General features: G+C 70.2%; 110 protein-coding genes and 1 riboswitch (2 of these 111 running past the window's edge). Of the genes, 60 read left to right on the top strand and 50 right to left on the bottom strand.

Annotated features, from left to right (window positions below; genetic code table 11):
- From RBS60_RS04585 to RBS60_RS04540, 10 genes are all read left to right on the top strand, one after another.
- A protein-coding gene (locus tag RBS60_RS04585; protein WP_307956344.1) for a CaiB/BaiF CoA-transferase family protein crosses the window boundary here: on the top strand, positions 1-819 show its 3' portion. The gene continues 432 nt to the left of window position 1, outside the view; 819 of the gene's 1251 nt are visible here — the last part of the coding sequence; its start codon lies off the left edge, out of view; it ends in the stop codon at positions 817-819.
- Positions 816-1601 (top strand): enoyl-CoA hydratase-related protein, encoded by a 786-nt coding sequence (locus RBS60_RS04580; RefSeq protein WP_307956343.1) that lies wholly within the window; start codon positions 816-818, stop codon positions 1599-1601. Before RBS60_RS04585 ends, RBS60_RS04580 begins: the two co-directional genes overlap by 4 nt.
- Before the next feature lie 148 nt (positions 1602-1749).
- Positions 1750-2712, top strand: a complete 963-nt coding sequence (locus RBS60_RS04575; protein WP_307956342.1) for a shikimate dehydrogenase — start codon at positions 1750-1752, stop codon at positions 2710-2712.
- On the top strand, positions 2712-4562 hold the full coding sequence (locus RBS60_RS04570) for a TIM barrel protein (RefSeq protein ID WP_307956341.1): 1851 nt from the start codon (positions 2712-2714) through the stop codon (positions 4560-4562). Before RBS60_RS04575 ends, RBS60_RS04570 begins: the two co-directional genes overlap by 1 nt.
- Positions 4563-4973: 411 nt before the next feature.
- Positions 4974-5086: riboswitch (SAM riboswitch) on the top strand.
- A gap of 37 nt (positions 5087-5123) precedes the next feature.
- A complete protein-coding gene (locus tag RBS60_RS04565; protein ID WP_307956340.1) occupies positions 5124-5609 on the top strand; it encodes a flavin reductase family protein in 486 nt (161 codons plus the stop codon).
- A 94-nt stretch (positions 5610-5703) separates the two neighbouring features.
- Positions 5704-6717 (top strand): ABC transporter substrate-binding protein, encoded by a 1014-nt coding sequence (locus tag RBS60_RS04560; protein WP_307956339.1) that lies wholly within the window; start codon positions 5704-5706, stop codon positions 6715-6717.
- 3 nt (positions 6718-6720) lie between these two features.
- Positions 6721-7593 carry an ABC transporter ATP-binding protein gene (locus RBS60_RS04555; protein ID WP_307956338.1) on the top strand — a complete coding sequence of 291 codons (873 nt, stop codon included), beginning with the start codon at positions 6721-6723 and terminating at the stop codon, positions 7591-7593.
- On the top strand, positions 7593-8483 hold the full coding sequence (locus tag RBS60_RS04550; RefSeq protein ID WP_307956337.1) for an ABC transporter permease: 891 nt from the start codon (positions 7593-7595) through the stop codon (positions 8481-8483). Before RBS60_RS04555 ends, RBS60_RS04550 begins: the two co-directional genes overlap by 1 nt.
- Positions 8484-8515: 32 nt before the next feature.
- Entirely contained in the window at positions 8516-9451 is a 936-nt protein-coding gene (locus RBS60_RS04545; RefSeq protein ID WP_307956336.1) for a TauD/TfdA family dioxygenase, read from the top strand.
- Between the two features lie 2 nt (positions 9452-9453).
- A complete protein-coding gene (locus tag RBS60_RS04540) occupies positions 9454-10797 on the top strand; it encodes an LLM class flavin-dependent oxidoreductase (RefSeq protein WP_307956335.1) in 1344 nt (447 codons plus the stop codon).
- Positions 10798-10882: 85 nt separating this feature from the next.
- Here the strand turns inward: RBS60_RS04540 and RBS60_RS04535 are convergent, their stop codons facing one another.
- Positions 10883-12343 (bottom strand): ornithine decarboxylase, encoded by a 1461-nt coding sequence (locus RBS60_RS04535; protein ID WP_307956334.1) that lies wholly within the window; start codon positions 12341-12343, stop codon positions 10883-10885.
- A 174-nt stretch (positions 12344-12517) separates the two neighbouring features.
- Here RBS60_RS04535 and RBS60_RS04530 point away from each other — a divergent pair, with 174 nt between their 5' ends.
- Complete coding sequence (locus RBS60_RS04530; protein WP_307956333.1) at positions 12518-12799, top strand: hypothetical protein; 282 nt, start codon at positions 12518-12520, stop codon at positions 12797-12799.
- A 723-nt stretch (positions 12800-13522) separates the two neighbouring features.
- Positions 13523-14221, top strand: coding sequence for a hypothetical protein (locus tag RBS60_RS04525; RefSeq protein ID WP_307956332.1), 699 nt, complete (start codon positions 13523-13525; stop codon positions 14219-14221).
- A gap of 105 nt (positions 14222-14326) precedes the next feature.
- Here RBS60_RS04525 and RBS60_RS04520 read toward each other — a convergent pair whose 3' ends face one another.
- The 6 genes from RBS60_RS04520 to RBS60_RS04495 all read right to left on the bottom strand — a co-directional run bounded on the left by RBS60_RS04520 (position 14327) and on the right by RBS60_RS04495 (position 19121).
- Positions 14327-14806 (bottom strand): nuclear transport factor 2 family protein, encoded by a 480-nt coding sequence (locus tag RBS60_RS04520; protein ID WP_307956331.1) that lies wholly within the window; start codon positions 14804-14806, stop codon positions 14327-14329.
- 67 nt (positions 14807-14873) lie between these two features.
- Positions 14874-16640, bottom strand: a complete 1767-nt coding sequence (gene arsA / locus RBS60_RS04515; RefSeq protein WP_307956330.1) for an arsenical pump-driving ATPase — start codon at positions 16638-16640, stop codon at positions 14874-14876.
- A 178-nt stretch (positions 16641-16818) separates the two neighbouring features.
- Positions 16819-17169, bottom strand: a complete 351-nt coding sequence (locus RBS60_RS04510; protein WP_307956398.1) for a metalloregulator ArsR/SmtB family transcription factor — start codon at positions 17167-17169, stop codon at positions 16819-16821.
- Between the two features lie 147 nt (positions 17170-17316).
- On the bottom strand, positions 17317-17988 hold the full coding sequence (locus RBS60_RS04505) for a three-helix bundle dimerization domain-containing protein (RefSeq protein ID WP_307956329.1): 672 nt from the start codon (positions 17986-17988) through the stop codon (positions 17317-17319).
- A 15-nt stretch (positions 17989-18003) separates the two neighbouring features.
- Entirely contained in the window at positions 18004-18426 is a 423-nt protein-coding gene (locus RBS60_RS04500) for an arsenate reductase ArsC (protein ID WP_307956328.1), read from the bottom strand.
- Positions 18423-19121, bottom strand: coding sequence for an aquaporin (locus tag RBS60_RS04495; RefSeq protein WP_307956327.1), 699 nt, complete (start codon positions 19119-19121; stop codon positions 18423-18425). Before RBS60_RS04495 ends, RBS60_RS04500 begins: the two co-directional genes overlap by 4 nt.
- 218 nt (positions 19122-19339) lie before the next feature.
- On the opposite strand from RBS60_RS04495, the gene RBS60_RS04490 reads away from it, so the two are divergent.
- From RBS60_RS04490 to RBS60_RS04475, 4 genes are all read left to right on the top strand, one after another.
- Complete coding sequence (locus RBS60_RS04490; RefSeq protein WP_307956326.1) at positions 19340-20011, top strand: ArsR family transcriptional regulator; 672 nt, start codon at positions 19340-19342, stop codon at positions 20009-20011.
- A 239-nt stretch (positions 20012-20250) separates the two neighbouring features.
- Positions 20251-22317, top strand: coding sequence for an MDR family MFS transporter (locus RBS60_RS04485; protein ID WP_307956325.1), 2067 nt, complete (start codon positions 20251-20253; stop codon positions 22315-22317).
- 20 nt (positions 22318-22337) lie between these two features.
- Positions 22338-22922 carry a TetR family transcriptional regulator gene (locus tag RBS60_RS04480; RefSeq protein ID WP_307956324.1) on the top strand — a complete coding sequence of 195 codons (585 nt, stop codon included), beginning with the start codon at positions 22338-22340 and terminating at the stop codon, positions 22920-22922.
- Positions 22923-23044: 122 nt separating this feature from the next.
- Positions 23045-24076 (top strand): aldo/keto reductase, encoded by a 1032-nt coding sequence (locus tag RBS60_RS04475; protein WP_307956323.1) that lies wholly within the window; start codon positions 23045-23047, stop codon positions 24074-24076.
- Positions 24077-24124: 48 nt separating this feature from the next.
- On the opposite strand, the gene RBS60_RS04470 is transcribed toward RBS60_RS04475, so the two are convergent.
- The 6 genes from RBS60_RS04470 to RBS60_RS04445 are packed head-to-tail and all read right to left on the bottom strand — an operon-like array spanning position 24125 to position 29460.
- Positions 24125-24376, bottom strand: a complete 252-nt coding sequence (locus RBS60_RS04470) for a GntR family transcriptional regulator (RefSeq protein WP_307956322.1) — start codon at positions 24374-24376, stop codon at positions 24125-24127.
- Complete coding sequence (locus RBS60_RS04465; RefSeq protein ID WP_307956321.1) at positions 24373-25293, bottom strand: sugar phosphate isomerase/epimerase; 921 nt, start codon at positions 25291-25293, stop codon at positions 24373-24375. The genes RBS60_RS04470 and RBS60_RS04465 overlap by 4 nt, the downstream gene beginning before the upstream one ends.
- A gap of 33 nt (positions 25294-25326) precedes the next feature.
- A complete protein-coding gene (locus RBS60_RS04460; RefSeq protein WP_307956320.1) occupies positions 25327-26571 on the bottom strand; it encodes a Gfo/Idh/MocA family oxidoreductase in 1245 nt (414 codons plus the stop codon).
- A 29-nt stretch (positions 26572-26600) separates the two neighbouring features.
- A complete protein-coding gene (locus tag RBS60_RS04455) occupies positions 26601-27383 on the bottom strand; it encodes an ATP-binding cassette domain-containing protein (protein WP_307956319.1) in 783 nt (260 codons plus the stop codon).
- A complete protein-coding gene (locus tag RBS60_RS04450; RefSeq protein WP_307956318.1) occupies positions 27380-28474 on the bottom strand; it encodes an ABC transporter permease in 1095 nt (364 codons plus the stop codon). Before RBS60_RS04450 ends, RBS60_RS04455 begins: the two co-directional genes overlap by 4 nt.
- Positions 28471-29460: a sugar ABC transporter substrate-binding protein gene (locus RBS60_RS04445; RefSeq protein ID WP_307956317.1), complete on the bottom strand. Its 990-nt coding sequence runs from the start codon at positions 29458-29460 to the stop codon at positions 28471-28473. The genes RBS60_RS04450 and RBS60_RS04445 overlap by 4 nt, the downstream gene beginning before the upstream one ends.
- Positions 29461-29608: 148 nt before the next feature.
- Between RBS60_RS04445 and RBS60_RS04440 the strand changes: the two genes are divergently transcribed.
- From RBS60_RS04440 to RBS60_RS04430, 3 genes are all read left to right on the top strand, one after another.
- The gene (locus RBS60_RS04440) at positions 29609-30625 is read left to right on the top strand and encodes a LacI family DNA-binding transcriptional regulator (protein WP_307956316.1); all 1017 of its coding nucleotides are present in this window, start codon (positions 29609-29611) and stop codon (positions 30623-30625) included.
- 238 nt (positions 30626-30863) lie between these two features.
- Complete coding sequence (locus RBS60_RS04435; RefSeq protein ID WP_307956315.1) at positions 30864-31583, top strand: response regulator transcription factor; 720 nt, start codon at positions 30864-30866, stop codon at positions 31581-31583.
- Entirely contained in the window at positions 31576-32847 is a 1272-nt protein-coding gene (locus RBS60_RS04430; protein WP_307956314.1) for a HAMP domain-containing sensor histidine kinase, read from the top strand. Before RBS60_RS04435 ends, RBS60_RS04430 begins: the two co-directional genes overlap by 8 nt.
- A gap of 52 nt (positions 32848-32899) precedes the next feature.
- Here the strand turns inward: RBS60_RS04430 and RBS60_RS04425 are convergent, their stop codons facing one another.
- Positions 32900-33559, bottom strand: a complete 660-nt coding sequence (locus RBS60_RS04425; RefSeq protein WP_307956313.1) for a hypothetical protein — start codon at positions 33557-33559, stop codon at positions 32900-32902.
- Between the two features lie 209 nt (positions 33560-33768).
- On the opposite strand from RBS60_RS04425, the gene RBS60_RS04420 reads away from it, so the two are divergent.
- Both RBS60_RS04420 and RBS60_RS04415 read left to right on the top strand, forming a co-directional pair.
- Complete coding sequence (locus RBS60_RS04420) at positions 33769-34494, top strand: Pr6Pr family membrane protein (protein ID WP_307956312.1); 726 nt, start codon at positions 33769-33771, stop codon at positions 34492-34494.
- A gap of 10 nt (positions 34495-34504) precedes the next feature.
- Positions 34505-35326, top strand: a complete 822-nt coding sequence (locus tag RBS60_RS04415; RefSeq protein ID WP_307956311.1) for an IclR family transcriptional regulator — start codon at positions 34505-34507, stop codon at positions 35324-35326.
- A 20-nt stretch (positions 35327-35346) separates the two neighbouring features.
- Here RBS60_RS04415 and RBS60_RS04410 read toward each other — a convergent pair whose 3' ends face one another.
- From RBS60_RS04410 to RBS60_RS04390, 5 genes are all read right to left on the bottom strand, one after another.
- A complete protein-coding gene (locus RBS60_RS04410) occupies positions 35347-35628 on the bottom strand; it encodes a DUF427 domain-containing protein (RefSeq protein WP_307956310.1) in 282 nt (93 codons plus the stop codon).
- Positions 35629-35719: 91 nt separating this feature from the next.
- Positions 35720-37414, bottom strand: coding sequence for an FAD-dependent oxidoreductase (locus RBS60_RS04405; protein ID WP_307956309.1), 1695 nt, complete (start codon positions 37412-37414; stop codon positions 35720-35722).
- Positions 37411-38487 (bottom strand): alcohol dehydrogenase catalytic domain-containing protein, encoded by a 1077-nt coding sequence (locus RBS60_RS04400; RefSeq protein ID WP_307956308.1) that lies wholly within the window; start codon positions 38485-38487, stop codon positions 37411-37413. Before RBS60_RS04400 ends, RBS60_RS04405 begins: the two co-directional genes overlap by 4 nt.
- 2 nt (positions 38488-38489) lie before the next feature.
- Positions 38490-38810, bottom strand: coding sequence for a YciI family protein (locus RBS60_RS04395; RefSeq protein WP_307956307.1), 321 nt, complete (start codon positions 38808-38810; stop codon positions 38490-38492).
- Between the two features lie 91 nt (positions 38811-38901).
- Positions 38902-39990 (bottom strand): NADH:flavin oxidoreductase/NADH oxidase, encoded by a 1089-nt coding sequence (locus RBS60_RS04390; protein WP_307956306.1) that lies wholly within the window; start codon positions 39988-39990, stop codon positions 38902-38904.
- Between the two features lie 165 nt (positions 39991-40155).
- Between RBS60_RS04390 and RBS60_RS04385 the strand changes: the two genes are divergently transcribed.
- Complete coding sequence (locus tag RBS60_RS04385) at positions 40156-40830, top strand: hypothetical protein (RefSeq protein ID WP_307956305.1); 675 nt, start codon at positions 40156-40158, stop codon at positions 40828-40830.
- A 3-nt stretch (positions 40831-40833) separates the two neighbouring features.
- On the opposite strand, the gene RBS60_RS04380 is transcribed toward RBS60_RS04385, so the two are convergent.
- From RBS60_RS04380 to RBS60_RS04365, 4 genes are all read right to left on the bottom strand, one after another.
- Positions 40834-41055 (bottom strand): hypothetical protein, encoded by a 222-nt coding sequence (locus tag RBS60_RS04380; RefSeq protein WP_307956304.1) that lies wholly within the window; start codon positions 41053-41055, stop codon positions 40834-40836.
- 108 nt (positions 41056-41163) lie between these two features.
- Complete coding sequence (locus RBS60_RS04375; RefSeq protein ID WP_307956303.1) at positions 41164-42495, bottom strand: hypothetical protein; 1332 nt, start codon at positions 42493-42495, stop codon at positions 41164-41166.
- A 58-nt stretch (positions 42496-42553) separates the two neighbouring features.
- Positions 42554-42907 carry a hypothetical protein gene (locus RBS60_RS04370; protein ID WP_307956302.1) on the bottom strand — a complete coding sequence of 118 codons (354 nt, stop codon included), beginning with the start codon at positions 42905-42907 and terminating at the stop codon, positions 42554-42556.
- Between the two features lie 364 nt (positions 42908-43271).
- Positions 43272-44450, bottom strand: a complete 1179-nt coding sequence (locus tag RBS60_RS04365) for an MFS transporter (protein ID WP_307956301.1) — start codon at positions 44448-44450, stop codon at positions 43272-43274.
- 86 nt (positions 44451-44536) lie between these two features.
- Here RBS60_RS04365 and RBS60_RS04360 point away from each other — a divergent pair, with 86 nt between their 5' ends.
- A complete protein-coding gene (locus RBS60_RS04360; RefSeq protein WP_307956300.1) occupies positions 44537-45430 on the top strand; it encodes a LysR family transcriptional regulator in 894 nt (297 codons plus the stop codon).
- Positions 45431-45510: 80 nt separating this feature from the next.
- On the opposite strand, the gene RBS60_RS04355 is transcribed toward RBS60_RS04360, so the two are convergent.
- Genes RBS60_RS04355 through RBS60_RS04345 form a run of 3 tightly spaced genes read right to left on the bottom strand, consistent with a single transcriptional unit; the run spans position 45511 to position 49257 of the window.
- On the bottom strand, positions 45511-46860 hold the full coding sequence (locus RBS60_RS04355; protein ID WP_307956299.1) for an MFS transporter: 1350 nt from the start codon (positions 46858-46860) through the stop codon (positions 45511-45513).
- Between the two features lie 44 nt (positions 46861-46904).
- Entirely contained in the window at positions 46905-47924 is a 1020-nt protein-coding gene (pdxA, locus tag RBS60_RS04350; protein ID WP_307956298.1) for a 4-hydroxythreonine-4-phosphate dehydrogenase PdxA, read from the bottom strand.
- A 37-nt stretch (positions 47925-47961) separates the two neighbouring features.
- Positions 47962-49257 (bottom strand): four-carbon acid sugar kinase family protein, encoded by a 1296-nt coding sequence (locus RBS60_RS04345; protein ID WP_307956297.1) that lies wholly within the window; start codon positions 49255-49257, stop codon positions 47962-47964.
- Positions 49258-49488: 231 nt separating this feature from the next.
- Between RBS60_RS04345 and RBS60_RS04340 the strand changes: the two genes are divergently transcribed.
- The 11 genes from RBS60_RS04340 to RBS60_RS04290 all read left to right on the top strand — a co-directional run bounded on the left by RBS60_RS04340 (position 49489) and on the right by RBS60_RS04290 (position 62646).
- On the top strand, positions 49489-50472 hold the full coding sequence (locus RBS60_RS04340; protein WP_307956296.1) for an aldo/keto reductase: 984 nt from the start codon (positions 49489-49491) through the stop codon (positions 50470-50472).
- A gap of 37 nt (positions 50473-50509) precedes the next feature.
- Complete coding sequence (locus RBS60_RS04335) at positions 50510-51289, top strand: aldolase/citrate lyase family protein (protein ID WP_307956295.1); 780 nt, start codon at positions 50510-50512, stop codon at positions 51287-51289.
- A gap of 7 nt (positions 51290-51296) precedes the next feature.
- Entirely contained in the window at positions 51297-52553 is a 1257-nt protein-coding gene (locus RBS60_RS04330; RefSeq protein WP_307956294.1) for an exo-alpha-sialidase, read from the top strand.
- A complete protein-coding gene (locus RBS60_RS04325) occupies positions 52546-53226 on the top strand; it encodes an SDR family oxidoreductase (protein ID WP_307956293.1) in 681 nt (226 codons plus the stop codon). Before RBS60_RS04330 ends, RBS60_RS04325 begins: the two co-directional genes overlap by 8 nt.
- A gap of 98 nt (positions 53227-53324) precedes the next feature.
- A complete protein-coding gene (locus RBS60_RS04320; protein WP_307956292.1) occupies positions 53325-54137 on the top strand; it encodes a DeoR/GlpR family DNA-binding transcription regulator in 813 nt (270 codons plus the stop codon).
- A gap of 132 nt (positions 54138-54269) precedes the next feature.
- Positions 54270-55634 carry an MFS transporter gene (locus tag RBS60_RS04315; protein ID WP_307956291.1) on the top strand — a complete coding sequence of 455 codons (1365 nt, stop codon included), beginning with the start codon at positions 54270-54272 and terminating at the stop codon, positions 55632-55634.
- Complete coding sequence (locus RBS60_RS04310; protein WP_307956290.1) at positions 55634-56548, top strand: shikimate dehydrogenase; 915 nt, start codon at positions 55634-55636, stop codon at positions 56546-56548. The genes RBS60_RS04315 and RBS60_RS04310 overlap by 1 nt, the downstream gene beginning before the upstream one ends.
- Positions 56549-56559: 11 nt before the next feature.
- Positions 56560-57651, top strand: a complete 1092-nt coding sequence (locus tag RBS60_RS04305; protein WP_307956289.1) for a Gfo/Idh/MocA family oxidoreductase — start codon at positions 56560-56562, stop codon at positions 57649-57651.
- Positions 57648-59846 carry an FAD-dependent oxidoreductase gene (locus RBS60_RS04300; protein ID WP_307956288.1) on the top strand — a complete coding sequence of 733 codons (2199 nt, stop codon included), beginning with the start codon at positions 57648-57650 and terminating at the stop codon, positions 59844-59846. The genes RBS60_RS04305 and RBS60_RS04300 overlap by 4 nt, the downstream gene beginning before the upstream one ends.
- Positions 59843-60763 (top strand): TIM barrel protein, encoded by a 921-nt coding sequence (locus tag RBS60_RS04295; protein WP_307956287.1) that lies wholly within the window; start codon positions 59843-59845, stop codon positions 60761-60763. The genes RBS60_RS04300 and RBS60_RS04295 overlap by 4 nt, the downstream gene beginning before the upstream one ends.
- Positions 60760-62646 carry an FAD-dependent oxidoreductase gene (locus tag RBS60_RS04290; RefSeq protein ID WP_307956286.1) on the top strand — a complete coding sequence of 629 codons (1887 nt, stop codon included), beginning with the start codon at positions 60760-60762 and terminating at the stop codon, positions 62644-62646. The genes RBS60_RS04295 and RBS60_RS04290 overlap by 4 nt, the downstream gene beginning before the upstream one ends.
- Before the next feature lie 135 nt (positions 62647-62781).
- Here RBS60_RS04290 and RBS60_RS04285 read toward each other — a convergent pair whose 3' ends face one another.
- Positions 62782-63621, bottom strand: coding sequence for an oxidoreductase (locus RBS60_RS04285; protein ID WP_307956285.1), 840 nt, complete (start codon positions 63619-63621; stop codon positions 62782-62784).
- Positions 63622-63776: 155 nt separating this feature from the next.
- On the opposite strand from RBS60_RS04285, the gene RBS60_RS04280 reads away from it, so the two are divergent.
- Entirely contained in the window at positions 63777-65369 is a 1593-nt protein-coding gene (locus RBS60_RS04280; protein WP_307956284.1) for a Na+/H+ antiporter, read from the top strand.
- Between the two features lie 31 nt (positions 65370-65400).
- Here RBS60_RS04280 and RBS60_RS04275 read toward each other — a convergent pair whose 3' ends face one another.
- Entirely contained in the window at positions 65401-66282 is an 882-nt protein-coding gene (locus RBS60_RS04275; protein WP_307956283.1) for an aldo/keto reductase, read from the bottom strand.
- A complete protein-coding gene (locus tag RBS60_RS04270) occupies positions 66275-67699 on the bottom strand; it encodes an MFS transporter (protein ID WP_307956282.1) in 1425 nt (474 codons plus the stop codon). The genes RBS60_RS04275 and RBS60_RS04270 overlap by 8 nt, the downstream gene beginning before the upstream one ends.
- 135 nt (positions 67700-67834) lie before the next feature.
- Between RBS60_RS04270 and RBS60_RS04265 the strand changes: the two genes are divergently transcribed.
- The 3 genes from RBS60_RS04265 (at position 67835) to RBS60_RS04255 (ending at position 71206) form a co-directional block, all read left to right on the top strand.
- Positions 67835-68854 (top strand): MTAP family purine nucleoside phosphorylase, encoded by a 1020-nt coding sequence (locus RBS60_RS04265; protein ID WP_307956281.1) that lies wholly within the window; start codon positions 67835-67837, stop codon positions 68852-68854.
- A gap of 8 nt (positions 68855-68862) precedes the next feature.
- Positions 68863-70029 carry an NAD-dependent epimerase/dehydratase family protein gene (locus tag RBS60_RS04260; RefSeq protein ID WP_307956280.1) on the top strand — a complete coding sequence of 389 codons (1167 nt, stop codon included), beginning with the start codon at positions 68863-68865 and terminating at the stop codon, positions 70027-70029.
- A gap of 265 nt (positions 70030-70294) precedes the next feature.
- A complete protein-coding gene (locus RBS60_RS04255) occupies positions 70295-71206 on the top strand; it encodes a hypothetical protein (RefSeq protein ID WP_307956279.1) in 912 nt (303 codons plus the stop codon).
- Between the two features lie 46 nt (positions 71207-71252).
- On the opposite strand, the gene RBS60_RS04250 is transcribed toward RBS60_RS04255, so the two are convergent.
- Entirely contained in the window at positions 71253-72464 is a 1212-nt protein-coding gene (locus tag RBS60_RS04250; protein WP_307956278.1) for a HAMP domain-containing sensor histidine kinase, read from the bottom strand.
- Positions 72464-73189 (bottom strand): response regulator transcription factor, encoded by a 726-nt coding sequence (locus RBS60_RS04245; protein ID WP_307956277.1) that lies wholly within the window; start codon positions 73187-73189, stop codon positions 72464-72466. The genes RBS60_RS04250 and RBS60_RS04245 overlap by 1 nt, the downstream gene beginning before the upstream one ends.
- A 123-nt stretch (positions 73190-73312) precedes the next feature.
- On the opposite strand from RBS60_RS04245, the gene RBS60_RS04240 reads away from it, so the two are divergent.
- Together RBS60_RS04240 and RBS60_RS04235 are read left to right on the top strand one after the other, a co-directional pair.
- Positions 73313-74734, top strand: a complete 1422-nt coding sequence (locus tag RBS60_RS04240) for a glycosyltransferase (RefSeq protein ID WP_307956276.1) — start codon at positions 73313-73315, stop codon at positions 74732-74734.
- Positions 74731-75570 (top strand): class I SAM-dependent methyltransferase, encoded by an 840-nt coding sequence (locus tag RBS60_RS04235; protein WP_307956275.1) that lies wholly within the window; start codon positions 74731-74733, stop codon positions 75568-75570. Before RBS60_RS04240 ends, RBS60_RS04235 begins: the two co-directional genes overlap by 4 nt.
- A gap of 46 nt (positions 75571-75616) precedes the next feature.
- On the opposite strand, the gene RBS60_RS04230 is transcribed toward RBS60_RS04235, so the two are convergent.
- Both RBS60_RS04230 and RBS60_RS04225 read right to left on the bottom strand, forming a co-directional pair.
- A complete protein-coding gene (locus tag RBS60_RS04230; protein ID WP_307956274.1) occupies positions 75617-75865 on the bottom strand; it encodes a hypothetical protein in 249 nt (82 codons plus the stop codon).
- Entirely contained in the window at positions 75862-77064 is a 1203-nt protein-coding gene (locus tag RBS60_RS04225) for a molybdopterin-dependent oxidoreductase (protein ID WP_307956273.1), read from the bottom strand. The genes RBS60_RS04230 and RBS60_RS04225 overlap by 4 nt, the downstream gene beginning before the upstream one ends.
- A 112-nt stretch (positions 77065-77176) precedes the next feature.
- Between RBS60_RS04225 and RBS60_RS04220 the strand changes: the two genes are divergently transcribed.
- Genes RBS60_RS04220 through RBS60_RS04205 form a run of 4 tightly spaced genes read left to right on the top strand, consistent with a single transcriptional unit; the run spans position 77177 to position 81425 of the window.
- Positions 77177-78676 carry a glycosyltransferase 87 family protein gene (locus RBS60_RS04220; RefSeq protein WP_307956272.1) on the top strand — a complete coding sequence of 500 codons (1500 nt, stop codon included), beginning with the start codon at positions 77177-77179 and terminating at the stop codon, positions 78674-78676.
- A 35-nt stretch (positions 78677-78711) separates the two neighbouring features.
- On the top strand, positions 78712-79683 hold the full coding sequence (locus tag RBS60_RS04215) for an aldo/keto reductase (protein WP_307956271.1): 972 nt from the start codon (positions 78712-78714) through the stop codon (positions 79681-79683).
- A gap of 55 nt (positions 79684-79738) precedes the next feature.
- Entirely contained in the window at positions 79739-80536 is a 798-nt protein-coding gene (locus tag RBS60_RS04210; RefSeq protein ID WP_307956270.1) for a Pr6Pr family membrane protein, read from the top strand.
- Entirely contained in the window at positions 80520-81425 is a 906-nt protein-coding gene (locus tag RBS60_RS04205) for a helix-turn-helix transcriptional regulator (RefSeq protein WP_307956269.1), read from the top strand. Before RBS60_RS04210 ends, RBS60_RS04205 begins: the two co-directional genes overlap by 17 nt.
- Before the next feature lie 3 nt (positions 81426-81428).
- Here RBS60_RS04205 and RBS60_RS04200 read toward each other — a convergent pair whose 3' ends face one another.
- The 5 genes from RBS60_RS04200 to RBS60_RS04180 form a co-directional block, all read right to left on the bottom strand.
- A complete protein-coding gene (locus RBS60_RS04200) occupies positions 81429-81689 on the bottom strand; it encodes a lipopolysaccharide assembly protein LapA domain-containing protein (protein WP_307956268.1) in 261 nt (86 codons plus the stop codon).
- Between the two features lie 226 nt (positions 81690-81915).
- Positions 81916-82440 carry a PRC-barrel domain-containing protein gene (locus tag RBS60_RS04195; RefSeq protein WP_307956267.1) on the bottom strand — a complete coding sequence of 175 codons (525 nt, stop codon included), beginning with the start codon at positions 82438-82440 and terminating at the stop codon, positions 81916-81918.
- Positions 82441-82509: 69 nt separating this feature from the next.
- On the bottom strand, positions 82510-83265 hold the full coding sequence (locus tag RBS60_RS04190) for a mechanosensitive ion channel family protein (protein WP_307956266.1): 756 nt from the start codon (positions 83263-83265) through the stop codon (positions 82510-82512).
- Positions 83266-83549: 284 nt separating this feature from the next.
- Positions 83550-85448, bottom strand: coding sequence for an FAD-binding monooxygenase (locus RBS60_RS04185; RefSeq protein ID WP_307956265.1), 1899 nt, complete (start codon positions 85446-85448; stop codon positions 83550-83552).
- A gap of 386 nt (positions 85449-85834) precedes the next feature.
- Positions 85835-86263, bottom strand: coding sequence for a cupin domain-containing protein (locus RBS60_RS04180; RefSeq protein ID WP_307956264.1), 429 nt, complete (start codon positions 86261-86263; stop codon positions 85835-85837).
- Between the two features lie 258 nt (positions 86264-86521).
- On the opposite strand from RBS60_RS04180, the gene RBS60_RS04175 reads away from it, so the two are divergent.
- Entirely contained in the window at positions 86522-87424 is a 903-nt protein-coding gene (locus RBS60_RS04175; protein ID WP_307956263.1) for a helix-turn-helix transcriptional regulator, read from the top strand.
- Positions 87425-87450: 26 nt separating this feature from the next.
- Positions 87451-88275 (top strand): SDR family NAD(P)-dependent oxidoreductase, encoded by an 825-nt coding sequence (locus RBS60_RS04170; protein ID WP_307956262.1) that lies wholly within the window; start codon positions 87451-87453, stop codon positions 88273-88275.
- Between the two features lie 129 nt (positions 88276-88404).
- Here RBS60_RS04170 and RBS60_RS04165 read toward each other — a convergent pair whose 3' ends face one another.
- Entirely contained in the window at positions 88405-89406 is a 1002-nt protein-coding gene (locus tag RBS60_RS04165) for an aldo/keto reductase family protein (protein WP_307956261.1), read from the bottom strand.
- A gap of 176 nt (positions 89407-89582) precedes the next feature.
- On the opposite strand from RBS60_RS04165, the gene RBS60_RS04160 reads away from it, so the two are divergent.
- The gene (locus RBS60_RS04160; protein ID WP_307956260.1) at positions 89583-90683 is read left to right on the top strand and encodes a hypothetical protein; all 1101 of its coding nucleotides are present in this window, start codon (positions 89583-89585) and stop codon (positions 90681-90683) included.
- 50 nt (positions 90684-90733) lie between these two features.
- On the opposite strand, the gene merA is transcribed toward RBS60_RS04160, so the two are convergent.
- Entirely contained in the window at positions 90734-92200 is a 1467-nt protein-coding gene (merA, locus tag RBS60_RS04155) for a mercury(II) reductase (protein ID WP_307956259.1), read from the bottom strand.
- 79 nt (positions 92201-92279) lie between these two features.
- On the opposite strand from merA, the gene RBS60_RS04150 reads away from it, so the two are divergent.
- Positions 92280-92669 carry a heavy metal-responsive transcriptional regulator gene (locus RBS60_RS04150; protein WP_307956258.1) on the top strand — a complete coding sequence of 130 codons (390 nt, stop codon included), beginning with the start codon at positions 92280-92282 and terminating at the stop codon, positions 92667-92669.
- Positions 92670-92709: 40 nt separating this feature from the next.
- On the opposite strand, the gene RBS60_RS04145 is transcribed toward RBS60_RS04150, so the two are convergent.
- Positions 92710-93048 carry a YnfA family protein gene (locus RBS60_RS04145; protein WP_307956257.1) on the bottom strand — a complete coding sequence of 113 codons (339 nt, stop codon included), beginning with the start codon at positions 93046-93048 and terminating at the stop codon, positions 92710-92712.
- Between the two features lie 289 nt (positions 93049-93337).
- On the opposite strand from RBS60_RS04145, the gene RBS60_RS04140 reads away from it, so the two are divergent.
- Positions 93338-94294, top strand: coding sequence for a patatin-like phospholipase family protein (locus RBS60_RS04140; protein ID WP_307956256.1), 957 nt, complete (start codon positions 93338-93340; stop codon positions 94292-94294).
- An 85-nt stretch (positions 94295-94379) separates the two neighbouring features.
- Here the strand turns inward: RBS60_RS04140 and RBS60_RS04135 are convergent, their stop codons facing one another.
- From RBS60_RS04135 to RBS60_RS04120, 4 genes are all read right to left on the bottom strand, one after another.
- Complete coding sequence (locus tag RBS60_RS04135) at positions 94380-94961, bottom strand: hypothetical protein (protein ID WP_307956255.1); 582 nt, start codon at positions 94959-94961, stop codon at positions 94380-94382.
- Positions 94962-95023: 62 nt separating this feature from the next.
- On the bottom strand, positions 95024-95914 hold the full coding sequence (locus tag RBS60_RS04130; protein WP_307956254.1) for an alpha/beta hydrolase: 891 nt from the start codon (positions 95912-95914) through the stop codon (positions 95024-95026).
- A gap of 37 nt (positions 95915-95951) precedes the next feature.
- Positions 95952-96383: an SRPBCC family protein gene (locus RBS60_RS04125; protein ID WP_307956253.1), complete on the bottom strand. Its 432-nt coding sequence runs from the start codon at positions 96381-96383 to the stop codon at positions 95952-95954.
- Positions 96384-96401: 18 nt separating this feature from the next.
- On the bottom strand, positions 96402-96884 hold the full coding sequence (locus RBS60_RS04120; protein WP_307956252.1) for an SRPBCC family protein: 483 nt from the start codon (positions 96882-96884) through the stop codon (positions 96402-96404).
- Between the two features lie 301 nt (positions 96885-97185).
- Between RBS60_RS04120 and RBS60_RS04115 the strand changes: the two genes are divergently transcribed.
- From RBS60_RS04115 to RBS60_RS04095, 5 genes are all read left to right on the top strand, one after another.
- Complete coding sequence (locus tag RBS60_RS04115) at positions 97186-98052, top strand: alpha/beta fold hydrolase (RefSeq protein ID WP_307956251.1); 867 nt, start codon at positions 97186-97188, stop codon at positions 98050-98052.
- Entirely contained in the window at positions 98049-99281 is a 1233-nt protein-coding gene (locus RBS60_RS04110) for a thiolase family protein (RefSeq protein ID WP_307956250.1), read from the top strand. The genes RBS60_RS04115 and RBS60_RS04110 overlap by 4 nt, the downstream gene beginning before the upstream one ends.
- Positions 99282-99302: 21 nt before the next feature.
- The gene (locus tag RBS60_RS04105; RefSeq protein WP_307956249.1) at positions 99303-99971 is read left to right on the top strand and encodes a 3-oxoacid CoA-transferase subunit A; all 669 of its coding nucleotides are present in this window, start codon (positions 99303-99305) and stop codon (positions 99969-99971) included.
- A 4-nt stretch (positions 99972-99975) separates the two neighbouring features.
- Positions 99976-100674: a 3-oxoacid CoA-transferase subunit B gene (locus RBS60_RS04100; protein ID WP_307956248.1), complete on the top strand. Its 699-nt coding sequence runs from the start codon at positions 99976-99978 to the stop codon at positions 100672-100674.
- Between the two features lie 167 nt (positions 100675-100841).
- A complete protein-coding gene (locus tag RBS60_RS04095) occupies positions 100842-101618 on the top strand; it encodes an IclR family transcriptional regulator C-terminal domain-containing protein (protein WP_307956397.1) in 777 nt (258 codons plus the stop codon).
- 45 nt (positions 101619-101663) lie between these two features.
- Here RBS60_RS04095 and RBS60_RS04090 read toward each other — a convergent pair whose 3' ends face one another.
- From RBS60_RS04090 to RBS60_RS04080, 3 genes are all read right to left on the bottom strand, one after another.
- On the bottom strand, positions 101664-102368 hold the full coding sequence (locus tag RBS60_RS04090; protein WP_307956247.1) for an ABC transporter ATP-binding protein: 705 nt from the start codon (positions 102366-102368) through the stop codon (positions 101664-101666).
- On the bottom strand, positions 102365-103507 hold the full coding sequence (locus RBS60_RS04085; protein ID WP_307956246.1) for an ABC transporter permease: 1143 nt from the start codon (positions 103505-103507) through the stop codon (positions 102365-102367). Before RBS60_RS04085 ends, RBS60_RS04090 begins: the two co-directional genes overlap by 4 nt.
- Before the next feature lie 137 nt (positions 103508-103644).
- Positions 103645-104220: a TetR/AcrR family transcriptional regulator gene (locus tag RBS60_RS04080; protein ID WP_307956245.1), complete on the bottom strand. Its 576-nt coding sequence runs from the start codon at positions 104218-104220 to the stop codon at positions 103645-103647.
- 96 nt (positions 104221-104316) lie between these two features.
- On the opposite strand from RBS60_RS04080, the gene RBS60_RS04075 reads away from it, so the two are divergent.
- From RBS60_RS04075 to RBS60_RS04055, 5 genes are all read left to right on the top strand, one after another.
- Complete coding sequence (locus RBS60_RS04075; protein WP_307956244.1) at positions 104317-105774, top strand: benzaldehyde dehydrogenase; 1458 nt, start codon at positions 104317-104319, stop codon at positions 105772-105774.
- An 89-nt stretch (positions 105775-105863) separates the two neighbouring features.
- The gene (locus RBS60_RS04070) at positions 105864-106040 is read left to right on the top strand and encodes a hypothetical protein (RefSeq protein WP_307956243.1); all 177 of its coding nucleotides are present in this window, start codon (positions 105864-105866) and stop codon (positions 106038-106040) included.
- Complete coding sequence (locus RBS60_RS04065; RefSeq protein WP_307956242.1) at positions 106037-106735, top strand: cytochrome b N-terminal domain-containing protein; 699 nt, start codon at positions 106037-106039, stop codon at positions 106733-106735. Before RBS60_RS04070 ends, RBS60_RS04065 begins: the two co-directional genes overlap by 4 nt.
- Positions 106732-107691 carry a hypothetical protein gene (locus RBS60_RS04060; protein ID WP_307956241.1) on the top strand — a complete coding sequence of 320 codons (960 nt, stop codon included), beginning with the start codon at positions 106732-106734 and terminating at the stop codon, positions 107689-107691. The genes RBS60_RS04065 and RBS60_RS04060 overlap by 4 nt, the downstream gene beginning before the upstream one ends.
- A gap of 87 nt (positions 107692-107778) precedes the next feature.
- Positions 107779-108915 carry a DUF2637 domain-containing protein gene (locus RBS60_RS04055; RefSeq protein ID WP_307956240.1) on the top strand — a complete coding sequence of 379 codons (1137 nt, stop codon included), beginning with the start codon at positions 107779-107781 and terminating at the stop codon, positions 108913-108915.
- A 164-nt stretch (positions 108916-109079) separates the two neighbouring features.
- Here the strand turns inward: RBS60_RS04055 and ilvD are convergent, their stop codons facing one another.
- A complete protein-coding gene (gene ilvD / locus RBS60_RS04050; protein ID WP_307956239.1) occupies positions 109080-110963 on the bottom strand; it encodes a dihydroxy-acid dehydratase in 1884 nt (627 codons plus the stop codon).
- Between the two features lie 76 nt (positions 110964-111039).
- Here ilvD and RBS60_RS04045 point away from each other — a divergent pair, with 76 nt between their 5' ends.
- Positions 111040-111927, top strand: coding sequence for a helix-turn-helix transcriptional regulator (locus tag RBS60_RS04045; RefSeq protein WP_307956238.1), 888 nt, complete (start codon positions 111040-111042; stop codon positions 111925-111927).
- On the opposite strand, the gene RBS60_RS04040 is transcribed toward RBS60_RS04045, so the two are convergent.
- Positions 111899-111973 carry the 3' end of a response regulator transcription factor gene (locus tag RBS60_RS04040; protein WP_307956237.1) on the bottom strand. Its footprint extends 630 nt past the window's final position, so the window shows 75 of its 705 coding nt (coding positions 631-705); its start codon lies off the right edge, out of view; it ends in the stop codon at positions 111899-111901. The two genes, RBS60_RS04045 and RBS60_RS04040, sit on opposite strands and share 29 nt — an antisense overlap.

Here is a 111973-nt window from a genome sequence, read left to right as displayed (position 1 = left end):
AGCGGGTACGGCCAGACCGGCCCGGAGGCGGGGCGCGCGGGCTACGATGCGATCGCCCAGGCGCGCAGTGGGATCATGAGCGTCACCGGGGAGCCGGGCGGGCCGCCCGTGCGCGTCGGTATCAGCGGATCGGACCTCATTGCAGGCACCTGGGCCGTGATCGGGATCCTCGCCGCCCTCCATGAGCGGGACCGCACGGGCCAGGGGCAGTGGGTGGACATCAGCCTCCTCGACGGCTCGGTCTCGTGGCTCACGTACGTGGCCAGCGGGTACTTCGCCAGCGGCGAGATCCCGAGGCGCTACGGCTCGGCGCACCCGACCATCGCGCCGTACCAGGCCTTCCCGACGGCGGACGGCTTCGTCATGATCGCCGTGGGCAACGACAGGCTGTGGCGGGCGTTTGCCGTTGCCCTCGGCAGACCGGATCTCGCGGCGGACGCGCGCTTCGCCACGAACCCGCTGCGGGTGGCCCACCGCGACGATCTCGTCCACCTCATCGAGGAGATCCTCAGCACCGCCACGACGCGGGCCTGGGTGGCCCGGCTCGAGGAGGCCGGCATTCCCGTGGGTCCCATCCAGACGGTCGACGAGGCGCTCTCGGACCCGCAGATCCTGGCGCGCGGCATGGTCGCAGAGGTCGAGCACCCGAGCGCCGGCCGGCTCAGGACCGTCGCCTGCCCCATCCGGCTCACGCGGACGCCCGCGTCGGTGCGGATGCCGCCGCCGCTGGTCGGCCAGCACAGCGACGAGGTTCTCACCGCATTGGGCTACAGCCGCTCGGATATTGAGCGGATGCATGCGGCCGGGGCCATCGGATGACGGATTCAGCCGTGGGGACGGCGGGATCGGTGACGATCGACGACGACGGCTCGCTCGCCGTCGTGACGTTCGGCACCGGGGAGCGCCTCAACGCCCTGCGGTCGCAGGAATGGGACGCGCTCGGACGGGCCGCGGGGGAGCTCGCCGACCGCGGCGACCTCCGCGCCGTCGTGTTCCGGGGGCGGGGCGGCGTGTTCTGCTCGGGCTCGGACCTGACTGAATGGGACGGTGCCGGTGTCGCCGCGTTCGACCGCAGCTTCTGGCAGCTCGAGCAGACGCTGCGGGCCATCGAGGATCTCCCGATGCCGACGCTGGCCGTGGTCGAGGGCGTGGCTGCGGGCGGCGGATGCCAGCTCGCCCTCGCGTGCGATCTGCAGCTCACCGCAGCCTCAGCACAGGTCGGCATGCCGGTCTCCAGACTCGGGATCCTCGTGCCGGCCTCCTTCGCGACGCGGATGTCGCTGCGCATCGGGCCCTCACGGACCAAGGACCTGCTCTACGGAGGGCGCCTGCTGCCCGCGGAGGAGGCGGAGCGCATCGGGCTCATGACCACGGTGGTCGAGGACGAACGGCTCGAGGAGGAACTCCAAGCGCTGCTCGCGGGCTGGGGTCGGTTCCCTCCCGCGTCGCTTCGGGCTGCGAAGTCCGCCGTCAATCGGGGCCTCGAGCCGCTCGTGGCGCCCGTGAGGGGCGAGCCGCCCGCGCCTGCCGCCGATCCGCTCGAGTTTCCGGGCCGCCTCGCGGCGTTCCTGCGGCGCCGGCGAGCCAGACCCAGCGCCTAGAGAGACGAGACAGGTGGGCGGGACGCCCCTCGGGAGTCCTGGAAGATGCGCTGATTGACTTTGTTGCTGCAACACGTCATCCTGTTTCTGCAACAAGTGTTCGCTGGGTCACACCCGGCGAGAGCAGCGCAGTGCGAGGAGACCCCCCATGAGCCAGACCACCGAGTCGTACTTGATCGGCCTGATCGGCGACGGTGTCATGCCGTCCCTCACGCCGCCCATGCACGAGCGGGAGGGCGCCGCGCACGGCCTCCTCTACCTGTACCGGCCCATCGACATCGCCGTCCTCGGCCTCGCACCCGAGAGCGTCGGCGACCTCGTTCGCGCCGCGCGGCACCTCGGCTACAACGGCCTGAACATCACGCACCCATGCAAGCAGCTCGTGATCGAGCACCTCGACGAGGTCGACGACGACGCCGCCCGCCTCGGCGCCGTCAACACCGTGGTCATCCGGCCCGACGGCCGAACCGTGGGCCACAACACCGACTGGTCCGGCTTCCTCTCCGCCTTCCGCTCCGGCCTGCCGGATGCGGCGCTCGGCCGCGTCGTCCAGCTCGGCGCCGGCGGCGCCGGGTCCGCGGTCGCTTACGCGCTGCTCACCGCCGGCGTCCAGCATCTGGTGATTGTCGACGTCGACCGCTCCCGCGCCGAGGCCCGTGTCGCCGAGCTCGCGGGGCTCTTCCCCGAGGCGTCCGTCGAGGCGGGCACGACGGCGGAGCTCGCCTCGCTGCTTCCGGCGGCCGACGGCGTCGTGCACTGCACCCCGGTGGGGATGGCAGCGCACCCGGGCACTCCATTCGACACGTCCCTGCTCGAGCCGCGCCACTGGGTCGCGGACATCGTGTACCGGCCGATCGAGACGCAGCTCGTGCGGGAGGCCCGCGCGGCTGGCTGCCGCGTGCTCGACGGCGGCCGCATGGCCGTGGGCCAGGCCGTCGACGCGTTCCGCATCTTTACGGGCCTCGAGCCGGACGCTGAGCGGATGCGGGCGCACTTCCTCGAGCTCGTCGAGGCGGAGGACGAGGCCGAGAGCAAGGCCGCGAACGAGGCCAAGAACGAGGCCGTGCGCGAGGCCGCGCGCGAGTCCGTGCGCGTGGCGGGCGCGGCCTGATGCGCACCGGAATCGCGACCGTCTGCCTCTCCGGGACGCTCGAGGAGAAGCTGCGGGCCGCCGCGAAGGCGGGCTTCGGCGGCGTCGAGATCTTCGAGACCGATCTCGTCACCTCGTCCCTGAGCCCCGAGGACGTACGGCGACTCGCCGCGGACCTCGGTCTCGGCCTCGACCTCTACCAGCCGTTCCGCGATTTCGACTCCGTGCCCGACGAGCTGTACCGGGCCAACCTCCGCCGCGCCGAGGCGAAGTTCCGCCTCATGGGCCGCCTCGGCATCGACACGATCCTCGTGTGCTCCAACGTGGGTACGGCAAGCATCGACGACGACGCCCTCCGCACCGAGCAGCTCCACGGCCTCGCCGAGCTGGCCGCCGGCCACGGCGTCAAAGTCGCGTACGAGGCGCTCGCGTGGGGCACGTACGTCAACGACTACGAGCACGCGTGGCGGCTCGTCGCCGACGCGGACCACCCGAACCTCGGCACGTGCCTCGACACGTTCCACATCCTCTCGCGCGGCTGGGACACCGAGCCCATCGAGAAGATCCCCGGCGAGAAGATCTTCTTCGTCCAGGTCGCCGACGCACCCAAGCTCTCCCTCGACGTCCTCTCCTGGAGCCGCCACTACCGCGTGTTCCCGGGGGAGGGGCAGTTCGACCTCCCCAAGTTCCTCGGCCATGTGGCGCGCACGGGCTACGACGGGCCGGTGTCCCTCGAGGTCTTCAACGACACGTTCCGGCAGGCCGACGTGGAGCGCACCGCCGTGGACGCGATGCGGTCCCTCATCTGGCTTGAGGAGCGGACCGCGCAGCTCGCGGGTGCAGCCGGGGAGGAGCGCTTCGCGATGCCCTTGCGCACGCTGCCGCGGGTGGCTCCGCCCACGGGGCTCAACTTCGCCGAGGTCAAGGCCGAGGATCCCGCCGCGCTCGAGCGGCTCCTGGCCCAGCTCGGCTTCTCCCCGCGCGGCGAGCACCGCACCAAGCCTGTGGCGCTGTGGACGCTCGGGGACGCGCGGATCGTGCTCAACCGCCAGGGTGCCGCGGGGGTGGCGCCCGGGATCTCGGCGCTTGGCTTTGACGTCGAGAACTCCGTCGCGGCCGCGGCGAGGGCCGTGCAGCTTAGGGCCATCCCCGTGCCGCGGCCCTCTCAGGCCGACGAGGAGATCCTCCAGGCCGTCAAGGCGCCCGACGGCACCGAGGTCTTCCTCTGCCAGGACACGGCGTGGGTGGAGGAGTTCGGCCCAGGCGAGGCGTCGCCCCCGGATGGGGCTTCCGTTCCCTCGCCTGCGGCCCGAATCGACCACATCAACCTGGGCCAGCCGTGGCAGCACTTCGACGAGGCCGTGCTGTTCTACTCATCCGTGCTCGCGCTCACGCCGGAGGCGTCGCAGGACGTCTCGAGCCCCGCCGGGCTCGTCCGCTCGCAGGTCATGCAGACTCGGGATCGGAGCGTCCGGCTGGCGCTGAACCTTGCGCCGTGGGTCCAGTCGGACTCGGTGCGCGGGACCCTGCAGGACACATTCCTCGAGCACATCGCGGTGGAGGTGCCGGACTTGACCGTCTACGCCGCGGCGTGCCGGGGGAGGGGGCTGCCGTTCCTTGCGATCCCCGAGAACTACTACGAGGACCTCGAGGCGCGGTTCGCGCTGGACCCCCGCCTCCTCGCCCGGCTCCGCGAGCTGGATCTGCTCTACGACCGTGACGACAAGGGCGAGTTCCTCCACTTCTACACGGCGGCTGTGGGGAGCGTGTTCTTCGAGGTGGTGCAGCGGATCGACGGCTACGACGGCTTCGGTGCTCCGAACGCGCCCGTTCGGCACGCTGCGCAGTTCGCCGCGCAGCAGGCTCGCTGAGCGGAGCGCGCGAGACTGGGCAGGCTAAACGAGCCGTTGGGCCATCTCGAGGGCGCGCGCTTCTGCTGTCCGAGGCCCGGAATGGCGAGGCTTGCCGACAGCCACGACGTTGCGGAGTTCCTTCCACGGGATCATTGAATCATCGCTAGCAATGCGGCATTCGCAAATCCGCTTCCGCACAATGATCGGTTCCTCTGGCCATCGGGAAATGGGCATCTGCTGCGCGATTCCAGTGACCTCGTGAGCTGAATACGGAATGAATCGACGCTGCAGGTGTCCCGTCATTGAGGGTCATCTGGTCTGGCGTCAATGTGACCTTCTGGGACGTGGCGTTGCCCCTCGCGACGCCGTGGGTCGTTGTTACGCAGGGGCATAGACGGGAACAGACGGCTCTCGTAGATTCGGCCTCAGGATCAAGAGTCCCGGCGCAAAGCTCTGGCTGGTCGGGCGGCAACCCTCTCCCGTAGTGGGGTGCCCCAGATGAGGATCCGGCCGCGGTGTTCCATCCGCGGCAAGTACGGCGTCCCGAATCGGGCGTCCGGGGGATTGCTGAGGACCACCATGACCGTCACCACTGTGCAGCACGCCGTCAGCGGGGCAGAGCTCCGCCGGACCATGGGGCACTGGGCCACGGGCATCGCCGTCATCACCACCTCGAGCGAGGGCACTCCGGCAGGGCTTGTGAGCAACTCGTTCGCATCCGTCAGTCTCGACCCGCCGCTCGTCTCGTGGGCTGTGGACCGGCGGTCGTCGTCCTTCGAGGTCTGGAACACCACCGACCATTTCGCAGTGCACCTCCTGTCCGAGTCGGACCGGGGCCTCGTGCAGCGTTTCGTGGCGAAGGGGCCGGAGAAGTTCGCGGGACTGGCTTGGGAACCCGGGGTCCTGGGCTCACCCATAGTGGCCAACGACGTCCCGCGCCTTGAGTGTCGCCTCTGGCAGCGAGTAGACGCGGGGGACCACGTGATCCTGATCGGCGAGGCCGTCAGCGTTTCCGAGCCGGAGAGCTTCCGCCCCCTCACCAACCACGCGTACTGGGCCAAGTAACCGGCCCAGCCTCTCTCTTCCCTTTTCGCGCGGGGATTCCTGCCGCGTGCCTATCACCCCTGCCTTTGTGCACCCAAAAACCCGAGGAAAACCCATGAAGAAGAAACTGACCTCCGTTGCCGCAGCCGCGGTCGCGGCCGCCCTCGCTATGTCCCTTTCCGCCTGCTCCGGCCCCGCCGCCGCCACGGACGGAGGGCAGGAGGCCACCGAATTGCGGTACCAGGGCTCCGCGAACAACGTCACCCTGCCCGAGATCGCCCAGGATCTTGGCTTCCTCGGCGACGTGAAGCTCACCTGGGTGGGGAACACGACGAGCGGCCCGCAGGACATCCAGTCCGCCGCGACTGGCCAGACGGATTTTGGCGGTGCGTTCACCGGTGCCGTGGTCAAGCTCGTCGAAGCCGGCGCGCCCGTGAAAGCGGTCGTGAACTACTACGGCGAGGATGAGAAGACCTTCAACGGCTTCTACGTCAAGGACGACAGCCCGATCCGCACCGCCCGCGATCTGATCGGCAAGAAGGTCGCTGTCAACACGCTCGGCGCGCACTCCGAGGCCGTCATCGACACCTGGCTGGAGAAGAACGGACTCTCGCCAGAGGAGTTCAAGCAGGTCCAGTTGGTGGTCCTTCCGCCGAATGACACGGAGGAAGCGGTCCGGCGCGGCCAGGTAGACGTCGGCGTGCTGGGCGGGGTCCTTCAGGACAACGCCATTGCGGGAGGCGGCCTGCGCTCTCTCCTCAGCGACTATGGGCTCTTCGGTTCCTTCGCGGGCGGACAGTACGTGTTCCGCAGCGACTTCGTCGCCAAGAACCCCGACACGGTGCGGGCGTTCACGACAGGCGTCGCCAAGGCCATCGAATGGGAGCGCACCACGCCGCGCGAAGAGGTGATCCAGCGATTCACCCAGATCATCGATAAGCGCAACCGCGGCGAGAGTACCAAGAACCTGAAGTACTTCAAGAGCGTCGGCGTCCCGAACGCCGGGATCATCACCGATGCGGACTTCACACGCTGGGACACCTGGCTCAACGAGACCGGGATCGTGAACGGCCACATCACGCCGTCCAAGTACTACACCAACGACTTCAACGCGCTCGCGAAAGGATGACCCATGACGCCGAAGATCAGCCTGCGTGACGTCAGCCAGCACTTCCCGGTCCGCGGCGGCGGGGCCCTGACCGTGCTGGACAGCCTCACCCTCGATGTCCGTGAGGGCGAGTTCCTCACCCTGGTCGGGCCGAGCGGCTCCGGCAAGACCACGCTCCTCGACCTGCTCGCCGGCCTCACCAGGCCCACCTCGGGTGAAGTGCTCGTGGACGGCAAGCCGGTGACGGGTCCGGGCCGCGACCGAGCCGTCGTCTTCCAGCAGTACGCGCTCTTCCCCTGGCGCACCGCATCCCAGAACGTTGCGATCGGGCTCGAGGGGACGGGGCTGGGCAGGCGCGAACGCGCCGAGAGGGCCAGCCACTACCTCGCCCTCGTCGGTCTCACCGGCTTCGAGGACCGCTACCCGCACGAGCTCTCGGGCGGCATGAAGCAGCGCGTCGCGATCGCCCGAAGCCTCGCGTTCGAACCCGACATCCTCCTCATGGACGAGCCCTTCGCCGCCCTCGATGCCCAGACCCGCGAGCAGCTCCAGGGCGAACTGCTCAGGATCTGGCAGGCCACGGGCAAGACCATCGTGTTCATCACCCATGGCATCGAGGAGGCGGTCTACCTCGGGCAGCGGGTCGCCGTGCTCAGCTCCCGCCCTGGGCGCCTCAAGGCCGTGGTGGACATCCACCTCTCGGCGTACGACGACGAGGCGGACATCCGCTCGCACCCCGCCTTCGTCGAGTATCGCCACCGCGTCTGGAACCTCCTCCACGACGAAGTCCGCCGCGCCCAGGAGGCTGGCCATCGGAAGATCCGTCCCGACGGCTCGGCTCCCGACGAGCCGGCCACGACCCCGCCGATCCCCGCACGCGAAAGGAGCCTCGTCTGATGTCAGCCCTAACGTCGCCAGCCCTGACGGCCAGTGCCCCCGCCGCGCCCGAACCCAGCACTGCCCCGGACACGCCGCCTGCCAACCGCCCAGTGGCTGCCCCAACGCTCAGGCGGGCCGTCGCCGTCGCCGTTTCCGGTATCTGGAAGTCCGTGGCGATCGTCGTGTTCCTGCTCCTATGGGAAGTGGGGCCGCTGTGGTTCGCCCCGCCCTCGACCCGCGTCTTCCTCCCACCCCTGCACGAAGTCCTCGCCGCGGCGTGGAAGCTCCTCGCCAACGGGGCGCTCGGGACGCACCTCGTCGCGAGCCTGACGCGCTCGGTCGCGGGATTCGGCGTCGCCGTCGTCCTCGGGATCACGGCTGGGCTGCTCATCGCCTGGTACCGCCCGGTGAGCACCTTCATCACGCCGCTGCTAGAAGTGTTCCGCAATACCGCAGCCCTCGCGCTCCTTCCGGTGGTCACTCTCTTGCTCGGGATCGGCGAGGAATCGAAGATCACGATCGTCGCGTACGCCGCCTTCTTCCCAGTGCTGCTCAACACCGTGGCCGGGGTTCGGACCGTGGACCCGCTGCTTGTGCGGGCCGCCCGCTCGCTTGGCCTCTCGCACCTCTCGCTGTTCCTCAAGGTCATCCTGCCCTCCGCGGTGCCAACGATCTTCACAGGCATCCGCATGGCCGGCACGGCATCGATCCTCGTGCTCATCGCGGCGGAGATGGTCGGGGCCAAGGCCGGGCTCGGGTACCTGATCGTCAACGCGCAGTCGAGCTTCCTCATCCCGGACATGTACGCGGGCATCCTCACTGTCTCGCTCCTCGGCCTCGCCGTGAACACGCTCCTCGTCGCGCTCGAGCGCCGCTTCTCGCGCTGGCGCGTCGAGGCCAACGCCTGACCCTGCTCTTCCCACTCTCGAAAGGACCTGCCATGACCAGCACAGCCATCTCCACCCGCCTCGCCTTCACCAAGCTCGGCGCGCGCATCGGCGCCGAGATCCGCGGTCTCGACCTCAGCCACAACCTCTCGGACGAGACCGTCCGCGAGATCCGGGGGGCCCTCAACGAGCACAAGGCACTCGTGTTCCGCGAAGCCAACATCCGCACCGACGAGGACCAGGTCCGCTTCGCATCGCGCTTCGGCCCGCTCACCAAGGCCCACCCGACCGTGGCGTCCGTGGACGGAGCCGAGAACGTGCTCCCCGTGGACAGCGAGGACGGGTCGGCGAACACCTGGCACACGGACGTCACGTTCGTGATCAACCCGCCGCAGGCCACCACGCTGCGCAGCATCACTGTGCCGTCCTACGGCGGCGAGACGCTCATCGCCTCGTCGGCGGCCGCCTACGAGGACTTGCCGGCGGAGCTGCGGAACTTCGCCGACACGCTCTGGGCCATCCACACGAACGACTACGACTACGCCGTGCCGAAGAACCTCGAGCACGCCACCGCCGAGGAGCGCCGCAAGGTCTTCACGCGCGTCAAGTACCAGACGGCCCATCCGGTGGTCCGCGTCCATCCCCTCACCCGGGAACGGGGCCTCTTCATCGGCGGCTTCGCCCAGCGTCTGCGGATCGTCGGTCTCTCCAATACCGAGTCGCGCGACATCCTGCGCCTGCTGCAGGCCTACATCACCCGGCCGGAGAACGTGGTCCGCGTGAACTGGGAACCGAACCAGCTCGTCCTCTTCGACAACCGCATCACCCAGCACTACGCGCCCTCGAACTACGATGGCCAGCCGCGCAAGCTCAACCGGGTAACGATCGCCGGGGACATCCCGGCCGGGATCGACGGGAAGACCAGCCAGTCGATCGAGGGCGACTCCTCGCACTACTCGGAGGTCGTCTCCACCGGGGCGGTGGCCTGAGCATGGGTGAGCAGCTGCACCTGAACGCGTTCCTCATGAGCACGGGTCACCACGAGGCGTCGTGGCGGCTCCCCGAGAGTTACCCGTTCGCGGGCACAAGCCTCGCGCACTTCTCCCGTCTGGCCCAGACCGCGGAGCGGGGGAAGTTCGACTCGGTGTTCTTCGCCGATTCGCCCGTGCTGTGGGGTTCGGTGGAGCGGCGGCCGCCCGGTGCCGTGGAGCCTACCGTGCTGCTCGCGGCCCTCGCGGCCGTGACAGAGCGGATCGGACTCATCGCGACCGCCTCGACGAGCTACAACTCCCCGTACAACCTCGCCCGCCGTTTCGCCTCGATCGACCACCTCTCGGGCGGCCGGGCCGGCTGGAACGTCGTGACCACCGCAGGGGCCGACGCCGCGCGGAACTTCGGGCTCGATGACCAGCCGCTCCACCGCGGCCGGTACGAGCGCGCGGCCGAGTTCCTCGAGGTGGCCTCCAAGCTGTGGGACTCGTGGGAGGACGACGCGATCGTCGCCGACAAGGAGGCGGGGATCTGGGCCGATGCCCGGCGAGTGCGCGCCGTCGAGCATTCCGGTCGGCACTTCTCGGTGTGGGGTGCGCTCGACATCCCCCGCTCCCCGCAGGGGCGCCCAGTCATCGTGCAGGCCGGCTCCTCCGAGGACGGCAAGGACCTTGCCGCCAACCACGCCGAGGCCGTGTTCACTGCCCAGCAGACCCTCGAGGAAGCCCAGGCGTTCTACAGCGATCTCAAGGCGCGCACGGCCGCCGCTGGGCGCGACCCCGACGGAATCAAGATTCTTCCGGGCATCGTGCCCATCCTCGGCGCAACCGCGGAGGAGGCGCTCCGGCGTGAGCGGGAGCTGGATGAGCTCATCCGCCCCGAATTCGCGAGGGACGAGCTCGCCAGGACCCTGCGCCTCGCCCCGGAGGACCTCCCCCTGGACAGGGAGCTTCCAGCGGACCTCCCCGACGAGGACGAGATCGAGGGTGCGAAGAGCCGCTACACGCTCGTCGTGGACCTGGCACGCCGTGAGCGGCTCACCGTGCGCCAGCTCATCGGTCGCCTCGGCGGCGGCCGAGGGCACCGGACCGTTGCCGGCACACCGGAACAGGTCGCGGACACTCTTGAGGCCTGGTTCCGGGACGGGGCCGCCGATGGCTTCAACGTCATGGCGGCGGCCCTGCCCGCGGGGCTTGACGAGTTCGTGGACCATGTCGTGCCGCTGCTACAAGCGCGCGGCCTCTTCCGTGAGGAGTACGCGGGAACAACGCTGCGCGAGCACTACGGGCTACGGCTGCCCGCGCCCCTAATAAACGCCGCAGGCGGCCTTTCGCGCGTCTCCTGACCCCTCACCTCCACCGAGCGCTGGCCACTCGGGCAGGTTCCCGGCGGGCACTGCTCCTTGCAGCTGCTCCCCGTGTGGTTGCGGGCTATTTCTGGAGGACGCGGATCGTTGTGAGGGCCGGGTCGGCGGGGTCGGGGAGAACCATGCCGGCCCGGAGCCCTGACTCGAGGTAGTCGATGACCGCCGCGTTGATCACCTCTCCGGGGACAATCGCGGGGATGCCGGGCGGGTAGGGGGTGATCTGCTCGGCGGCCACCCGTCCGACGGCTTCGGCCGTGGGGACGTCTTCGGTGGGGCCGAAGAAGGCGTCCCTTGGAAGAACGGCGGTTTCCAGTTCCAGTTCGTGTGGAGCGGGCAGCGCGACTGGTGGCGGCGGCGTCATGGTCGGCGCGGCGTCGGCCAGAGCTCTGAGGGCGTCCGTCAGCCTGGTGGCCGTGGCTTCGTCGTCGGCCATCGAGAGCGTGGCCATGATGCGTCGATGGTCGCTGAGGCCCATGTCGATCCTGTGGGTATCCCGCAGCCAGTCCGCGGCCTGGTATCCGCTGATTCCGAGCCCGGAGAGGTCTATCAGGACCTGCATACGGTCCAGGTCGTAGGAAGATTCCACAGCCAGCAGCTCGTCCTCGAGCACATGGAATCCGGGCAATGCCTCGATATCCGTGCGCAGCCGGCGGGACAGCGCCAGGGCATTTCCCAGCAGCTCCGCCCCGTGCTGGACCATCTGGCGCCGCCAGCCGTCGATCGCCGAGTACAGGATCGAATTGGGGCTGGTGGTCATCAGCAGGTCCGCGCAGGCGGACAGGTGGGCCGGGTCGACCAGGTCTCCCTGGAGGTGGTAGACCGAGCCCTGCTCGAAGCCGGCGCCCATCTTGTGGACGCTGACAACGCAGATGTCCGCGCCGGCGTCCATCGCCCACGTCGGCAGGTCATCGTGGAAGGGCAGATGCGCGCCCCAGGCCTCGTCGACGATCAGCGGCTTGCCCCGGTCGTGGCAGACGGCGGCGATTGCGGCGATGTCTGCGCAGGTCCCGTACGGGGTCGGACTGACGATCAGGCAGCCAGCCGCGTCCGGGTAGCGGTTCCACATCTGCTCGACGTCGGCCGGGGAGGGCGGGTGCGCGAGGTGCAGTTCCGGATCCCAGCGGGGCTGGATCCAGCGTGGCTGGATGCCGGAGAAGACCAGCCCGGCGACGATCGACTTGTGCGCGTCCCGGCTGACCAGGAGGTCGCCCTTTCCTGCAGCGACGGCAAGGACCGCCGCCTTGACCGAGAGGGAGCTGCCGCACGTGGAGAAGAAGGCCTGTTCCGCCCCCACGGCCTCCGCCATAAGCTGTTCGGCCTTCTTCAGGTAGCCCCCCGACGAGGAGCGACTGTCCAGTCCTGCCGAAGCCAGGACATCCGATCGGAACCTCTGCTCGCCCAGCACGGCACGGACCCGTGGGTCGGCCCCGTGGCCTTGACGGTGGCCCGGTGGGGTGAAGCCGTAGCGGTCCAAGCGGTGGTACTCGGCCAATGCATCTACGAGGGGTGCCTCGTTCTGGTCCATCGTCCCGTTCTACCAGCAGGCCCACCCCGCGCGGGAGCCCCCGGGCCCCGAAGACGTTCCGTGCCTGCGACATCGAGCGTCCTAGGGTGTGCACTGACCGGCTTAGGGCCGGCGTGCTCTCGATGCCGGGACTGGGGGCTGACCGGACACCGCACCGTCGTCTACCTTGGTGGCATGGCCATAGAGCAGGGTAAAGAGCAGAGCGGGGAACAGCCGCCCGCAACCGGACAGAGTGCGCCGGCGGAGGACGTGCAGGGCAGTACAAGGGGGCTGATCATTGAGCTCGCCCAGACCGAGAACGCCATCAGGAACACGGCCGCTGCCGGGGATCCCACCGAGACACTGGCCGAGCGCGAGGACGACCTCCTTGCCGAGCTGAACCAGCATGGTGTCGGATTCCGTGCCGTGGCCGGACAGGACGCTGCCGCAGCCGGCCAAGAAGGGAACAGCGTCTAGAGAACCTGATAGAGGACGCGACCGGGGCACCAGGGCCCGTGCCACCACCCGCGCAAGCGCCAGCCCTCCTTCGAGCTGTCCCCCATGGATGGCATCGATGGCAGCAGGAAACCCAGCCTGTCCGACCTTCACGGCCTCACTTGGGGGGCTCGATCCGGGAACTCCCCGCCCACGTCGCCCGGGCCTCAGCTACTGCTGCCGCGGAGTCGGCTCATCCGCTCCAGGTGTCCCCGGCAGCCAGACGTGCCGCCTCTGCGCGGGCGCGGTCCTCGTCGAGACCGGATTCCATCAGATCTGCCAGGATCCGGCCGTGCCAAGAGAAGTGCGGAGGCTCCCATGTGTCCGGCAGCGAGGCGTGTCGGGTGCGCGCCGGGGGCGGCGGCGATTCGGCGCTTGAGCGCGAGAGCAATGCCGTGCGGCTGCTGCGGGGTGTTCGGGGGTTCATGGCTGCCGCCTTGGGATCGGAGGCCCTCATGGCGTCCTACCTCCATGATGGACCTACGCCCGCGCCGGGGACCCTTGAAGGGCGTGACAGTCTCCTGACACGGCACGTTGACCGTCTCGTGACACCCCGCGGCGCAGTACCGACCCGCTCCCCCAAGAGGTACGAGCCTCTTGCACATGCAACTGTGCTGCGCCAGCATTGGCTCCAGCGACGGCAACCCCGTGAATCCGGGTGCCGCGTAGGATGCAGCAGGGAGGGTGCGCGGCACAGTGAGCGGGATGCGTTTGAATGCCGGGCATCTGGAGGTTCGATCCCGGCCGGTGGGCTTCGTCGGACTCGTCGGCGCCCTGTTCTTTGGGTTCTACTTCGGCGTTCCCGCGCTCTTCCCCCGCATGGAGGCGCTTGTGTACTCGGCCCGGCCGGTCACCAGCGAGGTCCTGGCGGTTGGGGCCCAGTACGAGCAGTTGGTCGAATTCGGCACCTGGCTGCAGGCCACCGGTGCCACGCTGTGCGTCGTCTTCTTCATCGGGCTGCTGTTCATCTCCGCATCGAACGGCACCCTCGCCGCCTACACGGTCCTGCTCGGCTCGGCGGTGTTGGTCGCCTTGGTGCTGATGGAAGGCGTGTTCACCCTCACATGGGTCAGTGCCTCCACGGCCGGCGTCCCGGAGAGTGCCCGGGCCGGCTACGACCTGATGTCACGATTCATCCAGGTCTTTCCGCTGGTGCCGGCGCCGGCGGTCTACCTGCCGCTGGGCGTGATCCTGCTGCGAAGCCGCGTTCTCCCGACATGGCTGGGCTGGGTGGCGCTGGCTCTCGGCGCTGCGTTCCTCCTCGTCGGCCTGCTCGAGGTATTCATCCCGTTCGCTCAGGCTTTCGCCGCCGGACTCGCTGGCCTGCAGGACCTGTGGATCCTGACAACGGCGATCATCCTGATCGCACGGCCGGCCCCGAAGCGCAGCAACCCGCCCGCCTGACCGGACGCCCCGAGCTATATTGCTGCTTCGGGTCGCGGCTGATCCGGGCCAGTGGGCCGGTGCGCCCGGCGATAGCCGGTGGTGTGCCAGAGGACGGGCGGGGGGTCATGGCCCCTTGTCGGCTCCCAGTTCTTCGTCGCCGTGTCTGTGGACGACCTTCCAATTACCGTCCTCGCGGCGGTAGACCTGCGTTACCCGCAGGACGTATTGACGAGGCTCGCCGTTGACGATCGTCGACGTGATCTCGCGTTGGACGGTGTATGCCAGGTCACCGCTCGCATCCGCCGCGATGAGCTCGACTTCGCTGGACGTGGCTTGGGAGAAGGCCTGCGCCAGCTCTCGGAAGACCTCGCGCGCGCCTGCCGGGTCCTCGGCGTTGCGCCACGCGCCGAAGAGCGTCACCGGTGCCCGCTCAGACCACGTCTCGAACCTCGGCCCAGCATCACCGTTGTGGAGCGCAACCTCGGCATCCCGCCAGGCGGTGTCGAACCAGCGCAGGAATTCGTCGCGATCGCCCATGGTGGCATTCAACCCGCGGCAGGGATGACGCGCAAGGCCTGCCACGGCGAACACGTTCAGGTTCATCGCACTGTCCTCACGCACGGCTGAGGCGGAACTGGGCCGCCGCATCAAGGCCGAGCCCCCAGCGGAATCAGGCGTGCTGGGCGATGGGCTCGGTGAGGGCTCCCAGCCGCCCGATACCCACCGGCTCCTGGGCCAGGAGGGGTACGATCGCCAGCCTGTCCGCAAGGTCCTGCACGCGTTCGATCTGGTCCCTTTCGCTGGCCGCGCGGGCGCGGAGGAAGGCCGACTCGGGACGCGCGGCGGCGATCGAGTTGTTGACCACCCAGGCCCACGGGTGGATTCCGGCCCGTTGAAGGTCCTGCTGGAGCGCGGTCGCCTCGAGCACGGGGGTGGTCTCGGCGAGGGTGACGAGGATGACCTTCGTCTGGGTAGGGTCCTGCAGCCGCATGAGCGGGGTAACGTACCCGACGCTGCCTTCGCCCATCTGCCGGGTGACCTCGCGGTGGTAGGAGCCGGCGGCATCCAGGAGCAGCAGCGTATGCCCCGTGGGGGCGGTGTCCATGACGACGAACTTCCGCCGGGCGTCGTGCACGGCGCGCGAGAACTGCTGGAACACCGCGACCTCTGCGGTGCACGGGGACTTGAGGTCCTCGGCCAGGGCCGCCCGCCCGGCGTCGTCGAGGCTGCGGCCCTTGGTCTCCATGACGCGGCTCTGGTACTGCTCGAGGGCAGCCGCAGGATCGATCCGGGCGACGGCGAGCCGGTCGGCGCTCCCGCTGAGGGTCATGTCGAGATGTGCGGCGGGGTCCGTCGTCGTGAGCAGGACCTCATGCCCGCGCCCGGCGAGGGCGATCGCGACCGCGGCGGCGACCGTCGTCTTCCCGACGCCGCCCTTGCCCATGCACATGACGAGTCCATGGCCGTCGGCCTCGATCTCGTCCACGAGCGCGGTCAGGGGCGCGTCCGGGAGCGGGACGTACCCGCCCTCGCCGGCCGTCGTGTCCACCGGCGGTGCGGGGGTGAAGAACGTACGCAGCGCCTCGGGGCCCATGATGTTCCCGGCCTTCAGCTCTACGACGTCCCGCGGCAGGCGGGCAATCGCGGCGGGGATGGCCGACAGGGCTGTGGCCTCGCGTTCCCGCAGCGCCGCGGCGATCGGCTCGTCGCCGGCGGCCGCTGGCATGACGCCGTTGACCACGAGGTAGGCGTCTGCCATGCCGATCCCGGCGAGTTCGGCCAGAGTCCGTTCCGTCTCGGCCAGAGCCGAGGCATGGGGGCGTGCCACCAGCACCAGCCGGGTCCGCTCCGGGTCGGTGAGTGCACTGACGGCGCTGGCGTAGGTTTCGCGATGCTTGTCCAGGCCGGACATCGGACCGAGGCACGAGGCCTGGCCACCGGCGGCGAGGAAGTCCGTCCAAGAGCCGGGCAGCTGCAGCAGACGGATGGTGTGGCCAGTGGGGGCGGTGTCGAAGATGACGTGGTCGTAGCCCCCGTAGGCCGCGTCGTCGGTGAGGAGGCCCGTGAACTCGTCGAACGCGGCAACCTCTGTGGTGCAGGATCCGGAGAGGCCCTCGACGATGCCCGCGATCTCGGCCTCGGGCAGGAGCCCGCGGACGGGGGCTACGATGCGCTCCCGGTAGGCGTCGGCCGCCTGCTCCGGGTCGATCTCCAGTGCCGACAGGCCGTGGACGGTGGGGATCGGCGTCATGGTATTGCCGATGGAGAGCCCGAAGACCTGGCCGATGTTGGAAGCCGGGTCGGTGCTGACGAGCAGCACGCGCTTGCCGGCTTCGGCCAGCTCGACGGCGGCCGCGCAGGCGACGGAGGTCTTGCCGACGCCTCCCTTGCCGGTGAAGAAGAGGAACCGGGGCGGGTCGTGGAGGAATCGCATCATCGCCGTCCTTCTCAGCAGCAGTCCTGGTCCTCGCAGCATCCGTTCTGGCAGGAGTTGTTGCAGCAGCACGTATCCATGGTGCACCTCCTCTCGGGGCTAGCGGGCGGTGGCGTGCGGGTGGGCCGCGGGCGTCAGGGGGGACCGGTCCCGACCAGCGGAGCCACTCGCGCCGGGACACTCATCTCGGGGATCCGCCGATCAGTGCGGCCAGGTCCTCCAGCGCGCCGGTACGCGCCCGGTAGTACACCCAGACGCCACGCTTGTCCCGTTCGAGCAGGCCTGCGTCGTGGAGGATCTTCAGGTGCCTGCTGATCGTGGGCTGGGACAGCTCGAACGCCTCATTGAGGTCGCACACGCACGCCTCCCCGCCCTCGTGCGAGGCCACCAAGGACATCAGGCGCAGCCGCACCGGATCCCCCAGCGCCTTCAGCAGCGGAGCGATCCGCTCGGCCTCGGGGGAGCCCATCGGCTCCCGGGACAGAGGCGGGCAGCACGCCACCGCCTGGAGGGGCGTCAGCTCCAGAGACATAGACATATGTCGATATTCACATTCACTGATGAATATGGCAACCCGGTCGGCTTCGTCCGCGGCCTGGTCCCGGCTCAGGTCAGCGCGGCCTCCGGGCCGTGGACCAGGGCAGTCCGGGTGCAGGGGAACCGATCGGCGAGGGCTTGGTCACGGGCGGGTCCCTTCGGCGGCGGTGGCGTGGTGGTCGGCGGCTGTGCGGATCTCGGCGAGGAGGGCATCGACGCTGGCGGTGATCTGGGCAGCGATTTCCTCGAGCTGGTCCGGGTGCGTGGCCGGGTCCTCGACGGCCCAGTCGAGGTAGTGCTTGCCGGGGTAAATGGGGCAGGAATCGCCGCAGCCCATGGTGATGACGTAGTCCGCGGCGCGGACGACGTCGTCGGTGAGCGGCTTGGGGAAGTCCTCGGCCAGGTCCCAGCCGCGGGCGACGACGAGGGCCGCGACGGCCGGGTTGACCTCTGATGCCGGCATTGATCCCGCGGTGCGGACGTGCACTGAGGTCCCTGCTGTGTGGCGGAGGTAGGCGGCGGCGAGCTGGGAGCGGCCGCTGTTCTGCACGCACACGAACAGGACCTCGGGCACGTCCTTGGGCGCGGCGCCGGTGGACTGGGCCAGGGCAGTGAGGCGGTCCTTGGCGAAGTGCTCGGTCAGCGCGGTGAGGTAGCTGTGGATCCGGGCGGTGCGGGCCAGTGCCGTGTAGGACTCGAACACGTACCGCTCAACCGTCTCGGGGGAGAAGGTCCCGGCGAAGCGGGCGGAGAGATCGGCGCTGATGCGCTCGAGCACCCGCTGGTCAGTGTGCATGCTGGGCTGGGGTGCCATGGCTGCTCCCTTGTCTCAGGCATCCGCGGGCAGGAGTTCGGCGATGAGGGCCTCGACGCGGGACTTGATGTCGTCACGGATGGGGCGGACGGAGTCGACTCCCTTGCCTGCGGGGTCCTCGAGCTCCCAGTCCTCGTACCGCTTGCCCGGGAAGATGGGGCAGGTGTCTCCGCAGCCCATGGTGATGACGACGTCGGAGTCCTTGACTGCCTCGGTGGTGAGGATTTTGGGGGTCTCGGCACGGATGTCGATGCCCTCCTCGAGCATCGCCTCCACGGCGGCGGGGTTGACCCTATCGGCGGGCTCCGACCCGGCCGAGCGGACCTCGACCTGACCGCCGGAGAGGTGGTTGAGGTAAGCGGCGGCCATCTGGGACCGGCCGGCGTTGTGGACGCAGACGAAAAGGACAGACGGCTTGTTCTGGGCGGATTCACTCATGAGATGACTTCCTTCTCGGCCGCGGACGCGGCGCTGACAACGGTGGGGTAGAGGAACCGGACGAGCAGCAGCCCCAGGGCGCCGCCGAGCAGCTGGGCCACGATGAAGCCCGGTGCGGAGGCAGGTGCGATGCCGGCGAACGTGTCCGTGATGGTCCTGGCGATCGTGACGGCGGGGTTGGCGAAGCTGGTCGAGCTCGTGAACCAGTACGCCGCGGCGATGTACCCGCCCACGGCGAACGCCACCCGGTCGGCGCGGCCGGACCGGACGGTGCCGAAGACGACCAGGAGCAGGCCAACGGTCGCGACGACCTCGCCGAGCCACAGCCCGGGACCCGTGCGCTCATGGGCGGAGAGGGTGACGGCGTCGAGGCCGAACATGAGGTTTGCCACGACCGTGCCCAGGAGCCCCCCGGCGAACTGCGCGGCGATCAGCGCCGCCGCCGAGCGGGTATCGATGACCCCTAGCAGGCGCTCGACGATGGTCACGACCGGGTTGAAGGACGCCGAGACCGGCTGCAGCGCGACGATCAGCGCCACCAGGGCGGCCCCGGTGGCGATGCTGTTCTCCAGCAGCGCCAAGCCCGTGTCGTTGGGCGAGAGCCGCGAGGCCATGACCCCGGAGCCGACCACCGCCATCACCAGGAACGCTGTCCCAACCAGCTCCGCCCCCACCCGGCGGGCCAGCGCGCTCACGCGGCGGCCCCGCCGTCGTGCGTGCTGACGAACTGCGCCAGCCTCGGCCGCGCCGGGCCGCAGACGGCATCCACCAGCGGGGAGGTCAGGATCAGGCCCATCACATGCATGTCTTCATATCTCTCTGTCTTGCCGAACGTTGGCGCGACGGCTCCCACGGAGTCCGGTGCTCGCGACCAGCTTGCGCCACGGACGTCATTCCAGTCAATATTGACTCAATGAACACTGAGCTAATCTCCTTGACGCGCCGGGCTGCCGTGCACGCGGCCCTCGGTGAGCCCGCGCGGCTGCGGATCGTGGACCTGCTGGCGCTCGGGGACCGTTCCCCGGCCGAGCTGCAGGCCGAGCTCGGCATGGCCTCCAACCTCGTCTCGCACCACCTGCGCACGCTCGAGGCAGCGGGCCTGGTCAGCCGCCACCGCTCGGAGGCGGACCGCCGGCGCACCTACGTCAGGCTCGTGCGGACCGGGACGGCAGGGCTCCTCGCGGCCGCAACGGTCCACGCGCCCCGCGTCCTCTTCGTCTGCTACGCCAACTCCGCCCGCAGTCAGCTTGCCCAGGCGCTCTGGAAGCAAGCCAGTCCCGTCCCCTCCGCCTCTGCAGGCACCCACCCGGCGGACGGCATCGCGCTGGGCGCCCAGGACGTCGCGGCGCGGCACGGGCTCGACCTCACTGGGTCGCACCCCGAAATGCTTGCTGGCACCGTCCGGCAGGGCGACCTGATGATCGCAGTCTGCGACCGGGCGCACGAAGAGCTTCCCGCCTCCGACCGGCTCCACTGGTCCATCCCGGACCCCGTCGCCGTGGGGACACCGGCGGCGTTCGAGGCGGCGTTCAGCCAGATCGCCGAACGCGTCCAGGACCTCTCGGCACGCGTTTCAGCCTCATAACAGGTCCTCAGCAGGGGGCCCGCGGCTGCGAGTGAAGCGGATCGACGGAGGGCAGCAGAAGTCACACGACCGCCCGTTCCCGAAATCTTGCAGAGTGTGTAAACTTGCAGAGCCTGCAAAGTTGCTTCGGCGAACTAAGTGCACCCTGAACCCCCTCTGAGAGATTCGGACCCCTCATGTCTCAAGCAGCGTCCGGCCGGTCCGCGCGTAACGCGGCCCCCGCGCCGTCGGGCGAGGTGATGACCCAGCGTCAGATCATGCTGGTCATCTACGCCCTCATGGCAGGCATGTTCCTGTCCTCCCTCGACCAGACCGTGGTCGGCACCGCGATCCGCACGATCGGCGACGACCTCCACGGCCTCGACGAGCAGGCGTGGGTCACCACGGCCTACCTCATCACCTCGACCATCACCACGCCGATCTACGGCAAGCTGTCCGATATCTTCGGGCGCCGTCCGCTGTACATCTTCGGCCTCGCCGTCTTCATCCTCGGCTCGTTCCTTTCCTCGTTCTCGACGTCGATGATCATGCTCGCCGGGTTCCGTGCCTTCCAGGGCATCGGCGCAGGCGCGCTCATGTCCCTCCCTCTCGCGATCATGGGCGACATCCTCGCCCCGCGCGAGCGCGCCAAGTACCAGGGCTTCTTCCTCGCCGTGTTCGGCGTCTCCTCGGTGGTGGGACCGCTCATCGGCGGCGTCTTCGCGGACGCGAGCCAGATCATGTTCATCACCGGCTGGCGCTGGGTGTTCCTCATCAACGTGCCGATCGGCATCCTCGCGCTCCTCATGGTGCTCGCGTTCCTGCACCTGCCTAGGTTCCACAAGCAGACTGCGCCGCGCATCGACTGGTGGGGCGCCACAGCCGTCATCGTGACCCTCGTCCCGCTCCTCCTCGTGGCCGAGCAGGGCCGCCAGTGGGGCTGGGATTCGGCGACCTCCATCACGTGCTTCGTGATCGGCGGCGTGGGACTCGTGGCGTTCATCCTCATCGAGCGGGCCATGGGGCCCAACGCCATCATTCCGCTGCGACTGTTCCACTCCCACACGTTCTCGATGGCCACAGTCATCGGATTCTTCGTGGGCTTCGCGATGTTCGGCGCGATGCTGACGCTCCCGCTCTACCTCCAGCTCGTCACGGGCCTGAGCCCCACGGAGTCAGGCTTCGCGACGCTGCCGATGATCGGCGGTCTCATGGTCGCCTCGATTGCCTCGGGGCAGATCGTCTCGCGCACCGGCAAGTACCGCATCTTCCCGGTGCTGGGCACGCTGTTCATGGCGGTCGGCTACTTCGTCCTGACCTCGATGACCGTCGACAGGCCCCTGTGGTTCCTCATGGGTGCCATGTTCCTGCTCGGGCTCGGCCTCGGCCAGCTCATGCAGTCCCTCGTGCTCGCATCCCAGAACTCTGTCGAGCCCAAGGACATGGGCGTTGCCACGAGCTCCGCGACCTTCTTCCGCCAGATCGGCGGCACCATGGGCACCGCCGTCCTGCTCTCCGTGCTGTTCTCGACGATGCCGACCAACATCAGCACCGCGATGCAGAACAAGGACGACCTCACGACGGCGCTCGACGCCGCCCTCACGCCGTCGATCGCGTCAAACCCGTCGAACCAGGGCGTCATGAACCAGATCTGGAACCCGATCGTCACCCCGGTCAAGGAGCAGGTGCAGTCGGGGCTCGACCAGGGCACCGCGGCCGCCAAGCAGGCCGCGGACCAGGCCGTGACCCAGCAGGTGACCGCCGCCGTACAGAAGCAGGTCGCCGCAGGTGCGGTCCCGGCGTCGGCCGCCCAGGGGATCATCGATGCCCAGGTCGCGGCAGCGAAGCCCGCAGCCGAACAGACGGCCCTCCAGACCGCGGCGCAGAAGGCGGGAGCGGGCGTGGTCAACGGTCGCCTCGAGGTCGACTACGCCGACGACGCCCAGCGCAAGGCAATCGTGGACAAGCTCGTGCCGACCATGCTCGACAAGCTCAAGGAAGGGCAGGCCAGCTCCAGTGGGTCGTCCACCACGTCCGATACGTCCTTCCTGAAGGGCGCCGACCAGCGGCTCTCGCGGCCGTTCCTCGTCGGGTTCAACAGCTCGGCCGTGGCCATCTACTGGGTGGGCCTGGGAGTCACGATCCTCGCATTCATCCTCTCGTGGTTCTTCCGCGTGCCGCCGCTGCGGCAGCGCTCGGCGCTCCAGGAGCAGGCCGACGCGCAGGGAACGGCCGATGACCTGGGGTCCGACGCCGCGCTTGCAGCCGCCGAGGCCGGGGCGATGACCGGCCCGGACACCGGCATGATCAGAGTCCACCGGGGGTGAGTGCCATGGAGGGCGGTCCTGTGTCCGACGACGCACCAGGCACCCTGCGCGAGCGCAAGAAGGAGCGGACGCGGCGTGCGATTCACAACGCCGCGTTCGCCCTCGCGGCCGATCGTGGGCTCGGCCAGGTGACCATCGCAGACATCTGCGCTGCAGCGGGCATCTCCGAGAGGACCTTCTTCAACTACTTCCCGTCCAAGGCGGCGGCAACGCTCGGGGTCCCCGAGCGGCCGCTGTCCCCGGAGCAGGAGCAGCGGTTCCTCGAGGGCGCCGGCTCCCTCGTGGACGACCTCTGCGAGCTCGTGGCCGGGATTGCCGGTGGTCCTGAAGGCGACATTCCGCGGATCAAGCGGCTCATGGGCTTCGAACCGGATCTCCTGGCCGCGCTCCATCAGTGGTCTTCGGGCGCGCGCCGGGGCGTGATCCGTCTTGCAGAGAAGCGGGCGACGCCGGAACGCGCGCGCCTCGCCGTGGGGCTCGTCTTCGCCGCGCTCATGCTCCACGCGGACACGACGTTCTCGTCGGGGCCGGGCAGGGCGACGCCGGAGGAGCTTCGGGGGATCGTGGCGCGGCTCTGCGCAGTGGGGGATTCGGATGCCGCCTAGCGCGAACCCGGACCCCCACGTCGATGCCTCAGAGGCGGCAACTGATCCATGGCAACGGCTACCCACAGAAGTGGGCCGCCCCTAGGCTGGACGAGAACCGGACCCTATCAGTGGAGGCATCCATGGAGTACCGCACACTCGGCCGCAGCGGGGCAGTCGTCTCGGCGTTTGCCCTCGGAACCATGACGTTCGGCGCGGAAGCCGACGAGGCGGCGTCGCACGCGATCCTCGACGACTACGCCGCCGCGGGTGGCACCTTCATCGACACCGCGGACGTCTACAGCCACGGCAAGTCCGAGGAGATCATCGGGCGCTGGCTCGCCGCCAACCCCGATCTGGCGGAGCAGATGGTCATCGCGACCAAGGGCCGGTTCCCGATGGGAGAAGGGCCCAACGACCTCGGCACCTCGCGCCGCCACCTCCGCATAGCCCTCGACGCGTCGCTGCGACGGCTCGGCGTCGACCACGTTGACCTGTACCAGATGCACGCGTGGGACCCCTACACACCGGTCGAGGAGACGCTGCGCTTCCTCGACGACGCCGTCACTGCGGGCAAGATCGGCTACTACGGCTTCTCCAACTTCCTCGGCTGGCAGCTCACCAAGGCCGTCTACGAGGCCAAGGCCCACGGCTGGGCCGCGCCCGTGACGCTGCAGCCCCAATACAACCTGCTCGTGCGCGGGATCGAGTCGGAAGTGGTGCCCGCCGCCCTCGACGCCGGCATGGGCCTGCTGCCGTGGGGCCCCCTCGCGGGGGGCTGGCTGAGCGGCAAGTACCGCCGCGACACGCAGCCGACCGGCGCGACGCGGCTCGGCGAGGATCCCCAGCGTGGCATGGAGGCGTGGGGCCCGCGCAACGCCCGCGCCAAGACCTGGGACATCATCGATGCTGTCGGAGGTGTAGCCGAGGCCCATGGAGTCTCGCAGGCCCAGATTGCGCTCCGCTGGCTCGTGGACCGGCCCGCCGTCACGTCCGTGATCCTCGGCGCTCGCACCCGTGAGCAGCTCGCGGACAACCTCAAGGCCGCGGACCTCGCGCTCACTTCCGAGGAGGCCGCCGAGCTCACCCGCGTCAGCGAGCCGGACGTCGAGCCGTACCCCTACGGGGTCAAGGCGGTCGAGCAGCGCAGCCGTTCCATCGCCGGCGGGCGGTAGGGCGCACGACGGCGGGGCCTCCTGCCGCTCAATCGACCCGACCACACGTCAGCAGACGAAGGTACCTGCTCTGCGGGTTCGCGTGAGCATGCCCTTCCGCTCGAGGTAGGCCCACGCGCGGCGGACGGTAGCGACGGACAGACTGAGCTGTTCCGCCATGTCCTTCTCTGGGTCGAGCCGTGTTCCGTGGCCGAGGGCGCCCGACTCCAGCGCCCGCTCGAAGCTGACGGCGAGTTGGTAGTACAGGGGTTCAGGCCCGCTGCGGGGCAGCGGGAGGAGCTGCGCGTAGTGCATCGTCATCGCCCGAACCGGAGGGCAGAAACGCCGCACCCGCCGAGATACGAGCGCGTGCGCTGCGCAATCGGGAACGGTGCGTCCGGCGGGGCTGGATACATGTCCTGCTCGACGATCGCGAACACATCGGCACCGCTGCGCTTCGCGAGCACGCCGACGGCGTCGAGCAGCGGCGGGAGGTCCGGCACGCCGAGCGGCGGTTCGGTCATCGCGCCGAGCTTGACGGCCTCGCTGAACGGCAGGTCCTCGTCGTGGACCTTCGCGACGACCTCGGGATTCACCTGCTTGAGGTGCAGGTACCCGAGCCGCTCCGGGTGCCGGAGCACGACGGCGAGGCTGTCTCCACCGCAGTACGCGAGGTGGCCAGTGTCGAGGCACAGGTTCACGAACGCCGGGTCCGTGTCGGCCAGGAGCCGATCCACGTGCACCTCCGTGGCCACGTGCGCGTCGGCGTGCGGGTGATACTGCAGGCGCACGCCGTACTCCTCGAGCATCGCCTTGCCGAGCCGGTCGAGGCCGGCCATCTTGGCGCCCCACTGTTCGGGCGTGAGCTCGCCGGGCTCGAGGGCCTCGCCCGTGTAGAGGTCGCGCCACATTTCGGGGAGCACGACGACGTGCTGGCCGCCGAGCGCCGCGGTGAGGGCCGCGACGTCGGTCACCTGGCTCCAGACGGCGTCCCACGAGTCGGGCTGGTGGAGCCGCTCGGAGACGGTGCCGGCCGAGAGGGCGAGGCCCCGGGACTCCAGCTCGTCCCGCAGCTGCGACGGGTCGGTGGGGAGGTAGCCGTAGGGGCCGAGCTCGATCCACGAGTACCCGGCGGCGGCGACCTCGTCGAGGAAGCGTGTGTAGGGGACCTGCTGGGGGTCGTCCGGAAACCAGACACCCCACGAGTCCGGGGCGGTTCCGACGCGGATGGAGGCCATGCTGAAGCTCCTTTCCTTGGGTCTGGTTGCGGCTCAGGCCGGCTGCGCGGCGGCGGTGGTGGAGAATCGAGCGCGGGAGCCGACGTCGACCGCGGCACCCGACGCGGCGGCGTCGAGCGCGGCCCCGACCACAGCCATCATGCGCACGGCGGTCGCGAAGTCGGTGTCCATCGGCCGGTGGTCGCGCACGCAGCGCAGGAACTCCTGGATCTCGGCGGTGAACGCCTCGGCATACCCGGTGCCGACGCCCGCGCCGGGCATGGCGGCGACGTCGGTGAAGTATGGGTGATCGGGGCCCGTGATGACCCGGCGGGCGCCGTTGAAGCCGCGGCCGGCAGCACTTGCCCCGGGCTGGGACAGGGAGGCCTCGAACAGGTGGAACTCGCCGGCGCTGATCGAGTCGAACGAGATGCTGCCAGCGGAGCCGAAGACCTCGACGCCGAGCGAGTTGGGCACTCCGTGGGCGATGCGGGAGAGCGTGATCTGGCCGACAGCGCCGTTCTCGAACTGGGTCGTGAGGAGGGCGATGTCATCGTTGGTCACGGGCCCGTGCTCGACCGACGTCGAGCCGCCGTGGCCGATCGCGCCAGCCGCGGGGAGCGGGCGCTCGGCGATGACCGTGCGCAGGGTTGAGGAGAGCACGCGCGTGACCTGCCCCGCGACGAACTGCGCGGCGTCGATCGCATGCGCGCCGATGTCCAGGAGTGCGCCGCCGCCGGAGAGCTCCTGGGAGTAGCGCCACGAGAGGGCTCCGGCCGGATCTGCGGCGTAGTCGGCGTTGTACCAGGCGCGGACGGTGTGGACCTCGCCGATCGCGCCGGCGCGGACCGCCTGGGCGACGGCGGCGAGCCCGGGGAGGCGCCGGAACGAGAATCCGACGCCGGTCACCGCAGCCGAGCCCTCCGCGAGCTCGGCGAGGTGCTCGGCCTCGGCCGGGGTCCGTCCGATGGGCTTCTCCGCGAAGAGGTGCTTGCCTGAGGCGATGACGCGGGGAAGCACGTCCTTGTGGAGATGGTTCGGCAGGGCGACGCTGATGGCGTCGACCTCGGGGTCGGCCAGGAGCGCGTCGATGTCCGCCGTCGCGTGGGCGAAGCCGTAGCGGTGGGCCACTGTCTCGGCGAGCGCGAGGTTCGGGTCGGCGATCGTGTGGAGGACGACGTCGACGTCTGCGAGGTCGGTGGCCATCATCGCATTGCGGTAGCCGAATGCGTGGGCCTGACCGGCCATGCCGGCGCCTATGATGCCGATCCGGACAACGGTTCGGGAGGTTGCAGTCATGGTTCTTCTCCTTCTCTGGGGTACGGGGTCTAGCTCAGGACGGTGTGGAGCTCGTGCTGGAGGGCCTCGAGCTCCGCACCCCCGGACATCTGCTGGGCGAGGTCGGCGATCGTGATCTCGTCCTTGGAGTAGTCACCGATCGTGCGGCCGCGCTGGAGCAGGACGAAGTGGTCGCTCACCGGGTAGGCGTGGTTGGGGTTGTGGGTGATGAAGATGACGCCCAGGCCGCGCTCGCGGGCCTGGATGATGTACTTGAGCACGACGCCGGACTGCCGGACTCCCAGCGCGGCCGTCGGCTCGTCCAGGATGAGGACGCGGGCGCCGAAGTACACGGCACGGGCGATCGCTACGCACTGGCGCTCGCCGCCTGAGAGGGTGCCCACGGGCTGCTCGGGGTCGCGGATCGAGATGCCCATCTTGCCGAGCTCCTCGACCACGATGTCCTTGCTCTGGTGCGGGGTCAGAAAACCCTTGCGGGTGGGCTCCGAGCCGAGGAAGAAGTTGCGCCAGATCGGCATGAGCGGTGCAAGGGCGAGGTCCTGGTAGACGGTCGCTATGCCGCGGGCGAGCGCGTCGCGCGGGGAGGCGAACCGGGTCTCTTCGCCGTCGACGAGGAAGCTGCCCGAGTCCGGGGCATGGACGCCCGAGAGGGTCTTGATGAAGGTCGACTTGCCGGCGCCGTTGTCGCCCAGGACCGCCGTGACCTCTCCTGCCCGCACGGCGCACGAGACGTCCTGGAGGGCGCGGACATGGCCGAAGCTCTTGCTGATGCTCTTGACTTCGAGGATCGGGGTTGTGCTGTTCGTGGTCATGACCGGACCGCCTGGGACTTCTTCTTGAGGTACAGGTTGATGAAGACGGCGACGAGGAGGATCGCGCCGAGGAAGAACTTGAACAGTTCGCTCGGGAGGCCGGCGAGGGGCATGCCCTGCTGCACCATGCCGAAGATGAGGGCGCCTATCGAGGCGCCCAGGACTGAGCCGGCGCCGCCGGTGAGGAGGCACCCGCCGATCACGGCGGCGATGATGAAGTTGAACTCCGCGCCGATTCCCGTGGTCACTGTCGCGGAGGCGTACCGCACCACCGTGAGCTGGCCGACGAGCCACGCCGCGACGGCGGTCCCCACGAAGAGCCCGATCCGGACCTTCGCGACGGGGACGCCGACGGCGAGGGCACCCGTCGCGTTGCCGCCGACGGCGGCGATCCAGTTGCCGATCCTGGTGCGGGTCAGCAGCACGATTCCGACGACCGTGAGGACGATCCACCAGACGAGCGAGATCTGGAAACCGCCGACCGAGGAGCCGAAGACTGCCTGGGCGGCCTCGAAGCCGGTGTACTTGGCCAGCCCTGACACGGTGACCTGATGGGTCAGGTTGGACGTGACTGCGTAGTTGAGGCCCCAGAGCATGAACATCGTGCCGAGCGTGATGATGAAGCTCGGGAGCTTGGTCCTGTGCACGAGGATGCCGTTGAGGAGCCCGATCACCACCGCGAACACGAGCGAGGCGATCATCCCGAACCACACGTTCGTGTTCAGCTGGGTGGTTACGAGGGCCGTGACGAGCGCCGTCGAACCCGTCATGACGCCCGCGGAGAGGTCGAACTCGCCGCCGATCATGAGCAGGGCCACCGCGACGGCCATGATGCCGAGCGTCGCGGCAGGGTCCAGGAAGTTGCCGACACCTGCCGGGGACGCGAACGCCGGGGCGAGGACCGAGAAGCCGATGAAGACGATGACCGCGGCCGCTGCCGAGCCGAACTCGGCGGACATGAACAGCCTGCGGGCGCGGCCCACCCGCACGAGGCGATCGTCGGCGTTGTGCGTTGCACCGGGGACCGGAGCGGGAGCGGAAGCGGAACCGCTCCCTGCGGTGGTAGGACTCAGGTTCTGGGCCATGGTCATCGGGTCCCCTTGGAGACGAGGTCGGACACGGTGGCGACGTTGTCCTTGGTGATGAAGGCCGGACCGGTGAGGACCGGCTGGCCGCCGCCGACGGTGTTGAGGTTGTCGTGGTTGAGCACGAGGAAGGCGATCGGGAGGTAGCCCTGGAGGTACTGCTGCTGGTCCACCGTGAAGGCGATCGAGCCCGCCTTGATGTCGTTGAGCACGTCCGAGTTGATGTCGAACGAGCCGAGAGTGGCCTTGCTGCCGGCGTCCTTCATGCCCGCGAGGGTCGAGACGGCGACGGTCGGGTTGAGCGCGAGCACCGAGTCGAAGGAGGAATCGCCGAGGAGCTTGGACTTGACGGTCGCTTGGATGCCCTGGGGGTTGTTGAGGTCCACCTGGAGCTTCTCGACCTGCCCGCCGAACGCCTCAGCGGCGCCCTGGCAGCGCTGCTCGAGGCCGATATTGCCGGCCTCGTGGATGATGCACAGGAGCTTCTTGCCGCCCGAGGCCGCGAGCTTCTGGCCGGCACCCTTGCCAGCGGCGGTCTCGGTCTGGCCGACGTGCTCGAGGGCCCCGAGCTTTGCGGAGACCTCCGCGCCGGAGTTGATGGTCACGAACGGGACGTTTTTGGACTTCGCGTTGCCCAGGGCCGACGTCAGGGCGTCCGGGTTCGCGAGCGAGACGACGAGCCCCGCGGGGTTCTTCGCGAGGGCGGCTTCGATCAGCTGGGCCTGCTTGGATCCCTCGACGTCGCCCGTGACGGTGACGTTGACGCCGTACTGCTTGCCAGCATCCTCCGCGCCGCGCTTGACGACGTTCCAGAAGTCGCCGTCCGGATTGCCGTGGATCACGACCGCGTAGCTCAGGTCGCGCTGGGCGCCCGCCGCGGCCTGTCCGGTGGCACCGGCAGCCTGGCTCGGGTTCCCTCCTGTGCCGCAGGCGCTGAGCGCCAGGGCGAGTGCTGCGGCGCCTGCCGCGCCAATGGTCTTCCAACTCTTCATCGAGTCCTCGCTTATGGTGGTGGCTAAAGAAGAAATCTAGAGCGCTTTAGATGTGGTGGTGCTCACAATCTAGAGCGCTCTAGAATGTTGTGTCAAGGGCATGAAGGATCGGCTAGCCTGCCTGTAGGGAAGCCAGAGAGGAGGATCCGTGGTGACGGTGACCATGGCCGACGTCGCGCGGGAGGCGGGAGTCTCGCCCGCGCTCGTCTCGCTCGCGTTCAGGGATGCGTACGGGGTGAGCGCCACGACGCGGACGAGGATCCTCGAGACCGCACGGCGGATGGGCTACCAGCCGAATCGGGCCGCGTCGCGGCTCGCGAGCAAGAGCGACGACACGCTTGGTGTGTTCCTGCTCGACCTGCACAACGAGGTGTTCGCCGACATGTTCGACGGCATGCGCGAGGCTGCGCGGACCGCCGGGCGGGAGCTCGTGCTCACCGTCGGGTCGATCGGCGGGTCATTGGACCGCCCCGCGCTTGACTCGCTCGTGCGGGCCCGCGTGAGTGCCGTCGTCGCCGGTGGCCTTCTCCTGCCCGACGCCGAGCTGGCCGAGTACCGCGGCCGGCTCGCCCTCGTGAGCGTGGCACGGGTGGTTCCCGGGTTCGACGCGGTCGCCTCGGACAACGTCCTGGGCGCGACGCTCGCCGTCGAACACCTCGTGCGTCTCGGGCACCGCCGGATCCTTCATCTTGCGACCCCACCCACAGACGGCTACGGCGGGCGTCGGGAGGGATACCTCAGGTCCATGTCCGACGCCGGCCTCGAGCCCTGGGTGCTCACCTGCGACTACGCGAGGCAGGCGGCCTTCGACCTCGTGATGCCGCTTCTGGGACCCGCTGCCCCAGACCGCGAGCAGCCCACCGCGATCTTCACCCACAACGACCAGACGGCCCTCGGCGTCCTCGACGCCGTCCACGCGCACCGTCTGCGCGTGCCCGAGGACATCTCCGTGGTCGGCTACGACAACACCTCCGCCACGAAGCCGCCGGGCGTCGACCTGACGACCGTCGATCTGCACGCCGCGGATCTCGGGCGGCGGGCGACGGAGATCGCCGTCGTGCGCTCTGAGGACCCGATGCGCGAGCCGATGGTCGAGACGTTCGAACCCTCGCTCGTGGTGCGCGCGTCGACGGCCCCGCCGCCGAAGGGGCACCTGATCCGCTGAACTGTTGACGAGGCGTTGCCCGGCTGTTCCCTGCGCGACGATCACCCGTTGCCGAGGGGTCCGTACCGTTGAAGTGTCAGATCCGTCTGGCAGCGGACGGCCGCGACGAGGGACCCGGCGCGTGATTATGGGGGGCGCCGGGTCCCGCCGGTCCGCGGTGCCGCCGGACGGAGGGTGTGGGGCATCTGGGCCACGGGCTTTCGGAGGAGAAAGGCGGCGCCTCGGTATGATCGAGGACATGCCCGGCCGGATCCTTCTGGTGGAAGACGACGACGGCATCGCCCTGCCGCTGGTCCGCACCCTCGAGCGGGAAGAGTACGACGTCGAGCGGGTCGCCGACGGTGCCGCAGCGCTCGGGCGGCTTCTGGCCGGCAACAGGGACCTTGTGATCCTCGATCTGGGCCTGCCCGACATGGACGGGCTGGATGTGTGCCGGAGGGCCCGCGAACAGGGTTTCGCGGGCGGGATCATCGTGCTCACCGCGCGCAGCGGGGAACTCGACCGGGTCGTGGGCCTCGACGTCGGTGCGGACGACTACATGGCCAAGCCGTTCGGCCTTGCCGAGCTGCTCGCGCGGATCCGTGCGATCCTCCGCCGCAGCGCTCCCTCGGATCCCGTGGAGCCCGCCGTGCGCCTGGGCCCCGGGGCGGCCGCGGCCGAGGGCGGTCTCGAGGTCGACGTCGCGTCGCGGCGCGTGCACGTCGGGGCCACTGAGATCCCGCTCAGCGCCAAGGAGTTCGACCTCCTTGTGGTCCTGCACGAGCACCGGGGCGCGGTCGTGACGCGCGAGCGCCTCATCGACCAGGTCTGGGACGAGAACTGGTTCGGCTCGACCAAGACACTCGACGTCAGGGTCGCGCGGCTGCGTCAGAAGCTCGACGCCGCAGCGGCCCGTGCCCGCGTGACCACCATCAGGGGCGTCGGATTCCGACTCGACGAGCAAGCGGACGATGCGTAGACGGCTCGTCCTCGTCTTCGTCGTGCTCGCGGTATGCATCATCGCCCTGTACGGCGGCCTGCGGGCCTTCATCGTCGCGGATCTGGTCCGAAGCGGCGAGCGGTCGCATGTCGCGACCGAGGCGGGACTCGTCGCCGTCGTCCTCGGCGAGTACGAGGGGCGGGGCGCTGTGACAGCGGAGAACCTCCGGCCGCTGCTGGGGGACTCGAACGAGCGCATCGACTATACGCGTCCGGACGGGCAGGTCGTCTCGGCCGGCATGGCCGATGGGGAACGGGATGCGGCCGCGACCCATGCCGTTCCGGGTGGCGGAACGGTCACGGTGACGAGGTCGGAGAGCGCCGTGGCCGCGAGCGTCCAGCGCGCAGTAGGGCCGGTCACCGGCCTCGGCGTGGCCCTCCTCGCGGCCTCCGTGCTCGCGGCGCTGATCCTTGCCCGCGTCATCTCCGCGCCCTTCGTCCGGCTCGCTGCTGCTGCGCGGGCACTGGGCGAGGGACGCCTCGAGCTGCACCTCGACCGCTCCTACGCCATCTCGGAAGCACAGTCCATCGCCACGGCTCTCGAAGAGAGCGACCGCGAGCTGCGCGAGCGGATCCGGCGCGGCCACGAGTTTGCCGCGAATGCGAGCCACCAGCTCCGCACCCCGATCACGGCCCTCCGGCTCGAGCTCGAGGACCTGAGCCTGTGGCCCGAGACCCCACCCGCCGTGGCGGAGCAGCTCGGCCGGGCGCTCGCAGAGATCGACCGGCTGACCGCCGCCATCCAGGACCTTCTCGAGCTTTCGCGGGGTGCCGTTCCCGGCGCTTCGACAAGGGTGCCCCTCGGGCCGATGCTGGCCGACGCCGTCACGCGCTGGCACCATGAGGCTTCTGCGGCGGGCCGCTCAATCCGAACCGCCAGCGTCGACGAGCACGTGAGCGTACCGGCGCCGTCGAGTCAGATCCTGGACGTCCTCCTCCACAACGCCCTCCGTCACGGCAAAGGACAAATCACGCTCTCCGCAGCCCGCGCTCCCGGCTACGTCCGGGTCCGCGTCGCCGACGAAGGGGACCGCCCGAAGCAGCGCAGCCTGTTCGAGAGGTCGCCCCAGAAGCCCTCGCCCGGGGGTGAGGGAATCGGTCTGGCGCTCGCCTCTGAGCTCTCGGAAGCCTTGGGCGGGCACCTTGTCCTCGATCCGGGCCCGACGACGTCGTTCACCCTCATGCTCCCCGACGCGCCGGCCGGGGACAGACATGGAGGCGGCCCCGCCGCCACCGGAGCCTGAGTCCAGGTCCTGGGGCGGCGGGGCCGCGTGGAGTGGCTGATGGAACGTGCCGTCAGCCCTGGGTCGTCCCGCTCGAGGCACTGCCGGACGCGGAACCCGAGTTCGCGCCGTCGTGCATCCGGTGGCCGCCCATGCCGAAGTTCGTGTCGGCGGTGACCGTCTTGTAGTCGGCGCTGACGTCGTACTTCGTGGTGGTGCTGCCGGACGTGGCGACGACGTCGAACGAGCCGTCCGAGTCCTTCCACGAGTCCTTGACCGTCGCGTTGGCGTCCTTGGCCTTGACGGCTGCCGTGACCTTCGAGAGCTCGTCGCTGGAGAGCGGCGTGCGCTGCCCGCCGCCCATGCCGTGGCCGGCGTGGGTGTTCTGCGTGACGGTCGCGTAGTCGGCGCTGACCTCGTAGCGGACGGTCGAGCCGTTGGAGGTGGCGGTGGCGTCGAACGAGCCGTCGGCATCCTTCTCGACCTTGGTGACGTTGGCGTTGGCGTCCTTGGCCTTGACGGCCGCGGTGACCTTCGAGGTCTCGTCCGCAGAGGCCGCGGTGTGCTGGCCGCCGGGGCCGTGGGTGGAGCTCGAACCGCTGCTCGAGCCGCCCGACGTCGCCGAGGGGCTCGGCGTCGTCGCGGCGTTGGCCACGGCGGCACCCCCGCCGATGAGGGCGGCCACGGCGGCGGCCGAGGCGGCTGCGTAGCCGATGCGCTGGGTGACCTTCATGTGTTCTCCTGTCGATGAGCGGCTCGGCGGACTTCGCCGCACCGTCCATTCCAGAGTCGCGCCCGAACCTGTCATTGACCTTTCGCTGGGCCATGCAGGAAGTGGGAGTTCGCTCTGCAGGAGCTGCGTGTTCGGTCCGGACCCAGCGCGACGTGAGAGTCGGACCTTCGACTCTGGGGGATGACGGGAGCGCAGCCGACACTGGTCGCATGAGCGGCATGTCGACGTTGAATTCCCCAACCCAGCGCAACCACGGCCTCAATGACGCCCTCCATCCGGACCGCCCTTGGATCCGTCTGATCCGCGCGGCGACGGGACTCGCAATGCTGGCCGCCCTCGCCCAGGAGACCTACGACGCGACGCAGCCCGGCAACTCGGTCGACATCCCGCAGCTCTTCTCCCAGTTCACGTTCCACTCGAACCTCGTCCTCGGGCTCATGTTCCTCGTCTCCGCCGTGCGGCGGCGGGCGCAGCTTCCCCGGTGGTGGGACCACCTGTCCGGGGCCCTCGCGTTCTACCTGGTGATGACGGGCATCATCTACGCAGTGCTCGTGGCACCGCCCGGTGAGCCGTGGTGGACACTGAACCTGTACTGGCCGTGGATGGTCACCCATCGCATCGCCCCGGTTGTCGCGGGCCTCGACTGGCTCCTGGTCACGCGGACCGTCCGCGGCCCGTGGTGGAGGCCCCTCGCCTGGCTCGCCTACCCGGTCGTCTTCCTGGCCTTCTCGTGGGTGCGCGGCGCCCTCGACGGCTGGTACCCCTACGACTTCCTCAATCCGAGGTTCGGCGGGTGGGGTGCCGTGCTGGTCACGGGTGCCGAGGTGCTCGCGGCCTTCCTCGTGGTCGGGACCCTCGTCCACCTCGCGGGCAACGTCCGCGTGGCGCTGTCGGGGGAGAGGGCGGTGGGGAGGGCGCGCCCTCACAGAGCCTAGGCTCGAGGCCATGGCCAACAGCTCCACGGGCGACTCCGTGATCCACCGCGTCGCGCGCATCCTCGAGGCGTTCACCCGTGAACACCCGGTGCTCACCCCGGCCGAGCTGGCCCGCGCGGCAGGGCTCTCGACGTCGACCGCGCACCGCCTCGCGACCGGCCTCGCCGCCGAGGGCCTCCTCGCGCGCGCCGAGGACGGCCGCTTCTCGGTCGGGGCGCGGATGTGGGAGCTCGCCGCGCGCTCCAACCCCCTCGAGGACTTCCGCCGACGCGGGCTGCCGTTCCTCGAGGGGATCCACGCGGCCGTGCGCCAGCACGTCTCGCTCGCGGTCGCTGACGTCGAGAGCGGCACCGTCCTGTACGTCGAGCGGCTCGAGCAGCACGGCAACGCGGTCAGGAACCTCGGCGAGGTCGCAGCCAGGCTGAGCCTCACCGAGACGTCGCCGGGGCTCGCGATCCTCGCTCACGAGGCGCCTCCCGCGCGGGAGCGGGCACTCGCCGTCGTGCGCGAGGGGCACTCGGGTGAGGGGACGCACGACGCCGCGCCGCACCTCCGCGCGACGCTCGCCGAGGTGCGGCACACCGGCTATGCCCGACTCGCGGGTGTGCTCGTCGAGGAGAACGTGGGCTATGCCGTGCCGGTGTTCGGGCCGGGCAACGCCGTGATCGGGGCGATCTCCGTGGTCATGCCCCTCGCGGAGGACCGGCCGGAGCTCGTCCTGCCGGTCCTCGTCGCCGCAGGCCGGGGCCTGTCCCGGGCGATGGGCGCCGAGCGGCGGCCGTATGGGGAGCGGGCGTGGCTGCGGGGCCAGAGGACTGGCCCCGCGTCCTAGATGCCCCGTGGCGGTGGCCGTCAGGCCTCGACGGTCACCCCATGCCAGAAGGCAACCCTGTCGGCCACCTGAGTGGCGCCCGGGAGCGGCCGGGGGTAGTACCAGGCCGCGTTCCGGTTCTCCCTGCCGCCAGCGGTGACGGTGTAGTAGCTCGCGAGTCCCTTCCAGGGGCACACGGTGTGCTTCCGGGCCGGGGTGAAGTACTCATCGCGGAGCGACTCCTTGGGGAAGTAGTGGTTGCCTTCCACGACCACGGTGTCGTCCGATTCGGCGATGACGGTCCCGTTCCAGATGGCTTTCATGGCTGCTCCTATGCTTGGTGGTGTCCTCACCGTAGCCAGCGCGCTGGCGGGGGTACCGCAATCTGGCACACAGTCCGAAGGGCCTGCGGAGTCAGGCGGGGACGCTCGCGCGCGCCTGCACCACGTGCCCAGCCGCCGCGAAGGCCTTCGCCACCGCGGAGCCCAGCGTGGCCCCGCCGCCCGGGTACGCGTCCTTGAACACCGTCGCCGAGCAGTTGCCCGCCGCGTACAGGCCCGGGATCGGCTCGCCGGCTGGGGTCAGGACGCGCCCGTCTAGGTCCGTCTCCAGGCCGCCGGCCGTGCCGAGCGCCCCGGCGTGGATGCGCACCGCGAAGAACGGCCCGGCCTCGAGCGGCGCCAGGCACGGGTTGGGCGCGATGGCCGGGTCCCCCAGGTGCCGGTCCTGTTCCGTTGACCCGCGGCCGAACTCCGAATCCACTCCGGCGCGCGCGTCCGCGTTGAACCTCCGGACCGTCGCCGCGAGTGCCCCGGGGTCCACACCGATCTCCCCGGCCAGTTCGGCGAGCGTCGCGGCCCGGTGCATCCAGGCGGGCACGGTCCCGGCAGGGCTGCCCGCCACGGGGTACCGCGCCCGGTAGCCGGCGTCGAAGACGAGCCACGCGGGGTTGTTGGCAGGCCGTGACGTCTCCGGGTCGATGTTCGCGAACACCCGTGAGAGGTCGTGGTAGTTCATCGCCTCGTTCACGAACCGCTTCCCGGCCGCGTTGACCGTGATCGATCCCGGCAGCGTCATCTCGACGTTGCCCATGCGCCCGGTCGGTGCGCCGTCATACTCCCAGCCTTCCGGCGCGATCACCGGCACGCCCCAGATCGCGCCCGTCTGGCTCACCATCGCACCCGCGCGCAGCCCGAGCAGCAGTCCGTCGCCCGTGTTGGACGGCGCGCCGATCGCCGTGGTCGCGAACTTGAGGAGCGACGCCGCGAGCTCGGCGTTGCGCTCGAACCCGCCCGAGGCGATGAGCACCGCGCCGGCGGTCAGCGAAGCGGCGGCCCGCGCGGCGGCCGGAGTTGCCGATGACGGGGAACCGTCGCCGATGCGCACGAGCCAGCGGTCGCCGTCGTGCACGCCCTCCTCCAAGGGCGAGAGCCCCACCACCGGCGCCGACACCGCGAGGTGCACACCGCGCTCGACGGCGGTCGCGACCAGGGCGCCGACGAGCGCGCCGCCCATCGTGCGCACCCCGGCGGCCGCGCGCCCGGCCAGCAGCGCGGGGTCCGGAGCGGCGCCGTGGAGATGGTCCCGCTCGTGCATCGAGATGAGCGGCAGGTACGTGGGCGGCCGGAGCGCCTCGGAAAGGCCGGGGATGCCGGTGAAGAGCGCGGGGTCGAACGGATCGTTGTCGAGGCTGCGCCCGCCCGCCACGGCCCCGGGCCACTCCATGTGGTAGTCCGGACGGTCCAGCGGGGTGAGCCGCACGTGGGTCTCGCGGTCGAGGAAGTCGACGGCCTCGCGCGACGCGCGCAGGTACCGGCCGATCTCCTCCTCGTCCATCGCACCGTCCGTTGCCGCCCGCAGGTACGCGGCGGCGCACTCACGGGAATCGGAGCCCGGCTCCATGAGCGGGTTGTCGGGGGCCCAGATGACGCCCCCGCCCGCCGCGCTCGTCCCGCCGAGGTGCGTGGCCTTCTCGAGCACGACGACGCGCAGCCCCGCCGCCGCTGCCCGGCATGCGGCGACGAGCCCCGCGGCGCCGGAGCCCATGACGGCGAGGTCGTAGCGCAGGCCGAGGTCTGGCACCGGGGTGAGGAACGTGTGCGCGCTCATGCGGATTCTCCCAGGGCTGCCGCGAGCGAGGGCTCGTCGGGTGAGGGTGCGGAGATGTCGATCGCGATCTTGCCCACCCGCTGGGTGCGGTCGCGAAGCAGGCGGAACGCGGCGTCGAGCTCGTCGAAGCCGAAGCGGTGGGTGATGAGGGCGCGGCACGCCTCCTGGTTGCGGGCCAGGAGGTCCAGCGCCTCGTCCATGTGCTGGGAGTTGCGTGAGCCGAGGAGGTCGATCTCCTTGACCGGGAGCGAGCGCATGGACAGCACGAGCTCGCGGTCGCTGATCCCCACCGCCACGACCCGCCCGGCCGGGGCGACGAGGTCCACCGCCGTGCGCAGCGAGGCCGGCGCGCCGGTCGCATCGATGACGAGCGAGGGGCCCTGCCCGTCGGTCCACTCGTCGATGAGGTGTCGCTGCGCCGCGTCGGGGAAGCTCGGCGCGACGGCCAGCGTCGCTTCCGCGCCGAGTCCCGCGGCGATCGCGAGCCGCTCGCGGTCCGTGTCCACCACCACCACGCTGCAGCCCAGCTCGCGCAGGGCGAGCAGCGCGAACAGGCCGATGGGCCCCGCGCCGCTCACGAGCACGCGCTCGCCGGCCTCGGCCCGGCCGCGGCGGACGGCCTGGAGCGAAATCGAAACGGGTTCCCACAGTGGCGCGAGGTCCACCGGCAGGCCCTCGGGCAGCCTGCGGGTGCGGTCGAGCGGGACGAGCATGAACTCGGCCAGCGCGCCGTCGTCCTCGTAGCAGCCGTACACGCTCATGCTCCCGCAGGCGTTGGGCCGTCCGATCGAGCACGCGTAGCACCGGCCGCACGCGGCGTACGGGGAGACCGCGACGTGGTCGCCCACTGCGAACGCCCCGCCCTCGTCGTCGGGGTGCAGGGCGGCGATCGTCGCGGAGAACTCGTGGCCCTGGACCATGGGCAGCGGCGTCGCGTAGTCGTCCTCCCAGATGTGGACGTCGGTGCCGCACAGCGTCACGCTGCGCACACGCACGACGGCGCGCCCCGGCTCGGGCGCCGGGATCGGCGCCTCGTCGTAGCGGATGGTCTCCTTGGAGACGGTGCGGGCCACTCTCATCGCGCGGCCCCGGCCGGCTTGGGCTCACTCTGGACCGTCAGCCGTTCGGCGCCGAAGAACGGCTTCCACGGCGTGATCGTGCGGCGCGCGATGAGCCCCTCCCGGCGGAACGGGTCGGCGTCGAGGAGGGCCGCGACGTCGTCCGCGGATTCGCCCGCGAAGACCAGGAGCGCGCCCGCGCCGTTGCTGGTCGGGCCGGAGACGACGAGGCGGCCAGCCTCGTGCTGGCCCGAGAGGAACGCGACGTGCTCGGGGCGGTGCTCGTCGCGGCCGGCAGCGTCATCGGTGTACTCGTAGGTCACGGCAAAAACAGGCAAGGGGTCCTCCTCGGTGAGGGACTGGGTGGGTCCAGCCCAGTCTCGCGTGACCCACGCCACCCGAGGGCGGGATATCCCATTCAGTGGGACATTAAGCCTCGTCGCGCCACTTCGCGCGCGTGTACTGCGGCGGCCAGCTGTCGAGCTCCACGCCCAGCTCGTGGGCGGCGCGGAGGGCAAAGTGCGGATCGCGGAGGAACTCGCGCGCCACCATGACCGCGTCCGCTTCGCCGTTGTCCACGATCTGCGCGGCCTCCTCGGGCTTCGTGATGAGGCCGACGGCGTTCACGGGCTTCCCGGTTCCGGCGCGCACTGCGGTGGCAAACCCCACCTGGTAGAGCGGCTTGACGGGGATGCTCGCGCGGGCCACGAGGCCGCCCGAGGAGAGGTCGAACCAGTCCGCGCCCTCGGCTGCTGCCCACCCCGCGACCGTGATCGTGTCGTCGAGGTTCCACCCGCCGTCGACCCAATCGGTGGCAGAGAGGCGCACGAGGAGGGGAACGGCGTCGCCCGCCTCCGCCCGCACTGCCCGCACGATCTCGAGGAGCAGCCGTGCGCGGTTCTCGAGGCTCCCGCCGTACTCATCCGTGCGGAGGTTGGAGAGCGGGGAGAGGAACTGGTGCACGAGGTATCCGTGCGCGCCGTGGATCTCGAGCGCGTCGAAGCCGGCGCCGAGGGCGCGGCGGGCGGCGGCCGCGAAGTCCGCGACGACGCCGCGGATCTCCTCCTGGGTGAGCTCTCGGGGTTCGGCGTAGCCGTCGAAGGCGACGGCGGACGGCGCCACGGTCTGCCAGCCGCCGTCCTCGACTGACTGGGTGCCGTGGCCGCTCCACTCCCGGTACGTCGAGGCCTTCCGGCCAGCGTGGGCGAGCTGGACGGCCGCAGTGGCGCCCTGGCCGTGGATGAAGTCGACGATCCGCCGCCACGCTTGGGCCTGGGAGTCGTTCCAGATGCCCGTATCCCAGTTGGTGATCCGACCCTCGGGGCTCACGGCGCTCGCCTCCGTCATGACGAGGCCTGCCCCGCCCCGCGCGAGGGAGCCGAGGTGGGCCAGGTGCCAGTCTGTCGGCACGCCATCCCACTCCTCGACGGAGTACTGGCACATGGGCGAGACCCACAGTCGGTTCCTGATCTGGACGTCCCGGATATCGACGGGGGTGAACAGCTTCGCGGAAGGCATGAGGCCTACGCTTCCGCGGCAGTTCGCTCGAAGTCAAACCAGAGAGGCACTCCGATGTTGATTGAGTGCGCCCTGTGTGGGAAAGAGCACCGTAGTCCCTACAGCAGGGGCGCGTGACGACTGCTGCCGCTACATCACATCAGCCATCAGAGGAAGGCGAACCAAGTGAGCCACGCAGAACGCAGCCCGGACAGCCACTACGAGGAGAGCGAGCGCTACGGAGACCGTGAGCGCTACGAGGGGGACGCCGAGCGCTACGAGGGCGCCGAGCGTTACGAGGGCGATGGCAGGGCTTCCGTGGCCGAGCAGAGGAGGCGCTTCGGTGGTGTGAAGCCCGGCTCGGCGTTCTTCGGATGGCTGACCGCCACGGGCATGTCTGTGGTCCTGACCGCATTGATCAGTGCCGCAGGCGCCGGAGTCGCGATCGGCACCCAGACCGACCCCGCCAAGCTGGCCAATGAGGGACCGACGGTGGGGATCGTCGGGGCCATTGCGGTGGCCGTGATCCTCTTCGCCGCCTACTACTGCGGCGGGTACGTGGCCGGACGGATGGCGCGCTTCGACGGGGCGCGGCAGGGCATCGCGGTGTGGCTGTGGGCCGTGATCATCGCGATCATCCTCGCGGTCCTCGTTGCGGTGGCCGGAACACAGTTCAACGTCCTCTCAAGCCTCAACAGCTTCCCGCGGATCCCGGTCGACGAAGGCACGTTGACGACTGGCGGGATCATCGTCCTGATCGTCGCCGCGCTCATCGCGCTCGTCGGCGCCGTGCTCGGCGGGGTGGCAGGAATGCACTTCCACCGGAAGATCGACCGGGCCGCCCAATCGCCCGTCGCCTAGCTCTCAGTCGCCCTTCGCGTAGCTCGCGGCGCTGAGGAACTCGAGGCCAACGAACTTCTCATCGCCGACCACGTGGGCGTCGTGCCCGGGCGGGATCGTGTACGAGTCGTCGGCAGTGATGGTGGCCGTCTCCCCGGAGTTCAGGCGCACCTCGAGTGTGCCGGCCACGCAGAAGCACGACGCCGATCCCTCGCCGAGTGCCCAGCGCGTCACCGTGATGAGCACCGTTCGCTGGTGCCGGCCGCCCGAGGCCGGACGCCAGGGGCCCTCCCCGCGCTGCGCGGGAAGGGCCCCTGTGTGGACGGGTCGGCATGGAAGGGCCGGCCGGAGAGGCTATACGGCCGCCTCGGCGAGCTCCTTGCCCTCCGAGGCGCTCTGGGCGCTGCGCTTCCCGCGCAAGGCCTGCGCGGGAGCGGCGCCCGCATTGCGCTCGACGGCCTCGGCCGCGATGTAGAGCCCCTCGCGGTTCAGGTGACGCGAGTAGGAGGAATCCAGGTACAGGGTCGGGAAGGCATCGTCCGAGTTCATCTCGGTGGCCTTGGCCAGCAGCGCCGGGTACAGGAAGGTCTTCACCGGACCGGATCCGCCGCCGTAGACGTAGGCGACCTCCGTGGTCGCGCCGACGACGGCGAGCACGCGGCCGAACTGCTCCGTGACCTCCTTGGAGAAGAAGATCATCTCCTCCTCCACAAAGCGCGCGACCTTCTCGTAGAAGTTGCGCTTCAGCGGTGACGGACCGGCCTGGAGGTACTCGGCGAGCTGCTTGCGGGACGTGAAGCCCGAGACGAAGCCGCGGTCGTCCATCGCCTTGAGGGCGTCCGTGAGCACCGAACCGTAGCCCTTGCCGTACGTGGTGGAGGCATCGGCGTTGAACCTGCCCGCGGTGAAGACCGGGAAGTTCACGGTGCCCTCGCCGATGTCAATGCCAACCGTGTGCTGGGCGGCCAGGACGTCCGCGGAGGTGATGCCCTCGAGCGCCACGCCCCTGCGGCGGAGGTCCTTCAGCATCGCGTCCATGAGCGGTTCACCCTTGGCAGTGATCGCGTACTGCGCCGAGGCACCCTCGGGGATGACCTGCACGTCGACGAAGTGGAGCTTGACCGAGACCGGAGTGTCGAAGTTGTGCACCGTGACCGTGTGCGTGCCGGTCGTGAACTCTGTCGCGTAGCTCGTGCGGTGGGTGAGGTACTCGTTGATCGGAAGGGCCAGGGCGACGCGACCCTGCACGCTGAGCGTCTCATCGGCCGGCGGGAGCGCACGGTGCTCGCGGACGTAGTCCCGAAGCGCTTTCGCCGCGAAGGCGCCCATGACGAGGACCTTGCTCAGCTCCTGCGCGGCCTTGCTGCGGCGGCCCACGACGTCGAATTCGTCGAAGGCGCCCTGGGCGCTCAGCGCCCGGGTACCGAAGAGGCGCCGGTACTTGTCCCCGACCAGAGGCGAGTCGAAGCTCACATCGAGTTCGTTGTAGAAGTCGCCATCCAGCTTGGCCATGGCCTCGTGGTCGGCGTCCGGAAGCGCGTTGGACCTGGTGACGAGCGCGACGGCGCTGGGCAGATCGATCTCGTCGATCCTCGCCGCGCCGGAAGCGCGCTCCCCGCGGATGATTCCCTTGACATAGCCGTTGCCGACGTCGATCCCGCCGGTGAGATTGATTGAGATGGTCACGTGGATGATTCCCTTCGGTGAAATTCGGTGGAGACTGTGTTGCTTGCGCTGCGCGGGCTTACCGCGTCATCGCGAAGATGTCGTTGATGTCCATCGGTCCTGCAGAAGGCGGCTCAGGTTCGGAACGGGACTCGCGCGCCGGCTCGGCCTCCTGCGCTGGCCATGGCCTCTGGTCGGGGGCCTTCCTGGGTTGGGCTGCAGCTGACCCCCGGGCAGGAGAACCCGCGGTGTCCTCAGGGGAGGAGCCCCCAGAACGGACTCCCCCCGGGAGCTGTGCCACAGGGCGGTTGACGACGTCGATGTAGCCGAGGCGCTCGATGCTCTCGCGGATCAGCATCCTCACCGACAATGACGGATTGTCCTGCAGCTCCATCCACGCCACGACGGCCTCGTCGGCCGCCGGGACGCTCACCCGGAAACGGTGGGGCTGCGGTTTCACCGGCGCACCCGTCCCTTCTCGGGGACTGGCCATATGCATCTCCTCTCATCGTTCGACGGGCATCTGCTCAATACCCGTGCATTCCAGCGGCCACATTGTGGTCACAGGTGGCCAATGACGACCCAGATCGGGCCACTCTTGGTCACGTCGTGGCCGCGTGCGGGCGCTGGACATGGATTGACCGCAAGCGGCCCACGTGTGGTCCAGTCGCGGTCAACAGCTGATCATAGCCAGCCCGGGGTGAACGTCAGGAAACTACCGTTCGTGAGGAACGCGAACACCGTGAGCCGCCGCCCGCGGCGCCCCGCGCAGCGCCCTTCACGACGCACGCCGCCCTTCACGACACCCGGCGCCGTTCCCACGTCGCGTGCCCGAGCGTCACGACCGCCGTGAGCAACGCCGTCGCTACGAGGCCGAGGAGGAAGATGGCGCCGTACTCCCCATTGCCGGCGAGCCCCGCCGTGAGGAACGTGCCCGCCGAGCTGCCCAAGAAGAGCGAGCACGCGAACAGCGAGACCGCCGTAGCACGGGCCTTCGGCGCGACCTCGGTGGCCCAGCCCTGCACCGATGAGTGCAGCACCGCGTTCGAAGCACCCACGAGGACGGCGGTGACAGTGATCGTCGCCGGGTTCTGCGAGATCGACGACGCCACATACCCGACCAGCAGCACCACCCCGCCGATCCCCATGAGCTGCGTCCGCGTGAACCGCTGCACCAGACGCCGCATGAGCCGCGCCCCCACGATCACGCCCACCCCGTACCCCGACGCGAGGAGTCCCGCGACGGCGATCGGCACGTTGGCGTGCTGGAGGGCCGGAACGAAGTAGGTCAGGATGCCCATGAGCACGGCGCCCTCGAGGATCGCCACCCCATAGACGCCGAGTGCTGCGCCCGAGAAGGCAGCGCGGACGTCAACGCGCCCGCGGCGGTGAGCGGCGCCGTCGTGCGCCCGCCGGAGGAAGAGCAGCAGCGCGAGGCACCCGAGCGCGGGAAGCCCGAACACCACCCGCCAGTCCGTGAACGCCGCGAGAGCGCCCGCGGCGAGGGTCGCGACCGTGGTGCCGAGCGCCGAATAGATCTGCAGGTCGGAGAGTCCGCGGGCGCGTTCGATGCCCGTGCGCGTGTCGCCGATGATGGTCAGGAGCGTGGGGTAGAGGCACCCGGCCATGAGCCCGGCCGCCGACCTCGCGATGAGCAGTGGCACGTGCGCGCTGAACAGGGTGCTGGCGATGGCGGCCAGCAGCAGCCCCACGAGTGCCGTGCGGAGCACTGTCACGCGGCCGAACCGGTCGCTGATGAACCCCCACAGCGGCTGCCCGAGCGCATAGAGGAGCGAGTAGGACGCCACGAGGCCCACGGCGTCGGCGAGCGTGAGATCGGTGCGGTTGGCCAGGACCACGAGCATCGGGGGAGTGGCGAAGCGGTCGAAGAAGGAGAGGAAGCCGATCGACCTCAGGACCGGGTCGGGGATGCTGCCGGCGCCTGTCTGCTGGTCGGAGTCCTTCGTCGCGGTCACGCCGTCCACCCTACAGAGTGCGCCCGGAGGCCGGGCCGGAGGCTGGTCCTGAGGCTGGCCCCGCCTCCGGGTGCTTGAATGGGCGCGTGGAGATCAGGTGGCTCGAGTCGTTCGTCGCCGTCGCGGAGGAACTGCACTTCGGGCGGGCGGCGTCCCGCCTGCACGTGGCGCAGTCGCCGTTGAGCCAGACGATCCGCAAGCTCGAGAAGGACATCGGCGTCCCGCTCTTCGACCGCAGTACGCGCAGCGTTTCCCTCACGGCCGCCGGGCGGTCGCTGCTCCCGCACGCATACCGCGCGCTCGAGGAGGTCGAGGTTGCGCGGCAGGCCGCGCACGCTTCGGTCGGAACGGTGTACGGGCATCTGACTGTGAGCTTCACAGGCGCGATCAACCACCGCACGCTGCCGCGGCTCACCCGAGCGCTGCGGCGGGCGTACCCGGACGTGGTGCTCTCGCTCGAGGGGCGCGTGGTGACGGGCGACGCCGTCGCGCAGCTCATGCGCGGAACGCTCGACGTGGCCTTCGTGGGGCTCCCGCTTGATCCGTCCCCCCTCGAGTCCCGGCTGATCGCGCGGGAGCCGCTCGGCGCCGTCGTGCCCGTGGACCACCCGCTCGCCCAGCGGGCCACGCTGGAGCTGACTGAGCTGCGGGACGAGGACTTCATCATGATGCCCTCCGGCGGCGGCTCGGACCTCGAGCGGACGGCGACGGCGGCCTGCGTCGCGGTGGGCTTCCGGCCGCGGGTAGTCCAGGAGATCGGCGACCCGTTCATGATCCTGACGTTCGTCGCGGCCGGCATGGGCGTGAGCCTCGTGAGCGAGGGGATGAGCGACATCCTCCCGCACGGCGCGGTCTACGTCCCTATTGCCGGACCGCAGGCGTACCTGCAGCACGGGCTCGCGTGGTCGCCGTCGAATCCCTCGCGGGTGCTGCCGTACGTGCTCGAGGTCGCGCGAGAGGTGCTGCCGACGCCGGGGTGAGCCCGGATCTGCCGACGCCAGCACGCATCCCGCGGACGGCCTTCTGCCCGTCCGCGGGATGCGTGGTTAGCCTGCAGCGCTTAGGAAGCCCGCAGGGCGCGTGGCGCGGGCTGGGCTTCCTCTTCGACGTCAACGTCGATCGGCGTGCGCTTGCTCGGGCCGATCCAGACGGCCGCGATGGTGATGGCGGCCTGGCTGATCATGTAGATGGCCACGGGCCAGTACGAGTGGGTTGCCGCCAGCAGGAGGGTGGCCAGGACCGGACCGAGGCCGCCCGAGATCGCGCTGCCGACTTCGCGGGACGAGGCAAGGCCGGTGAAGCGGATCCGTGCCGGGAAGAGGTTGGCCAGATAGGCGCCCTGAGTGGCGGACATGCCGCGCACTGCGATCGCGTAGATGATGACGATCGCGACGATGACGGTCGGGACCGACTTGGTGTCGATCATCCAGAACATCGGGAAGATGAACAGCGCGACGGCGATCGCCGAGCCGATGTAGACCCGTCCGATGCCGAGGCGGTCGCCGAGCCATCCGAACAGGGGGTAGGTGAAGAGGCTCACGAGCGAGGCGACGAAGAGGCCGTTGAGCCCGACGCTCTTGTCGAGGTGGAGGAAGGTTGCCGCGTACGCCAGGACGAATGTCTTGACGAGGTTGGTGGTTGCGTTCTCCGCGAAGCAGGCGAACATCGCCACGAACCAGTTGCGCTTATAGGAGGCGAAGACTTCCCTGACCGGGCTCTTGGGCTTCTCCTTGGTCCGGGTGACGGCCAAGTACTCCGGGGACTCCATGACACGCATCCGGATGAGCAGGCCGACCACGATGCCGATCACGCTGGCGAGGAAGGGAAGGCGCCAGCCCCAGGCCATGAACTCGTCCTTGGGCATGAAGTCGAGGAGGGAGTAGAAGGAGGTGCCGAGCATGATGCCGAGGGCCAGGCCCGCGCCGGGGAGGCTGGTGAGGAGGCCTTGGCGCTTCTTGCTCGCGTGCTCAGAGACCATGACCTGGGCGCCGCCGAACTCAGCGCCCGCCCCGATCCCCTGCAGGATGCGGAGGACGAGCATGAGGATCGGAGCCCAGATGCCCGCCTGGGCGTAGGTGGGAAGCAGCCCGATGAGGGCGGTGGAGAGGCCCATGAGGACGAGGGTCGCCGCTAGCACATTCTTGCGGCCGATCCTGTCGCCGAGGGCTCCGAACACGAATCCTCCGAGCGGACGGAAGAAGTAGCCGATGGCGGTGGTGGTGAGGGCGGCAGCTGTGCCGATGAGCGGGTCGAACTGGGGGAAGAAGAGCGTATTGAACACGAGGGCTGACGCCGTGCCGAAGAGCACGAAGTCGTACCACTCGATGGTGGTGCCGATGACGCCGGCGAGGATGGCCCGGCGGACCCACTTGGTGCGCTCCTGCGGGGTGGGGCTCATGACGTTGGACATGGTGGTTCCTTCTACTCCGTTGTAGCTAGATGCGGGTGGGAGGTCTACTGCTGGAGGGCCAGGCGCGGGGACATCTCGGCGGCCTGTCGGAGGGCTTCGATCATGCTGCGGACATCCGCGATGCCCTTGCCGGCAATGTCGAATGCAGTGCCGTGATCGACTGAGGTGCGGATCACGGGCAGACCAACCGTGATGTTGACGCCGGCTTCGATGCCCAGGACCTTGACCGGGCCGTGCCCCTGATCGTGGTACATGGCAACGATGAGGTCGTAGTCGCCGCGGCCCGCGAGGAAGAAGGCCGTGTCCGCGGGGAGTGGGCCGCGGGCATCGATCCCGTCTGCTTGGAGCCGCTCGATGGCTGGTGTGATCTTCTCTGCCTCCTCGCCATAGCCGAAGAGGCCGTTCTCCCCAGCATGCGGGTTGATGGCGCAGACCCCGATCCTCGGCTGGGCCACGCCTGCCCGCTTCATGGCCTCGTCGCCCCGGCGGACGGTGCGCTCAACGAGGCCCGGCTCGATCTTGCGGATTGCGTCGATGAGGCCGATGTGCGTCGTGACGTGGATGACCTTGACCTTGGGGGTCGAGAGCATCATCGAAACCTCCTCAACGCCCATGAAGTGCGCGAGCAGTTCGGTGTGACCCGGGTAGATGTGCCCGGCCCTGTGGAGGGCGGACTTGTTCAGTGGGGCGGTGCAGATGCCCTGGACCCGGCCGGCCGAGGCCAGCTCGCACGCGATCCTGACATAGTGGTACGCCGCGTTGCCTGCCTCCGCCGATTCCTCGCCCCACGCGAGGTTCTCGGGCAGGAGGCCGGGGTCGATGACGTTGACACGACCGGGGGCGAAGACGGCGTCCTCGACGCCCTCGACCGTGACTACCTCGGCTGCGAGACCGAGAGCTTCGGCAGCGAGGCGCAGGCGGTGGGCGTCTCCGACCACCACGGGGCGACTGTCGGCATAGGCGCTCGGGTGGACCAGTGCGCCGACGGTGACTTCGGGGCCGATTCCGGCGCCGTCGCCCATGGTGACGGCGATGAAGGGCCGGTCGTCGTATTCGGTGGACATGCAGATCTCCGTTGTCTCTGGGGGTTCTTCGGGTCGGTCAGTGTGCTGGGGTGCTGGCACGGGGGATGGAATAGAAAGCCTGGATCGATCGATAGAGCTGGACGAGCACGAGCGGATCGCCGAAGCTGCCGGGCTTCGTGGCGACGAGCCGCCCGTCGTCGGCGGTGCTGACGACGGCGCCGTGCTGGACGGCCTCGCGAGGCACCAGTGAGGTGATGCCGAGGGCGTCCAGGACCTCGCGCGCGGTCTCGCCCCCGGTGAGGATGAGGTCCGCCTGCAGGCCCTGCAGGCTCTCGCTGGCAATGCCAGCGAGGTGCGTGACCAGGACGGCGGAAATCGCGGGATCTACGGCCCCGTCGGCGACCGTCACCGCGACCGGATGGCCCCGGTCCAATGCCGTCCTGATCCTCGACGCCGCAAGGGACTGGTCCTCCGGCGCCGGGCCGATGGCGACGACGTGGAATCCCTCCGCGGCGAGGTGGTCCAGCTGGCGCCGTGCCGTGGGGGAGGCGGAACCGACGACGGCGAGCACCGGGCGGTGGTGCGGCGCCGATCCGGGCGGGAACGAGGGACCGGCGGGGAGAGCCGGATCGGCGGGGGAGTGCGTGGTCGGCGCGGATCCGTGCGCGAGGTGTCGGGCGAGGTGCCCGCCGAGCTGCCCCGTCCCCGCGAGGGCTACCGGGTGGCCGCCCACAAGGAATCCGAGGGGGGCGAGGGCCTCGACCACGGCGGCAACGTCGGCGTCGGTCTCGCCGTCGACGACGACGACCGCTGGCGTGCTGCCGCTCAGGCTCCTCGCGAGCCGTCCGGCGAGATCTGCCGAGCGGACGTCGTCGAGTCCCACGAAGCGAAGTTCGGTGTCCGCCGCGAAGAGCTCGTGCAGGTCCTCGGGCGGAAGGATCGACTCGGCTGCCCAGAGGCCCGAAGCGCGCAGTGGCCGGTCCCCGGCCAGAGGCCTCGCTCCTACGACTGTTCTCTCCAGCGCGGGTAGCGCGCCGGCCAGGACGACGTGGTAGCCCAGTCCCGTCAGGGCCGCGATCTCTGCGCCGATGTTCCCGCGCCAGAGCGAGTCGGTCTTCTTGAACACGAGCGCCTCGCGCGCCGTGTCTGTCTCCTCCAGCGCGGTCTGTACAGCTTCGGCCGCAGCCGGTGCGGCAAGCCCGCGGGAGTGGGTGTCGACGACGGCGACTTCGGCGCCTGGTGTGGGGGAACCGCCGTGGTGGGCGTGCGCCGTCGTGAGCGTGATCTGCGCGGCGAGGCCGTGGGCCGCGAACTGCTGGCCGACCTCGGCTGCGCCCGAGAAGTCGTCCGCCAGAACAAGCACGAGTGGCATGTCGCTTCTCCGTCCTGATGGCTTCCTGGTGGTCCGTGAGACCTGTGTCACCAGCAAGCATGACATGATTGCGCGAAACGCGCTAGTTCTATTGCTCAATTCGCGCAGGAATGGAATAGTTGAGGCAATCGAAGACGATTCCGGTCCGAGCGGAACTTCACGGGATTGCGCACATCGCGCAGAACGCGCAGGTTTCCCCTTTCGACCACCATTCATCGACAGGAAGAACTCATGAGCGACCTCCCGTCCACGGTTCCTGCAGGGGAACTGCCCATCTCGAAGCTTGTCCTCGGCACGATGACGTTCGGGGACACTGCCGACGAGGCCACCGCCCGCCGCATGTTCGACGAAGCCCTCGATGCCGGCATCACGGCGGTCGACACCGCCAACGGCTACGCCGGCGGTGCGACCGAGGAAATCCTCTCCCGCCTGCTCAAGGGCAGGAGGGACGAGGTCTTCCTGGCGACGAAGGCCGGCATGCCTCATCCGGACCACGGAAGCCACTCGCCGCTCTCGGCGGTTGGTCTGCGCCGCTCCGTCGAGGGCAGCCTCAAGCGCCTCGACGTCGAGAGCGTCGACCTCTTCTACCTCCACCAGCCCGACCGTTCCGCCCCTCTCGAGGAGACCCTCGGTGCCGTGGCGGAGCTTGCGGCCGAGGGCAAGATCAAGGCCCTCGGGGTCTCGAACTTTGCCGCATGGCAGATCGCCGACCTCATCCATGTCGCGGACCGCGTCGGTGCGCCCCGTCCCGTCGTCGCGCAGCAGCTCTACAACCTCCTGGCCCGCCGGGTCGAGGAGGAGTACCTCGAGTTCGCCCGCGTGCACCGGATTCACACGATGGTCTACAACCCGCTCGGCGGAGGACTCCTCACTGGCAGGCACAGCTTTGAGGCCAAGCCGACGGAAGGCCGCTTCGGCGACTCGCGGCTCGCGGCGATGTACACGGAGCGGTATTGGGATCCGCGGCTGTTCGAGGCCGTGCAGTCGCTCACCGGCATCGCGGACGGCGCCGGCATCTCCCTCGTCGAGCTCTCGCTGCGCTGGCTGGCCCATCACGGCGGCGTCGGCTCGGTACTCCTCGGAGGCTCGAAGGTCGAGCAGCTCCGGTCCAACATCGCGGCCGTCGCCCGCGGTCCCCTTCCGGCCGACGTCATCGAGGCGTGCGATAGGGTCGGCGCCATGCTGCGCGGCCCCATGCCGGCCTACAACCGCTGATCCTGGACTATCCGCAACAATCGAGAGTGGAACAGACATGACATCCTCCCCCCAGGTCCTCGAGTTCGCGAGGAAGATCCGCGCGCGGGAGCGCGCCGTCGGCTACTGGTGTGTCCTCGACGCTCCAGTTGCCACGGAGCGGATCGCCCTGCTCGGCTACGACTACGTCGCCCTCGACGCCCAGCACGGCCTGCTCGGCTACTCTGGCGTGCTGCACGGGCTCATGGCCATCGACGCCGGCCAGCGCGCCGTAGGCCTCGTCAGGGTCGACGACAACAACCCGACCTCGATCGGCCGGGCGCTCGACGCAGGCGCTGCCGGCGTCATCGTCCCTCTCGTCGACACTGCCGAGCAGGCCGCGGCCGCCGTCGCGGCAGCCAAGTACCCGCCGCTGGGGCGCCGCTCCTACGGTCCGATGCGCTCGGCGCTGCGCGTCGGCCCGATCCCCGCGGAGGCCAATGCCTCGACGCTCGTGTTCGCCATGATCGAGACGCCCGAAGGGCTCGCGAACGTCAAGGATATCTGCGCGACCCCGGGCCTCGACGGCGTCTACGTCGGGCCGTCGGACCTCTCCCTGGCCGTGGGCGGGGCCTTCCCGGGCGATCCGGCTATCCAGGCCGAGTTCGACGAGGCCCTGGCCGCTGTCGCGGACGCGGCCGCGACCGCTGGCGTCGCGGCTGGCATCCACACCGCGGCGGGGACGATCGCGGCGCAGCGCTTCCAGCAGGGGTTCACCTTCGCGAGCGTCGCCTCCGACCTCACCCACCTCGAGCTGGCCGCCAAGGCCCATCTCGACGCAGCAAGCACGGAGGACTGAGGACACTATGACCAGCAACGCCCTCGACAGCGCCTACAGCGCCGTCACCCGCGATGGAGTCCTCCGCCATGCCGACGGCGCGACCTTCGCCTACCTTCCCGCGGCAACCGTCCAGTCTCACGCAGCCAATCTCCAGACGCTCCCCGACGGTCGCCTGGCCTGTGTCTGGTTCGGCGGCACTCAGGAGGGCATCAGTGACATCTCGGTCTGGTTCTCAGCCCTCGAATCAGGCAGCGACCGCTGGTCCGAGCCCGAGCAGCTCTCGCACGACAGCGCACGGTCCGAGCAGAATCCGATCCTCTTCGCGCCCGGAGGGGACGAGGTGTGGCTCGTGTACACGGCCCAGAGGGCAGGCAATCAGGACACCGCAGAGGTGCGCCGCCGGATCTCGCAGGACAGCGGCAGGACGTGGGCGCCAGCCGAGACGCTGTTCGCCGCCACGGAGGCGGGAGGCGTGTTCGTGCGTCACCAGCCCCTCATCCTCCCCTCGGGCCGCTGGCTCATCCCGGTCTTCCGCTGCCTCACGACGCCGGGCGAAAAGTGGGTCGGCAACAACGACGACAGCGCCGTCATGATCTCCGACGACGCCGGCCGAACGTGGCGGGAACAGCTCATTCCCGGCAGCCAGGGCTGCGTCCACATGGACATCCAGCCTCTGGCCGACGGCTCGCTCCTCGCCCTCTTCCGCAGCCGCTGGGCCGACGCGATCTACGAGTCCCGGTCCGAAGACGACGGTGCCACGTGGACCCAGCCGGTCCCCACCGAGCTGCCGAACAACAACTCGTCGATCCAGTTCACCGCACTGGCCGACGGGCGGCTTGCTCTTGTCTACAACCACCGCCGGGCCGAGGAGACGACGGAGCGTCGCCTCTCGCTGTACGACGAGATCGACGACGACGGGCTCGTCGAGGAGGGCGCGTCCCCCGCCCAGGCCGCGGCCGACGTCGAGCCCTCGCCGCCCGTGGGCATCCGGAGCGCGTTCTGGGGCACCCCGCGTGCACCCATGACCCTCGCTATCTCCGAAGACTCAGGGCGTACGTGGCCTGTCCGTCGAAATCTCGAGGTGGGGGACGGGTACTGCCTGTCCAACAACTCCCGCGACGGGCTCAACCGCGAGTACTCCTACCCGTCCATCCATCAGGGTTCGGACGGCGAGCTCCACATCGCATACACCTACTTCCGGCAGGCCATCAAGTACGTCAAGGTCAGCCCCGCATGGGCCTACGCCGGGACGACGACCCCCGGTGGTGACACCGATGCCTGAGCCGCGCCACGCCGTTGTGACCGGCTGCAGCTCGGGTATTGGGCGGGCCATCTCCCGCCGTCTGATCTCCGACGGATGGCGAGTGACAGGCCTGAGCCGCACGGAGACCGCGCTCGGGCCGTTCTTTGCCTGGAAGCGCGTGGACCTCGGCGACGCGGACGACGTCGCTCGGGTAAGTACTGGACTTCCGTCCGCCGACGCCTTCGTCCACGCGGCGGGGCTCCAGCGGACGGGCCGCCTGGGAACGCTCGAGCCTGAGGCCCTGGCGGAGATGTTCGCGGTGCACGTGGGGGCGGCCAGCATCCTGGCTGACCGGCTCGTGCCAGCGATGCCCGACGGCGCGCGGATCGTGCTCATCGGTAGCCGGACGGCTGCGGGGGCGGCAGGCAAGAGCCATTACGCCTCGACGAAGGCCGCGGTCCTGGGGCTGGGCAGGTCGTGGGCCAAGGAGCTCGCTCCGCGCGGCATCACCGTCAACGTCGTGTCTCCCGGTCCAACGGATACCCCGATGCTCGCCGACCCGGCACGGGCGGACGTGCCGCCGGTCGTCCCGCCGCTCGGACACCTTGTGGATCCGGAGGACGTCGCGGCCGTCGTTGCCCTCCTCGTGGGACCGCATGGACGTTCGATCACCGGCCAGGACTACGTCATCTGCGCGGGAGCGTCGCTGTAGCGCGCGCACCACGCCCTCGCCGGGCGAATGGCTACGATGAGGGGAACCGGCGCCCCGCTGCGGATTCGACGCGTGCGCCTCACCCGAGGGGGACCAAGATGACGACGGCGAAGTCACGGCGCGAGGAAATCTACCAGCTCGCCGTCACCGCAGGGCTCGCATCAGTCGAGGAGCTCTCTGAGCGATTCGGCGTCACAGCGTCGACGATCCGCCGGGACCTCGCGGCCCTCAACGAGCAGGGGAAGCTCGCGAGGACCTACGGCGGGGCGCTTGCTATCGGGGCCCATCCGGAGGCGTCTCTGAGGCAGCGCATCGGCGAGGCCTTCGAGGAGAAGCAGGCCATCGCCCGATGGGCGGCCCAACAGGTCCAGCCACGCGAGTCCATCCTCCTCGACGGCGGGTCGACCGTCGGTGCCCTCGCCCACGCGCTGCGCGGGCACGCCGACCTGACCGTCACCACCCCAGCGCTCAATACGGTCCAGGAACTCGCCGATTCGCCCGGTATCCACGTCGACTGCCTCGGCGGCAGGCTCCGCAGTCTGAGCCAGACATTCGTTGGCCCCCTCGCCGAGGCCACGCTCGAACGGATGACCTTCGACAGGGTCTTCCTCGGCGCAGACGCCGTCACGGCAGAGGACGGGATCTGCGAGGCCGATCAGGCGCAGACCCGTCTCAAGGAGCTCATGGCCCGTCGGGGTCAGCACGTTTACGTGCTTGCGGACTCGAGCAAGCTCGGGCAGCGCCCGTTCCACGCTTGGGTGCGCCTGCCCCTGCCGTGGACGCTCGTGACGGACGATTCCGCCGACCCCCACCAGATCGACTTGTTCCGGACTTCGGGAGTCTACGTTCATACCGTTGAGCGGCGGCACATAGTGGGGGACATGGGCGAGGAGGCCGGTAAGGCGAGCTGAACATGCAAGCTCCGCCATCATGCTGAAAATCGACATAGTCTTAGATCAACTAAGTGTTGGACGAACGGTAATCGCTGACCCCATGCTGGATGAGCCAGTCGAACGTGACTGGCATCACCCGAAGGGATCACTATGTCAGCGTCGACATCCGCCGTACGCGCCCAGCACGGCAAAGCGCGCACCGCGGCCATCTCCGGTTTCCTTGGCAGCACGCTCGAGTACTACGACTTCTTCATCTTCGGCTCCGCTGCTGCCCTGTTCTTCGGGAAGCTGTTCTTCCCGGACGCGGGCGCCGCAAGCGAGCTGCTCTCGTTCGCGACCCTCGGCGTCGCGTACATCGCACGCCCCCTTGGGGCGATCATGTGGGGCCATTTCGGCGACCGCTTCGGCCGTAAGAACGTCCTCGTCCTGACCCTCGTCCTCATGGGGGCTTCGACGTTCCTCATCGGCTGCCTCCCGACCTACTCGGGCGTCGGGCTGGTCGCCCCCATCGCGCTCGTTGCGCTCCGCCTCGTCCAGGGCATCTCCGCCGGCGGCGAGTCGCCCGGCTCGAGCTCCCTGACCCTCGAGCACTCCCCCGAGGGGCGGCGCGCGTTCTTCACGAGCTTCACGATGAGCGGCATCCAGTTCGGCATCGTCATCTCGAGCCTCATCTTCATCCCGGTCACCATGCTCCCGCAGGAGGCACTCATGAGCTGGGGCTGGCGCGTGCCGTTCCTGCTCAGCGCCGTCGTCACACTCGTGGCCTTCTATCTCCGCCGCAGGCTCGAGGAGCCCGAGGTCTTCGAGGAGCTGAAGGACGACGCCAAGACCGCGGCCATCCCGCTCGTCGAACTCTTCCGCAACGACTTCCCCAATGTCATCCGCGTGACCCTCGCCGCGCTCGTGACCATGGTGAACACCGTCTTCACGGTCTTCGCCCTCGCTTACGCCACCCAGGTCGTCAAGCTCGACAAGCCCATGATGCTCGTCGTCATCGCCGTCGCGAACCTCGTCACCGTCTTCACGCAGCCGATGTGGGCGCGCCTGTCCGACAAGATCGGCCGCAAGCCCGTATTCATCACCGGAACGATCGGCAGCGCGGTGCTCGTATTCGCCTTCTTCACGGTCCTGGGCACGGGCAACTGGCCGCTCATCTTCCTCACTGCGATCGCCCTCACTGGCGTGTTCTACGCGATGCCCAACGGTGTGTACCCCGCCTACTTCCCCGAGCTGTTCCCGGCTCGCACCCGCTACTCGGGGATGGCCGTGAGCCTCATGCTCGGACTTCTCGTGGCCGGCTTCACCCCGGCGATCGGCACCGCCCTCACCGCGGGGAACCCCGCCAACTGGGGTCCCGTCGCTTGGATGACCGTCGGCTTCTGCGCGGTCGCCGCGGTCGGCGCCATGACGGCGCGAGAAACGTTCCGCACCCCGAAGGCCGAGCTCGGACTCAAGCCCGCGCGCCGGTCTGCAAGGGCAGTAGCGCACGACGCCGTCCAGGAGCCTGCCGCCTGATGCCCACCGCCTCCAGCTCCAGCCCCTCGAACACCCACCTGATCGGCCTCATCGGCGCCAACGTCGGCGGCTCGCTCACCCCGCTCCTGCACGAGCACGAGGCCGCGGCCCAGGGCCTGCGCTACGCCTACCGCACGCTGGACATCGACGAGCTGGGCCTTGCGCCCGACGCCGCGGGGCAGCTCGCCCGCGACGCCGTCCGCCTCGGCTACACCGGCCTCAACGTGACCCACCCGTGCAAGCAGACGGTAATCTCGGGCCTCGACGAACTGTCGGAGGACGCACGGGATCTCGGGGCGGTCAACACGGTGAATGTCGAGCCGGGAGCACCAGACGGCGCTGGCGCCCCGCGGCTGGTCGGCCGCAACACAGACCACTCGGGCTTCCGCGCCGCGCTCTCCGCGGGCCTCCCGGGCGCGGCATTGGGGACGGTCGTCCTGGCCGGGGCTGGCGGGGCGGGGTCCGCCGTCGCGCACGCACTCGTCGCGGCGGGCACCCAGCACCTCCTGATCGCCGACGCCGACCCCTCCCGCGCGGCGGCCGTGGCCGTGCGTCTCGACCGTCACGCGCAGGGACAACGGGTCACTGCGATCGCCCTCGACGAGGTGACGGACGCGCTCGTCGAGGCGGACGGCGTCGTCAACGCCACCCCGATCGGGATGGTGGGCCACCCGGGCACCCCCTTCGACGCTTCGGTCCTGACGCCGCGGCACTGGGTGGCCGACGTCGTCTACCGCCCGCTCGTCACCCAGCTCGTCAAGGCGGCCCTCACCGCGGGTTGCCGGGTGCTCGACGGCGGGTGGCTCACCGTGGGCCAGGCTGCCGACGCGTTCGAGCTGTTCACCGGCCTCCCCGCCGACCGCGCACGGATGCGTGCCCACTTCCTCGACCTCGTCGCCGACCAGACTCTCTGAAAGGACCCCCAGTGACCTCCCCTGCCAAGTACCGCGTCGGCATCGTCGGCTGCGGCGCCATCAGCCGCAACCACCTCGAGGCCTTCGCCGCGATCCCCGAGGCCACGGTCGTCGCGGTGTGCGACGTCGACGCCGACCGCGCCCGCGCCACCGCCTCGCAGTGGGGGATCGAGCACGCGTACGGCTCCGTCGAGGAGCTCCTCGCCGCGGGCATCGACCTCGTTTCGGTGTGCACCCCGCATCCGACGCACGAGGAGGTGGTCCTCGCCGCGGCCGCGGCCGGCGCGCACGTGCTGTGCGAGAAGCCGATCGCGATCGACCTCGCCTCCGCCGAGCGGATGGTCGCCGCGTGCGACGCCGCCGGGGTGCGCCTGGGGGTGTTCTTCCAGCGCCGCTTCTGGCCGGCCGCGCAGCGCCTCCGGGCCGCCATCGACGATGGCACGATCGGCCGCCCGATCCTCGGCCACGCCTCCGTGGTGCTGCACCGCGACCCGTCGTACTACAGCGCGGCAGCGTGGCGTGGAACCTGGGCGACCGACGGCGGCGGGGTCCTCATGACCCAGGCCATCCACTACATCGACCTCCTCCAGTGGCTCATGGGCGAGGTTGTCGAGGTCCACGGGCACATCGCGACGTTCACCCACAGCATCGAGGTCGAGGACACGGCCGCCGCCGTCATCCGCTTCGCCTCCGGCGCCATCGCGACCCTGTCCGCGACGACCGCCGCGACCCCGAGCCTCGGCGTGAGCATCCGCATTACGGGCGAGACCGGCGCGACGGCCGAGCTCAGCGAGTTCCCCGAGGGCACCGACGGCCGCGTGACCCTGTTCGCCCGCGGCGGGACCATCGAGTCCGAGCCCGTCCAGCCCGCCGGGGTCGACCCCAATGTGGACCTCGCCACCATCAACGGCCAGCTCATCCCGCACCACACCGCACAGATCCGGGACTTCGTCTCCGCGCTCAGCGCGAATGACGGTGAGGGCCGTGAGCCCGCCATCACCGGCCCCGACGCGACCGCGGCCCTGAGAATCCTGCTCGCCGTGTACGAGTCGTCGCGCACCGGCCGCCCCGTCACCTTCTCCCGAGAGGACGCCCTCGCATGAACGCCCCCCAGAATCCGGCCAGCCGTCGCCTCGGCAGCGAGCCACTGACCCTCGGCCGCAACGGCCGCCCGCAGCGCACCCTCCGCAACCGGCTGTGGAGCTCGCCCATGGAGCGCAACTACGGAACCACGGACGGGCGCATCACCGAGCAGTACGCCGACTACCTCGTGACCCGCGCGAGGGCCGGGCTCGCCGTCGTGACCACCGAGGCCACGTATGTGCGCGCCGACGGCAAGGGCCGCACCCACCAGCTCGGCCTGCACGACGACGCCGTGATCCCGGGGTTCCGGACCCTCACCGACGCGATCCATGCGGAAGGCGCACTCGTCGCCGTCGAGATCAACCACGGCGGCCGCACCGCGCAGTCGGCCTCGACCGGGTTCCCGAACGTCGCGCCGTCGTCCGTGCCGTGCGAGGTCGCCGGCGGCGAGATGCCGCGCGCGCTCACCACGCAGGAGTGCCGCGAGGTGGCCGCGGCCTACGGCGAAGGGGCGCGCCGCGCCGTCGAGGCCGGGTTCGATGTCATCAGCATCCATGGGGGCCACGGGTACCTGATCCACCAGTTCATGTCCGCCCGAACCAACGGCCGCACCGACGAGTTCGGCATCCCCGAGGCCTTCCCGAACCTCGTCATCGCGGCCGTCCGCGCCGCAGCCCCCGAGGCGATCGTGGGCATGCGCGTCTCGATGGTCGAGGGTGTCCCGGATGGACTGGACGCCGCGCAGACGCTCGACGTCGTCTCCCGTCTCGATCTCGACGCCCTCGACTTCCTCGACCTCTCCGCCGGCAGCTACGAGGCTGGCGAGTGGATCGTGCAGTCGGGGGAGTGGAAGCCCGGCGTCCTCGCCGAATACGCGCGCGCCTACCGCCGCTTCGGCCTCCCGCTCGGCCTGGCCGGACGGCTCAACTCTCCGGAGGCGATCGAGTCCGTCCTGGCCGCCGGAGACTCCGACTTCGTCTCCCTCGGCCGCGCGGTCCACGCGGACCCGCAGTTCGTGCCCGCGGTCCTTGGACACAGCGTTCTCGACCGCCGGGCCTACCGGCCGTGCATCGCGTGCAACGTGTGCATCGACAACCTCGGCCTCGGCCAGGTCACGTGCACCGTCAACCCAGCGGTCGGCCGGTCCCGGGTCCCCGTCCCGACGCCGCGTGTGCGCGGCGCCGAGGCGTCGCACGACGGCGGCACCGCACCCCGCGACGTCGTCCCCGCTGCCGCCGCGCCCCACGCGGTCGTCCTGGGTGCCGGGCCCGCGGGCCTGACCGCCGCGCGCGAGCTCGCGGAGGCCGGCGCGCGTGTGACCATCCTCGACGCGGCGGATCGGATCGGCGGGCAGTTCGGGCTCGCTGCCCGCATGCGCCCGACGCCGGACTTCCACCGCTACCTCGACTGGAACCGCGCCGAGATCGAGCGGCTCGGCATCACACTGGGCCTCGGTGCCCCGGTCGATGCCGACGGGCCACAGGCGCTTGCGGCCCTTGCACGCGACCACCGCGCGGATGCGATCGTCGTCGCGACGGGCGGGAAGCGTCCCCAGCCCGGCTTCCCCGTCACCGGCGCTGGTTCTCAGAGCGCGGCGCACGACGGGGTGCTCGACGTCCGCGACTGGCTCGCGGCCCACGCTGGGATCCTCGATGGCACCGATCCCGCGCCCGAGGCCGTGACGATCTGGGGCGCGGATTCCGTCGCGATGTCCGCCGCGGACACGCTCGCGACCCACGGCACGAGAGTTCTCCTCGTCGGGCCGGAGCAGACCATCGCCCCCGAGTCCGGCCGTCGGGCCAAGATCCTTGCCGTCCCCAGGCTCGAGGCCAACCCGGGCGTGCGGATCATGCTCGACTCCCGCATCCTCGAGGCCGAGGCGCCCGGCACCCCCTCCGGCCGCGTCCGCGTGGTCGGGGCGGACGGCGAGCAGTGGCTCGACGCCCCGGGGCCCCTCCTCGTCTCGCGCGGCGTCGTTCCGCTCAGCGCCGCCGTCGACCTCCCGGGCCGCGAGGCCGCCCTGAGCCTGGGCGCTGGCGTTCCGGTGGTGCTCGCGGGGACCGTCGCCGACCCGCTGCCGCCCACGGCGTCGAACGCCATCAAGCACGGGTACGACGCCGCGCAGCGCCTCGCCCAGTACCTTGCCGCCGGCATCTCGCCGTCCGGACCGGACACCCGCACTCCGACCCGCTCCTTGGAAGGAGCCTTCGCATGACAGCCTCCCTGCAGCCGTCCGTGGCGACGCGAGAGGTAGGCCTGGCCCAGCTCTCGCTCCTCGACACGGCGCCGCCCGACCTCGTGCTCATCGCGGCAGAGGCCGGGTTCGACTTCATCGGCGCCCGAGTGCGCCCAGTGACGCCGACCGAGCGCGCGTACGACCTGGCCCCCGGTTCCCCGATGCTCGCCGAGACCCTCGCGAACGTGCGGTCGACCGGAGTCCGCGTCCTCGACACGGAGTTCCTCCTGATCGACGGGACGAACGGCGCCGGCGCGCCCGCATCACCCGATGCCGCGCGCGGCCGGGCCGACGGCCAGCGCGACGCGTGGCTCCCCATGCTCGAGGCCGCGCGCGCCCTCGGCGCAGAGACCCTGACGGTCGCATCGGCGGACCCGGACCCCGTCCGCTTCGCCGAAACCTTCGCGCTCCTGGCCGAGGACGGTCGCGAGTTCGGCATCACCCCCACGCTCGAGCCCATCTCCTACCAGCGCATCAACTCGCTCGCCTCCGCCGCCGCGGCCGCGCGGGCCGCCGGGGCGAGGGTCGTCGTCGACACGCTGCACTTCCGGCGCTTCGGGGGTGCGCTCGAGGAGCTCGCCGCCATGGCCGACCTCGTGCCCATGCTGCAGCTCTGCGACGCGCCCGCCGCGCGTCCCGCGGACCGCGGGGGCCTCATCCACGAGTCCCGCGCCGCCCGCCTCGCCCCCGGCGAGGGCGGACTCAACCTGGCCGAGATCGTCGCAGCACTGCCGAGCGGCACCCCGGTGAGCGTCGAGGCGCCGTCTCCCGCCGACGTCGTGCGCTTCGGCGAGCTCGGCTGGGCCCGGCACCTCAAGCAGGCCGCGGACCGTGTCCGTGAGGAAGCCCACACCCTGATCCCGTCTCCCGCAGAACCGAACGGAGCCACCCGATGAACGCCCAGCCCACACCTGCTGCCGAGAACGGCACGGTCGAGACCGACGTCCTGGTCATCGGCTCCGGAGCCGGCGGTCTCGCCGCGGCGGTGACGGCCGCCTACCACGGGCTGCGCGTCGTCGTCGTCGAGAAGGCCGACGTGTGCGGCGGGGCGACCGCGTGGTCCGGCGGCTGGGCGTGGACTCCCGGAAACCCCCTCGCGAAGGCTGACGGCGTGGACGAGGACCCCGAACTGTTCCGCACCTACCTCCGGCACCGGCTCGGAGAGCGGTACGACGGCGCTCGCATCGACGCGTTCCTCGAGGCGGTCCCGCACATGGTCGGCTTCTTCGAGGAGAAGACCCGGCTCCAGTTCACGCCCGGGGCCAAGATCCGGGACATCTACGGCAAGACCCCGGGCGCCGGGACCGGCCACCGCTCCGTGGGCCCCGCGCCCCTGGACGCCACGCGGCTCTCGCCGCGCGTGCGGAAGCTCCTTCGCGGGCAGCTGTACGAGACGTCGTTCCTGGGCATGGGCATCATGGCTGGGCCGGACCTGGCCAAGATCCTCTCCGCATCGCAGGGGAGCCTGTCGGGTCTCGCGTACTCGGCGTGGCGGGTGGGGCGGCACCTGCTCGACCTGGCCGTGCACCGTCGCGGGATGCACCTCGTCAACGGGACCGCGCTCGTGGGGCGGCTCCTGCAGAGCGCCGACGACCTCGGCGTCGACGTGCGCGTGTCGACGCCGGCCGTCCGGCTCCTCACCGCGGACGCGGCTGCTCATGGCGGCGAGCACGACGGCGGGCGGGACGACGGCGGGCGGGTCGCCGGCGCCGTCGTGCGCGGTGTCCGGCCTGACGGATCTGAGGTGGAGTACGAGATCCGCGCCGCTCGCGGCGTCGTGCTTGCGGCGGGCGGATTCCCGAACGACGTCGAGCGGCGGCGCGAGCTGTTCCCGAAGACGCCGACGGGACGCGAGCACTGGACGCTTGCCCCGAAGGAGACCACCGGCGACGGCATCACACTCGGCGAGTCCGTCGGTGCGCTGTTCCAGACCGAGGTCGAGTCGGCCGCAGCGTGGTGCCCCGTCTCCCTCGTTCCCTACACGGTCGGGAAGGCCCCCGCCTTCGGGCGGAACGGCGTGTTCCCGCACATCATGGACCGCGCGAAGCCCGGCTCGATCGGGGTGCGTCGGGACGGCAAGCGGTTCGTCAACGAGGCCAACGGGTACTACGACTACGTCTCCGGGCTCATTGCGGCGACGCCCGAGGGCGAGGCGGTCGAATCGTGGCAGATCGCCGACTCGCGGTTCGTGCGCAAGTACCCGCTCGGGATGGCCAAGCCCCTGCCCGTGCCGCTGTTCCCGTACCTTCGCAACGGGTACCTCGTGAAGGGCCGGACGCTCGAGGAACTCGCGGCCAAGTGCGGGATCGACTCGGCCGGGCTCCGCGAGACCGTCGAGCGGTTCAACGAGAACGCCCGCCTCGGCGAGGACCCCGAGTTCGAGCGCGGCGAGACCGAGTTCAACCGCTATGGCGGCGACGCGAAGGTCGGGCCGAACCCGTCACTCGCGCCGATCGAGAAGGGCCCGTACTACGCGGTCAAGGTGGTCCCGGGGTCCTTCGGGACATTCGCGGGCCTCGCCGCGGATGGCCGCGCGCGGGTGCTGCGCGCCGATGGGTCCGCGATTCCCGGCCTCTTCGTGGCCGGCAACGACCAGGCCAACATCATGGGCGGCTTCTACCCGGCCGGCGGCATCAACCTCGGCCCGGCGCTCACGTTCGGGTACGTCGCGGGCCGCGAGCTCGCCGGCGCGGACGTGTACGAGGACGGCGGGACGGTGCCGGCTGGCCGTGATCACGTTCGGTCCGGCGGCGCCGGGTCGGCCGCCAGCACCGCCTGACCCGCTGGATCCCACGCCCGTTCCTGCTCGCTACGAGCCCCCACACGGGGCCGGATTCCCGACACGCCGGGAATCCGGGCCCGCGCCACGGCCAGACCGAGCAGGAACGGACGCAGCGAGGCTACCGGCCCGCGCTCAGCCCTCGAATCCCGTCGACGCGCTTACCGACTCCCACGCGGCGACCTCGGCGGCCTGTGCTGCGGCCGCTGCCCGGTATCCGGCGAGCGCGTCCTGCCCCAGGAGGAGGAACGCGGGCGTTTCCTCGGCCTCGACGGCCGCGATGATCGCCTGCGCGGCCCTGGCGGGGTTGCCGGGCTGCGTCCCGTGGTAGGTGTCGTGCTCCTTGCGGCGCAGGCCGGCCGTTTCGGCGTAGTCCTCGATCGGCGCCGGGGACTGGGTGAGCGAGCGGCCCGCGAAGTCGGTGCGGAATCCGCCCGGCTCCACGGCAGTCACCGAGATCCCCAGTGGTGCGAGCTCCTTCTGCGCGGAGCCCGAGATGCCCTCGAGTGCGGCCTTCGTGGCCGAGTAGAACCCTGAGCCGGGAGGGCACAGGCGCGCACCGATCGAGGAGATGTTCACGATCGCCCCCGAACGCCGCGCCCGCATCCCCGGCAGGACGGCCTTCATCATCGCGACGGGCCCGAACACATTGGTCGCGAACAGCCGGGCGACATCGGCGTCGTCGCCCTCTTCGACGGCCGAGCGGTACCCGTACCCGGCGTTGTTGACGAGCACATCGACCTGCCCGAACCGCTCTTCGGTGGCAGCGACGGCCGCGGCGACCTGCGTTGCATCGGTGACGTCGAGGGAGAGGGCGAGGGCGGCGTCGGGGTGGGCGTCGGCGAGGCCGGCAACCGAGCCGGCGTCGCGCGCGGTCACGACGGCTCGGTCTCCCTTCGCGAGGACTGCCTCGGCGAGCGCGCGGCCGAGGCCGGTTGAGCAGCCGGTGATGAACCAGACAGGTGTGCCAGTCATGGGTGTTCCTTCCGAAGGTTGGTTGGCCAGAGTCCCAGTCAACCCGCCGAAGCCTCTGCGTGGGAGGTGCCGCTGATCGGTGTACCGGCAGTACCTCCCCAAGCGGGCAGACACGGCGTACATTCGGTGGCACACCTCGGACCCGGAGGAAGGCCATGCTCGGTCTCGAACTCATCGTCGCCCTCGGCGCGGCGGTCGTCCTCGGGAGCCTGCTGGCGCCGCGGCTGAGGATCAGCCAGCCGGTGGTCCTGATCGCCTGCGGCCTCGCGCTGAGCCTCATCCCCGTGTTCCGTGGAGTCGGCCTGCCCCCGGAGACCGTCCTGCTCCTGTTCCTCCCGGTGCTCCTGTACTGGGAGAGCCTCACGACGTCGCTGCGCGAGATCCGACGGTTCATCCGCGGCATCATGCTCTCGGCCACGCTCCTCGTGGTGGTCACGGCGGCCGCCGTCGCCGCCGTCGCGCACGCGCTGGGAGTCGACTGGGGCTCCGCGTGGATCCTCGGCGCGGCGGTGGCCCCGACGGACGCGACCGCCGTCGCCGCCCTCGGCCGCGCGCTCCCGCGGCGCCAGCTCACCACGCTGCGCGCGGAGAGCCTCGTCAACGACGGCACAGCGCTCGTCATCTACGGTGTCGCGCTCAGCGCCGCGGCCGGGGGCGGCGCCTTCAGCCCGCTCCTCGTGACCGCCGACTTCCTCTACTCCTTCCTCGGCGGCGCGGCCGTGGGGGTCGCGGTGGGCTGGGCGATGCTCGAGGGCCGCAAGAGGATCGACAACGCGATGGTCGGCAACGCAGCCACGCTCCTGACCCCGTTCGCGGCGTTCCTCGGCGCCGAGCTCATCCACGCCTCCGCGGTCCTGGCCGTCGTTGCGTGCGGCCTGTACCTCTCGCAGGCGGCCCCGCTGGCCATCTCGGCGTACACGCGCCAGCAGACCGTCGCGGTCTGGTCGCTCGCGAGCTTCATGCTCAACGGCGCGCTGTTCGTGCTGGTGGGCCTTCAGCTGCCTGTGTCGGCGGCGGGGCTCTGGGCCTCCGAGGGCCGCGCCAACGGGCAGGCGATCGGGCAGATCCTCCTCGTCGGCGTCGCGGTGTACGCGACGATCCTGCTGACGCGCCTTGCGGTCCTGATCCTCTCCGCCTACCTGATCCGCGCCGTCGACCGCCGGCCCTACCAGCGCCAACTGCGCACCACGAACCGCGCGAGGGTGATGAGCACGACGGCGGGCTTCCGCGGCGCGGTTTCGCTCGCCGTCGCACTCTCGATCCCCGACGCCGGCCAGTACCCTCAGCGGGACGCGATTGTGTTCCTCACGGCCTTCGTGGTGGTCGCGTCCCTCGTGGTCCAGGGGCTCGCCCTGCCGAGGGTGATCCGGTGGGCGCGGATCCCAGAGGACACGTCAGTGACCCAGGAGCTCCTGCTCGCCAAGCGCACCGCGGCCGAGGAGGCATTCCGTGCGCTGCCGGACCTTGCGCGAGAGCTCCGGATCGACGACGACGTCCTCGAACGCATCCACGCCGAGTACGACGAGCACCTCGCAGCCATGAACGCCGGCTTCGACGACAGTGACGACCCCGCGATCGTCAGGACGCGCCAGTACACGCGGCTGCGCCTGGCGCTCCTGGGCCACAAGCGCGCCACGGTGGTCCGCCTCCGCGACGCCCGCACGATCGACGACACGGTCCTGCGCATCATCCAGGCGCAGCTCGACGCGGAGGAGCTGCGCCTCGCGCGGCCGCAGGAGACGGAGTGACCGGCAACGCGCCGCTCAGGTTGTCAGCAGCTCACTCCGGAAGGCGGGCCTCGTTCAGCCGCGTGACCTGAACGGGGTCGCGGTGGTCGAAGAAGGCGCTCACCCCGGTGTCGAGGCCCGAGATCCGGGTCATCTCATCCTCGGAGAGCACAAACCCGAACACGTCGAAGTTCTCGCGGATCCGCTCGGTCCGCACGGACTTGGGGATCGCCACGACCCCGCGCTGCACGAGCCAGCGAAGCACCACCTGCGCCACTGACCTGCCGTGCGCGGCGCCGATCCCTGTGAGCGTCGGGTTGGTGAAGAGCGCGTTGCGTCCCTCTGCGAACGGGCCCCACGACTCGATCTGGACTCCGTGCTCGCGCATGAGCACCTGGTAGTCGGTCCGCTGGAAGAACGGGTGCGTCTCGATCTGGTTGACGGCCGGGACCACCTCGTTGTGCTGGATGAGGTCCACGAGCCGGTCCGGGTAGAAGTTGCTCACGCCGATGGCCCGCACGAGCCCCTCGCTGTACAGCTCCTCCATGGCACGCCACGAGCCGTAGTAGTCCCCGAGCGGCTGGTGGATGAGGTACAGGTCGAGGTAATCGAGGTCAAGCTTCTTCAGGGACTTCGCGAACGCGGCCTTCGTCGCTTCGTAGCCGGTGTCCTGGACCCAGAGCTTGGTCGTGATGAAGAGGTCCTCGCGGGGGACCCCGCTTGCGGCAACCGCGCGGCCCACGGCGTCCTCGTTCAGGTATGCCGCGGCTGTGTCGATCAGCCGGTAGCCGGTGTCGAGGGCGGCGACCACGGAGCGCTCGCACTCGCCGGGGTCCGGGACCTGGAAGACGCCGAAGCCGAGGGCTGGCATCTCCACGCCGTTGTTGAGTGTGACCGTCGGGACCGTGCTCGTACGGGCAGTGGATTCAGACATGGGCTTCCTTCCGGGCAGGGGCGGCACGCCGGGCGGCGAGCTCGCGGGGGACGATGAGGAGAAGCACGACGGCGAGGGCTGCTGCGAGCATGGCTGTCCCGCCAGCGTAGGCGGTCGCCACCTCGCGGGCCAGAGTGCCGGTACCGGCCCCGGCGGTCACGAGAACCGCCACGCCGAGCGAGCTTCCGAGCTGGTGTGCGGTGTTGACGAGTCCCGAGCCAGCGCCGGCGTCTGCCGCTTGGAGGCCCGCGATCCCGGCCGCCGTGAGCGGCCCGAACGCGAGACCCTGGCCGATGCCGACGAGCACCATCGGCAGCGCAACTGCCGTCGCATACGGGGCCGAGGGCGTGACCTGCGCGAGCCACGCGATCCCGGCGAGGGTGAACGCGAGGCCCACGGCGAGCAGGGGCGCATTGCCGAATCGCCGGGTCAGGCGCGCCACGAACACCGCGACGGCGAAGTTCACCACGGTCATGGGGAAGAATGCGACGCCGGCCGCGAGCGGCGTGAACCCATAGGCGCTCTGGAGGAACTGGGTCGTGAAGTAGAAGAACCCGATCATCGTGCCCGCGAACAGCATGCGGGCCACATACGCGCCGGTCCGCTCGCGGCTCGCGAAGAGCCGCAGCGGCATGATCGGCTGCGCGGCCCGCGCCTCGTTCAGCACGAGCGCGGCAAGCAGCATCCCGCCCACCATGAGAGGCACGACGACGGCGGGCGCCGCCCAGCCGGCGTCGCCCGCCAGATCCGGGTCCCCCGAGGCGACGATCCCGAACACGAGCGAGCCCACTCCCAGAGTGGAGAGCACAGCGCCAGCGGTGTCGAACCGGCCACGCGCGGGAGCGGATGTCGGGATGGTCCGCACCGCGGCCCATGCGAGCGCAGCCCCGATGGGGACGTTGATCAGGAAGCCGGCGCGCCACGAGACCCATTGGGCGAGGGCACCGCCCACCACAAGGCCCACGCTCGCCCCGATCCCGGCCACGGCGCCGTACGCCGCGACGGCGCGCGTGCGCTCCGGCCCGGGCTCAAAATGGGCGGTGAGCAGGGAGAGTGCCGTCGGCGCGACGACGGCGGCGCCGACGCCCTGGACGGCCCGCGCGGCGATGAGCCACCAGCCCGCCGGGGCGAGGCCTACAAGGGCCGACGCCACTCCGAAGAGCGCCAGGCCGGCGACGAAGACGCGCCGTCGGCCGAGGAGGTCACCGGCGCGGGCGCCCAGGAGCAGGAGGCCGCCGAACACGAGGGTGTACGCGTTCTGCACCCACGAAAGCTCGGTGGCGGTCAGGCCCATGGCCGTCTGGATCTGCGGCAGGCCGGTGAAGATGATCGAGTTGTCCAGGATGATCATGAAGTAGCTGACGAGGATGATCGCCAGCAACGGTCGTGTGGTGGGGCGGTGGGGAGCATGTGTCACCCTTCAAGTTCAGCGTCTCGTGGCACGCTGTGGCAGTGGCGGGTTATCCGTGTACTGGCAGGCCACCCCTGGGACGTCACGGAACCGTAAGGCGCGAGGGGCGGATCGCCCGGCCCCCGCGGGCACGATGGTCTCGTGGAATCCGTGAATGACCATCCTTTCCGGGCGCGCGTTGCGATCATCGGCGGCTCCGGCCTCTACAGTCTCCCCGGGGCTGACCGCGTTGCAGAGATCGAGACCCCTTATGGGCCAGCGTCGGCGCCGATCTCCCTCATCGGGGGTCGCCGGCCTGGGGACCACGGGCCGGACGGCCCAGCGGTCGCCTTCCTGCCGCGCCACGGCAGCGGCCACTCGGTCGCGCCGCGGCAGGTCAACTACCGCGCCAACCTGTGGACGCTCAAGAGCCTTGGCGTGGAGGCCGTCTTCGCGACCGCGGCGTGCGGTTCCCTCGTGCCAGAGCTCGCCCCCGGCTCGTTCGTCCTGCCGGACCAGTTCATCGACCGCACTTGGGGCCGCGCGGACACCTTCTTCGACGGCACCGGCCCCGGCGCGACGGCGGGCGTCCAGCATCTCTCAGCAGCGGACCCCTACTGCACCGGTCTCCGCGACGTGCTCGCGTCCGCGCTCGCGGACGCGCGGATCCCGTATGCGGCCTCGGGCACCATGGCCGTCATCAACGGCCCCCGGTTCTCCACCCGCGCCGAGTCCCGCGCGCTCGCCCAGACGGGCGCCCAGCTCGTGGGGATGACCCAGTACCCCGAGGCCGTCCTCGCCGCCGAGCTCGGCATGGGCTACGCAGCGCTGGCCTTCGTCACCGATTCCGACGCCGGCGCCTCCGTGGGTGAGGCCGTCACCGCCGAGGCCGTCTGGGAGCGCCTCGCGGGCGCCAGCCTGGTCTTCGAGCGCGTCCTCCTCGCGGCGGCCCGACTGGTCCCCGAGGGATACGCGCCGCGGAAGCTCTTGCCTGACGAGGCCGTCGCCCGGCTCATGGCGGCCGCGGCTGCCTCGCCGGATCCCGGTCTGCCCGCGACTGGCCGGCCAGCGGCCACCGGCGGAGTGGCAGCTGGCATGGTGCCTACGCCCCCCGCGGCGTCCGTGCCCGCCGCACCTGCGCCCGCTGCACCCGCGCCCGGCCGCGTGGCGGTGCGGCGATGAGGCTCCTCGTGACCGGCGGATTGGGCTTCATCGGGTCGGCGGTGGTGAGCGCGGCTGCGGCCGAGGGCTGGCACGTCACGGTGCTCGACGCCGTCGTGCCCGCCTCAGTGCCTGGCTCGCTGCCGGACGGCGTCATGGCCGTGCGCGGCGACGCCGGGGACCCCGCAGCGCTCGAGCGGGTCCTGCCGGGGACCGACGTTGTCTGCCACCTCGCGGCGAAGGTCGGGCTCGAGCTCGGGATGGCCGACGCCCCCGCGTACGTGGGCCAGAACGGTCTCGCGACGGCGCAGCTTGTGGCCGCGATGGCCCACCACGGCGTATGCGGCCTCGTCCTCGCGTCCTCGATGGTCGTCTACGGGGAGGGCACCTACGTCCACCCGGCGGACAGCCGTCCGGTGCGGCCAGCGCCGCGCCGCGAACGCGACCTCGCCGCCGGTCTGTTCGACCCGCGGGACGCCCACGACGGCGAGGTCCTCCTCCCGGCTCTCACCACCGAGGACGCGCCCACCGACCCCCGCAGTGTCTACGCGCTCACCAAGCTCGCGCAGGAGCACCTCGTGGCGGCCTGGGCCCGCTCGACCGGAGGAACGGCCATCGCGCTGCGCTACCACAACGTCTACGGCCCGGGCCTTCCGCGCGACACCCCGTACGCGGGGGTCGCGGCGCTGTTCGCCTCGGCCGTGGCGCGCTGCGAGGCGCCGCTCGTGTTCGAGGACGGACGCCAGCGCCGCAGCTTCGTCCACGTGGACGACGTCGCGCAGGCCACCATCGCCGCGATCCGAGCCATTGCGGGGTCTTTGGCGCCCGGTGCGGGCTCCCGGGCGCGCGTTGAAGGGTCTTTGGCGCGCGGCGAAGGACCGCGGGCCCTCCTCAAGGCATCGGCGGCGCCCGGCCCGGCGTTCCGGGTGTTCAACGTCGGCGGCCCCTCGGTGCAGACGATCCTGGACGTGGCCGAGGCGATCTCGGCGCCCGCCGGTATCCGCCCCGTCGTCACCGGCCGCTACCGCGCGGGGGACGTCCGGCACATCACCGCAAGCTCCGCCGCGATCACTGCCGAGCTCGGCTGGCATCCCCGCATCGGCTTCGCCGAGGGCATGCGGTCCCTCGCCGAGTCGCTGGTGTCCGTCGGCCGCCGACGTCCGCCGGTCGCCGAGGGGCGGGGCGCGGGAGGTTAGGCACGCACGTTAGGGTCCAGATGGTCTGGCCGGTGGAGTACTACTAGGCGGCGCGCGAGTTCTGGGTAGAGGCTGAGCGCGTCACGCGACGAGTGGTCGAGCCCCATTGGCTAGGGCGAACGGACTGAGAATCAGCTATCGACATCGTGCGCTCGCCGCGTTGAACTAACGGGTGAGTACCCTCGGGAAGTTCGCGGGTTGTGTCACGTCGCCTCTGCCTCTTGAGGTTCATCCAGTCGTGCGCGTTAATCCTACCATGAGCACGGTGAGCAACTGGATCGAGTTACTCGGTGGATGGTGTTTGGGCCGTCGTCCAAAGACCTCGGATGTTCGGCACATGGTCGGATCATGGGCCGCAAAGGCGCTGCTGGGCTTCGTCGTCGTTGAGTGGGTAGTCCAGCTTGGGTGGAATGGCCATGGCACTTACAACTACCTCTCCAACTACGTCAGTGATCTCGGCGCGATCCATTGCCAGGATGATGGGAGTCCGGCTCGGTACGTGTGTTCGCCTTCGTTTGCCAATATGGACCTTGCCCTAATCTTCATCGGAGCCAGCGTGATCGTCACTGCCTGTCTCATCACGTCACCGGCACTCTGGTTCGTCCATGCCGGTGATTTGGACCAGGCGTACAGACAGCTGCGGCGCGGTGCGACAGATGGCAAATTCAGACTCGCCCCGCCAACGAGGTTCGCTCGCGTCTGGACCACGGTCGTCCGATGGTCGCTCGCAATAACTGGGCTTGCGATCTTCATCATCGGGGTGATCCCCGAGGATTACTTCCCGCCAGTCCACGACACGGCCGTCTTTATACTGCTCTGTGGCATCGTTGCGTCGCTCGCCTCAATCGGCGTCCTATGGCTGAGGCGCAATAATGCGAGCCTTTGGTTCTTCGGCCTGGCCATCATCGCCATCGTGTCAGCACTCGCCATGGGGCTGACCGGTGGTTCCACGCCGTACTCAGGTCTGTTCGAGCGGGGCGTCATCTACTCGTTCATACTCGGCATGGCCATCCTGGGTTTCATGGTCAGCGCGGCCGCGCGCCATGAACGCAACGGCCAGCTCCAGCCTCGCCCTGCCGGCCAGCTGCCCTGGGGAGCGCGCCAAGCAGACCACGCGAGGGCAGCCTTCGTGGCGCTTGGGACCACGATAAGGGGCCGGTTCCCCCGCCCCGCCTGACGCCGCCCGAGGCGGTGCACGTACTTGCCGCGCGTGAGCCGTGTACTCACTTGGTCCCAGCCGTTTGGTCCAGCGGGAAGGCGAGCGTGAAGCGGCAGCCGCCGTCGCGGTTCTCCACCGCAACGGTTCCGCCATGCGCGCGCAGGATCCCAGCCACGACGCTCAGTCCCACGCCCGCCCCGGCGAAAGGCGAGCCGGGCGCCGTCGTGCCAGCCGCCGTCGAACCCGCCCCGACGAACGGCGCCCCGCCCGGCCCTCGCGTCCGCGACGCAGACTTCCGCCAGCCGGGGTCGAAGAGCCGGGGCAGGTCCTCGGCGCCGATGCCGCCGCACGTGTCCTGGACCCACACCTCACCGGTCCCGCCCGTGCCGGGCCCGAGGCCCACGGTGACCGTGCCACCCTCGATGCTGTACATGACCGCGTTGAGCACCACGTTCTTCAGCGCGCGGCTCGCGGTGCGCGCATCGGCGAGGACCCTGCACGACGCCGTGGGGCCGCCTCCCAGCGTGACGCCGCGCCGGGCGGCGAGGGGCGCGAGCTCGGCCATGACGTCGCTCGCGAGGTCGTAGAGTTCGAGCGGCTCGGCGTGGATCACGAGGGTGCCCGCCTCGAGGGTGGAGAGCTCGAGGAGGTCATTGACCATGGAGGCCATGTGGTCCGTCTCGGTGATCATGCGGCGGTGGTAGTCGGCGGCGTCTGTCGCAACGCCGTCGTCGAGGGCCTCGGCCATGGCCCGCACGGCCGCGAGCGGGGTGCGGAGGTCGTGGGAGATCCACGTGACGAGCTCCCGCCGCGCGGACTCGATGTCGGCCTCGCGCGCGCGGGACTCGTCCAGGCTGCGGCTCGTGTGGGTCAGCTCGCCCGCGAGGGCGGCCAGTTCGGCGCTGCCGGCGTCGGAGGGCCGGAGCCTGCCGGTGAGCACTTCGCCGCGGCCGATCCGCGCGGCGTCGGCAATTAGGCGCGAGGTCGAGCGGGAGAGCCGGAGCCCCAGCACGAGGGACATCGCGATGGCCACGGCCGCCGCGAGCGCGAGGATGAGCCACAGGACCGAGAGGTCGGCCTCGGAGATGGCCATGCCGTTGAGCGCCGTCGCGATGCCCGCGATGAACACCCCCGCAGTCGCGGCCACGACGAGCACGAGCTGCACCCAGAACGGCGCCCGGCGGGCGAGGCGCTGGAGGCCGAGGCTGGCGGCCGTGATGAGCACGGACCAGCCCAGGAGCCAGCCGAGGATCCCGACCACTGCGGAGGCGGCCATCACGCGCCGCCGTCGAAGCGGTAGCCCACGCCCCACACGGTGGTCAGGAGCGTGGGGTTCTTCGGGTCGTCCTCGATCTTCTCCCGGAGCCGGCGCACGTGCACGGTCACGGTGGAGAGGTCTCCGAACGTCCAGTCCCACACCGATCGGATGAGGTCCTCCCGGCTGAACGCCTGGCCCGGGTGGCGGAGGAAGAAGGCGAGCAGGTCGAATTCCCGCAGCGTGAGGGCGAGGGGCTCGCCCCGGCGCGTCGCGGTGCGCGAGCCGGGATCGAGGCGGATCCCGCCGCCCTCCACGGTCGGCTCGGGCTCGAAGTCCTTGAGGCTGCGCCGCAGCACGGACTCGACCCGCAGCACGAGCTCGCGTGGGGAGAACGGCTTGGTGATGTAGTCGTCGGCGCCGGCCTCGAGCCCGGCGATCCGGTCGTCCTCCGTGCCGAGCGCCGTGAGCATGATGACCGGGACATCCGTCGCGGCGCGCAGCCGCCGGCAGACTTCGGCGCCGTCGAGGCCGGGGATCATGCGGTCCAGGAGGATGAGGTCCGGCGTGCGGGTGGCCGCGAGGTGCATCGCGGTGAACGCGTCGTGGGCCACGTCCACCTGGAACCCGGCCTGCAGCAGGTACCCGCGGACCACGTCGGCGAGCGTCAGCTCGTCCTCGACGACGAGGATGCGTCGGTTGCCGAGCGGCGTGGCGGCGGGTGGGCGTGGTCGGTCGGTGCTCACCCTCGCAGGATAGGCCCGCTCGCGGCGGAGCGGACCGGGCGGGCGGTGCCCGGGGGCATCGGTCAGCGTTCCGTAAGGATATTCGGCGGTGGAGGCCCCGCCCCTCCGCCTAGCGTCGGTGGCGTGAACACCGTGACTCCCGCACCTGTCGACGTAGTCTTCCCGTGCCTTAACGAGCGCGGGGCGCTCCCTTGGGTCCTCGGCCGGGTGCCGGCGGGGTGGCGGGCGATCGTCGTCGACAACGGCTCGACCGACGGCTCGGGTGAGCTCGCGGCGCAGCTCGGCGCGACGGTCGTGGTCGAACCACGCCGCGGCTTCGGGGCGGCCGTGCATTGCGGGCTGCAGGCTGCGACGGCGCCCTTCGTGGCGATCTGCGATGCGGACGGCTCGCTCGACCCCGCCGAGCTGCCGGGTCTCCTCGCGCTCCTGACGCACGACGGCGCGGACCTCGCCCTCGGCTCCCGTCGCCCCGACCGCGGTGCGTGGCCGCTCCACGCGCGCGTCGCGAACCGCGCCCTTGCCGCGCTGCTGCGGGCCGGGTCCGGCGTCGGGCTGAGCGATCTTGGACCGATGCGGATTGCGCGCACCGACGCGCTGCGCGGGCTGCGCCTTGCCGACCGGCGCAGCGGCTACCCGCTCGAGATGGTCCTGCGCGCCGCCGAGGCGGGCTGGCACGTCGTCGAGCAGCCCGTGCGCTACGCACCGCGCGTGGGCCGCTCGAAGGTCACGGGAACCGTCCGCGGTACCGCCACGGCCGTGTACGACATGGCGACCCTGCTCGCCGACAGCCGGTCCCGGGCGCGGTCCCGGGCTCGCCGTCGGGGGCACGACGCCGAGACCCGCCGCTCGGACGACCTCACCATCGCCGTGGTCGCCAAGGAGTGCCTGCCCGGCCGGGTCAAGACCCGGCTCGCCCCCGCGTTCACTCCCCAGGAGGCCGCGGACCTCGCCTCGCTGAGCCTGCGCGCCACGCTCGAGACCGTGCGGTCGCTGCCGGTGCGCTCGCGGATCCTCTACTTCGACGGCAGCCCCGCCGCGGCGACGATCCCCGGATTCAGCCATGTCCCTCAGCCCGACGGGAGTCTGGATGAGCGGCTCGCCGCCCTGTGCGATGCCGTGGACGGGCCGCTGCTCATCCTCGGCATGGACACGCCGCAGTTCACACGGGCCGATCTCGCGCCGCTGCTCGCGGATTGGGGGTGTGGCGTTGACGGAGGAGCCGCCACGGGCGTCGCACCGGCCGATGGTGCGGGGGTCGAACCTGCGGACGCGTGGTTCGGCGCCGCGGAGGACGGCGGCTTCTGGGCGCTCGCTCTCGCCGAACCGGACGGGAGGCTGATCCGGGGCGTGCCCATGTCGCGGCCGGACACGGGCGTGCGGCAGCTTGGCCGGCTGCGCCGCGCGGGGCTCACGGTGCGCGAACTCCCGACCCTGCGGGACGTCGATACTCCCGAGGATGCAGCCGCCGTTGCCGCCCAGCTACCCGGGACCGAGTTCAGTGCCGTGGTGACCCGCGTGCTCGCCGCGACAGGGGCCGCGCGGTGACCGCCGACGCCATCGCGGCGGCGAGTCTTCTGCCAGCCAGCATGCCAGCAGGCACCGCGGTCCTTGGCCCTGAGCCTGCCAGCCTTGGGCTCGAGGGCCGGATGGAAGCAACGGTGACTGGCGCCACAAAACCCGCGTGGCACAGGCCCTTCCGGCCCGGGTCATTCTTCGGCCGTGGCGGCGGCGACCCGTACGCTCGGGCGCTGCGCCGCCGCCACGGCATCCTCGACCTGATCGATGCGGACGCTGATCCGCGCGCCGAGCCGCTCGCCCGCTACGACGCCGGCGCCTGGTTCCATGCGACGCCGGGGGAGCGGGCGCTGCTCGGTACACTGACGGGCCCGGTTCTGGACATCGGATGCGGACCCGGCCGGTTCGTAGCCGCGGCACGCCGAGCGGGAATCGATGCCGTGGGTATCGACGTCGAGGAGCGCGCCGTCCGCCTCGCCCGCAGGGGCGGCGAGGCCGTGCTCGGTTCGGTCTTCCATCCCTGCGCCGAGATCACCTCGACCGGCCGGGCAGGCGCCGGATGGGGAGGGGTGCTGCTGATGGACGGCAACATCGGCATCGGCGGCGACCCGGCAGCGCTGCTCGCTCGGGTCCGCGAGATCACGGCACCGGGAGCCTCGGTCTGGGTCGAGGCCGCCACAGGTCCGTGGACGGACCGTTCCTTCGCTGCCCGGCTGAGGGACGCTCGCGGGCACCTCAGCGACGAGTTCCCCTGGGCTGTTCTGGGGCCTGCGGCGCTCGCGGCGACGGCAGCGGACACGGGCTGGGACCCTGTCACGCAGCGGAGCCTGAGCGGGCGCCCCGTCTGCCTCCTGCGCCGGAGATAGCTGAGACGGAGGCTCATTCACGCGATGACGTGTCGGCCCCGGTACCTCAGGATGGTCGGCTGGCCCCGTGAAGCGCTCGCCAGATTCTTGACCAGACCCTCGGCCCGACCTTGGCCGCCGCCGTCACGGTGGGCACCCACACGCCGTCGTGAACCACGACGGCGGCCGCGAGCCACACCGCGAGGCCGACCAGCTGCCCGAGGGCCAGCGAGCCCAGGAGGAGCACCCCGCCCACGCCGACCATCGCAGCACCCGACAGCACCGCGAGAGCCCGGACGAGGAACCGCGCGCTCATGCCGGGCTCCCGGGGTCGGCTGCGAGCACCCGCAGCTCGGAGATCCACTTGGTCTGCAGCACGCCGGGCCGCCCGGGCGCGATGATCCGCGCGGGATAGCCATGGTCCGGGCTGAGGGTCTCGCCGTTGACCCGCAGTGCCACGAGCGTGAGCGGGTCCCACGCGAACTTCTCCGGCAGCACGCTCATGCGGTTGTTGCCTGCGCGCTCGAGGCTCTGCACCACGACGTCACCCCGGCTCGCCCCGGCGGCCCGCAGCAGGTCCGGCATCCGCACCCCTGCCCACACCGCGTCCTGCACCCACCCCTCCACGCATGCGACCGGCAGCCCGTGCTCCGTCTGGGGAAGCGCCTCGAGGTCGGCGAGGCTGAACCGCCGGGCACTCGCCCCCACGGCCACCGCGAGCTCCCAGCCTGCCGCACCATCATGCACGACGACGCCCGCCGCCTCCGCGGTCCGGTTCACCGCGAGCCCTTGGGAACCCCGCCCGGGCCTGCGCGGCGTGAACACGGCCGCGTCGCGCAGCCACGGGACGTTCTGCGTCGCGGAGCCGAGGAATGCGGCCGCGGCGCCGATGCCCACGAGGGCGAGCACCCGTCGTCGTGCGCGGTCCGGCCCAGAGCGATCAAGACCTCCGCGCCCATCCCGCGCTCCCCGCCAATGCGCCGCGATCGCCGGGTACTTGACGGCGACGTGGATGAGCAGCGAGCCGAGGATCACCCACGCGAGCGCGAAATGCGTCTCGCGGAACGGGAATGGCCACGGGTACCACTGGAAGGTGTTGACGATGCCGATCGTCACCTCGACGAGCGAGGCCGCGACGAACACCGCGATGCTCGCTCGCTCGAGCGCGTGCAGCACGGACGTGACGGGAGGCCACTTCAGGAGCTCCGGATACACGGACCAGAGCTTGGCCAGCAGCAGCGGAACGCTCACCGTCCCGGCCGTGATGTGCACGGTCTGCGTCACCGCGTAGAGCCACACGGGCCGGGCGAGCGTCGCCCCGGGCCACGTCGCCGGGTCCTGGAGCGCGTGCGAGTAGAACCCCGTGGCCAGGCACAGAGCGAACATGCCGGCGAGCCACCGGCCCAGCACCACCGTGAGCCGAGTGCCCCGCGTGGGCGAATGCACGGCCGTGAGCAGCCTCGAGGATGCCGCTTCGGCAATGCGGCCCGCCGTCGGGATGGTCCTTCGTTCCATGCCCTCAAGCACAGCACCGGGGCGGCCGCGCAGGGCCCGCGAGACCTTACGGAACCCGAACGGGAACCCTCGATCGCTCCCACGGCCGCGCCTCGTGCGGGACGCTGTCAGCATGGCCCCTCCGCGGCTCCGCGCCCCCTCTCCGCGTCCAACCGCACTCCTCTCCGCGTGCCTGCTCGCGCTGGCCGCGTTTGCTCTCGCTGCCCTCGTCGCCGCCGTCGTCTGGACCGTCTTCGCGCACGACGGCGACCGGTTGCGGGTGCTGGTCGGCACGGCGGCGTGCTGGGTCGCCGCCATCGCGGCGTGGGCCCTCGTGCGCAGGGCCGAACGGTCGGGGGCGGGCCATCGCTGGGTGCTGGGCACCATCGTGCTGGGCCTCCTCGCGGCTGGCGGAGCCTCGATGTCCGCGCCGCCGTCCACGAGCAACGACTCGGCGCGGTACGCGTGGGACGGGATCGTGCAGAAGGCCGGGATCTCGCCGTACCGGGACGTGCCGGCGTCGGACGCGCTCGCGGACCTGAGGCCCGCATGGCTGTTCGCGTCGCGCGACGGGCAGCGGTGCGAGACCGCAGCCCCCGGCGGGCACTTCCCGACAGGGGACGTGCTCACGGACTCGGTGCCCGGCGGCGAGCCCCTGTGCACCGCGATCAACCGGCCGCGTGTCCCCACCGCGTATCCGCCCGTGGCGGAGGCGTACTTCGGGGCCGTGCGGCTCCCGCTGCCCGCGGGCGTGGGGTGGATCGCGTTTCAGGCCGTGGGCCTCGTGCTCGCGCTCGCGGGAACGCTCCTGCTGGCCCGCGCCCTCCCGCGCGCCGGAATCCCGGTGGCCTACGCGGCGCTGTGGGCGTGGAACCCGCTCGTGCTCCTCGAGGCCGTCAACAACGCGCACGTGGACGCCCTCGCGGCGGTCCTGCTCGCCGGGGCAGCCCTCGCGCTCGGGGCCCGGCGTGTCGGGAGGTCGGGCATCCTGTTCGGCCTCGCGGTCGCGACCAAGGTGATCCCGGCCGCTGCGCTTCCCGGCATGCTGAGGGACCGGCCGCGGCGCTTCGCGGCTGCGGCGGTCGGCACGGTCGGTGCGGTGTACGTCCCGTATGTGCTCGCGTCCGGCCCTGCCGTGCTCGGCTACCTCCCGGGGTACCTCTCGGAGGAGGGCTACTCCTCGGGCGGGGACACGACGCGATTCTCGTTGCCAGGCATCTTGCTGCCGCCGGGTGCGGCGCTCGTGGTGGGCGTGGCGGCACTGCTCGCCGTGTGGGCGGGGGTGTGGCTCGCACGGCACCGGCTCGAGCCCGCCGTGGCGCAGGCGGTCTCGGTCGGCTGGGCCCTCGTGATCGTGTGCCCGAGCTATGCCTGGTACGCGCTCATGCTGATCCCTCTGGCCCTGATCGCCCGAAGGCCCGAGTTCCTCGTGGTCCCGGCCGCGCTCGAGGCCGTCTCCGCCACCGTCGGGACCGGCGCTGGGCCTATGGTGAGCCGGGCCGCGATGGCGGCGGCCGCCGTCGTCCTTCTGGTTGCAGCCATGGCGAGACGCCGGGCTCGGCGCCGTCCGCAGCGGGGGCCCGCCCCATCCGCGTACTCACAGGGCCTCCCTCGCGCGAAGAGGGCCGCGTAGCGTCGGGCGTATCCACCGACGAAAGGAACCATCCGATGGAGTACACACGCCTCGGTACCTCCGGCCTGCGCGTGAGCCGCCTCGCCCTCGGCTGCATGAGCTTCGGCGACGCCTCGCGCGGCTTCAGCGAATGGGCGCTCGACGACGACGCGGCCGCGCCGCTCTTCCGCCAGGCCGTCGAGCTCGGCATCACGTTCTGGGACACCGCGAACGTCTATGGCTACGGTTCCTCGGAGGAGATCGTGGGCCGCGCCATCCGGAGTTACACGAGCCGCGAGGACGTGGTCCTCGCCACGAAGGTCTTCTTCCCCCTGCACGAAGGTCCGGGAGGCCGCGGACTGTCCCGCCGGGCGATCATGGAGCAGGTCGATGCGTCCCTGTCCCGGCTCGGCACCGACTACGTGGACCTCTACCAGATCCACCGCTTCGACCCGGAGACGCCGGTCGAGGAGACGATGGAGGCGCTGCACGACGTCGTGAAGGCCGGCAAGGCGCGCTACCTCGGCGCGTCGTCGATGTGGGCGTGGCAGTTCCAGAAGATGCAGCACGCCGCCGAGGCGAACGGCTGGACGCGGTTCGTCTCGATGCAGGACCAATACAGCCTCGTGATGCGCGAGGAGGAGCGCGAGATGATGCCGCTCCTTGTGGATCAAGGCGTGGGCAGCCTCCCCTGGAGCCCGCTCGCGAAGGGCCGCCTCACGCGCCCGTGGAGCGACCAGCACACCCAGCGGGCCGAGACGGACCCGCTGCAGAGCCGCTACTCCGGCGAGGTGAACGAGCCGATCGTCAGCGCCGTCCAGCGCGTCGCCGAGGCCCGCGGCGTGCCCATGGCCCAGATCGCCCTCGCCTGGGTGTTGCACAACCCCGTGGTCACGGCCCCGATTGTCGGGGCGACCAAGCCGCATCACCTCGCGGACGCCGCCGCGGCCCTTGAGCTGACGCTCTCCGAGGACGAGGCGCGCGCCCTCGAGGAGCACTACACGCCGCGGATGCCCTCGGGGTTCTGAGCTGGCAGTACTTTCGACTCTGGGTGCGCACGCCGCGCAGCAGCAGACTGTGGCCATGAGCGGCGCATCGACACTGATCCCTCCGGCGGAGAACAACCTCGCCCTCAACCACGCGCTTCACCCCGACCGCCTCTGGATCCGCCTCGTGCGTGCCGCCGTGGGGGTCGCCGTCCTCGTCGCGCTCATCCAGAAGACGATGGACGCGACGCTGCCGACCAACGACGTCGACATCCCGCAGCTCTACTCCGAGTTCACCGTCCAGTCGAACTTGGCCGTCGGGCTCGTCCTGATCGCCTCCGCGGCGTGGCCGCGTACCAGGCTCCCGCTCTGGTGGGACCACCTGTTCGGCGCGCTCACGTTCTACATGGTCATGACGGGCATCATCTACGTGGTCCTCGTCGCGCCGCCCAGCGAGCCATGGTGGACCCTGGACATGTACTGGCCGCAGATGATCCACCACCGCATCGTCCCGCTCGTCATGGCGCTCGACTGGATCCTCGTCACGCGCACCGTCCGCGGCAGGTGGTGGCGGCCGCTCGCCTGGATGGTCTACCCGGCCGCGTTCCTGGCCTTCTCGTGGATCCGCGGCGGGATCGACGGCTGGTACGTCTACGACTTCCTCGATCCGACGCTCGACGGCGGGTGGCCGGGAGTCTTCGTCACGACGTCCCAGGTGCTGGCAGCCTTCCTCGTGGTCGCCGTGCTCATCCACGTGGCCGGCAACGTCCGCGTTGGCCTCGCCGTGGCCCACCCTGCGCCGCGACTGACCGACCGACCGCTGATCCGTGCCCTGACAGGGCGCCCCAATCGCGGGGAGCGAACCGTACCCTCGAACCATGGACACCAGAAGTGAGGTGCGCGAGTTCCTCCGCACCCGCCGCGCCCATGTGAGCCCTGAATCGGCGGGCCTCATCGGAGGCAGCCGACGCCGCGTGCCCGGCCTGCGCCGCGAGGAGGTCGCCCTTCTGGCGAACGTGAGCGCTGACTACTACGCGCGCCTCGAGCGCGGCGACCTCTCCGGAGCCTCGGACGAGGTGCTCGACTCGCTAGCCCGCGCCCTCCAGCTCGACGAGGCCGAGACGACCCACCTTTTCGACCTCGCCAGGGCGTCGCAGCGGTCGGCGTCGCAGCAGTCCGCTGCTCAGGGCGCGGCGGGCACGCGCCGTCGTGCGCGTGGGTCGGGTGCACCCGAGGTCAGGGACAGCCTCCAGCGCTTCCTCGACGCCGTCACCGGCGCGCCGGCCTGGGTGCGCAACGAGCGGATGGACTTCGTCGCGGCCAACGCGCTGGGCCGCGCCCTGTACACTCCCGTCACGGAGGCCACCGCGTCCCCGGGGACGCCGGCCAACAACGCACGCTTCCTCTTCACGAGCCCCGCGGCGCGCGACTTCTACCCGGACTGGGAGAAGAACATGGACGACGTCGTCGCGACCCTCCGGGGCTACGCCGGCCGCAGCCCCCACGACCGCGCCCTCCAGGAGCTCATCGGCGAACTCTCCGTGACGAGCGAGGAGTTCCGCGTGCGCTGGGCAGCCCACAACGTCCGCTTCCACCGCACGGGCCACAAGCGGATCCACCACCCCGTGGTCGGCGACCTCGAGCTCGCCTACGAGGCCATGGAACTGCCCGCCAATCCCGGCTGGACTATGTTCGCCTACACGGCCGAGCCCGGTTCGGCGAGCGAGGAGCGGCTGCGGCTGCTCGCGAGCTGGGCGGCCACGGAGGCCCTACAGCGGGGGTGATGGTCAGCGCCGGGGCGGCGTCGTGCGCCGTGCCCGGCGGGCGGCGGCTCGAAGTTGAAAGATCCGCACGGCGCCGGCGATGGCCACCAGCACCCCGCCGGCCACGGCCGCGATGAACAGCGCGATCCCGAGGGGCACCGGACCGACGAGGCCCAGGAAGTGGACTTGGGCCATGTCCTGGTTCTGGATGAAGAACACCACGAGCAGGATGAAGACCACGAGGCCCGCGATGACCGCGGTCCACGTGGCCCCGGCCCGGGACACCCCGGGCCGGGGCGAGCCCGGTTGCGACGAGTCTGCCCGGGGCGAGCCCGGCTGCGGTGAGTCCGCCCGGGGCGAGCCGGGCTGCGGGGCGCCGGACCGAGTCCGCGGGTCCTCGGGCGAGGCTCCTCCGAGTCCGTGGGCCGGGGCGCCCGCCGGTTCCGTCGGCTCCGTCCGGTCACCCGGCTCCGGCCGCGGATCGCGCCGTCTTGGCGAACCCCGCCGTCCGTCACCGGAGTCGGTCGTCACCGATGTTCCTGTCCGTCTCGACCGCGCTACCGTCGACCGGTGTGTTCTCCACAGGGACGGGCTGGTTCAGACCATTCCCGAGGGGGCGCCGACGGAGGCCCATCGCCAGTTGGCGTCGGCCGATCGGCCCGTCCTGCAGAGCCGCCTCGTTCTGGGCCCGCTCGGTGCCCGCCAGTCCCTGGGCCGGAGCGGAGCGTCCATAGTGGCGGTAGAGCCGGTCCTCCTCGCCCGGTTCGAGGTGCTCCTCAGCGTCGACGCGGGGAGCATCCTTGATGTGATCCTTCGTATACGGGACCACGAGGTTCTCCTCCGCGATCCTGGCCCCCTCGAGGGGAACGAAGGATTCCTTGGTGCCGAAGAGCCCGGTCTTCACCGTGACCCATGCGGGCACGTCCGTGTGGTCGTCGAGGTAGAACTCGCCGATGGCGCCGATCTTCTCCCCGTCCTGCGAGACCACATCTCCCTGGCCGTCCTTGAGGTCCTCTAGGTCCGCACTCGTGAACATTGTGGTTCTCCTCTTCTGGCTCTTCTGGCCTGCATCTGTTACGTGTTCCGTGAGAGGCAGCGGGCCGCCTCAGTAGCGGTGGGCACCGTCGCTCTGGGTCGGCGGCATGTGCTGGCGGGCTGCTTCCTTGATCTGCTCGGTAGCCGGCGGGGCGGCCTCGGCGTGCGCCTTGACGCGCGGGGCCTCATTCTCGGCGCGGGAGAGGTAGCGCTCCCAGCGCTGGGACATGGGCTTGATGAGGCCGCCGCCCACTCCCACGATCACCACTCCGACGATGGCCGCGAGCACGGCGATGAGGATGGGGGTCGTGACCGTGACCGCGATGTCCACCTGGTTGAGGGCGGCGATGATGCCGATGCCGATGATGAAGATGCTCGCGATATTGGCGAGCGTCTTGCCGTACGACAGGCCGCCCAGAGAGCCCTGAATGAGCGTCTTCACAGCGGCGGCGATCGCCGCGCTCACGATCACGATGATAATGGCGACGACAACCTTGGGCAGGAATCCGATGATGGCCGCGAGCAGAGTGCTGACTGGATTCGGGCCGAAAACGCCGAACGCGAATTGAAGCACGAAGAGGACGAGAGCGTAATAGATGATCTTGGAGACAATGGTGCTCGCGTCGAGGTTGGACCCGGCGAGGGCGCGCTTCACGCCGCCCCGTTCGACCCAGCGGTCGAATCCGATCTTGGTCAGGAGGCGCGAGAGCCCGTTTGCGATCGCCTTGGCCACGAGCAGGCCCACGATCAGGATGACGAGGAACAGCAGGAGCTGGGGGACGAACCGCGCCACTTCTGCAAGTCCGGCGGTGAGTGAGTCAGGCATGGCAACCTCCCGTGCTGGGTGTTTGGCATGTGCTTTTCTATTTACGGGACTTCCGCATGGAGGGTTTCAGAAAAGCATGCACGCGGTAGGATGGCAAGGCTGGCGGGAAAATAATCCCGCATCTGCTCGAAGATGTTTGAAATGCAGGATTCGGGGCAATTGACGAGGTTTTCGGTCTTCCGGAATGCGCTCTATTTCGGGGCTGGGACGGGCGAGGGGTCACCTCCCGTGCGGGAGGCGACCCCTCGCCGTCGTGCAGCCGCCTGAAGCGGCTCCTGGTCTGGTCAGACCTGAGCGGCCGCATGGCCCTTCAGGACGCCCGCGAAGAACGCGCCGAGCTCGTCGGTTGCGGCGAGCGGGACGATGTTGGCCACGTACTGGTCCGGGCGGACCACCACGACCACGCCGTCACGGCTCAGGCCGCGCTCCTCGAAGATGTCCGCGGCGGAGTAGGTGCCGAAGACGTTCTCGAGGTCGTTGAGCTGGAACTCGCCCACCTGCGGCTTGAACACGCTGGGGACGTCGTTCAGGTCGAAGGTGTGGTGGTCCTGCTGGTAGACGGCCTTGACGTCGAACCACGCGTTGCGGTCCAGGCCCTCGGGGGTTGAGACCACGGGGGAGGCCGGGTCGTTGGCGAGCCAGTCGGCGAACTTCGCCATCGCCGAGTCCGGCGTGCCGGCCTTGGCCGCATCGGCGAAGGCGTAGATGCGCCAGCGGCCGTCGGCCTGGGCGAGGTGGCCGAGGTGCAGCGGGTTGGTGTCGGAGATGCGCAGGGCCTTGGCGGACTTGAAGCGCTTGCCCATCGGGAAGCCCGTGGCGAGGTCCTGGTGCTTGGCCTGGCCCACGATCGCCGAGGGGTGGTACTCGGTCATGAATCCGGCCGGGAACTCGGCGGTGCGCACGTAGAAGTCCGCGAGCTCCGAGGGGCTCTCGAAGTCCTCGGGATTCTTCGCCATCATCGAGGACCACGTGCGGTCGAAGTCGATGAGGTTCTGCGCGATCACCTGGCGCTCGGCCGTGTAGGTGGACAGGAGGCTTTCGGGGCTGCGGCCTTCGAGGACGTGGCCGAGCTTCCAGCCGATGTTGAAGCCGTCCTGCATCGAGACGTTCATGCCCTGTCCGGCCTTGGCGCTGTGCGTGTGGCACGCGTCGCCGGTGATGAAGACGCGCGGTGAACGCTGCCCGACCTGCGAGGTGGGGACGTCGTCGAACCGGTGGGTGACGCGGTGGCCGACCTCGTAGACGCTGTTCCAGGCGACGCTCTTCACATCCACCGAGTACGGGTGGAGGATCTTGTTCGCGCGGTCGATGATCTCCTGGAGCGGGGTCGCGCGGATCGTGCCGTTGTCGTCGTCCGGCACCACGCCGAGGTCTACGTACATGCGGAAGAGGTACCCGCCCTCACGCGGGATGTGCAGGATGCTGCCGCCGTCGTGCGACTGGATGGCGCACTTGGTGCGGATGTCGGGGAAGTCCGTGTTGGCGAGGACGTCCATGACGCCCCACGCGTGGTTGGCGCGGTCGCCGGACATCTCGCAGCCGATCGCGTCGCGAACCTTGCTGCGGGCGCCGTCGGAGCCGACCACGTACTTGGCCTTGACGGTGCGCTCCTGGCCCTCATGCTGGGAGGTGCCGGCGAGCTTGACGGTGACGGGGTACTCGCCCTCGCCGATCTCAAGGCTCACGAACTCCCAGCCGTAGTCCGGCTTCATGCGGGTCGGGGAGTTCTCCATGACCTCGGCGAAGTAGTCGAGCACGCGGGCCTGGTTCACGATCAGGTGCGGGAACTCGCTGATGCCCATCTCGTCGTCCACCGCGCGCGAGGTGCGCTTGATGTTCTGGGGGTTCTCGGGGTCCGGCTGCCAGAAGTTCATTTCGGTGATGTGGTAGGCCTCGGCGATGATCTCGGGGGCGAACCCGAAGGCCTGGAACGTCTCGACGCTGCGGGCCTGGATGCCGTCCGCCTGGCCGATCTCGAGGCGGCCGCCGCGGCGCTCGATAATCCGGGTGTTGACGTCGGGGAACTGCGAGAGCTGCGCTGCGGTGATCATGCCCGCGGGGCCGGTGCCGACAATGAGCACGTCGACCTTGTCCGGGAGCTCCTCGGGGCGGTTGAGGCCGACGCCAGCGGCCGGCTGGACCTTGGGATCCGTGGACACGTAGCCGTGGTGGTGGAACTGCACGGGCTTCCTCACTTCTCTGTGGGGTGGCGACCTCTCGCCATCGGAATGGTTGTTCGATAATAGAACTGCGTGTTCTAATATCGCTCACATCGATGGTACGCGAGGAGTGGGCCAGCCCACAAGGCTGAGTGAGCAGGACAGGCACGACGGCGCCGTCCCGGCCCACCCTTTGGGAGTCACCTTCTGCGAGTCAGTTCCTGAGGTCACTTCTGACCGTCATTTCCCGGGGGTCGAACGTTCCGACCTCCCCAGCTTTAACGGGCGAAACTCCCCAGCTTTAGCCTTCAACCCGCGCAATCACGCGGATGTCGGGACGAGTCAGAGCACTCGTCGGGGCTAGAGCTGGGGAGTTACGCGCGCGGCGGCGCCGGGCCGCGGGCCTTCGGTCACTTGCCGTTGGCGGCGGCTTCTTCCGTGCCGTTGGCCGCCCGGTACGCGGCGTCGTCGACCGGCTCGAGCCACGTGGTCGGATCGGTCTCGCCGTCGCCCGCAAGCATCGCGAGGTGCGCCATCGCGGCGTCGGCCGTCGCGCCGTGCCAGTGATCCTCGCCCGCGGCGCACTGCACGGTCTCGCCGGGTCCGGCGGCCACGACGCGACCGTCGCGGGTCCCCACGAGCGCGGTCCCCTCGAGCACGTAGAGGGTCTGGCCGAGCGCGTGGACGTGCCAATTCGTGTGGGCGCCGGCGGAGAAGCGCACGACGGCGGCGGCGAGCCACCCGGGCGCGGCCGCCGCGGAGACGGTGGTCACCTCGACATGGCCGGTGAAGCGGGATGCCGGGGCAACGGCGGGAGTCTGGGCGGGAATGAGTTCCATGGGGGATCCTCCAAGGGGTTGGGTGGGACCAGGGGTCAGGTCCCAGGGTCTGAGGGCCAGCTTCTGAAGCGCGGCGACCCGCCGTGCGGCGAGGCGCGCAACGGAGCCGCGGGGCGGCGTCGTGCGTCCAGCGGTGGGAGGCAACGGGGTGAGCACCCTCCCATGCAACCCCGGAGCGCGCCGAAGAGGGAGAGCCCTGATGAGACCGGTACTGGCAGTACCTCCCAGCCGTGGCGGGACGCGGCGTAGCGTGGATCCATGGCAGCAGAGAACCGCGAGGAGGTCCGCGACTTCCTCGCGACCCGTCGGGCGAAGATCACTCCGGAGCAGGCCGGACTCACGGTCTACGGCACGAACCGGCGCGTGCCGGGCCTCAGGCGCGAGGAGGCTGCGCTGCTCGCGGGGGTCAGCGTGGAGTACTACACGCGGCTCGAGCGAGGGAACCTCGCGGGGGTCTCGGAGGGCATCCTCGAGGCGCTTGCCCGCGCCCTCCAGCTCGACGACGCCGAGCGCGACCACCTCTTCGACCTCGCCCGCAACGCGGGCCCTTCGCGGTCCCGCCCGCGCGCGTCCCGCCAGGCGGTCCGGCCGAGTGTGCAGTTCATGCTCGACGCCATCACCGGCGCGCCGGCGTTCGTGCGCAACGGGCGCATGGACATCCTCGCCGCCAACCGGCTCGGCTTCGCGCTCTACTCCCAGATGTACGACGGCGCGGCCCGCCAGACGCTGGGCGTCCCCGCCCGCCCGGCGAACCACTCCCGGTTCATCTTCCTGGACACCCGTGCCCGGGAGTTCTACCCCGACTGGAACCTCGCGGCGAACAACAACGTGGCGCTCCTGCGGACCGAGTCGGGCCGCAATCCGCACGACAAGGGCCTCGCGGACCTCGTGGGCGAGCTGTCCACGCGCAGCGCGGAGTTCGCCTCGCTGTGGGCCCGCCACAACGTCCGGCGGCACTACTCGGGCCGCAAGCACTTCCGGCATCCCGTGGTCGGCGAGCTCGAGATGGTGTTCGAGGCGCTCGCCCTCGAGGAGGACCCCGGGCTGACCCTGACCGTCTACCCGGCCGTGCCCGGCTCGCCGTCCGAGGAATCCCTCAAGCTCCTCGCGAGCTGGGCCGCGACCGAGCGGATCGGTGAGCCCGTGCGCAGCGGCGCCTGACCACGTGACCGGCGTAGTGTGGCGCCATGTCTGATGTCGCGCTCGTCACAGGAACCTCGTCCGGGATGGGGCTGCACGCCGCCGTCGAACTCGCCCGCAGGGGCCTCACCGTGGTCGCGACCATGCGTGACCTCACCCGGGCCGACGCACTCCGCGCGGCCGCGGCGGAGGCTGGCGTCGAGCTTGACCTCCGGGCGCTCGACGTCGTCGACCACCCCGCGGCGGAGGCCCTCGTTGCCGCCGTGGTCGCCGACCACGGCCGGATCGACGTGCTGGTCAACAACGCCGGCAGGGGCTGTGTGGGCACCGCTGAGCAGCTCGGTATGGACGTGATCCGGGACCAGCTCGAGGTCAACTACCTCGCGCCCGTGCATCTGGCCAAGCTCGTGCTGCCCGGGATGCGGGACCGCGGCCACGGACGGATCGTGACGGTCACGAGTGTTGGCGGCGCCGTCGGCCAGCCCTTCGCCGACGCGTACTGCGGCGCGAAGTTCGCCGTCGAGGGCTTCATGCAGTCCCTCGCGCCGGTCGCCGAGCAATTCGGCGTGCAGGTGAGCATCGTCGAACCGGCGGCCGTGGCGAGCGAGTTCGTCGCGAACGTCGAGCGGCCGGCCCACGTCGGCGCGTACGGCGCGCCCCTCGAGGCCTACCTCTCGCGCTCGTCGGGCGCGTTCGCCGGCGCCCAGTCGGCGCAGGAGGCAGGGGCCGCGATCGCGGACGCCGCGACGTCGGCCGCATACCGCTTCCGCTGGCAGACCTCCGAGGCCGCGGTCCGCTTTGTGGGCGCCTCCCTCGCCGATCTCGACGGCGAGCGCGTGCTGGGCGTGACGCGCACCTGGATCACGAGATAGCGTCCCGCCGCGGCGGGCGACGGCGGGCGCTCGCCTCCTTCGCTCACGCGCCGCTTCGGGCGACGGCGCGCACTCGCCTCCAGCACTTACGCGTCGCTTCGGGCGACGGCGCGCACTCGCCTCCAGCACTCACGCGCGGTGCAGCACGCCAGCCTGTGCGCCCGGGGCGAGGGTCGGCTTCTTGACCGGGACATCGCCGAGGGCCTCGTCGATCGCCGCGAGGACGTCGTCGGTGAGCCCGATGCCGGAAGCCTCCGCATTCGTGTGCACCTGCTCCGGGCGAGACGCGCCGGTGATCGCAGAGGCGAGCTCGGTGCGGCGGAGCACCCACGCGAGGGCCATGGTCGGGAGGCTCAGCCCCGCGCCGTCGGCAATCGGCAGGAGACGCTGCACGGCATCGAGGATCGCGTCGTTGAGGAGGAGGTCCTTGGCCATGTTCATGGAGTCGCTCGCGAAGCGGCTGTCCTCGGGGATCCCCTGGCCCGGCTTGTACTTGCCCGTGAGCACGCCCTGCGCGAGCGGGGACCAGACGATCTGCGAGATGTCATTGGCTGTGCACAGCGGGAAGACCTCCGCCTCGGGCGCCTGCCACAGCATCGAGTACTGCGGCTGCGATGAGACGAAGAGCCCCGGCCCGGCGAGGTCGATCGCGGCCTGAATCTGCTCTGGGGTCCACTCGCTGAAGCCAAGATAGCGGGCCTTGCCCTGCTCGACCACCTTCTGTAAGGCCTCGACGGTGTCCTCGATCGGAACGGCGGTGTCGAAGCGGTGAGCCTGGTACAGGTCCACGTGGTCCGTCTGGAGCCGCGTGAGCGAGGCGTCGATCTGCTTGGCGATCTGCGCGGGGGAGAGGCCACGGTCCGCCGGGTCGTCTGACATCTGGCCGTTCACCTTCGTTGCGAGGATGTACGAGCCGCGTGGGTGCTTCGAGAGGATCTCGCCCCACGCTGTTTCGGACGCTCCGCGGCCGTAGACGTTCGCGGTGTCGAAGAAGTTGATCCCGGCGTCGAACGCGGCCTCCGTGCACGCGCGGGTCTGCTCCTCCTCGATGCCGCCCGAGAACGTGAGCCACGAGCCGAGCGAGATCTCCGAGACCTCAAGGTCGGAACTGCCGAGCTTGCGGTAGCGCATGGTGGGACTCCTTGCGGTAGGTGGGTCCTCCCTGCCTACTCTCTGCGCGCGGCTCGTGCAAGGGCCGGATGCGCGGGGGCCGGGGCACATCGCCTCTATTCGCGGGCACATGGGGTCCGTACCGTCAAGGTGTCCGGCAGCCTGTCGGGCGGCCCCACGGAGAGCGGAGAACAGCCATGCGCGCTCATCGGATCCTGTTGCCCAGGGCAGGAGTCGTACTCGTCGGGACGCTCGCCCTCCTGCTCGCAGGGTGCGGTCAGAGCGGGCCGACGACGTCGTCCTCATCCTCATCCTCCTCGAGCGCCGACAACCCCGCGTCGTCCTCGTCCTCGAGCGGCGGCAACCCGGCATGCGACCTCATCACCCCGGCGATCGCCGCCAAGGTCGACCCAGGCCAAGTGCCGATGTCGAATTCGCCGGCGAGGCCGGGCGGCAGCGGCGCCTATGGGTGCGGCTACTACAGCAGGTCCGTCAAGGGAAACGGCCTTTCGGTTGCGCTGACCACGCCGGCCTCGGCGGCGGACATCGCCGCGGCGAAGAAGACGCCCGACTGCGCGCCGGTGACCGGTATCGGCGACTTCGCATGCTTCCAGTGGACGGGATACTTCCGCGGCGAACCCTCGGCGTCGGCGAACACGATCCTCATGGCGGTGCGCGGCAACGAGTCCCTCGACTTCCGCTATCTGGCCATGCCACCCATGGATGCGGGAACTCCCGCCCCCGACGGAAACGCCACGGCCCGAGCCCTTTCCCAGGCCCTTGTCGACGCCGGATGGGGCAACGGCAGCGCGCTCAGTGTCCCGTCCGCGCCGGCCGTGGGCCCACAGGCGTCGACGAACAATCCCGTGTGCGCCATCGCGACGGCCGATGCCGTGAAGCAGGCCTTCGGCGCGACGACCACGCCGGAGACGCTCCCGGGCGAGGGAAGCTGCCGCTACACGTTCGGCGCCTTGGGCACCCCCGGTCCGGACTCGCTCATCTTCTCGATCGAGTACCACCAAGGCGGGGCATCTATGCTCACAGGTGCGCTGCCCCCTGACGGCCAGTCGATCGAGGGCGTGGGGGACAAGGCCATCCTCGTGACGAGGTCGGAGGCTGCGGGGCCGAAGTCCCTGCGGCCCGTCGGCGACGTGCCGATCACCATCCTCATGCTCGAGGTCGCCAAGGGCCAGAACATGGCGATCTTCGTTGCCCAGGTCCTCATCTCCCCGACCGGGCCCACGGCGGATCAGACGAAGGACCAGCTCCTCGGACTCGCGCGGAATTCCAGCTTCTGAGCGGGGGCACGGCCACGGCCTGCGGCACGCCGCCGCGGGCAGCCGCATCCTCACACGGCGCAGCAGGAGAGCCGCGAGACGTCCGCCGTGTAGGACTGCGCGGCGATCCGGATCCCCTCCGCCATCGTCAGGTACGGGCTCCACATGGCCGCCACCTGGTCGACGGTCATGCCCGCCTCGAGGAGGTACACACCGGCGGCGGCCAGCTCTCCGGCGTCCTTTGCCACGGCGGTGACGCCTAGGATCTTCCCCGTGGCCGCCTCGGCGACGATCTTGATGAACCCCCGCGTGTCCCTGTTCACGATCGCGCGAGGCACGTACTCGAGCGGCAGCACGCGGCACTCGCACCGGTACCCGGACTCGCGCGCCTGCTTGTCCGTCAGGCCGACGGCGCCGAGCGCCGGGGAGGTGAACGTGACACGGGGGAGATGCCGATAGTCCACGGTGCGGCCAGCGCCCGTGAAGGCGTTCTCGACCGCGAGCGCCCCGTGGTGGGCCGCGACGTAGACGAACTCTGGGTGTCCCGTGACGTCTCCGGCGGCCCAGACGCGGGGATTCGTGGTGGCGAGGGTGCTGTCCACGACGATCTCCCCGGACTCGCCGGTCTCGACGCCGACCTGCTTGAGGTTCAGCGCTCGAGTCACGGGCCTGCGGCCCATCGCGACGAGGACCCGCGCGGCCCGGAACTCCTGCGGCTCCTTGGCCCCGATGCTGCCCACCTCGGCGACGGCGACCACCTCGCCCGTGAGGGGATCAGTGCGCACCGAGGCGACGGCGGCGCGACGGACCACGTGGATGCCCTCGTCCGCGAAGACGCCCATGAGCGCCCGCGACGCCTCGGGCTCCTCGTGCGAGGCAAGGCGGCTGCGCACGAGCATCGTCACCCTCGTCCCAAGACGCGCGAACAGCTGGGCCATCTCGAGCGCGACGTACCCGCCGCCGAGGACGAGGAGGGACTCGGGGATCTCGCTGAGCTCCATCGCCGTGGTCGAGGTCAGGTAGTCCACTTCGGGCAGGCCCTCGATCGGGGGGATCCACGGCGAGGACCCCGTTGCGACGAGGTAGTGCTGGGCCGTGACAGAGGAGCGCGCCTCGACCGAGGCGAGCGCGCCGCCGTCGTGCGTGATGGTCAGCACCGGCTCGCCGGGGGTGCCCGAGAAGGAGGCCCCTCCCTGGATCACATCCCAGCCGTAGTCGGCGGCGAGGTCCACGTACTTCTCCTGCCGCATCGACTCGACGAGGGCCTGCTTGCCCGCGATGAGTGCGCCCATGTCCACGGGGCCAGCGGAGGAACCGATACCGGGGAACCTGCCCGCTGCGTCGGCGGCCGTGTGCCTCGCTTCGGCGGCCGCAAGGAGCGCCTTCGAGGGCACGCACCCGGTGTTGACGCAGGTCCCGCCGATGGTCCCCCGCTCGACCATGAGGACGCGTTTGCCCAGGCCTGTGGCGCGGATCGCCGCTGAGAAGGCCCCTCCGCCGGAGCCGATGATCGCCAGATCGTAGTCGTAGTTCGTCATGCCGCCAGTGTGGACCTTCCCCTATACTGGAAGGTCAAGCCCGGGTGGAAGGTCAGGTCCGGGCGCTGAGGAGGCTGGGATGCGCATTGGCGAGGCTGCGGCGGCCGCAGGTGTGAGCACCAAGACGCTGAGGTTCTACGAGTCCCGCGGGCTCCTGTCCGATCCGGAGCGCGGGGCGAACGGGTACAGGGACTATGAGCCCGAGGTGGTCGGGCGCATCGGGTTCATCCGCCGAGGCCGTGCGGCCGGGCTGACTCTCGCCCAGATCGAGGACCTGCTCGAGGTGCGCGACGCCGGCGAGGCGCCGTGTGGGCACGTTGCGAAGGCATTGGCTCGGCATCTGGAGGCCCTCGACGCGCAGATTGCCGAGCTCACGGCATTGCGTGCTGCCGTCGCGACCGTGCACGTCGCAGCCGCGGCCGCCAATCCGTCGTCGTGCGACGCCGGGGAGATCTGCAGCTTCCTCTGACGCGCCCGTTCATCTGACCCCCGCGGAGAGGGTCCGTCCGTCAGGCCGAGGCGCGCGGCGCGAACATGATGACGACGACGCCCGCGAGACATACCACAGCGCCGATCACGTCCCAGCGGTCCGGCCTGAAGCCGTCCACGATCATGCCCCACGCGAGGGAACCGGCCACGAAGACACCGCCGTACGCGGCAAGAATCCGGCCGAAGTGGGCGTCGGGCTGGAAGGTCGCGACGAACCCGTAGATCCCGAGCGCAGCCACCCCGAGCCCCGCCCACCACCATGGCCTGCCCTCACGGACCGACTGCCACACGAGCCACGCACCGCCGATCTCGGCCGCGGCGGCGAGGACGAACAGGACCACGGACTTGAGGATGCTCACGCGCCCATGATGCCAGCGGACTGTCGGCCGCCCCTTGCCCGTCGCCCCGGCGGTTGCGCACCGCGCCGGCTGCGTGCGATCATTCCCGTGATCGTGACCTATCGGCAGGAGGTGAGACCCATGTACGCAGTATCCACAGTGGGCGCTCCCCTGCAGTCCACGATCGCGCGACTGACGTAGTCGCCACAGGGAGCGCCAGGCAGGCACTTCGCGAAAGGCGACTCCCATGGACGCAACACCTTCTTCTACTCCGCGCATCAGCCCACCGGCGACTCCCGATGGCCCTGCGATGGCGCGCACACACCGTCCCGGCAACGGGCCGATACCGGACCAGCACGCTGATGCCATCAGCTCGCCGGAGAACTCACACCAGCGGGCCTTGGTCCTCGCAGGCGGCGGAGCAGCAGGCAATGCGTGGCAACTCGGCCTCATCGCCGGTCTGGCCGAAGCCGGCGTCGATCTCACCGAGGCCGATCTCATGATCGGCACGTCGTCCGGGTCGACGGTGGCTGCCCAGATCACGAGCGGGACGCGGCCGGCCGAACTGTATGCCGCGATCCTCGCCGCGGGGCCCCAGCCACGTCCCGCCGGCGCCGGATCCGACAAGGGGCGCGCTCCGGCTCCGTCGGGGCCGAACTACATGGAGTGGTCCCAGGCAATCATCGGCTCGGCAAAGGATGCCCGCGACATGCGCCGCCGGATGGGCGCCGCGGCGCTCGAGCTGGATGCTTCCGACGGGGCTGGCAGCGCGCGCTGGCGCGACGTCGTCGCGGCCCGGCTTCCCAGCCAGCACTGGCCGCAGAAGCATGTGCTGATCGTGGCGGTCGATGCGCAGACGGGGGAGCCAGCGGTGTTCGACCGCCACAGCGGAATCGCTCTGGTCGACGCCGTCGCCGCCAGCACCTCGCCGATGACGCCCTACCGCGTCGGCCAGAGCCGCTACCTCGACGGCGGGTACCGCCGGAACGACAACGTCGATCTGGCGGCCGGGTACGGTCGGGTGCTGGTCCTCTCGCCGTTCAGCGGCGGGTCGCGCCACCCGCACGAGTGGGGCATGGATCTCGCAACCCAGGTCGACGAACTGCGCGCGGCGGGCAGCAGGGTCGAGTCCGTCTTTCCGGACGGCGGCGCTGGCGACGTGTTCAACGCGAAGGCGTTGGATCCGTCAACGCGTCTGCAGGCGGCGCGGGGAGGCTACGATCAGGGCCGAACGCTCGCCGGGCGGATCGCCGAATTCTGGCGGTGACGCGCGACGCCCGTCGGGCGGAAGGCCGATAACGGCGCGTCTTCACGCCCCGGACGGCCCGGGCGTCACGTGACGGCTGGGGCGGTCAGTGGTCCGCCGCGTACTCCACGGCCGCGGCGGGCCACGCCGGGACGGGCTTGATGCGCAGGACGATGACCGCCCGCCCGATGATGAGCGCGCTCAGCCCGATTCCTGCGATATGGGTGGGGTGTCCCGCGATCCCGGACGTGATGACCTCGGCGAGGGTCAGCACCAGTCCGATCGAGCCCACCACTATTGCAGTCACGAGGGGCGCCCGCGCGGTGCTCCGCCGCTGCACGATGTTCCATGTCCCGACCGCCGCGTACGCGAGCGCCATGAGGCAGTAGGCTCCGATGATTGCGAGGGCGACGGCCAGCGAGCCGGGCGCCACGGTGCCCCCTCGGCCTTGGATTGAACCTACTGCGCGCATGACGCCTGCGATGTTCAGGTAGGCGTAGTACCCGGCGAGCAGGGCGAGGACCGCCGCCGAGCAGCCCAGGACGAGCCGCCAGCGCTCGGACTTTCCAGCGTCCTCGGGCCGGAGCTGCATCGCTACAGGGTGCTGCGGCAACGGGTGCTGCGGCAACGGGTAATGCGCCGAAGGGTAGGTAGGCGGCACGGGGATGAACGGCGGCTCGTGGGACATGCGGCGGGCTCCTCTGCGGCAGGCGGGAGCCACTGCGCCTCCCAATGGCGTGGAGGCTACGTTCAGATACTGGGAAGTTGCTGGGAGTCAAGGAGCTCGCCCACGAGCCGTCGGCACAGGCGGTACGCCTCGTGGGCGGGGTCGATGATGGCGAAGTGGTCGCCGGTGGTCTCGTGCAGCAGCGCGGGGTCGCCGGCAGCGCGGGCCTCGGCGACGTAGCCCGCGGACAGCGCGAACGGGACGGCGTCGTCGTCGGGGGAGTGCACGGCGTGGACCGGCACGCCGATGGGCAGCGCCCGCTGCGGGTCTGCGAGGGCGAAGGCCCGCGCGAGCTCGGGCGAGTCTGCTGACGATCCGCCCATGAGATTCCGCGCGGCATGGTTGCTCAGCCCCAGCTCGTCTGCCGCTGCGAGGCTCAGCACCCCCGCCTGGCTCACGACGCCGCGCAACCGCACCCGGGGCCGCCCGCCTTTCGCGGGAGCGCCCGGCGCGTCAGGTGGGAGCCGGTGGCGTCCGGCGGCCCACACCGCCAGATGGCCTCCCGCCGAATGGCCCAGACCGACCACCTGCCCCGCCGCGACGAGCCGCCCGAGGCGCGCGGCGTCGTCATCCGTGAGCGCACCCAGGCCCGCGATATCGTCGAGGCGGTCGATCCCGGCGGCGACGTCGTGGAACGTGGTCGGCCACCCGCCGTCGCCCGCCGTGCGTGTGCCGTCTGGCAGGTCAGACTTGGCGCGCCGGTACTCGAGGTTCCACGCCGCGAAGCCGTGCGCGGCGAGATCCTCGGCGACCGGCGCGCCGAGGTCAGCGGTGTACCGGTCGCGCCAGTACCCGCCGTGGATCACGACGACGACGCCGCGCCACGCGCGGTCGTGCGCGGCGGGGGACGGCAGGTACAAGTCGCCCCACTGATCGGGATGCGGGCCGTAGGGGACGCGGACGGGTTGGCTCACGCCGCGACTCTACCGGCCCGACTCTACCGGCCCGACTCTACTGGCCCGACTCCAGCTTCGCTTTGACCTTCTCGAACACCGGCCCGTGGGATGCCGCGGTCGCCCGCGCCAGGAGCGGCTCGAGGGGCCAGAGCCGCCACAGGCCGCCGGATCGGTTCTCCATCGTGAGCCTTGTACCGGACCCCTCCGGCTCGAACTCGTACGTCCACGTCCCTTCGAGGGAGAGCGAACTGCGGTCGGTGATCCGCCGGTTGGGGACGAACTCGATGTACACGTTGAAGCCGTGGAGACGAATGCCTGCGAGGTTCGCGGTCCACGTGTAGTGGGTCCCGAGGCCCTCCGGGGTGCAGTGCGTGTCGCCGAAGCTCACGCCCGACGCCGCGACGTCCCGCCAGGTGCGCGGGTCCCGGAAGGCGTCGAACACCTTCTCGACCGGGGCCTCGATGTGGAGCGACTGGCGATACGGCATGGGCTCATCTGCGCACGGCTACTGGGCCGCGGCGGATTCCTTCTCGACCTCGGTCTTGATGTGCTCGAGCCAGCCGTTGACCGTGTGGGCCCAGCCCTTCTCGGCAACCGTGTTCATCATTACCTCTTCGATCCACGTGATGTCCGTGTTCTCGAAGTGCACGTTCAGCCGCGTTCCCTCGCCTTCGGGCACGAAGTTCCAGGTCCAGCCGACGTGCTGCTTGAGGTCCCTGTTGAGCAGCTTGAGATGTGAGTTGATGACGATCTGCTGGTCGGGGACGAAGGTGACGAACTCGTGGGTGACGTACTCCGTGACCGGCATGGTCTGGTTCCGGACGTGCGCCACCGTCCCGACGCCCTCAGGGGTCACGGTCGCATCGTCGACGTGGATCTTGGGGTGGCCGGCGAACATGTTGCGCGGGTCGCGGCAGTGCTCGAAGACCGCGTGGACCGGTGCGCTGATGTCGATCGTGTACGTGTGCTTGTACTCGTGCTCGGACATGTGTGCCTCCTGGGGTGGGTGCCTGTCCTTCCATGGTCGGGAGGTGCGGGGGCGGAGGGGAGTGCCGTTGGTCCCGGCGGCTCCGCGCGCTCCCGGCACCGATCCTTCGGTCCCTCGGGCTGGGTCATCAGGCCGAGCTCTGTCTCGCCTGTCATGTGTTCGTATGTCGAACTCTTGTGCAATATGCGAACATTGAGTTATCGTGAATGTGTCGTCTCGACCGTTGCGTGGTCAGCTCCGCGGGGTCTGAACCCTGCGGAGGGCCGGGCAACTGGGAAGAGCAAGAGGAAAGGACCCGTAGGTGAGCGTGCCCAAGATCAAGGCCGTGCGGCTGAGTCCGCGCGAGCAGCTCGGACAGAAGGAGCTCGTGGTGCTCGGGCCTTCCCTCGGGACGTCGACCGTGATGTGGCAAGACGCCGCGCAGCTTTTCGCGGGCGACTACGACGTCTTCGGTTGGGACCTCCCCGGCCATGGTGTCTCCCCGGCCGCCGCAACGGATGCCGAGTTCAGCGTGGGCGAGCTGGCAGACGCAGTCGTGGAGCTCGTCGACTCCATCGAGCCGGGCGTCCGCTTCCACTACGCGGGCGATTCAGTGGGCGGTGCGACCGGGGCCGAGCTGGCTCTCCGCCACCCCGAACGACTCCTGAGCCTCGCCATGGTCTGTTCGTCGCCGCGCTTCAACGGCGCCGAGGCCTACGCCGAACGCGCCGACGCCGTTGCCGAGCAGGGCACCGAAATCCGCCTCGAGCCCTCCGCCGAGATCTGGTTCGCCCCCGGCTTCCTGGGAGAGCACCCCACCGAGTCCTCACGGCTCCTGGATAGCCTGCGGGATGCAGACCGCTTCGGCTACGCCGCCGTCTGCCGCGCCATCGCTGCCTACGACGTCCGGGACCGGTTCGCCGAGATCTCGGTACCGTTCCTCGCCGTCGCGGGACAGTTCGACTCCGTCTGCCCCCTCTCCGAGGCGCAGTGGATGGCGGACCAGGCACAGCACGGCGTCGCCGTCGAGGTCCCCAACGTCGGGCACATCGCCCCGACCGAGAATCCGGCCCTGGTCGCCAGCCTGCTCCGGACGCACTTCATGGCCGCAAGCGGGTTGATCGAACTCGCGCAGGAGACCATCGACGCCCTCGTTGACAGCCACAACACCAAGGACAGCAACTCATGACCGACGCTTTCGTCTACGACGCGATCCGCACCCCCTTCGGCAAATTCGGCAAGGGCCTCGCAAGCGTCCGCCCCGATGACCTCGCGGCACACATGGTCCGCAGTGTCGTGGACCGAGCCCCGGGCCTGACGCCCGATGCGCTCGAAGCCGGCGCACTCGACGAAGTGATCTTCGGCAACGCCAACGGTGCAGGCGAGGAGAACCGCAACGTCGCCCGGATGGCCACGCTTCTCGCGGGCCTTCCCGTCTCCATCCCCGGCACCACGGTGAACCGCCTGTGCGGCTCGTCCCTCGACGCCGCGATGATCGCCTCGCGCCAGATCCAGGTGGGCGACGCCGACGTCATGCTGGTGGGCGGTGTGGAGTCGATGTCCCGCGCGCCGTGGGTCCTGCCGAAGACGGACAAGCCCTACCCGGCCGGGGACCTGGCGCTCGCCTCGACCACGCTCGGCTGGCGCCTCGTGAACCCGGAGATGCCGTCCGAGTGGACCGTGTCCCTCGGCGAGGCCACCGAGCAGCTGCGCGAGCGCTTCGCGATCGGCCGCGACCGTCAGGATGAGTTCGCTGCCCGCTCGCACACCCTTTCCGACAAGGCCTGGAACGAGGGCTTCTACGACGATCTCGTCGTTGCCGTCCCCGGAACCGATGTGACGCGTGACGAGGGCATCCGGGCGGGGTCCTCCGCGGAGTCACTCGGCGGCCTCAAGACCGCGTTCCGCAAGGACAACGGCGACCGCTCGGGTACGACGACCGGCGGCACCGTCACCGCAGGCAACGCCTCCCCGCTCTCCGACGGTGCCTCCGCGGTCCTGCTCGGCTCCGAAGCCGCCGCGGGGACGCTCGGACTGGCTCCCATCGCACGCATCGCGGGCCGCGGCGCTGCGGCCAACGAGCCACAGTATTTTGGCTTCGCACCCGTCGAGGCCGCGAACCGGGCCCTCGCGAAGGCCGGCATCGGCTGGGACCAGGTGGGCGCCGTCGAGCTCAACGAGGCCTTCGCCGCGCAGTCCATCGCCTGCGTGGACGCGTGGAAGATCGACCCCGAGATCGTCAACCAGCACGGCGGTGCGATCGCGATGGGGCACCCGCTCGGCGCGTCCGGCGGTCGCATCCTCGGCACGCTCGCCCGCTCGCTTCAGCGCAGCGGAGAGCGGTGGGGTGTAGCCGCGATCTGCATCGGTGTGGGCCAGGGGCTCGCCGTGGTGCTCGAGAACGTCAACGCGAAATAGGCCGAGAGGAAGGGTCCATCGGTGGCACACACGCTGGAATTCAAGGACACCGTCGCGCAGGCCGTGGCGGGCATCGAGGACGGCTCGACCGTCATGATCGGAGGCTTCGGCAATGCCGGGCAGCCGTTCGAGCTCATCGACGCGCTGCTCGAATGCGGCGCGACGGGCCTCACGGTGGTCAACAACAACGCCGGGCAGGCAGATGAGGGCCTTGCGCTCCTGATCAAGGAGGGCCGCGTGGCGAAGATGATCTGCTCGTTCCCGCGCCAGAGCGACTCGTGGCATTTCGACGAGAAGTACCGCGCGGGCCAGATCGAGCTCGAGCTCGTGCCGCAGGGCAACCTGGCCGAGCGGATCCGGGCCGCGGGTGCCGGCATCGGCGGGTTCTTCACGCCGACCGGCTACGGCACCATGCTGGCCGAGGGCAAGGAGACGCGCTTCCTCGACGGCACATGGCAGGTCTTCGAGACCGCGATCCACGCCGACGTCGCGCTCATCAAGGCGCTTCGGGCCGATGGCAAGGGAAACCTTGTCTACCGCAAGACGGCGCGCAACTTCGGCCCGATCATGGCCGCCGCAGCCAAGCAGACCATCGTCCAGGTCTCCGAGATCGTCCCCGTGGGCGGACTCGACCCCGAGAACGTCGTGACCCCGGGAATCTACGTCAACACCATCGTGAAGGTGGGCTGAACGAATGAGCGAGCAGACTGCGCCGGGCGTCATCGAGGACAGCACCGTCCCCCAGACGAGCGAGACACCCCTCAACCGTGAGGAGATGGCCCGGCTCGTCGCGAAGGACATCGAGCCGGGATCATTCGTGAACCTCGGCATCGGCCAGCCGACCAACGTGTCGAACTACCTGACCGAGGAACAGGGCATCACGCTCCACACGGAGAACGGCATGCTCGGCATGGGGCCGGTGGCCGTGGGCGATGAAATCGACCAGGACCTCATCAACGCCGGCAAGATCCCCGTGACCGAGCTGCCGGGCGCGAGCTACTTCCACCACGCCGACTCGTTCGCGATCATGCGCGGCGGCCACCTCGATGTGTGCGTGCTCGGCGCGTTCCAGGTGTCCGCCACCGGCGATCTGGCGAACTGGCACACCGGCGCCCCGGACGCGATCCCCGCCGTCGGCGGCGCGATGGACCTCGCGACGGGTGCCAAGGACGTGTATGTCATGATGAACCTCATCGCGAAGGATGGGACCGCCAAGCTCGTCCCCGAGCTGACCTACCCGGTCACCGGCGTGGGCTGCGTGACGCGCGTGTACACCGAGAAGGCCGTCTTCCTCATCTCGCCCGACGGCGTGCGCGTGCGGGAGACGTTCGGCGTAGCGTTCGAGGAGCTCGAGGCCCTCATGGACGTCCCGCTGCTCCCGGCTGCGGGCTGAACGGAACGGACGATGGCAGAGCGGAGTGCTGGTGGTTGGTCGGAGTGACGGTGGTTGAGCGGCGATCGGTGCGGGATGCGGAGCCGAGTCCGGATCCAGAAGCTGAGTCGGAACCGGGCGCCGTCGACTACGTCCACCCGCCGGTCCCCACCGCGAGCGACCAATTCGTGCAATCGCTCGCGCGGGGACTCGCCGTCGTGCGCTCGTTCGACGCCGAGCACCAGGAGATGACCCTCTCAGAAGTGGCGGCGCGAACCTCCCTCACACGTGCGACGGCGCGGCGCTTCCTCCACACGCTCGTAGAGCTCGGGTATGCCCGCACGGATGGAAGGGTCTTTGCCCTGACCCCTCTCGTCCTCCAGCTCGGGTACGCGTACCTCTCCGGCCTGCCGCTCCCAGAGCTCGCCCAGCCGATCCTCGAGGAGCTCTCGCACCGGCACGGGGAGTCGACGTCCCTAGCGGTTCTTGACGGTGCGGACATCGTCTACCTCACGAGGATCCACACGCGGCGCATCATCTCCGTGGGCATCTCGCCGGGAACCCGGTTCCCCGCGCACGCGACCTCGATGGGGCGCGTCCTGCTCGCAGCGCTGGCGCCCGGGGAGCTGGACGCCTATTTCGCCCATGCAGACCTCGCGCCGCTGACCCCTCGCACGCTCACCTCGCGCAAGGCGATCGAGGCGGAGCTCGCGCGGATCCGCGAGGCGGGGTACGCCGTCGTCGACCAGGAGCTCGAGGTGGGCCTTCAATCGGTGGCCGTCCCGGTGCTCGGTGCAGGCGGCCGGACAGTCGCGGCGATCAATATGGCGCTGTCCGCGCGGCTCGACGATCCGGCCTCTTCCGCGGAGAACCGGCATGACGCGGAGGTAGCGCGCCTCGTGCCCGAGCTGCAGGCCGCGGCGGCTTCCATTGCGGAGGCCGCCCGCGCGGTGGGGGCCGACTGAGGAGGGCGCGGACCCGACGGCGCAGGCTCGCCGACCTCAGGCGCGTCAGGCCGGCACGCCGACCTCGGCAAGGCGCCCGTCGGACATCTCCAGCACCCGGTCGCATTGGGTGAGGACATCCCGGTCGTGCGTCACCATGACGACGGCGGCGCCCGACTCACGGGCCTGGTCCGCGAGGAGGGACACGACCTCGTGGCTGCGGCGGCGGTCGAGGGCGGCCGTCGGCTCGTCGACAAGGAGCAGGCTCGGTCGGTTGACCAGCGCCCGCGCGATCCCAACGCGCTGGCGCTCGCCGCCGCTGAGGCGCCCAGGGCGGTGGTTCGCCCTCTGGGACATGCCCACAGCCTCCAGCAGGCTCTTCGGGTCCACGGTCCGGTTGCCCGCGAGCCGTCCCGCGAGACGGAGCTGGTCGGCGGCAGTGAGTGCGGGGATCAGGTTCGCGGACTGGAAGACGAAGCCGATATTCGCGAGCCGGAATCGGGCCGCCGCGCCCTTCCCGAGGCCGACGACGTCCGTCCCGTGGACACGCACGACGCCGGAGGTCGGCTTCGCTAGCAGGCCCGCCACCGCCAGGAGCGAGGACTTGCCCGAACCGGACGGCCCGACGATCGCGGTGAACTCGCCCGCCTCGACCCGGAGGCTGACCGAGTCGAGGACGCGGACCCTGCCGTCGCCGTCGCCGAGCTCCAACACGAGGTCCGACATCTCGAGGGCGGGCACGGGCAGGTCTGATGCGGGGATCGAGGTCATCGGTTTCCTCCGAGGGCAGTGATGGGATCGACGCGCGTGATGCGCAGGACGGCGACGGCCGCGCCAAGAAGACCGAGCACCACAGTGAGAGCGGTGGCAAGGGCAATGGGAGCCGCCTCGAGCGCAAAGGGCACGGCGTCGGGGATCATGGCTCCGAACCCGACGCCGATGGCGACTCCTATCGCCGTGAAACCGAGCAGGAGGATCGCGCCTTGGGCGAGGCCGTCCCTCAGCAGGTACCCGCCCGAGGCGCCCATGGCGCGCAGCACGGCGATTTCCTGGGTGCGCTGGATGGTCCAGACGGTGAAGAAGGCGCCGACCACGAGCGCGCAGATGGCGTACAGGAAGACCTGGATCATGCTCAGCGTCAGGGTCTCTGCCTCGTAGCCGGGGGAGGCGTTGAATGCCTGGGCCTTGGACATCGTCATCGTGCCCGCGCCTGCGTCGAGGGCCGCGTAGTCGGGGGACCGTCCGGGTGCCGCCTCGAGTGCCACGACGCTCGAGTACGGGTAGCCAGCCGCGTCCACCTGGGCCCGGGTGGGCGCGCCCGCCGCGGCCGTGTTGGAGGCGAGCAGCCGCCACGTGCCGATCGGGAGGTACGCGACGTCGACGTGGCCGAAGGTGGCCTGGCCTTCAGTGAACCCGGCCACCGTCAGCTTGGTCCCTATCCGGTCCAGGGTCACGACATCGCCGACTGTGACGCCTTTCGCCTTGAGGGTGGACGAGACGACGATCCCATCGGGGGCACCGAGACTGTGTCCCTCTGCGATGGCCGGGGCAAGGAACCCGGCAGGCTCGACGCCGAAGAGGGTCAGATCGACCTGGCGGCCGGAGGACGTCGCGCCGTTGACGATGCTCACGCCCATGGGCTCAGCATGCTCGATCCCGGAGGCAGCCTTCCAGGCCTGAAGCTGCCTGCCGTCCACGAGGGAACGGCTGAATGCATTGTCCTTGATGGTGCCCTTGTCGAAGGCAAATGCGGTGGCGCTGAGGGACTTGAGCCCGGAGACGCCATCGTTGACGAGGCCAGAGGAGAGGCCGGAGAGCAGGACCACGAGCACGGCGATCAGTGAAATCACGGCGCCCATGAGCGTGAACCGGCCGCGGGCGAACCTGAGTTCGCGCAGAGCAAGGAACATGTCACTTCCTAGGGGAATTTTTCCGACTACCTGTCGGAATCATTCCGGCAGTATGTCAGTTAGTTGCCGACGTCGGCAAAAAGAGAGAGCAGGCTCCGGATTAGATGCGATGGGAGAGCCGGGAGAAGCGGCCGCTGTTAGGCAGGCAGGCCGTGGGTCAGGAGCTGGAAGGCGGCCTCGGCCACCGTCCTGTGGTCCGCCCCGTGTTCGACGAGCTGCACCCCGGCGCCGAGCACACCCTGCGCGAGGTGCATCCACAGCGCGGCGTCCGAGTGCCCGAGCTCGGCGAGCGTCTCCGCGAGAGGCCGGAACAGCGCGGCATGCAGGGCGTCGATGCCTTCGTGGCGCTTCGGGGTCAGCTCGGCCTCCCGCAAAGACGTTGCGAGGCCGTGTCTTCCGTCGGCCGTCATGCGCAGCGTCGCCTCGACAAAGGCGCGAAGCCGGTCGAGTCCCGGGGCCGACTTGGCGAGCTCGGCGGAGATCTCGTCGTTCCAGCGGTCGAAGGCCTGGAGGGCAACAGCCACGAGGAGATCGTCCTTCGAGGGGAAGTAGTCGTAGAAGCTCGAGCGGGCAAGGCCGGCCCGCTCGGTCACGGTGCGCGGGCTCACCGTCGCGAGACCCCCCTCGAGCAGGACCGCCTCGGCCGCCCGGATCAGCGCCGCACGCTGGGCGCCGCGGTGCTCGGCGACGGTCGGGGCGGAGATCTTCGGCATCGGACCATTATCTGCCCACCCCAGAGCCGCCTCCGTTCGGCTTGCAGCGCACCGGGCTTAGGCTGGTCGAAAGACAGTGACAGGGAGGTCACCGGAATGGCATTTCTCGACGCCGCACTGTGGGGCGGCAAGGTCAATATCGGCGGGTGGACCGAGGCCGGTGGTGGCGCCTTCGACGCCGTCGAGCCGGCTACCGGAGCGACCCTCGGTTCCGTGGGGCTCGCCAACCGCGACGATGTATACCGCGCGGCCTCGCTGGCCGCGAAGTCCCAGCTCGACTGGGCGGCCACGAAGCCCGAAGAGCGCGCCGCTGTCCTGCGCCGCGCGGGCCAGCTGTGGGAGGAGCATGCCGCCGAGGTCCAGCACTGGCTCACCCGCGAGGCCGGCAGCATCCCTGCCAAGGCCCAGATCGAGACCCACGTCGCCGCGAACGAGTGCTATGAGGCGGCAGCCCTGCCGTCGCACCCGCACGGGGAGGTCCTGAGCTCGGACGAGGAAAGGTGGTCCTTCGCGCGGAGGCGGCCGGCCGGCGTCGTGAGCGTGATCGCGCCGTTCAACTTCCCGCTGGTCCTCTCGATCCGCTCGGTGGCGCCCGCGCTGGCGCTCGGCAACGCGGTCCTGCTCAAGCCGGATCCCCGCACCGCCGTCTGCGGCGGCGTGACGCTCATGCGCATCTTCGAGGAGGCCGGGCTGCCCGCCGGTGTGCTCTCGCTCCTGCCCGGCGGCGCCGAGACGGGGGCCGCCGTGGTCGAGTCGCCCGAAGTGCGGGTTGTCTCGTTCACGGGCTCCACCGCGGCGGGCCGCAAGGTGGGCGAGTCTGCCGCGCGTCTGCTGAAGCGCGCACACCTCGAGCTTGGTGGCAACAGCGCGCTCATCGTGCTGCCGGGGGCGGACCTCGCGAAGGCCGCGTCCGCCGGTGCTTTCGGCTCGTTCTTGCACCAGGGCCAGATCTGCATGGCGACGGGTCGGCATTTCGTCCACGACTCGCTGTACGACGACTACGTCGCAGAGCTGTCTGCGAAGGCCGAGAACCTGCCGGTCGGCGATCCCGCTACCTCTGAGGTGGCCCTCGGGCCGATCATCGACGAGGCCCAGCGCGACAAGATCGACTGCCTCGTTCAGGACGCCGTTGCGCGCGGTGGACGCCTCACGGCCGGCGGCAGCTACGAGGCGCTGTTCTACCGGCCCACGGTGCTGGCGGACCTTGAGCTGGACAACCCCGCTTTCGCCGTCGAGATCTTCGGTCCGGTTGCCCCGGTCACGCGGTTCTCCAGCGTCGACGAGGTCGTCGAGATGGTCAACGCGAGCGAGTACGGGCTGTCTGTCGGTATCCTCGGCGACGTCGGCACGGCGATGAAGATCGCCGACCGCGTCCATTCGGGCAAGGTCCACATCAACGAGCAGACCGTCTCCGACGAGGCCAACGCGCCGTTCGGCGGTGTGGGCGCGTCCGGGACAGGCTCGAGATTCGGCGGCGCGACGTCGAACATCGACGCGTTCACGGAGATCCAGTGGCTCACCATGCGATCCGAGATCGCGCCGTATCCGTTCTGAGACTCGCATCACCTGAGTGACAGCTGAGACTTTGGGCGAGGGGCCCTAAGCCCCTATCTGGGCGTCGGCGCCGGGCGGACCGTGGTGCCGTGGACACGACACTGAATGCGTTGACCGCAGCGGCCCGTCTCGGCGCCGACGGCATCTATCTCGGGTGGGGATCCTTCACAGTGCAGCTGGGGAACCTCATCGTCATCATCGTGATGATCCTGCTGTTCGTCGCCGCGCTGTTCCTGCCCTTCCCCGGGGGGAGGGGACGGCGGTGAGCGGCACACCAGCGGACTCCCAGAGCGCGCCTCCCGGAGGGCACATCGTCAACTGGACCGGCAGGTTCAGGCAGTGGGGAGTGCGCACGCTTCCCCCGGACAAGCTCCTTCCGGAGACCCAGCCCAGCTACGTGGCCTCATGGATCTACGTGTTCGGGATGGGAGCCATCGCGGCGCTCCTGTACGTGATCGTCTCGGGCGTGATCCTCGGGCTCAACGGCCCGGCCTGGTACCACGTGTCCGCGACCGGCCACTTCATCAACAGCACCCACCTGTGGGGCGTGGAGCTGTTCTTCATGTTCATGGTCATCCACCTGTGGGGGAAGTTCTGGATGGCGTCGTGGCGCGGAGGACGCGCGCTGACATGGATCACGGGCGTCATCTCGTTCGTCGTCTCGATCGTGACGGCATTCACGGGCTACCTCCTCCAGACCAATTTCGACTCCCAGTGGATCGCCTTCCAGGCCAAGGACGCCCTCAACTCGGTGGGGGTGGGCGCGTGGTTCAACGTCGCGAACCTCGGGCAGATCCTCATGTGGCACATCGTGCTGCTGCCGCTCGCGGTGGGGGCCGTCGTCGTGCTCCACGTCCTCCTCGTCCGCGTGCACGGCGTCGTCCCGCCGCTTGAGGCGTCGGAGACGGACGCCCAGCTTCGTCCGAGTGGGTCCGCAGCACAGGGAGGCAACCCCTCATGAGCATCAAGGAACGCAGCCGGACGCCGCATGAACACCGGGGCGCAAGGGACCTCGACCGACGGCCATGGACGGGGGCCGTCCGCGAGTACGACCTCGTCAAGGAGCTCGTGTACGCCTGCGTCGTCGTGGGAGTGCTCACCGTGGGACTCGCCGCCGTCGTCGGTTCTCCCGACGACGCCCCGGTGACGCTCAAGCAGTGGGCGACCACCGCGCCGTCGGACTTCGTGGCGACGGCGACCGCCGAGCTCGGCGGGACGAGCGGCACCGCCCAGTACGGGCCCCCCTACAACTCGACTCCGGGGGCGAGCCAGACGCTCGGGCCAATCGATCTGCAGAGCCTCTCCGGTGCCCGCCTGCCGGTCGACACCGCCCAGGACCTCGTCCTCGGGCCGCTCGCCACGCTGCCGCAGCAGCCGGCAGAGATCGCGGCGTGGAACACCGCTACGGACCAGCAGCGCACCGACTGGAGCAGCGCCTACTCAGACGCCCTCTCGAAGGCCCCGGACAACGACCCCGCCAAGGTCGCGTCGGGCGATTACGGGCCCGTGCCGGCGCTGGATTCGGCGCTGCTCGGGATGGCCCAGTCCGGTTCGCTGGACCGCGTGCTCGACGGCGGGACGCTCGCGGGCTTGGACCACACACGGACCGAGTTGCTGCTCGGCGACGGAACGTACTTCAAGGGCCTGGCGGACGCACAGCACCTCACGGGTGACCAGTGGGGCATGATGAACGAGACCGGCAACTACCCCGGCCAGTCCTGGCTGTGGCTGTTCTCGTTCTGGTACCAGATCCCGCCGTTCAACGGGCTCTCCAACGCGGACCTCGTGATCAGCGGAATCATGGTTGTCCTGACGCTCGCCCTCATGCTCGTCCCCTTCATCCCGGGGGTCCGGTCACTGCCCCGGCTCATCCCGATCCATCGGCTGATTTGGAGGGACTACTACCGGCGGAGGTGAGGGTGCGGACGCCGTCGTGGATATCGTCATCTGACGGTATCCACGGCATGGTAGAAAACTAGGGTGAACCCCCAGAATCTCCAACGTGTGAAGCATAAGCCTATCTCGCGACCTATCGTTGCCACCGGCATCGCATCGACGGTCGTCATCGGCTCAGGCGCCTTCGTCCTGAGCTTCTCAGCCCTTACCGACCTCGCCGTCCGGGCGGGCATCAACCCCGAGATCGGGTGGATGTGGCCGCTCATCGTGGACGGCATGATCGTCGCCGCGACGGTTGCCATCGTTGCCCTCGCCGGCCGTGAGGGCAAGGAGCAGTTCTACCCGTGGATCCTGCTGTTCTTCGGCGCCGTGGTCTCGACCGCAGCCAACTCGATCCACGCGATCCTCGCCGTCAAGGCGTCGAACGGCAATGTGCCGATCGCCGTCTCCGCCCTCGTGGCAGCCATGCCTCCGGTGGTGCTCCTCGCGATCACGCACCTCACCGTGCTACTGGTGCAGTACGCGCGCAACTCCGCAGAGATCCAGGCTGCGCTCGCGGCCGCCGAGGAGATGGAGCGCGCTGCGAGCGCGGCTGACGCGGTGCCCGCTCCCGCCCCGGCGGCAGACGCCCCGGTGGCTCCCGCACTGACGGCAAACGCCGCGGCCGGCGGTGTGGACGTAGTCGAGACGGTGCTCGCCGAGACGGTGCTTGCCGATTCGGTGCGCGCCGAGACCGCGGCCGCCGACGCTTCACCTGCCGCGCCCGTGGTGAAGCCTGCAGCCCGCTCGTCGCGCAGGACCGGCGACACGGGCCAGATCGCCGCCGTTTCCGCCGCCGATGCGTCTGCGGAGAAGCCCAAGGCAGCTCCGAAGCGCAAGCCCCGCAAGACCACCACGGCCACCCAGCCGGTGGTCCCTGCGGCCCCGGCGGCAAAGCCCGCAGCGGCCCGCACGGCACCGAAGGCCCCGGCCTCCGCGCGCCAGCTCATGCCGGAGCTCGGGACGGTCACCGCCGTCAACCCGATCCTGCGCGGGTCCGTGGCGGCGGACGTGAAGCCCGCCGCGGAAGGGGAGTCCAAGACCGCATCGGCTTCCAGCGCCGGAACGGCCGCGACGCCTGCCGTTGCATCCACCCTCACCGTTGCATCCGCGCCGGCCTCGTCAGCCGCGACGCCTGCTCCGGAAGCCGCCCCAGAGGTCGCCGCCGAGGAAGCTGCGAAGGAACTCGTCTCGTCTCCGGCCTGACAGCCTCCGAGCGGGCATATCGACACAAATCAGGCGCCCTCACCCCGAATCCGGGAGTGGGGGCGCCTGACCTGTTTCGATAGCCGATAGCCGATATGCCCTTAGGGCGCCGAAGGTGCTTTCGAGGCGGTTCAGGCCCTCGGCACTCTTACCAGGCGCAGCGGTTACGCAATCGGCTGCGGGGACGTGATCCGCGTGAGCGAGTCGACGTCGCGTACGGCGCCCTTGTCCGCCGAGGTGGCCATGGCGGCGTAGGCGCGCAGGGCCGCGGAGACCGGGCGCTCGCGGTTCGCGGGGTGGTACCCGGTGGTGGCCTCGAGCCGCTCGCGGCGGGCGTCGAGCTCGGACTGGTCCACCACGAGATCCATCGAGCGGTTCGGGATGTCGATGCGGATGAGGTCGCCGTCCTGCACGAGGGCGATCGTGCCGCCTGAAGCCGCCTCGGGGGAGATGTGCCCGATCGAGAGGCCCGAGGTACCGCCGGAGAAGCGCCCGTCCGTGATGAGCGCGCACTTCTTGCCCAGGCCACGGCCCTTGAGGAACGAGGTCGGGTAGAGCATCTCCTGCATGCCCGGGCCGCCCTTCGGCCCCTCGTACCGGATCACGACGACGTCGCCCTCCTTGACGGTCTTGTTCAGGATCTTCTCGACGGCCTCGTCCTGTGACTCGCACACGACCGCAGGGCCCTCGAACGTCCAGATCGACTCGTCGACGCCGGCCGTCTTGACCACGGCTCCGTCCACCGCGACGTTGCCGCGCAGCACCGCGAGGCCGCCGTCCTTCGAGTACGCGTGCTCGACGGCGCGGATGCAGCCGCCCGCGGAATCCGTGTCGAGGGAGGTCCACTCGGTCGACTGCGAGGACGCGGTCGAGGAGCGCTGCCCGCCCGGTGCCGCGTGCCAGAGCTGCTCGGCCTCCGCGGTGGCCTTGCCACCGCGGATGTCCCACGCGTCGAGCCACGAGGTCAGGTCATCGGAGTGCACCGAATGCACGTTGGTGTGCAGGAGGCCGCCGCGGTTGAGCTCACCCAGGAGCGCGGGGATGCCGCCGGCGCGGTGCACGTCCTCCATGTAGTAGGTCTTGTTTCCGGCGACATTCGGGGCCACCTTCGCAAGGCACGGGACCTTGCGGGACTTCGCGTCGATCTCGGCCAGGCCGTACTCGACGCCGGCTTCCTGCGCGGCCGCGAGCAGATGCAGGATCGTGTTGGTCGAGCCGCCCATGGCGATGTCGAGGGCCATCGCGTTGTCGAAGGCCTCGGCGGTAGCGATCGAGCGCGGGAGGACGGAGTCGTCGTCGTGCTCGTAGTAGCGCGTGGCGAGTTCGACGGCGGTCGCCCCGGCCCGCTCGTAGAGCGCCTTGCGCGCGGTGTGGGTCGCGAGGACCGAGCCGTTGCCCGGGAGGGAGAGGCCAATCGCCTCGGTGAGGCAGTTCATCGAATTGGCCGTGAACATGCCCGAGCACGAGCCGCACGTGGGGCAGGCGTTCTGCTCGATAAGGTCGATGTCCGCGTCGGAGATCGACTCGTCGACGGCGTCGGAGATCGCGTTGACGAGGTCGAGCGAGCGGACCGAGCCGTCCGTGAGTGTCACGCGGCCGGCCTCCATGGGGCCGCCGGAGACGAAGACCGTGGGGATGTTCAGGCGCAGGGCGGCCAGGAGCATGCCGGGGGTGATCTTGTCGCAGTTCGAGATGCACACGAGGGCGTCGGCGCAGTGCGCGTTGACCATGTACTCGACCGAGTCGGCGATGAGGTCGCGGGAGGGCAGCGAGTAGAGCATGCCGCCGTGGCCCATGGCGATGCCGTCGTCGACGGCGATCGTGTTGAACTCGCGGGCGATCGCGCCGGCCGCGTGGATCGCCTCGGAGACGATGCGGCCCACCGGGGCGAGGTGGGTGTGGCCGGGGACGAACTCGGTGAACGAGTTGGCCACGGCGATGATCGGCTTGCCGATGTCCGAGTTGGCCACGCCGGAGGCGCGCATCAGTGCGCGGGCTCCGGCCATATTGCGGCCATGGGTGACGGTGCGGGAACGAAGAGCTGGCATTGAACGAGAATTTCACGCGCGCGCGGTGTCCGCCAGTCTCCGTCAATACTAGTAGTGAGAGTGCTAGCGTTGGAGTGTGGCTGACGGACGGGGTGCGGACCGGCACGAGGACAGGGGCCCGATCGAGGCCCCGCGCAGGGAACTCGGCGCCTTCCTGCGCAAAAAGCGCGAGCGGGCCGTCCGCGCGGACTACGGCCTCCCTCCCGTGGGCCGCGGACGCACCGAGGGACTGCGTCGCGAGGAGATCGCGTTCCTTTCCGGCGTCTCGGTGACCTGGTACACGTGGCTCGAGCAGGGTCGTGACATCAACCCGTCCCGGCAGGTGCTCGACGCCGTCGCCGTGAATCTGCGCCTCACCGTGCCCGAGCACGACTACATCCTGGGCCTGAGCGGCTTCGCTCCCGCGCCCCGGGCCTTCGCGGCGGTCCCCGAGCCCGTCCCGGACCACGTCCAGCACCTGCTGGACGCCCTGGACCCGGCCCCGGCGTTCGCTGTGACCTCGACGTGGGACATCGGCGCGTGGAACCGCGGGTACGAGGCCCTGTTCCCGGGCATCGCCACCGTGCCGGCGAAGGACCGCAACCTGCTGCGCCTCACGTTCACGGACCCTTACGTGCGGGGCATGCTGCCCGATTGGGAGATCACGGTCCGCAGCTTCCTGGCCGACTACCGCGCCGAGGCCGGCTCGCACGCGGACCGCGACGCGCACGTCGAGCTCATCACACGACTCCGCCAGGATTCCGCGGACTTCGCGCGGGCCTGGGACGATCACGAGGTCCGGCGCTTCGCCTCGCGGGCCCGGACCTTCCTGCACCCCGTCGCGGGGCGGCTCGACTTCGAGCAGCACCAGCTCGTCCCCTCGGACGCGCCGACCCTGCACGTCGTCGCATACCTCCCGGCGCCTGGATCGGACACGGGTGCGCGCATGGCGGAACTCATTGTCCGGCAGGCTGCGATCCGTTAGGGGGGCGGGGCCGGGGGCTGGGGTTCTGGCCGATGACGTGTAGCGC

This window comes from Sinomonas sp. ASV486 (genome assembly GCF_030908215.1).
GTDB lineage: Bacteria > Actinomycetota > Actinomycetes > Actinomycetales > Micrococcaceae > Sinomonas > Sinomonas puerhi.
This window is presented reverse-complemented; position numbering and strand designations above follow the sequence as displayed.

What these genes read in the sequence shown, in the direction of transcription:
- RBS60_RS04580 (WP_307956343.1), top strand. Translation starts at nt 816, where the DNA reads ATGACGGATTCAGCCGTGGGGACGGCGGGATCGGTGACGATCGACGAC.
- RBS60_RS04575 (WP_307956342.1), top strand. Translation starts at nt 1,750, where the DNA reads ATGAGCCAGACCACCGAGTCGTACTTGATCGGCCTGATCGGCGACGGT.
- RBS60_RS04570 (WP_307956341.1), top strand. Translation starts at nt 2,712, where the DNA reads ATGCGCACCGGAATCGCGACCGTCTGCCTCTCCGGGACGCTCGAGGAG.
- RBS60_RS04565 (WP_307956340.1), top strand. Translation starts at nt 5,124, where the DNA reads ATGACCGTCACCACTGTGCAGCACGCCGTCAGCGGGGCAGAGCTCCGC.
- RBS60_RS04560 (WP_307956339.1), top strand. Translation starts at nt 5,704, where the DNA reads ATGAAGAAGAAACTGACCTCCGTTGCCGCAGCCGCGGTCGCGGCCGCC.
- RBS60_RS04555 (WP_307956338.1), top strand. Translation starts at nt 6,721, where the DNA reads ATGACGCCGAAGATCAGCCTGCGTGACGTCAGCCAGCACTTCCCGGTC.
- RBS60_RS04550 (WP_307956337.1), top strand. Translation starts at nt 7,593, where the DNA reads ATGTCAGCCCTAACGTCGCCAGCCCTGACGGCCAGTGCCCCCGCCGCG.
- RBS60_RS04545 (WP_307956336.1), top strand. Translation starts at nt 8,516, where the DNA reads ATGACCAGCACAGCCATCTCCACCCGCCTCGCCTTCACCAAGCTCGGC.
- RBS60_RS04540 (WP_307956335.1), top strand. Translation starts at nt 9,454, where the DNA reads ATGGGTGAGCAGCTGCACCTGAACGCGTTCCTCATGAGCACGGGTCAC.
- RBS60_RS04535 (WP_307956334.1), bottom strand. Translation starts at nt 12,343, where the DNA reads ATGGACCAGAACGAGGCACCCCTCGTAGATGCATTGGCCGAGTACCAC.
- RBS60_RS04530 (WP_307956333.1), top strand. Translation starts at nt 12,518, where the DNA reads ATGGCCATAGAGCAGGGTAAAGAGCAGAGCGGGGAACAGCCGCCCGCA.
- RBS60_RS04525 (WP_307956332.1), top strand. Translation starts at nt 13,523, where the DNA reads ATGCGTTTGAATGCCGGGCATCTGGAGGTTCGATCCCGGCCGGTGGGC.
- RBS60_RS04520 (WP_307956331.1), bottom strand. Translation starts at nt 14,806, where the DNA reads ATGAACCTGAACGTGTTCGCCGTGGCAGGCCTTGCGCGTCATCCCTGC.
- arsA (WP_307956330.1), bottom strand. Translation starts at nt 16,640, where the DNA reads ATGATGCGATTCCTCCACGACCCGCCCCGGTTCCTCTTCTTCACCGGC.
- RBS60_RS04510 (WP_307956398.1), bottom strand. Translation starts at nt 17,169, where the DNA reads ATGTCTCTGGAGCTGACGCCCCTCCAGGCGGTGGCGTGCTGCCCGCCT.
- RBS60_RS04505 (WP_307956329.1), bottom strand. Translation starts at nt 17,988, where the DNA reads ATGGCACCCCAGCCCAGCATGCACACTGACCAGCGGGTGCTCGAGCGC.
- RBS60_RS04500 (WP_307956328.1), bottom strand. Translation starts at nt 18,426, where the DNA reads ATGAGTGAATCCGCCCAGAACAAGCCGTCTGTCCTTTTCGTCTGCGTC.
- RBS60_RS04490 (WP_307956326.1), top strand. Translation starts at nt 19,340, where the DNA reads ATGAACACTGAGCTAATCTCCTTGACGCGCCGGGCTGCCGTGCACGCG.
- RBS60_RS04485 (WP_307956325.1), top strand. Translation starts at nt 20,251, where the DNA reads ATGACCCAGCGTCAGATCATGCTGGTCATCTACGCCCTCATGGCAGGC.
- RBS60_RS04475 (WP_307956323.1), top strand. Translation starts at nt 23,045, where the DNA reads ATGGAGTACCGCACACTCGGCCGCAGCGGGGCAGTCGTCTCGGCGTTT.
- RBS60_RS04470 (WP_307956322.1), bottom strand. Translation starts at nt 24,376, where the DNA reads ATGACGATGCACTACGCGCAGCTCCTCCCGCTGCCCCGCAGCGGGCCT.
- RBS60_RS04465 (WP_307956321.1), bottom strand. Translation starts at nt 25,293, where the DNA reads ATGGCCTCCATCCGCGTCGGAACCGCCCCGGACTCGTGGGGTGTCTGG.
- RBS60_RS04460 (WP_307956320.1), bottom strand. Translation starts at nt 26,571, where the DNA reads ATGACTGCAACCTCCCGAACCGTTGTCCGGATCGGCATCATAGGCGCC.
- RBS60_RS04455 (WP_307956319.1), bottom strand. Translation starts at nt 27,383, where the DNA reads ATGACCACGAACAGCACAACCCCGATCCTCGAAGTCAAGAGCATCAGC.
- RBS60_RS04450 (WP_307956318.1), bottom strand. Translation starts at nt 28,474, where the DNA reads ATGACCATGGCCCAGAACCTGAGTCCTACCACCGCAGGGAGCGGTTCC.
- RBS60_RS04445 (WP_307956317.1), bottom strand. Translation starts at nt 29,460, where the DNA reads ATGAAGAGTTGGAAGACCATTGGCGCGGCAGGCGCCGCAGCACTCGCC.
- RBS60_RS04435 (WP_307956315.1), top strand. Translation starts at nt 30,864, where the DNA reads ATGCCCGGCCGGATCCTTCTGGTGGAAGACGACGACGGCATCGCCCTG.
- RBS60_RS04430 (WP_307956314.1), top strand. Translation starts at nt 31,576, where the DNA reads ATGCGTAGACGGCTCGTCCTCGTCTTCGTCGTGCTCGCGGTATGCATC.
- RBS60_RS04425 (WP_307956313.1), bottom strand. Translation starts at nt 33,559, where the DNA reads ATGAAGGTCACCCAGCGCATCGGCTACGCAGCCGCCTCGGCCGCCGCC.
- RBS60_RS04420 (WP_307956312.1), top strand. Translation starts at nt 33,769, where the DNA reads ATGAGCGGCATGTCGACGTTGAATTCCCCAACCCAGCGCAACCACGGC.
- RBS60_RS04415 (WP_307956311.1), top strand. Translation starts at nt 34,505, where the DNA reads ATGGCCAACAGCTCCACGGGCGACTCCGTGATCCACCGCGTCGCGCGC.
- RBS60_RS04410 (WP_307956310.1), bottom strand. Translation starts at nt 35,628, where the DNA reads ATGAAAGCCATCTGGAACGGGACCGTCATCGCCGAATCGGACGACACC.
- RBS60_RS04405 (WP_307956309.1), bottom strand. Translation starts at nt 37,414, where the DNA reads ATGAGCGCGCACACGTTCCTCACCCCGGTGCCAGACCTCGGCCTGCGC.
- RBS60_RS04390 (WP_307956306.1), bottom strand. Translation starts at nt 39,990, where the DNA reads ATGCCTTCCGCGAAGCTGTTCACCCCCGTCGATATCCGGGACGTCCAG.
- RBS60_RS04355 (WP_307956299.1), bottom strand. Translation starts at nt 46,860, where the DNA reads ATGTCCAACGTCATGAGCCCCACCCCGCAGGAGCGCACCAAGTGGGTC.
- pdxA (WP_307956298.1), bottom strand. Translation starts at nt 47,924, where the DNA reads ATGTCCACCGAATACGACGACCGGCCCTTCATCGCCGTCACCATGGGC.
- RBS60_RS04345 (WP_307956297.1), bottom strand. Translation starts at nt 49,257, where the DNA reads ATGCCACTCGTGCTTGTTCTGGCGGACGACTTCTCGGGCGCAGCCGAG.
- RBS60_RS04340 (WP_307956296.1), top strand. Translation starts at nt 49,489, where the DNA reads ATGAGCGACCTCCCGTCCACGGTTCCTGCAGGGGAACTGCCCATCTCG.
- RBS60_RS04335 (WP_307956295.1), top strand. Translation starts at nt 50,510, where the DNA reads ATGACATCCTCCCCCCAGGTCCTCGAGTTCGCGAGGAAGATCCGCGCG.
- RBS60_RS04330 (WP_307956294.1), top strand. Translation starts at nt 51,297, where the DNA reads ATGACCAGCAACGCCCTCGACAGCGCCTACAGCGCCGTCACCCGCGAT.
- RBS60_RS04325 (WP_307956293.1), top strand. Translation starts at nt 52,546, where the DNA reads ATGCCTGAGCCGCGCCACGCCGTTGTGACCGGCTGCAGCTCGGGTATT.
- RBS60_RS04320 (WP_307956292.1), top strand. Translation starts at nt 53,325, where the DNA reads ATGACGACGGCGAAGTCACGGCGCGAGGAAATCTACCAGCTCGCCGTC.
- RBS60_RS04315 (WP_307956291.1), top strand. Translation starts at nt 54,270, where the DNA reads ATGTCAGCGTCGACATCCGCCGTACGCGCCCAGCACGGCAAAGCGCGC.
- RBS60_RS04310 (WP_307956290.1), top strand. Translation starts at nt 55,634, where the DNA reads ATGCCCACCGCCTCCAGCTCCAGCCCCTCGAACACCCACCTGATCGGC.
- RBS60_RS04300 (WP_307956288.1), top strand. Translation starts at nt 57,648, where the DNA reads ATGAACGCCCCCCAGAATCCGGCCAGCCGTCGCCTCGGCAGCGAGCCA.
- RBS60_RS04295 (WP_307956287.1), top strand. Translation starts at nt 59,843, where the DNA reads ATGACAGCCTCCCTGCAGCCGTCCGTGGCGACGCGAGAGGTAGGCCTG.
- RBS60_RS04290 (WP_307956286.1), top strand. Translation starts at nt 60,760, where the DNA reads ATGAACGCCCAGCCCACACCTGCTGCCGAGAACGGCACGGTCGAGACC.
- RBS60_RS04285 (WP_307956285.1), bottom strand. Translation starts at nt 63,621, where the DNA reads ATGACTGGCACACCTGTCTGGTTCATCACCGGCTGCTCAACCGGCCTC.
- RBS60_RS04280 (WP_307956284.1), top strand. Translation starts at nt 63,777, where the DNA reads ATGCTCGGTCTCGAACTCATCGTCGCCCTCGGCGCGGCGGTCGTCCTC.
- RBS60_RS04275 (WP_307956283.1), bottom strand. Translation starts at nt 66,282, where the DNA reads ATGTCTGAATCCACTGCCCGTACGAGCACGGTCCCGACGGTCACACTC.
- RBS60_RS04250 (WP_307956278.1), bottom strand. Translation starts at nt 72,464, where the DNA reads ATGGCCGCCTCCGCAGTGGTCGGGATCCTCGGCTGGCTCCTGGGCTGG.
- RBS60_RS04230 (WP_307956274.1), bottom strand. Translation starts at nt 75,865, where the DNA reads ATGAGCGCGCGGTTCCTCGTCCGGGCTCTCGCGGTGCTGTCGGGTGCT.
- RBS60_RS04225 (WP_307956273.1), bottom strand. Translation starts at nt 77,064, where the DNA reads ATGGAACGAAGGACCATCCCGACGGCGGGCCGCATTGCCGAAGCGGCA.
- RBS60_RS04220 (WP_307956272.1), top strand. Translation starts at nt 77,177, where the DNA reads ATGGCCCCTCCGCGGCTCCGCGCCCCCTCTCCGCGTCCAACCGCACTC.
- RBS60_RS04215 (WP_307956271.1), top strand. Translation starts at nt 78,712, where the DNA reads ATGGAGTACACACGCCTCGGTACCTCCGGCCTGCGCGTGAGCCGCCTC.
- RBS60_RS04210 (WP_307956270.1), top strand. Translation starts at nt 79,739, where the DNA reads ATGAGCGGCGCATCGACACTGATCCCTCCGGCGGAGAACAACCTCGCC.
- RBS60_RS04205 (WP_307956269.1), top strand. Translation starts at nt 80,520, where the DNA reads ATGGACACCAGAAGTGAGGTGCGCGAGTTCCTCCGCACCCGCCGCGCC.
- RBS60_RS04195 (WP_307956267.1), bottom strand. Translation starts at nt 82,440, where the DNA reads ATGTTCACGAGTGCGGACCTAGAGGACCTCAAGGACGGCCAGGGAGAT.
- RBS60_RS04190 (WP_307956266.1), bottom strand. Translation starts at nt 83,265, where the DNA reads ATGCCTGACTCACTCACCGCCGGACTTGCAGAAGTGGCGCGGTTCGTC.
- RBS60_RS04180 (WP_307956264.1), bottom strand. Translation starts at nt 86,263, where the DNA reads ATGGAACTCATTCCCGCCCAGACTCCCGCCGTTGCCCCGGCATCCCGC.
- RBS60_RS04175 (WP_307956263.1), top strand. Translation starts at nt 86,522, where the DNA reads ATGGCAGCAGAGAACCGCGAGGAGGTCCGCGACTTCCTCGCGACCCGT.
- RBS60_RS04170 (WP_307956262.1), top strand. Translation starts at nt 87,451, where the DNA reads ATGTCTGATGTCGCGCTCGTCACAGGAACCTCGTCCGGGATGGGGCTG.
- RBS60_RS04165 (WP_307956261.1), bottom strand. Translation starts at nt 89,406, where the DNA reads ATGCGCTACCGCAAGCTCGGCAGTTCCGACCTTGAGGTCTCGGAGATC.
- RBS60_RS04160 (WP_307956260.1), top strand. Translation starts at nt 89,583, where the DNA reads ATGCGCGCTCATCGGATCCTGTTGCCCAGGGCAGGAGTCGTACTCGTC.
- merA (WP_307956259.1), bottom strand. Translation starts at nt 92,200, where the DNA reads ATGACGAACTACGACTACGATCTGGCGATCATCGGCTCCGGCGGAGGG.
- RBS60_RS04150 (WP_307956258.1), top strand. Translation starts at nt 92,280, where the DNA reads ATGCGCATTGGCGAGGCTGCGGCGGCCGCAGGTGTGAGCACCAAGACG.
- RBS60_RS04140 (WP_307956256.1), top strand. Translation starts at nt 93,338, where the DNA reads ATGGCGCGCACACACCGTCCCGGCAACGGGCCGATACCGGACCAGCAC.
- RBS60_RS04135 (WP_307956255.1), bottom strand. Translation starts at nt 94,961, where the DNA reads ATGTCCCACGAGCCGCCGTTCATCCCCGTGCCGCCTACCTACCCTTCG.
- RBS60_RS04125 (WP_307956253.1), bottom strand. Translation starts at nt 96,383, where the DNA reads ATGCCGTATCGCCAGTCGCTCCACATCGAGGCCCCGGTCGAGAAGGTG.
- RBS60_RS04120 (WP_307956252.1), bottom strand. Translation starts at nt 96,884, where the DNA reads ATGTCCGAGCACGAGTACAAGCACACGTACACGATCGACATCAGCGCA.
- RBS60_RS04110 (WP_307956250.1), top strand. Translation starts at nt 98,049, where the DNA reads ATGACCGACGCTTTCGTCTACGACGCGATCCGCACCCCCTTCGGCAAA.
- RBS60_RS04100 (WP_307956248.1), top strand. Translation starts at nt 99,976, where the DNA reads ATGAGCGAGCAGACTGCGCCGGGCGTCATCGAGGACAGCACCGTCCCC.
- RBS60_RS04090 (WP_307956247.1), bottom strand. Translation starts at nt 102,368, where the DNA reads ATGACCTCGATCCCCGCATCAGACCTGCCCGTGCCCGCCCTCGAGATG.
- RBS60_RS04085 (WP_307956246.1), bottom strand. Translation starts at nt 103,507, where the DNA reads ATGTTCCTTGCTCTGCGCGAACTCAGGTTCGCCCGCGGCCGGTTCACG.
- RBS60_RS04080 (WP_307956245.1), bottom strand. Translation starts at nt 104,220, where the DNA reads ATGCCGAAGATCTCCGCCCCGACCGTCGCCGAGCACCGCGGCGCCCAG.
- RBS60_RS04075 (WP_307956244.1), top strand. Translation starts at nt 104,317, where the DNA reads ATGGCATTTCTCGACGCCGCACTGTGGGGCGGCAAGGTCAATATCGGC.
- RBS60_RS04060 (WP_307956241.1), top strand. Translation starts at nt 106,732, where the DNA reads ATGAGCATCAAGGAACGCAGCCGGACGCCGCATGAACACCGGGGCGCA.
- ilvD (WP_307956239.1), bottom strand. Translation starts at nt 110,963, where the DNA reads ATGCCAGCTCTTCGTTCCCGCACCGTCACCCATGGCCGCAATATGGCC.